Below are 113,097 nucleotides of genomic sequence, written 5' to 3'. Positions count from 1 at the left end.
GCGTACGTCCTGGTAGAAGTCCAGCGCGAACTGCGGGACGAAGTTGTACATCGCGCTGGAGTAGGTGCTCATGCCCAGCTGCAGCAGGGGCAACGCGAAGGTTTCCGCCGTGGGAAGGCCGCCGAGGTAGAAGAGGCGGTCGCCGAGCTTGGCGTAGACGCGGGCATCGTGCTCGAGGTCGCCCACACCGTCCTTGAAGCCGATCAGGTTTTCGTGGCGGTCCGCGAGGGCAGCCACCGTGGTGTCCTTGTAGATGGCGTTGGCGCGGTTGTAGATGATCACACCGAGGGACGTGGCGCTGCAGATGGCGCTGACGTGCTCGATCAGGCCGAGCTGGTCTGCTTCGGTCAGGTACGGGGGGAGGAGCAGGAGCCCGTCGGCGCCGGCCGTCTCGGCCGCCTTGGCGTTTTCGATGGCCTGGGCGGTAGACCCGCCAGCAGAAGCCAGCACCGGTACCTGGCTGCCAACCTCGTCGACGGCGGTGCGGACCACACGCTCGGATTCGGCAGGCGTGAGGGAGAAGCCTTCACCAGTTCCGCCTGCTGCGAAAAGCCCGGCCACAGGGAAGCTGGCCTGCCATGCCAGGTGCTTCCGGTAGTTCTCCTCATCGAACTGCAGGTGTGCATCGAACGACGTCACCGGGAAAGACAGCAGGCCTTCCTTGAGGGTGTCTGCCAGTTCCTGGGGGGTGTACTTTGCCACGATGTTGTCCTCTGCGTAAATGCCGCTGCCGGCTGGGATTGATTCGTGTTCAGAGTAGGCAGGTGAAGTGATGCCTGTCTAAGTGCCTTTTCGTATTGATTGATACTCAATATGCATTGCTACGCAGCTGTCTCCCGGACGGCTACTCCGTACGGAATTCCAAGTCCTGAAGTAGCCTGCGGAGTGCCGGGTTGGCCACTTTGCGGTTCCAGATGGCGTGCAGCTCTACCGGGTCCTCGCTGCTTCTGCCGGCGAGCGGTAGAAATTCGACCCCCTTGATCGCCAGGAGAGTGGCGGAATGCGGTACAAAGGCCACGCCGCGCCGCGCCGCCACGAGCGAAACCATCGTGAGGATCTGGCTGACGGAGTGGAGTACATTCCCGTGCTGGATGGTGTGCATGCGGATCACCAGGTCATAAAAGTAGGCGGCCTGGGTTGGTGAATGCATGATGAGGGCTTCGTCCCGAAGGTCTTCGTCCTCTACTGGCCGCGTGAGGTCCGTGAGCGGGTGCCCGGCGGGTACGGCCAGCACCATGGACTCCCGGTAAAGCAGGTGTGAGTCAAAGACCTGGCCGTCGAACGGCGGCCGGGCCAGGCCAAGATCGAGTTCACCCGTCAGCAGGCCCTGGATCTGCTCCCCCGTCACGAGTTCCTGCAGGTCGATGTCCACCTCGGGCAGGATGCTGGCGATTTCTTCCAGCAGCGGGCCCAGGATACTGAACCCGCTGGCAGCCGTAAACCCTACGCGCAGCACGCCCGAACGTCCGGTGGCGATCCTGCGGGCGGTGATTGGCGCACGGTTGGCCAGCGCCAGGAGCCGCTTGGCTTCATCGAGAAACGCCGTCCCGGCGGGAGTGAGCTGTACTTTGCGGTTGTCCCGTTCCAGCAGTTCCGTACCGATGCTCTTCTCCAGCTTCTGGATCTGGCGGCTGAGCGGCGGCTGGGTCATGTTCAGCCGCTCCGCTGCCTTGCCGAAGTGGAGCTCTTCGGCGACGGCTACAAACCCTGCCAGTTGGTCCAGAGTGAACATGATGCCTTCCGAGTATCACCCGATGCTCATTCGGGCTTAGACATGCATCATAACGGCTCAATACACTCATTTACCGAGCCGTGAGTGATTCGGTTCACGCACAACATCCGGGAATCTCCGCCCGGGTTCTCTATGAGGAGTTCCAATGAAGCACTTCCCCACCCGCCGCACCGTCCTCGGGACGGCATCAGCACTTACGCTCCTGGCAATGACTGCCTGCGGCAATGTCGCCGGAGGTACCACCGATTCCGCCGAATTCCCTTCCGGTCCGGTTAACCTCTCAGTGGGCCAGGCGGCCGGCGGCAGCACCGATCTGATCGCCCGCGCGCTGGCCGAAGGCGCCTCCCAGGCTCTTGGCAAGCCGATGCCGGTAGTGAACAAACCGGGCGCCAACGGCGCACTTGCCACTAAGGAAGTTGCCGGCAAACCTGCTGACGGCCACGAGCTGGTCCTGTTGAACGCATCCCTTATCACCATTACTCCGTTGGCCGTTTCCCCGGACGAAGCAGTGAACATTGACGACCTGGATGTGATTGCAGGGTTGTCCCAGGACGATTACGTCCTGGTGGCCAGCCCGGGATCCGGTTTCACGTCGTTCGAAGACGTCACTGCGGCCGGCCGCAACATCACTTTCGGTACCACCGGCGTGGGCACCGGAAGCCAGCTTGCCCAAACCGTGCTGTTCAAGCAGGCAGATGTTAAGGGCACCGATATTCCGTTCGACAGCGGAAAGCCGGCCCTGACGGCGGTTCTTGGCAACCAGGTCGAACTGGCCACTGTCCAGCTGGGTGAAGCGATGCCCCAGATCGAGGCCGGAAAAGTAGCACCGCTTCTGGTCTTCTCCGAAGACCGGAACACTTTCCTGCCCGACACGCCCACGGCAAAGGAAGCAGGCTACGACGTCCCTGTCGCGCAGTACCGGGCCGTTGCCGCTCCGAAGGGCACCCCGCAGGACGTAAAGGACAAGCTGCTCGCCGCCTTCCAGGAAGCCTTCAAGTCTGAGGCCTACCAGGAATTCAACAAAAAGAACATGCTGACACCCAAGGAGATTTCCGGTGAGGAAGTAGTCACCGAATGGAAGGAATACGCAGCAAAGTACAAGGAACTGGTGGAGAAGTACGACATCAGTCTGAGCGGAAATAAGTGATTTCTGTGCCAGGAACACCTTCAGTACCTGCCGGGGGCAGCAGCGAGACAGCTGCTGCCCCCGGCAGGGACTCGCCTCACAACCTTTCCGAAGAAATTCTGGACGAGCTGACGCCGGAGCAGCTGGCAGCCCAATGGGAAGAAGAAAAACCTCCTGCCGCCGGAGCCCTCGCCAACACGGCATCGTCGCTGGTTGTGCTCGGTGTGGGTGTCGGTGCCGTCATCCTGTCCCTGGCGATGGGACTCGGTACGCCCGCCAGCCCTCAGCCGGGCCTGTGGCCTTTCATCATCAGCTGCGTCATGGTTGCACTGGGGCTTTTTCAACTGATCCTCGGCCGGCACAACCGGGACGCGGAAAAGTTCACCCGCATGTCTGCCGCGCCGCTCACCGGTCTAGTGACCCTCGCCGCCATGGTTGCACTCATGCCGCTGATCGGTTTTGAGCTGCCGGCCCTGGTGCTGTGCGTCGTCTGGATGCGATTCCTGGGCGGCGAAACCTGGCGTTCCACCTTGGTGATCAGCACGAGCGTCGTCGTGGCCTTTTACGCCATTTTCGTCCTGGCACTCAACACCTCCATTCCCCACCTCTTCTAGGAGACCCCCGTGGATTTTCTGAATCCCGTTATTAACGGATTTGCGGTTGTCCTGGAGCCGACCAACCTCCTCTACTGCCTGATCGGCGTCGTCATTGGCATGCTGATCGGCGTCCTGCCCGGCTTGGGCCCCGCGGCAACCATCGCCATCCTGCTTCCACTGACATACAACGTTGAGCCTGTCACGGCCATCATCATGCTGGCCGGCATCTTCTACGGCGCCCAGTACGGTGGCACCATCACCTCTGTCCTGCTGCGGCTTCCCGGTGAAGCATCCTCGGTGGTCACCGTCTTCGACGGGTACCAGATGGCCCGGCAGGGCAAAGCGGGCACAGCACTGGGCCTGGCCGCCATCGGCTCCTTCATCGGTGGAACCGCCGCCATCATCGGCCTGACGTTCCTGGCACCCATCGTGGCGGGCTTCGCGCTGGACTTCGGCCCACCCGAGTACACCGCCCTGGCTCTGCTGGGCATCCTCCTAGTGGCCACCATCAGCAGCGGAGCGAAGGCCAAAGCCCTCATCGCCGCCGCGGTCGGACTCCTGCTCGCCACGGTTGGCCGGGACATCTTCACAGGCCAAAGCCGCTTCACCTTCGGCAACCTCCAACTCGCCGACGGCATCGACTTCGTTCCGATCGCCATGGGCCTGTTCGGCCTCGGGGAGATCCTCTACAACCTGGAGGAACGTCATCGCGCGGCGAAAGCCCCATCAAAAGTTTCAAACGTCTGGCCCTCACGCAAGGACCTGAAGCAGGCTTCCGGCTCTATCGGCCGCGGCTCCCTGCTGGGCTTCTTCCTTGGTATCCTGCCCGGCGGCGGCGCCACCATAGCCTCCATGGCCTCTTACGCCATGGAAAAGAAGCGCGCCAAGCAGCCGGAGCGGTTCGGCAAGGGCGCCCCGGAAGGCGTCGCAGGCCCCGAAACGGCCAACAACGCGGCAGCAACGTCGTCGTTCATCCCGCTGCTGACTCTTGGCATCCCTGCGAACGCGACCATGGCACTGATGTTCGGCGCACTGCTGATCCAAGGCGTAACACCCGGACCCCAACTCGTGGAACAGAACCCGGAGCTTTTCTGGGGTGTGGTCAACTCCATGTACATCGGTAACATCCTGCTCCTGATCATGAGCCTGCCGCTGGTGGGGATCTTCGTAAAAATCCTTCGGGTCCGCGCTGCAATCCTGGCCCCCGTGACAGCACTCATCACATTGTTGGGCGCTTACACCATCAACAACAGCATGTTCGACGTCACCCTTGTTGTGGTCTTCGGCATCATCGGCTACCTCATGAAAAAGTTCGGCTTTGAGCCAGGCCCGCTCGTGCTGGCCTTTGTCCTGGGCGAACTGCTGGAAAGCTCAATGCGCCGCTCACTGCTGGTCTTCGGCGGGGACCCGCTGGGCTTCTTTGGCCGGCCCATTTCCGCAACACTGCTGATCGTCTTCGTCCTGGTTGCTCTGCTCCCGGTCATCCGCAGCATCGCCAAGCGTAAGTTCACTGCCTCAACGTTAGTCACCAAGCCGGATATCAAGGAGAAGGTATGAGCATCGTCGTGGGATTCGTCCCTACCCCCGCGGGAGAAGCCGCATTGACTGCAGGCATCGCCGAAGCAAAGCTCCGCAACGAGGACCTGGTGATCGTCAACTCCGCGAGGGAAGGCGCCCTGGTGGACAAATCAGTGGCACCGGACGATGTCCTGGCACAGGCGGCCAGCCGCGCGGCGGAGGCCGGCGTCAAGGCCACCGTGATCCAGCCGCCGTACCAGCACGATCTCGCCGACGAGTTCCTTGACGTCGTCCGCGCGGCCAACGCGTCGCTGATCGTCATCGGGCTCCGGCACCGGACCCAGGTAGGCAAGTTCATCCTGGGCAGCCACGCCCAGCGCATCCTGATGCAGGCCGACCGCCCCGTCCTCGCCGTCAAGGCTGACGGAGCCGGTTTGTAGCCGGACCGCCGACCAGGGCAGTACACAACCCACGGCCGAACACAGGCAGAGATTCCAGGAAGGCAGGCAGCGTCCACGGGCGCCGCCTGCCTTCCGCTGTACTGCCGCCGCATCTGCAGACCGAAAACACCACCCCAAAGTTAGACCAATGCCCGAACAAGCCGGAACCACAGCCCAGACCATGCTGGAAGCCGTGCCGCATTGGAGCAAGCTGTTCAGGGAAGACGAAGTACTGCTGTTTCGCGCGGGTGAGAAGGTGGCTGCCGGCCGCGTTGACATGCGTGCCCTGGACGGCTCAGTCTTTTGGCTGATCCAAAACGGCGGAATGGGCCGCCACATGGTTCACGCCAACGACGGCGTCAGGGCATTTCGGCGTCCCGGGAACCGCAAAGCCTCCTGACCGCAGCGGCGCAGGCTGATGCGAAACTTTGGGGGACGGACGGCCGACGTGGTGAGGCCCGCCGTCGTGGGGCACTTTGGGCTGCAAAACCCGGGAACCACGCCGAAGCGTCCGTGTGTCCGTGTCGAAGTGCCGCAACCAGGCAGCCTGACCAAAGCCTGAAAAGCGTTCAGTCCATGCCTACATTCCGTCAGCCCCGCAGTGCTCCGAGGCCGGTGATGAGTGCCTCAAGGCCCAGGCCGAAGGCGACGTCCGCAGGACTCTCGTCCCCGCGCGCCGCCAGGCTTCGCACGGCCGCCGTGAAGTGCGGGGTGGCAGCAGCCATGCTGCCGGCGTCGAAAATGTCCGCGGGCGCGGTGACGTCATAGGCCGAGCCGAAGATGAACGATTCCAGGGCCACGATCGCCGACACTATCCGTTCCTCCGGGAACCCCGCCGCCAGGAAAGCGGCACTCACGGTCTCGTACATGGCAAGTGTCTGGGGTGCGTCGGTCACGGGAAGGACCGCGATCACCGGGATCAGGGGGGTGTGCTGGGCAAACACATCCCGGTAACTCCACGCCCACGTGCGCACCGCGTCTTCCCACGGCCCCGCCGCGAATCCCGAAACGTCCACCAGCGCGGTCAGGTGGTCCTCCACCAGCAGGAGCACCTCCCGTTTCGAGCGCACGTGGTTGTAAAGGGCCGACGGCGCCACATCCAGTTGGCGGGCCAGAGCGGCCATGGTGAGGCCGTCGTAGCCCTTCCTGCCTACGAGTTCCAGTGCGGCTGACGTAATTCCGGCCTGGTCCAACAGGGCCGCTGAGGGGCGGCCCGCCCGGCGTCGTCCGCCCTTCGACGTGTCAGCGGAGGCTCCCGGGGAGACGCCGTCGGCAGCGCTGGTGCCGGGTTTTCCGGCGGTGGTTCCTGTAGCGGCGGCTGCCGGCATGGTGCGGGCCTTTCGTGGGGTTCCCCAGCATTATTCCATCCGCCTCTTCCGGAGCCGGGAGCAACCCGCTATAGTTCTAATAAATGAATGGCATTCATTTAGTGGTGCGCATCACTGACGCAGCCACAGAGAGGACATCATGCTGAACCTAAACCGCGACGTTGTAGTCGTTGGAGCGGGACCCTCCGGGTTGACCGCAGCCCGTGAACTGAAGAAGGCCGGCCTGAGCGTGGCCGTGCTGGAAGCGCGCGACCGGGTGGGTGGCCGCACCTGGACGGACACCGTGGACGGTGCCGTACTGGAGATCGGCGGCCAGTGGGTCTCGCCGGACCAGACGGTGCTCCTGGACCTGCTGGACGAACTGGGCCTGAAGACCTACTCCCGCTACCGCAGTGGCGAGTCGGTCTACATTGGCGCGGACGGCAAACCCGTGCGGTACACCGGCGACTCCTTCCCGGTGGACCCGGCCACCGCCGTCGAAATGGACAAGCTCATTGCCCTGCTCGACGGCCTGGCGGCCGAAATCGGCGCCACCGAGCCGTGGGCGCACCCCAAGGCCCGGGAACTGGACACCATTTCCTTCCACCACTGGCTGCGGGCCAACTCGGACAACGAGGAGGCCTGCAACAACATTGGCCTCTTCATCGCCGGCGGCATGCTCACCAAACCCGCGCACTCGTTCTCCGCACTCCAGGCTGTGCTCATGGCCGCCTCCGCCGGATCCTTCACGCACCTCACCGACGAGGACTTCATCCTGGACAAGCGAGTGGTGGGCGGGATGCAACAGGTCTCCCTGCTGCAGGCACAGGAGCTGGGTGACGACGTCGTACTTAACAGCCCGGTGCGCGCCATCAATTGGGAGGAAGACAGCGCCGGCCACCGCGTCACCGTCGTATCCGAGCGGGCCACCGTGAACGCACGGTTTGTGATCATGGCCGTGCCGCCCAACCTGTACTCCCGGGTGTCTTTCAACCCGCCGCTGCCGCGCCGCCAGCACCAGATGCACCAGCACCAGTCACTGGGCCTGGTCATCAAGGTCCACGCCGTTTACAGCACGCCGTTCTGGCGTGAGGAGGGCCTGTCCGGGACCGGCTTCGGCGCCGGCTCGCTGGTCCAGGAGGTCTACGACAACACCAACCACGGCGATGCACGCGGGACTTTGGTGGGCTTCATCTCGGATGAAAAGGCCGACGCCGTCTTCGAGTTGGGTGCCGACGAGCGCAAGCGCGTGGTGCTGGAGTCGATCGCCGGGTTCCTGGGGGACAAGGCGCTTGAGCCCGAGGTGTACTACGAGTCGGACTGGGGCTCCGAGGAGTGGACCCGCGGCGCATATGCATCCAGCTACGACCTTGGCGGACTCCACCGCTACGGAAAAGACCAGCACACCCCCGTGGGGCCCATCTACTGGTGCTCCTCGGACCTCGCCGCCGAGGGGTACCAGCATGTGGATGGCGCCATCCGGATGGGCCGGCTGACCGCGGCCCGGATCTGCGAAGTGGCGCGTGTGGCTGAGCCTGCCGGAGTGTAGGGAAGGCTGCGATCAGCGCTTTGCTGTGGGCCATGGGTCGACGTCGAACAACGTGTCTTCTACTGGGGCAGGCGATCTGCAACCAACCGCGGTCCGTGGTTGGTTGCAGATCATCCAACGGTGGGCGGGTCAGTTGAGTGGGAAGACGAGCAAGGACCCGGTGGCGGTGGCAACCAGTTTGCCGCTGGCGTCGGTGACGGTGCCGTCGGCGAAGGCAACGCGGCTGCCCGTCTTAGACACAACGCCCACACAGGTCAACGGGCCGCTGCCGGCCCGAATTGAGCGAAGATAGTTCACCTTGATCTCAATCGAGGTGTAGCCCACGCCCTGGGGAAGGGTGGTCTGTACGGCGCAGCCGAGGGCTGAATCGAGCAGCGTGCAGACCAGTCCGCCGTGAACTGCTCCGATCGGGTTGTAATGGGATTCATCCGGGTGGCAGGTAAAGGTGGCCGTTCCCGGCTCCGCCTCAACGAGCGTCATGTTCAGCAGTTCGCCCATGGGTGGGGGCGGCAGCTTCTTGCCCATCATTGAGTGCAAGTAGTCAAGGCCGCTCATATTCGGCATGGCCGCCGCACCAACGGCGGGGTCCTCCCAGGTGACGAGTCGTTGACGCTCAGTCACTGCTGCTCCTATCGTTCGGTCCCCGCCAGCATCAAAAGTGTACGCCGGTCACACCCCTGCGGTCGCGGAAGCTTGTTCAACCCTTGGCAGGGACGGTGCCCGGCTGCCTGAGGACAGGCCGGCTTGACCCTGTCCTCGAACCGGCAAGTTGACTAGGATGGTCGCGATCACAGTTTTGAAACGATGCAATCCAGAGGACCTCAATGACGAACGCTCCCGTCCTGCTCAACGACAACGGCGCCTGGTGCTGGTTCCAGGACGAACGGGCGCTTGTCGATCCCGCAAACAACACGTTGCTGGTGGGATCGGTCGCGGCACCCGAGGGACCCGGCGGCGGACGCCGCGGCGGGAATATCGAGGTTGCGGTCCTGGACCTGATGTCCGGTGAGAGCCGGGTCCATGTCCTTCACGGGCAGCTCGAACCGGATGACCACAACGCGCCGGCGCTGCTGATCCGGCCGGACGGCCGCTACCTGGCGATGTACGCCAAGCACAAGACGGACAACTACTCCCGCTGGCGCGTCTCGGTCCGGCCACATGACGCCAGTGAGTGGGAGCCTGAGCAGGTCTTCGACTGGACCGAACTCGCGGGCGGCCGCGGTGCCACCTATTCCAACCTGCACCGCCTCGCCGCGGAGTCGCGGACCTACAACTTCGTGCGTGCCATCAACGATGACCCCACGCTGATGGTTTCCGACGACGACGGCAGCACCTGGAGCTACGGGGGCAAGCTCTTTACCCGTCCGAAGGTGGGCTACGTCAACGGCTACACCCGCTACAGCTCCAACGGCACGGACCGGATCGACCTCATCACCACGGACCACCACCCCCGGGATTTCAACAACAGCATCTACCACGGCTACATCCAGGCCAACGCGCTCCATGATGCGGCGGGGCAGGTCATCAGCAAGCCCGTCGTCGGCTCTGCAGGAGTCAGCCAGGTGGCGCTGACCACGATCTTCAAGGCGGGCACGGAGTTCGACGGCGATGTCCTCACCCACGGCTGGACCACGGACCTCCGGCAGCAGGGAAACGAGCTGGCCGCGATCATCACCTGCCGCGCCAACGACGTCAACGGTGTCCTCAAACGGGTCCAGCGGCTCGACGTCGACGATCACCGCCTCCTGTACGCCCGGTTTGACGGTTCCGCCTGGACCCTGCATCCCCTCGCCGTGGCCGGGCCCGGGTACCTCCCGCACGAGCAGGACTACACAGGCCTGGGGGCCGTGGACCCTTACGACCTTGACCACGTTTACATCTCGGCGCCTGTGGATCCCCGGACGGGCCAGTCCACTGCGCACTACGAGATCTACTCGGGACGGACGTCCGACGGCGGCGCGGGCTGGGACTGGGAGGCAGTCACATCGGATTCTGCAGTGGACAACCTGCGGCCGATGGTGGTTCCGGGCGACTCGGGCGTGCACGCCCTCTGCTGGTTCCGCGGCTCGATGCAGTCATCCCAGGCGTATGAAACGGAGGTTGTCGCCGTCGTGCAGGAGAACCGGGCAATGAACTCGTAGCCGGTTCAGCGGGTACTAAACAGCCCGGAAAGCCTATGGCCGCGTGGTCAGCGCGGAAAAGACAGCGGGCAGCAAAAGGTCATTCCTGCCCCAGGCGGGGTCCAGGATCTCCACGTACCAGGAATCGGCGAGCAGCAGTGCCAGGTTTTCGTTGGTTTCGTCCGCCCAGTCCCGGATCTGGTCCTCCGTGACGGGGTTCTCGCTGGAGCCCAGGACCGTGACTACCTCGCCGCCGTCGAGCGTAACCGGTATGGACGCACTGCTGGACTCGCCGGGGGCATGGGCCACGGTGACGAGTTCGGACCGCGTGGACAGGGCCAGCAGATCGGCGGCCGTTTCGACGCTGCAGAACCCCGTCACGTACTGGCGCTGCGCGGTGTCCTCGGCCTGGAGACCGGGCTGGAACTCCTTGGTGAACAGACCGTTCCTGTTGAGGGCCGCCAGTTCGACGGCGATGGATTCCGTTTCGTCGTCGTACGTGGGGGTGAACGTGGCAGCCTGGTACTCGCTCTTCCCTTCGAGCCAGCGCGCCGTCAGCTCCCCGGCGGCATCAAGGGTGGTGGCCTGCCGCCAGGCACCTTTGTCCTCAAGGTTCCTGCCGAACTGGTCACGGACTTCCGCTTCTGTGGGTTCCATCCTCGGATGCTACCGGCGCCCCGTCGCTGCATTCCAGTCACTGCGACACAGCGCGCAAGATAACGGTCCTGTGCCATTATTTGTCCTGTGCTTCCGATTTCCGAAATATGGCGCATCAGCAGGACTGTGGATGAAGGCTGGCGCAGCCCCCTGGCCGACGCCGTTGCAGCAGCCTGGGGCTTGCCCGAAGGAGCGGCCCGGTGGCTCCGCTCGAGCGCCACGCACGTCTTCGTCATCCCTTCCCCGGGAGGCAGTGAGCCGCCTGGTTACCTGAGATTCGCCCCGGAAGGGTCCCCGGCCGCAGCGAAGCTGCGCACTTCCGTCACGCTGCTGGCCGGCTGGGCAGATCAGGACCTGGGCGCCGTGCAGCCGGTCCGGAGCACCCGCGGGCGGCTCTGTGAAACCGTCGAGACTCCGGAGGGACGGGTCGTTGCGATGCTGGTTCCCGCGGCCGAAGGTGCGGAAACCTCCGTTGATGACCTTTCCGCAGAGCAGGCAGCGGCCTGGGGAGCGGCGCTGGCCGGCCTTCACGCCAGTACCGCCGTGCCGGAGCCGGCACTGAGTCCCCGCGAGACGGCGCGCGCCAGCACCGACTTGGCGGGAGGAACTGGCCCCGCCGGGCCTCCCGACACAGCACTGGACCGCGCCGTCCGGACCATCGCCGCGGAAATCGCCGCCCTGGACCCGGACCAGCACTCGCAGGGCAGCTGCCATGGAGACTTCGAACTGGACAACATCCGGTTCGGGCCCGGGGGAGTGACGTTCTTCGACGCCGATGAGGCCTACTGCGGGTGGTTCGCCGCCGACGTCGCCCTTGCCGTCCGGGACCTGACCGGTACCACCCTGGACTCCTCGGAGCGCCCGGAACTGTTGGCGGCATACCTGGCGGGCTACCGCAGCCGCCGCCCACTCACGGCAGCTGAGGAAGCCAGCCTGCCCCTGCACTCCCTGGCCGCATCCGCGCGGCTGGTCAGGGAGCTGGACGGCGTCCGGGACGCGGGCCGCACCGGCCTTCCCGAATGGGTTCGGGAGTTGGATGCTTCACTGAGGGAACATCAGGATTGGCACCGGGAGCGCCTCCTGCAGAACCCGGTCTGACCGCAGTCAGGCAATCATTCTGTGGCGGCTGGAATTCCGGCCGCTTTTTCGGCTTCCGTCAGGGCCAGGCGGAGGCGCGCGACGGCGGGGGCGTATCCCTGGTGGGGCGCGGCCCGGAGCTGCTCGGCCTCCCGCATCGCCCTGATCACTGCCGCGGTTTCGGGCTGCCGGACGTCGGTCATTGCTGGAAAATCGATGCAGTACGCCGGGTCCAGTTCGTAGCGGCTCCACCGGGCCAGCAGCGTGGAGTGTTCAGCCTGCGCCGCCGTGTAAAGGGGTTGCTCCTGCCGACGCTGCCGCCGGACTGATTGCCACGCCACGATCCGTGGATGGCCCCGGTAGGCGGCCACCCCCGCTGTCCCGCCCACCATTGCAAGGACCACCCCCGCCCACGGCGAGGCCAGCGTGGGAATAAGGATCGCGGGAAGGGCGACGGCGGAGCCCATGAATACGTCCCAAAACAGGGTGTCGGACGCGCCGCCTGCAGGCTCCGGCGCAGAGTGCTGGCGCACGGCGAAAACCGTGGCCGCCACCGCGCAGGCCAGCACGGCTCCCCAGAACATCAGCTGCCATGTTCCCGAAAGGACGGATTCCATCAAGGCGGTCACCGCGGTACCTCCCAGCGTCAGGCCCGGCCCAGGACTCCGGGCTGCTACTTCCATTGCAACCCCTCCAGCCGCCGGGGTCAATGGCAGGACGCGGGGCCCGGGAAACCCCACACCGAAGCTGCGTTCCGGCGACGGCACCGCGTAGCGTAGGACCCATGCGACTCAAAATGTGCAGTATCCATGTCAAGGACCCAGCCGTCGCCCACACGTTCTACACGGAGATCCTGGGTTTTGAGACCCTGATGGCGATGCCGGAATACAACCTGTTCATCGTCAAGGATCCGGGAGCGGACGCCGGGTCCGTGGGACTCCTGCTTGAGCCCAGCGACAACCCGATCGGGGCAAACTACATGAACGCCCTGCACGACGCCGGGCTCCCGGCCATTGTCTTCGGCGTTCCGGACGTTCAGGCGGAGTACAACCGGCTGGTGGAGGCAGGCGTCACGTTCCAGGGCGAGCCGTCCGAGGACCCCTCCGGGATCAGTGCGGTGTTCGACGACGGCTGCGGCAACTTCGTGCAGCTGCACCAGGACTGACCTTCCCTCCAGGCAATCAGAAGCTTGTCCGCGGATCCGGACCGTGAAGGTAAGGATCCGCCAATAAGCACAGGACTCCGCAGCAAAGATTGTTGAACAATCCTCGTAAATCAGGCATGATAGGTGGACTACCAACCTGAGACGAGGGTCACAAATGCCATTCATCGATCTGAACAGCGACGTCGGAGAATCTTTCGGCAGCTGGACCTTCGGCGATGACGCCGCCGTGTTCGCTCACGTATCCAGCGCCAATGTTGCCTGCGGTTTCCACGCCGGTGATCCCAGCACCATCTCCCGGACCTGCCGGGACGCAGTGGCCGCAGGGGTGACCATCGGCGCCCATGTGGGATACCGGGACCTGGCCGGATTCGGCCGGCGGTTCCTGGACTGCTCCGCAACGGAGCTCGCCGATGACGTGCTCTACCAGCTCGGAGCACTGCAGGCCCTTGCCCAGGCCGCAGGCTCGGAGATTAAGTACGTCAAGCCGCACGGTGCCCTGTACAACACGATCGTCCACCACGAAGTGCATGCTCAGGCAGTAGTGGACGCCGTGCACACGTTCAACCCCGGACTGCCGTTGCTCCTTCTTCCTGGCGCCGTGGCCCTGCGCATGGCCGAGTCCCGTGGCCTGCGCGCCGTTGCCGAAGCCTTTGCCGACCGCGCCTACAACCGCGACGGCACGCTGGTGTCGCGCCGGGAAGAGGGCGCGGTGCTGCACGACAACGAGGCGGTGGCCAGGAACATGGTGCTGCTCGCAACGGAAGGCAAGATCGTAGCCCGGGATGGTTCCATCCTGGATGTCCGCGCTGACAGCATCTGCGTCCACGGCGACACGCCGGGCGCCGTAGCCATGGCCGGAGCCGTGCGGGCCGGGCTGGAAGCCGCCGGCGTCATGGTGCGGAGTTTCGCATGAGCATCACGGGAATCCGCTGGTCCGGGCCGCGGGCGTTGCTGGTGGAACTGACCGACCTCGCCTCCGTGCTGGCCTTCCATGACCGTGTGCAGAGCGAACCGTTTGCGGGGCAGCAGGATGCGGTCGCTGCCGCGTCCACCGTGCTGGTGAAGTTCGCGACGCATCCCCATGCGCTCGCGGCGCGCGCCGCCGTCGAACATTTCCAGCTGGAGGTCCGCCGGCAGGCCGGCGGGCGCGAGGTCACCATCGAAGTGGTGTACGACGGCGAGGACCTCGCCGAGGTGGGACGGCTGACCGGGCTGGGCGCCGACGGTGTCATTGCCGCCCACACAGGCCAGGCCTGGACGGCTGCCTTCGGCGGCTTTGCCCCTGGCTTCGCCTACCTGGTGGGTGAGGACAACAGCCTGACCGTTCCCCGCCGGACCTCCCCGCGGACGGCCGTCCCGGCCGGCGCCGTTGCGCTGGGTGGTGCGTTCTCAGCCGTGTATCCGCGGCAATCGCCCGGCGGCTGGCAGCTGATTGGCCGCACGGCGGCAGTGATGTGGGACCTGGAACGGGAGCAGCCTGCCCTCATCCGGCCCGGTGACCGGGTACGCTATGTCGCCGTGGAGGAGGCATCGGTAGGCCCAACACCACCGGGCGTCCATGCGCAGACGCCTGCAGGTGGCCCGCAGGACGCTTTAGTTTCCGGGTTGGAAGTGGAGTCTCCCGGACTGCAGTCGCTCCTGCAGGACCTCGGCCGCCCCGGGCTCGGCGATCTTGGTGTTTCCGCGGCCGGGGCGGCGGACCAGCAGTCAGCCCGCCAGGCGAACAGGCTGGTGGGAAATGGACCCGGCGCCGCCGTCGTCGAGAACCTCCTGGGCGGCCTCGCCGTCCGGGCGCGGGGCGACCAGGTGCTGGCGGTGGCAGGCGCCGCTGTTCCGCTGGAGATCAGCTCGGCTGGCGGGGGCGTGCTGCGCCGACCCCCGGTCGGTGCTCCCTTTGCCCTGCTCGACGGCGAAAGCCTCACCCTGGGCGCCCCCTCGCTGGGCCTGCGCAGCTACCTGGCAGCGCGCGGCGGTTTTAACGTTCACCCGGTGCTGGGCAGCAGGTCCAGTGACACGATGTCCGGTGTTGGGCCTCCGCCGCTGGCGGCGGGAACCCGGCTGCCGGTGGCAAAAGTCGACGGCGTGCGGCCGGTGGGCCATCCCGAACCCTCCACCCTGCGGCTGGGTCCGGGAACGGCCGAACTGAGGGTCACGCTGGGCCCGCGGGATGACTGGTTCACCGGAGCGGCTGTGCAGTCCCTCAGCGGGCAGGAGTGGAGCGTCACGGAACAGTCGAACAGGATCGGCGTGCGCCTGGTTCCCGATGCCGGCGAAGGAGTCGCCCTTGAGCGCAGCCGCGAGGGTGAGCTCGCCAGCGAGGGGGCAGTGGCAGGGGCGCTGCAGGTTCCGCCGAGCGGACATCCGGTGCTGTTCCTCGCCGACCATCCGGTAACCGGCGGTTACCCGGTGATCGCCGTCGTCGTCCCCGAAGATCTTCCAATCGCGGCTCAGCTGCCGCCCGGCTGCCGGGTCCGATTCACACTCGTGGATGCCACCACCCTTGAACCCCTTGAACCCCTTGAACCAGCCGTGAGCGGCGCAATTTCCGAAGGAATCCCGTCATGAAAAAGGTCCTGATCGCCAACCGCGGCGAAATCGCCGTCCGCATTGCCCGCGCCTGCTCCGACTCCGGGCTGCAGTCCGTGGCCGTGTATTCGGACCCCGACGCCGATGCGCTCCACGTGCGGCTGGCGGATGAAGCGTTTGCACTGGACGGGTCCTCGGGGGCCGAGACCTACCTGGACATGGCCAAACTGATCGCCGTGGCCGTCCGTGCCGGCGCCGACGCGGTGCACCCCGGATACGGCTTCCTGTCCGAGAACGCCGACTTCGCCCAGGCAGTTATGGACGCCGGGCTGACGTGGATCGGCCCCACCCCGCAGTCCATCCGCGACCTGGGCAACAAGGTGACAGCCCGTGAAATCGCCGTCCGGGCAGGTGCCCCGCTCGTTCCGGGCAGCGACGGTCCGGTGGCCAACGCCGATGAGGTGCTGGCCTTCGCCCAGGACTACGGACTCCCGGTAGCGATCAAGGCCGCGTTCGGGGGCGGCGGGCGCGGGCTGAAGGTAGCCCGGCGCCTGGAGGACATTGAAGACGCTTTCGAATCGGCGGTCCGCGAATCCACCGCGGCGTTCGGCCGCGGAGAGTGCTTTGTGGAGCGCTTCCTGGACCAGCCCCGCCATGTGGAAGCCCAGGTCCTGGCCGACACCCACGGCAACGTGGTGGTGCTGGGGACGCGCGACTGCTCCCTGCAGCGCCGCAACCAGAAACTCGTGGAGGAGGCCCCGGCCCCCTTCCTCACGCCGGGACAGCGCGCGCAGATCCACGCCTCCGCCAAGGCAATCTGCCGGGAAGCCGATTACCACGGCGCGGGAACAGTGGAGTACCTGGTGGGCAAGGACGGCATCATCTCCTTCCTTGAGGTGAATACGCGCCTGCAGGTGGAGCACCCAGTAACTGAGGAAACGTCCGGGGTGGACCTGGTCCGCGAACAGTTCAGGATTGCAGCCGGCGCAACCCTGACCTTGACCGAGGATCCGGAACCACGCGGGCACGCCCTTGAATTCAGGCTCAACGCGGAGGACCCGGCACGCGGCTTCCTGCCCGGACCCGGCACCGTGGAGGCCTTCGAGCCGCCGACCGGCCCCGGCATCCGGGTGGACAGCGGGGTCCGGTCAGGATCGGTGGTCTCCGGCCACTACGATTCGCTCCTCGCCAAGCTCATTGTGCATGGGGAGGACCGCCCGCAGGCGCTGCGCCGGGCGCGGGCGGCCCTGGACGAGATGCAGATCAAGGGGCTGCCCACGGTGCTGCCGTTCCACCGGGCCGTGGTGCGGCACCCCGACTTCCTCGCCGAAGACCGGCTGGGCGTCCACACCACGTGGATCGAGAACGAGTTCGCCGAGACCCTCGCCGCCTCGCCGGAGATAGCCCGGAGCGCGCCGGATGCGGCGCGAAGCACCATTACGGTGGAGCTGGACGGCAAGGCCGTTCAGCTGGGACTGCCGGCCAAACTGTACGAGGCACTCCTCAGCGGCGGAGGCGGTTCCGGGGCCCCTGCGGGTGCTGGCCGGCAGGCTGCCTCCGGAACCGCCCGGACGGACGACGACGGCAGCCTCGCTTCGCCGATGGCCGGCTCGCTCGTGAAGTGGCTGGTGGAGTCCGGCGACACGGTCGAGGCCGGGCAGCCCGTCGCGGTGCTGGAGGCCATGAAGATGGAGACCATTGTCGCCGCCCACCGGTCCGGGACCGCGGCGAGGGGCCCGCAGGAGCCCGGTACCGCCGTCGGGCGCGGCGATGTGCTGCTGACGATCGCCTGACAGCCGCCCACCAAGGGAGTTTTTGTCCAGGTAAAGCGCTTTTGCCACGGGCGAAGGCGCTTTATCTGGACAAAAACTCCGGAGGGAATCATCCCGAATGGCTGGCGGATGACCAGCCCGGTGGCGCCGTGGCGGTGACCGCCGTCCCGCTTAGGTAGATTGGGTTTATGCCCATGAACACTGCACTCCAAGGGATCGCCGACGGCGGCCACGCAACCCACGCCCACACCGGGGCGTGGGTTGCGGCGGTTCTTCGCGCCCGCATCTCAGCCGGGCAGCTTCCGCCGGGCACCAAACTGTCGGAGCAGAAGCTCTCGGCGGCCCTGGGCGTTTCGCGCAATACCCTCCGGGAAGCGTTCACCGTGCTGGCGGGGGAGTCCGTTGTGCAGCGGATCCCGAACCGGGGCGTCTATGTGGCAGCGCCCGGCGTCGAGGACGTGCATGAAATCTACCGGGTGCGGCGGCTGATTGAGCCCGCGGCCGTCCTGTGGGGGGACATCACGGACGAAGCCCTGGAGCGCCTCGACGCGATCATCGCCCGGGCACGGGAGGCATTGGCTGCCGGCTCAATCGCAGGCATGGCCGATGCCAACCAGGAGCTCCACAAGGCCCTGGTGGCACTGTCCGGCAGCGCCTCCGTGGACGAGCTCATGGAAAAGGTCCTGGCCGAGATGCGACTGGTGTTCCATGCCATGGCCACTACCCCGGACTTCCACAGCCACTACGTCGAGCGCAATGCTGCCCTGGTGGCGCAGATCCGGTCCGGCAGGCGGGAAGAAGCGGCCGCCGAGCTTCGGCGTTACCTGGACACCGCCGAACATGAGCTGCTCGCGCACATGGGCGCCAACCGGTCCTGACCAATAAAGTCCTGACCAGCCGGTCCCGAGCGCCGTTCCTGAGCGCCCCCGGGACAAAGGGAACGCCACGGCTCCGCAAACGGAGCCGTGGCGTTCTTCCAGCCAGCGGGCAAGCAGTGGATGCTAGGGCACCAGGTAGCTGCTGTCCCTGGCGTCGGTGATGAGCATGTGCCCGGGGGCATGTCCGATGGCCAGGGCAGGACGGGATTCCATCACGGCTGCCTGGGGTGTCACCCCGCATGCCCAGAACACGGGAACGTGGTTGGCGGGAATGTCCACCGCGTCGCCGAAGTCCGGACGGGCGAGGTCTGCGATGCCCAGTTCGGCGGGGTTGCCCACATGTACCGGAGCGCCGTGGACTGCCGGATAGCGCGAGGTGATCCTGACGGCGTCGGCAACCTGCGACGCCGGTACCGGGCGCATCGAAACCACCAGCGGTCCCGCCAGGGAACCGGCCGGTTCGCAGCGGACGCTGGTCCGGTACATGGGCACGTTGACGCCCTGGTCGATGTGCGCGACCCGGATGCCGTTCTCCTGGAGGGCGGCCTCAAACGTGAAGCTGCAGCCAACAATGAAGGTCACCAGGTCATCGCGCCAGTAGGCCGAGATGTCGGTGGGCTCGTCGGCCTTCACACCGTCGACGTAGACGGCGTACCGGGCAACATCGGTGCGCACATCGCCGCCGGCGAGCAGTGCGCCGGTGGTTTCTCCCGCGTCGAGCACTCCCAGGATGGGGCACGGCTTCGGGTTGCGCTGCGCGAACAGCAGCACGTCGAACGCCTGGGCTTTGGGCACGATGATCAGGTTCGCCTGGGCGTAGCCGGCGCTCCACCCTGAGGTGGGGCTGACAAGCCCGGAGCGGAAGAGTGCCCGGGCCTCGGACGGCAGGAGCGCTGCCGGGTTTTCAGGAAGTACGACGGCGGCAGGAGAGATGGTCGATTCACTCACCGGGTGCCTCCTATGCCCACAGCCTGGCGAGGCCGGCCAGGGAGTTCCAGCCGAGGAACAGCGTGAGCAGCCACGCGAGGACACCGATGATGAGCAGCCACTTCGGGTAGACGTAGCCCTGCATCAGGTCGCGCCTGCGCCATGCGACCCACAGCAGGAGGGCGAAGCCCACGGGGAGGATGAGGCCGTTGAAGGCACCGGCGAAGATGAGGAGCTGCTGCGGCGCCTGGCCGATCAAGAGGTATGCCACGGCGCAGAAGGCAATGAAACCAACGGTGATGAGGTTGCGGGTGCGTTCCTTCGTGGAGGAGTTGGTGATGAAGGAAACGGAGGTGTAGGCGGCGCCGATCACCGAGGTGACCGAGGCGGCCCACAAGATCACGCCGAACATGCGCAGGCCCACCTGGCCGGCAGCGGCTTCGAAGGCGGAAGCAGCGAGGTTGTTGTTGGCCAGGGCCACGCCGCCTGCAACCACTCCGAAAATGGCCAGGAACAGCAGGACGCGCATGACGCAGGTGACGAGGATTCCCACGATGGAGCTCTGGGTGATCTCCTTGACGTGTTCCACGCCGGTGGCGCCCGAATCGAGCAGGCGGTGGGCTCCGGCGTAGGTGATGTAGCCGCCGATGGTGCCGCCGATAAGGGTGGTAATCACCAGGAAGTCCACCTTTTCCGGCATCACGGTGTTCTTGAGCGCTTCACCGAGGGGAGGGGCGGAGACGATGGCCACGTAGAGCGTCATGAGGATCATCACCGCTCCCAGGATCACCACGATCTTGTCCAGGGCCACGCCGGCGCGCTTGCTGAGGAAGATCAGGATGGCGATGACGGCGGAGATCGCGCCGCCCAGTTTGGGATCCAGCCCCATCATGGCGTTCGTGCCCAGCCCGGTGCCGGCGATGTTGCCGATGTTGAAGACCAGGCCGCCCAGGAACACCAGCCCGGCGAGGAACCAGCCGATCCCGGGGAGGACCTTGTTGCCGAGTTCCTGGGCCCGCATGCCGGAGACGCCGATGACGCGCCAGACGTTGGTCTGCACTGCGATGTCCACGAGGATCGAGACGAGGATGGCGAAGGCGAAGGCCGCCCCCAGCTGGACTGTGAACGCAGCTGTCTGGGTGATGAAGCCCGGACCGATTGCGCTGGTCGCCATGAGGAACATGGCGCCCAGGAGGGCCGAGCGCCGGCCTGCTTTTGTTGTGCGTGTCTTGATGGTTGCGGTGCTTTCCACGGGTCCGTCCAAAGGTGCGGGTGACCGGAGTCACAGATGGGATGTACAGGCAACACTACAGACTGTTGAACAATCTGCGCAAGAGATTGTTCAACAATTATTTTGGTGACTGGCTCCGCTTTGGCCTTCAGAGGGTTGTTTGCGGATCCAGACCGTTAAGGTTCGGATCCGCGAACAAGCCAGGGTTTGCAGGGCGCCGGAGCTATTCAGCCTTGGCGCGGGCCTTTTTGGCGTCCTTCTTGGCGGCCTCGTCCTTGACCCGCTGGGCCTCGGCGCGGACAGCCGCGTGGGTGGAGCGCTCGGTGACCAGCCACGCGGGGGGAGCCTGCAGGAGCGCGGTGATTTCCGCCGTCGTCAGCGCTTCCTCCACGCCGCCGCGGGCCAGGCCGCTGATGGAGACGTTCAGCTTCTGGGCAACCACGGGCCGCGGGTGCGGGCCGTTGCGCCGGAGTTCCGCGAGCCATTCGGGCGGGTTGGCCTGGAGCTCGGCGAAATCGGCGCGCGTGATGGTTGAATCCTGGAACTCCTGCGGTGTTGCGGGCAGGTAGATGCCAAGCTTTTTGGCAACGGTGGCCGGCTTCATGGACTGGGAGTTTGCAGAGGTCATGCTTCAAGGGTATCCGGGCGGGCGGTACTGTGAAGACGTGCCCGCTGACAATGATTCCCCGCAGAACCCCAGCCCCTCCGAAGCTTCGGAGGAGGAGGCGGCGCGGGTGCTGCGTTTCGCCTACGTGGCCGGCGTGACGCCGGGCAAGTGGGTCCGCCGCTGGGAAGAGCGGGTGCTGGATATCCCACTGCAGACCTTTATGTCCGACGACGGCGCCCAGCTGGAGGTGCTGCGTGACGGTTCCGCGGACCTCAGCTTCGTCCGGCTCCCTGTGGAGCGTGAAGGCCTCAGTGTGATCCCCCTGTATGAGGAGCAGCCCGTGGTGGTGGCTCCCAAGGGACATGAGATCTCCGTGTTTGAGGAAGTGGCGCTGGCGGACCTGGCCGAAGAGTCGTTCCTGGACGTCGCCGCACTCGGCGGACCGGAGCCGGCCCTGCAGGTGGTGGCGTCCGGAGCGGGCCTGATCATCCTCCCGATGTCCGTGGCGCGCCATTTCAACGTCAAGGACACTGTTGCCCGGCGCCTGACGGGTGCGCCGGTCACGGAGATCGCGCTGGCCTGGCCAACAGGCTCCACGGACGAGGTCATCGAGGAGTTCATCGGCATTGTCCGCGGCCGGACAGCGCAGAGCTCCAGGCAGCCTTCGGCGCAGCAGGAGAAGCCCAGGAAGGAACCGAAGCCCGACCGGCGGGGCCCGGCGGTCAAAAAGCCCAAAGTGGCCCAACGGTACGCACCCAATCCTGATAAAGGCCGGGGCAAGGGTTCCCGGAAGAAGGGCAAGCGCTAGGCGCTTCCGGCCCCGTGAGACTGATGGCAGACCCCCGGTAAGGGTCAGCGGATAGTAAGCATACTTGCAATATGCATGGTAAGCATGCTTATTGTGTAGGCGGAAGTGATGCACCAGAAGAGGTGCCACCACGCCCGATCCGCCATCCACAGGAGGCCGCGGCCGATGACCAGCAACGTTGATCCAGATGCCCGGAACAGTTACCGCCTGCTAACGCTCGCTGCGCGGATGGTCCAGCGGCGCCAGGACGATGCCCTCGCGCCGCTTGGCCTGACCCGCGCCGCCGTCATAGCCCTCGAGGCGCTTGCTGCCGGACCCCTGAACCAGGAACAGCTGGCGGCTGCCGTGCACGTGCAAAGCCAGACCCTGGGACGGGTTCTGCTGCGACTGGAAGGAACGGGCCACATTACGCGGACGAGGCAGACGGGTGACCGCAGGCAGTTCAAGGTGGAACTCACGGAGGCCGGTGCCGCCGCCCTGGCTGCAGCAGCCCAGGCGGAGACCCGCGCCTATCCCCAGGATCCGGCCATCAGCTGGACCGTCCTACGTGAGGAACTTGCCAAGCTGGTGGGTTCCCTGCCGAGCCCGGACCAGGACTCCGCCGTCGTACCCTTCCCTGATCCGGAGGACCGGCGCGGGCGCAGCGCGGGTGGCCAGGGCGGCAAGCTGCACGGGCTGGATGAAGGGCACGTCGACCACCGGCGCGGATGACCTGGACCGTATGACCGTTAGCTGGCGGGGCAGGCTTCTTTCAGGGCAGAGACTGACTCAGCCGGCACCTGGTCCCCGGCATCGGCGATCTGGCCCAACGGCGTCGTGATGTCGGAGGGGACGCCGGCGGTCTCCGCGGCGGCCACCAGTCCGCCAAGCACGGCTTTGTCCTCCACGCTGACCAGCCCATCCTGGACCACGGCGCAAACCTGCTTGGTGACCTCGTCGGCAGCGGCGGTGGCAACTTTGGAGGCGGCGTCGCTCGCAGCCGTTTCGGCGGCCTCCTGCACGGATCCGCAGCCGGCAAGGACGAGCATGAAGGGGACGGCGGACAGGGCGGCAAGGCAACGTTTCATGATTCCAGCCTAAGGGGTTTGAAAACCGCTCTGCTCCACCGGACCTTGGAGTTTTTGTCCAGATACGGCGCCCTAAAGGCTGCTCAAGTCGCCAGATCTGGACAAAAACTCCAATGGAAGGGGTGGGTTAGCGCAGGCTGGCCGCAGGTGCTCCGAGGATGCTGTCCAGCAGGCTGTTGCGGAACTTGCCTTCCGGATCGTGTTCCGCCGCCAGGACCCGGAAGTCGGCGAAGCGCGGATACAGCGCCTCCCAGTCGTAGCCGGCAGGCGTGAACAGCTTGCCCCAGTGCGGCCGGGCGCCGAACGGGCGGAGCAACTCCTCCAGTTCGGGGAGCACTGCCTCCACCTCGGCCTGCAACGGCTTCCAGGTGAAGTGCAGGGCCACGCTTTGCTGCCGGTGGAACGGGCTGAGCCAGAATTCGTCCGCTGCTCCGGTGCGGATCTCGGAGACGAACAGCAGCGGGGCCAGCTTGTCCGCGAGGCTGCGGACGGCCTGGATGGCGGCGGGTCCATGCTCCAGCGGCATGATGTACTCGCTTTGGAGTTCCTCACCGTTGCTGGGCGTGAACTCGTGGCGGAAATGCGGCAGCCGGTCCAGCCACGGGCCTGGTTCGTCCAGCTGCACCGTGCAGTTTTCGCCGGACATCCCGGGCAGGGGGTGCCGGGCCCCAAGGGCCGGGGTGGCGCCGAACAGTTCGGTCAGGGCCGGGTCCGAGTCGAGAGCCTTGAGCCACACCTGGCTGATGGCGTCGCCGGCGTAGTCGGTGAAGAGGCTGACGCTGTAGGCGCTGGATACCAGAGCCGGAAAGTCGGCCAGGGCACGCTCCCACGGCAGGTTTTCCAGGACCCGCTGGCGCATCCGGAAGCTAGGCCTGACGGACAGTTCCAGGCCGGTGACGATGCCCAGGGCCCCGAGGCCCACCACGCTGCCGAGGAACCCGTCGCCGTCTTCGCGGGACAGGGACACCTGCTCGCCGGAGGCCCGGACCAGGTCGATGCGTTCGACGGCGCCGGCCAGGGAGGGGTTGTCCACACCCGAGCCGTGCGTCCCGGTCTGGATGGCGCCTGCCACCGAGATGTGCGGGAGCGAGGCGAGGTTGTGAATGGAGACGCCGGACTTTTCCAGCGTGCGGCACAGGGCGCCGTAGCTGACGCCGCCGCTGACCCGGACAGTCTGGCGTGCCACATCAAGCTCGATCTCCTGGGGCAGGGCGTCCAGCAGGATGTGCACGCCGTCAGTATCGCCCACGCGGTTGAACGAGTGCCTCGAGCCGAGTGCCTTCACCCGGCTGGCGCCGGCCACCACCTCGGCCAGCCCGTCCACCGAGTCCGGGCGGTGGACTTCGGTGGAGGAGTATGCGAGGTTTCCTGCCCAGTTCTTCATTGGATCGCTTTCCGGTGGAGGGTGTGGCTTCCACGCTACTTTGCGCACGAAAGTTGTCAAGGATTTCGTAAAGTCACCAGCTTCCGATGAGACGCCGGGGTGCTGGTGCTTCAGTTTATATCGTTGTAGATTCACCCGATGACACTTGCACAGACACCGCCGATGGGCTGGAACAGCTGGGACTGCTACGGCACCACCGTGACGGAAGAGGAGGTCTTGGCGAACGCCGCCTTCATGGCCGAGCGTCTCCTGCCTTACGGCTGGGACACCGTGGTGGTGGACATCCAGTGGTACGAACCTGCGGCCCGTGCCGGCGGCTACAACGACGGTGCCGCGCTGGAGCTGGACGGATTCGGCCGGCAGTTGCCCGCCGTCAACCAGTTCCCGTCCGCGGGGGGAGGACGGGGATTTGGTCCGCTTGCGGAGCGCATCCACGGGATGGGCCTGAAGTTTGGACTGCACATCATGCGCGGCATTCCCCGCCAGGCCGTCCGGGACAGGCTGCCCGTTGAGGGCACCGACGCCACGGCGGACCAGATCGCCGACACGTCCTCGACCTGCGAGTGGAACACCGACAATTTTGGCCTCAACCACCAGCACCCCGGCGCGCAGGCCTACTATGACTCGCAGCTGCGGCTCTTTGCGGCCTGGGGCGTTGACTTCGTAAAGGCCGACGACATGCTGGGGCCCTACTTCGCCGCGGAGATTGCCGCTTACCAGCGGGCAATTTCGCGCGGCGCCCGGGACATGGTGCTCAGCCTGTCGCCGGGCCGCGCGCTGTCCCTCGCCCACCTGGAACACCTCCGCGGCAACGCGCAGATGTGGCGGGTCTCCGACGACCTGTGGGACGTCTGGGACGACGTCGAAGCCCAGTTCGCCCGGATGGCCCGTTGGGCACCGCACCAGCAGGAGGGCGCGTGGGCGGATGCGGACATGCTGCCCGTGGGGCGGATTGCGCTCCGGGCCGAACGCGGGGACGAGCGGCTGAGCCGCCTGACTCTGGATGAGCAGCGGACCATGCTGACACTGTGGTGCGTCTCGCGTTCGCCGCTGATGCTCGGCTGCGACCTGCCGTCGTCGCCGCCCGAAACGCTGGCACTGCTGACCAACACCGACCTCCTGGACGTCCTTAAGGCGAGCCGCAACAACCGTGAACTGATGCGCGACGGCGGCCTGGTGCTCTGGGCGGCGGAGAGTACGACGTCGGAGGACCGCTTCGCCGCGGTGTTCAACACCGGGACGGCGGACCTGGTCCGGACAATCCCGGTGGCCGACCTGGGCGTGCCCGCAGGATTCGCGGGCCGGGTACGGGAGGCTTGGAGTGGCGATGAGGCCGCCATCGGATTTCAGGAAGGCCGTCCCGCACTCGAGGTGAAGCTCCCATCGCACGGTGCACAGCTGTACCGGTTCCCCGGCCAGTAGGCGCGAACGTACAGTTGGCGCCCCTGTGGGCCCCAAGTCTACGTTCGCGCGTTGCCGCCCGCTCCCCGCTTACTCCTCCCGCCAGTGCGGTGGCACGGTCAGTGCCGGCGGCACGAGCGTGGCGCTGCTGCCCCGGGCTGAGTTGAGCTGCGGTTGGGTGAGGAACAGTGCAGCGGCGAGGTCGGCGCCGTCGAGCCTCGCGTCGCGCAGGTCTGCGCCCAGCAGGTCCGCTCCCGAAAGGTCGCTGCCGCGCAGGTCGGCCGCGATCAGGCAGGCCCCGCGCAGGTCTGCTCCGCACAGCTTTCGGGCGCTCAGGTTCGTCCCGGCCAGGTCGGCGCCGGGTTGGAGGGCGGTGTCCAGGTGGTCGGTTCCCGCGGCAAAGTAGCCTGCGCGCAGTTCCTCGCTGACGCCTACGAGATTCGTCCTGACTGCTGTGTGGAGGCCCTCGAGATCGCAGGCGAGCAGCCCGGGAAGGGGACCGCTGGCAAGGTCCTCGATGACCAACCGCAGGTGCTTTGCCTCCCGGGCGGTGTCAGCGTCGAACGTTTTTTCCTGTGCCTCCGCCAGGTGCCAGAGCATCTCGTGCAGCTGCCGCACCACCTTGAACGCGGCGAACATGTCCGGCCGCGAGTCCGGGGCGTCGCGCCAGCTGATACCTGCGAACAGCTGCTGCGACACCGCCTGGCCGGCACCAAAGCAATCAAAAACCGTGCAGCCGCGGAATCCCCGGGGCCGCAGCCGGTCATGGATGGTGCAGGAAAAGTCCTGGTCCAGGTTAGGGCAGGGGGTGGCGGCCGGCTTGTCGATGGCGAAATCAGCGGACCGGGCGAAGCCGAAGGCCGTGCAGCACAGGGCGAAGCAGCTACTGCAGTCGGGGCGAAGGCTGGCCCGTTCCAGGGCGGGGTCGGCGAGTGAGCATTGTGAAGTGATGTTCATGGGTTCTCCCAAGGTTGGTTCCGGTGTGTGCGGGGAGAGGGGAAACTCCTGAGGAGTTCCCCCTGCGGGCGCGCGGAATCAGCACTCCTGGACGGGACGGCCGCCGGAGTTGTGGGAAGCTGCGGAAACTCTGGGTCACAGAGACATATGAAGAATCACTGCGGTCCAGAATACTCCCCGTGATACCGGGTTGTCAGGCTGCTTTGACCAGGGGGAGTTCATCCCAGTGGGTGGTGTAGCGCGGGGAGCGCATTCCTCGTTTCATGCTCCAGTCGGGTCCGCCGCGGATGCCGGCGTGGCCCAGCCCGATGGAGCCGCGGCCGTAGCGGCGGGCGATGTCTTCCAGGAGGGGTCTTATGTTGCGTTCCTCGTGCGGGTTTTCGAAGAGTTCCAGGGGTTTTTGGTTTCCGGTGGGCCGCAGGTCCGTCACCATGATCCCGGCGCGGGCGTACTTCACACCTTCTTGGATGGCGGGCAGCAGGGCATGGGCAGCCTTGGTCAGGATCACCGGGTCTGCCGTGGGCATGGGGAGCGGGACACACACGGAAGGGTAGGAGGTGTCCTGCGGGTTGTAATGCGAGGTGCCCGCGAAGGCCGTGAGGACCTTGGCCTGGAGATCGTGTTTGGCCAGCCGGGCGCTGGCCTGCTGGCCGTAGACGCTCAGCACCTGGCGAAGCTCGGCGGCGGTGGTGATGGGGGTGGAGAACGAGCGCGAGAAGATCAGCTGGTCCCGGCCTACGCGCTCCTCCTCCATGGGAATGCAGGGGGTGCCCTGCAGTTCCAGGACAGTCCGCATCAGCACCACAGAGAATTTGTCTCGGATGCGCACGGGGTCCGCCCGGCTGAGGTCAAGGACGGAATGGATGCCGATCGCGTTCAGCCGTTTGGTGAGGCGCGCAGCCACGCCCCAGAGTTCGACGACGGAAAGGCCCGCCATGAGTGCCTCCCGGCGGCCGGCCGGTACCGAATCCCAGCGGCAGACGCCGTCGAACGCGGGGTTGTGCTTGGCCCATTTGTTGGCCAGTTTGGCGAGCGTTTTGGTCCGGGCAATCCCAACGCAGACGGGTACTCCCACGTTCCGGGCCGCCGCCGCTTTGATCTCCCGGCCCAGCTGGAGCAGCGCGGCCGGGGAGCCTTTGACGCCGAGGAAAGCCTCGTCGATGCTGTAGACCTCCAGCCAGGCGGAGTACCGGCCCAGCAGTTCCATCACGCGGGCGCTGATATCTCCGTACAGCTCGTAGTTGCTGGACCTGGCAATCAGTCCCCATTCTTTCGCCCGCGGCGCGATCTTGAACCACGGCTCCCCAACCCCGATGCCGAGCGCCTTGGCTTCGGGGGACCGGGTCACGGCGCAGCCGTCGTTATTGGACAGCACCACCAGCGGTTTGCCCTCGAGGGAGGGGTCGAAGGCGCGCTCCGCGCTCGCATAGAAGCAGTTCACATCCACGAGGGCGATTTCCTGCATCTGCCTCATCGGCGCGGGTTTAGACATCTTCGGTCTCTGCGGGGCTCATGGTTCCTGGGCCCTAGACATGGTGCAGGCAGCGCGTAGCCACGCCCCAGATGGTCAGCTCGCTGAGGCTCGGAACGGGGATGTCCGGGTACCGGGGGTTCTCAGCCTGCAGCACCACGCCAGCGGAGGTCAGCCGCAGCCGCTTGACGGTCAGTTCCCCGTCCAGGACGGCGACGACCACCGAACCGTCCTTGGGTTCCAGAGCCCGGTTGACGATGAGTTCATCGCCGTCGCTGATTCCGGCCCGCTCCATCGAGTCGCCGGTCACCCGGACGACGAACGTGCTGGTGATGTCCTTGATGAGGTGTGCGTTCAGGTCAATCCGGCCGTCGAAGTAGTCCTGCGCCGGCGACGGGTAGCCGGCGGCTACCGCCACCGGCGATATCAGCACCAGCCGCAGGGAGAGGCCCGCATCTATCACGCGGGGACCGAGAACAACGCCCACAACACACCCTTATTCGAATATATGTTCGATACATCGAGTGTACAGCCCGCGGCCGACAATGGAGCTTGTTCACCAAGTTGCGTTGGATGCAGGATCAGCAGCCAAATGGTCACGGCCTTGGGATGTTCAATGAGTGTTTGCAGGGCTATCCTCGGCAGATGAACCAACATGCGGTCTCGACCGAGTCCGGCGGGTACATATTCGCGTTCAGCATTAGCCGGCGGTGGCTCCGGAAAGCCGGGTCGTGGGCAATTGCAGCTGGAGTGGTTGTTTCAGTGGTGGCAAATGCAACGGAGCCGTTCCGGGCCCCCTTGGGAATTGCGTTGGGCGTCCTAGCGATAACCCTGCTCATCGCGATTGCAGTCAAGAGCTCCTCACGGGGGCGGACGCCGGAACCAGCGTCGACCGAAGGCCGCGCGGGCGGGCAACGCATGATGCTTGGCAAGATGCCGGGCGCAAGGTCTGTAGCAGCAGAACTGGCCCTCCTTGCAGAGCTCCATGCGAAGGGCGCACTCTCTGACGAGGAATTCAGCGCCGCCAAGCTCCGCACACTTGGAGACTGATACCCAGTCACTTTCTGCCGCCTCCTCAGGCTGCCCAACCCACCCTTCGGAGGGGCACTTGCTCCCGGCGAGCCGTCGCTGCTGAGCCCGACGCTTGGACCGGGCTTTCCGGACGTCGCATGATCACCAAGGCAACATCTTCAGAGGGGAGAGGTTGACCCAGCCCACGTGTGGCTGGTTTTTGTCAGGTACCCAGGAGGCGCCGTTCGTGGGCGAATGCGACCAACTGGAGCCGGGTGCGGAGTTCCAGCTTGTCCAGCACGCTGCGCAGGTGAGTCTTAACCGTCGCCTCCGAAACGAACAGGCTCTGCGCCATTTCGCCGTTGCTGAGCCCTTTCGCGGCAAGCAGGAAAACGTCCCGCTCACGCACGGAGAGCAGATCGAGGACCGACAGGTCCGGGCCGATGGCAGGCGCGTTGCGGGCGGCGTGCTCGAAGAGGGAGTGTATGGAGCCTGGAGCGATCACAGAGTAGCCAGAGTGAACGGTGCGGATGGCTGCCAGCAGGAACTCCGGTTCGGCGCTCTTCAGCAGGTACCCGCTGGCCCCAGCCAGCACTGCCTGTACCACCGCCTGGTCCCGGTTGAAGGTGGTCAACGCGATGATTTTGGGTTTGTCGGTGCGGGCATCCGTGGCGTGCTGCACGATCTGCCGGGTGGCTTCGACGCCGTCCATCACCGGCATGCGCAGATCCATCAGCATAACGTCGGGACGCCATTCGATCGCCAGCCTTTTTGCCTCCTCCCCATCCGCGGCTTCACCCAAGAGTTCCATGTCATCCTGGCTCTCGACGAGCATGCGGATCCCCGCACGGAACAGAGGCTGGTCATCCACCAATGCCACAGTGATGGGTGACCCGGCATCAGCCACGGTCGGCCCCTTGCGGTTCGGCCGCAATCTGCCGTGCGAGCCCTGTTCCGGCGAGCACAGGCTTGGGTTCCGCACCTGAGACGTCAGTGACCGACGCCGTGCCTGCAGTGTGCTGGGCATCGATCCCGGATCCGGCCTCCCGGTTTCCATACGGGATGAAGACCGTCACGCGGAAGTGTTCTCCGTCCGGTCCGGCTGTCAGCCAGCCTCCGGCCAGATGCGCGCGTTCGCGCATGCCGGGTAGCCCGCGGCCCAGCGGGGGCGACGCTGGATCGATGACGCGTCCCTGCTCGGCCGCGGATATCGCCGAGGCTACGTGCAGGGTGAGGCCGGGCCCGGCCCAGTCAAAGTGGAGCCGCACGTCCGTGCCGCGGCCGCCGTGTTTAAGTGCATTCGTCAGGCATTCCTGGACGATCCGGAATATGGCCACCTCCTGGCCTGCGGAGAGCCCCACGGGCCTTCCGGACTCACTGCTTTGGATCGTCAGATTGCCTCGCTGCATGCCTTCAATTAACGGCTCGATGTCGCCCAGCTGGGGCTGAGGCGTGACCATCCCGTCGTCGTGGACCCCCTCGATGACACGCTGCGCGTCTACGAGTGCTGTTCGGGCCGACCGGGCGATGGTGTCCAGGGCGTTGAGCACCGCTTTGGGCTGGTCTTTGCTCAGATAGCGGGTCCCGTCGGCCTGGGCGGCAATGACTGCAAGGGAGTGGGCCAGGACATCGTGAAGATCGCGGGCGATGCGTGTCCGTTCCTGTTCCACGACCAGGTCAATTTCCGTTTCCTGCAGGCTGCTCTGGGCCAGCTCCCGGGAACGGAAGAGGTTGCCGCGTTCCTGGTAGAGGGCGAGCAGGAGCCCGGCCGCTGCGCAGGCCCCGGCGATCAGCAGGAGGAGGGCGAACAGCTGCCATCCGTGGGTTCGGAGGATCCCCCGATCGCCGCCGTACAGAGGGCCGAACCAACCAACGCCGGCACCGTATCTCCAGGACAGCATCAGGAAGGCCATGATGGCTGCGGCAATCACATTGGCGCCTGCTGCGACGTATCGCATGCGCGCCGGAGCGGTCCACATGATGAAGGCAAGGGCGATGAATGAGCCCAAGTAGATGGCCCAGTAATTGGGATACATCGCCGGGATGGAGTGAGTCAGCTGACCGGCGAGCAGTGCCGCTGTCAGCGCCAACGACGTTACGGGGTGCCAAGTGGCAGTCGCAATGGCCAGTGCCATGAGCACCAGAGGCCACGTGCCGGTCCAGCTGTCCAAACCGGTGTTGCTTATGCCGTAGCCCCCGTTGGGGCCCATCCGGCCTGCCTCAGCCCAGCACCACAGGGAGAAGAACATGACGGCCACCACGGGGGCGCCCCAACGCCGTGCATATTTCAGAACTGATTCCATGCCTGCCACCATATCCACGGCGTTCAGGCCACCCTCGCCCTTTCGGGCAATCTCAACCCAAAAGCCAAATGATTCATTCTTTGGGCCAGCTGCAGCCATTGCCTAAAACATGGGGCGGGGGCGTGTCGGCCGAACCTATTGGGTTCCTACTTGGAGGTCCATAGTCCCCACCAGGTCGCTCGAGGGCTTCTGCGCCTGAGTCAGCCGGTGCGATCTTGGGAGATCCGCACCAAGCGGATTTCGCGCACACCGTCGTCCACCTGCATGGTGCCGTCGGGGACGAATCCCTGCTTCCGGTAGAACGCCTGCGCCCGTGGATTGGGATCGGCGACCCACAGGGCTACTGACTCGTGCGTGCCGACGACAGCGTTCAGGAGGGCCGCCCCGGCACCGGACCCGTGATGGGCGGCAAGGACGTACAGCACGTAGAGATGGCTCCATCCGGGATTCGCATTCGCCGGCGGGCCAGCCATCGCGACCCCGACCACCGCGCCGTCGCATTCAGCCACCGCGACGCGGTTCGCGCGGTAGCGCTCGTCGACCAGGGCGGCGGTCCAGAACCGTTCGCGGGCATCCACGAGCCCCGGATCATCGAGCACGCGGTCGGGCATCAGGCCGCGGTATGTCTCCTGCCACGAGCGGACGTGCATCCGCGCCATGGCGGCGGCGTCTTCGACGCGGGCGGGGCGGACCGTAACCGGGGAATCCATGGGCGAATCCTACCGGGGCCTGGCGTCGGCCGGTCGTCTCCCAGGTTTCGAACCTTTGCCTTCCCGCGGTTCGAGTTTGGCTTCCTTGCCCAGGACGATCACGACGTCGACGGCGTACAGGACGTCGTCGGTCACCGGCGTTGGGTGTGGGATCAGGACAGGCCGGAGCGGCCGTGGGAGAGACCGGTGGGGAAACCGACCGGGACCGGTTCCGAGCAGCAAGCGGAGTCAGCGGGTGCGGCGGCCGCGGCGGGCACCTCGCAGCTGGTACCGGCGTCGGAGGAGCAGACGCCCGTTTCCGGGAGTTCGAGCTGTACGGTGTCAGCCGCCTCCCGGTCGCCGGCAAGGGCGGCTGCGACGGACCGGACCTGTTCGTAGCCCGTCGCCAGCAGGAACGTGGGTGCCCGGCCGTAGGACTTCATCCCAACGATGTAGAAGTCCTGGTCCGGATGCGCCAGCAGGGCCGCGCCGTGTGGCGGGACGGTGCCGCAGGAGTGGAATTCGGGGTCGATCAGCGGACCCAGCTGCAACGGTGCTTCCACTGCCGGGTCCAGGTTCAGGCGCAGTTCCCGAAGGATGTCCAGGTCCGGGCGGAATCCTGTGCACGGCACCACGACGTCCGCCTCCAGGGTGCGGCCGTCCACTGCTTCAACGCTTACACCGGAGTCCAGTGATTTGAGCGAGGCGATGCCGAATCCGGTGTGCAGTCCGATGGTTCCCGCCTCCACGAGGCGCCGGAGCCGGGAGCCGAGCTGGCCGCGAGCTGGCAGGCCGTCTGCGTCCCCGCCGCCGTAAACCTTCTCGGCCGAAGCTCCCCGGACGGCCCAAAGGATCCGGGTTTCCGGTTCTTCCTTGGCAAGGTCGGCGAGGTTGATCAGCGTATTGGCTGCGGAGTGTCCCGCGCCGACCACCAGCACGCGGCGGCCGGCGAAGGCTGAGCGTTCACGGCCACTGACGTCCGGGAGCGGAGAGGAGATCCGCCCGGAGGCGGCTTCCTCCCCGATGGCGGGCAGGCCGGCGGTGCCGAGCGGGTTGCGCGTTGACCAGGTGCCGGAGGCGTCGATGACCGCTGCCACGATGTGGTCGCGGGTTTCACCGTTCCCATGTTCCACTCGGACGACGAACGGTGTGGTCTCCCGGTTGCGGGTGTGGGTCTTGTCCATGCCGGAACGGGTCACGGCGATGACCTTGCTGCCCGTCTGCAGACGGGAGGAGATCGCCGGCAGCGCTGCCAGCGGGGCCAGGTAATTGTCGATGATTTCACCTCCGTATGGCAGTGCTGTGGGGCGCGGTGATTCCCAGCCGGAGGCCACAAGCAGTCGGACAGCTGCGGCGTCAAGGTTGAACCGCCAAGGGGAGAACAGGCGGATGTGCCGCCATTGCTCAATGGCCGCTCCCGCCGTCGGGCCCGCCTCAAAGACCAGCGGCTCGAGGCCGCGCTCCAGCAGGTGCGCCGCGGCGGCCAGGCCCACCGGGCCGGCGCCGATTACGGCGACGGGAAGGTCCGTCTTTGAATCCATGCTGTCCTCTGTTCGTCGGTAGGATCTGGCGGGCTCGGTGCCCAACTAGGTAGCAGTAGATGTCGTTTTGAGGGCCCATAACGACACACCTGCTGCTACCTAGTTGGGGGAGGGGGAGGATTAGCAGCAGTCCTGGTCCTCGTCGCAGCAGTCATCGCCGCAGCATCCGTTAGGCATGGAACTCACCCCCTTCCGGTTTACAGCTCAGGCGTGGGTGGGTTCTTCCACCAGTGCGGTGGCAATGCTGTCGGCGTCGTCCAGCGCCGCGAGGTAGCGCTCAGCATCCAGGGCAGCGGCGCAGCCGGTGCCCGCGGCGGTGATGGCCTGGCGGTAGCGGTGGTCCACCGCGTCCCCACACGCGAAGACACCGGTCAGGTTGGTGACCGTGGTGGGCGAGTCGACCTTGATGTACCCCTCAGCGTCCAACTCCACCTGGCCGGTGACGAGTTCGGTGCGCGGCACATGGCCGATGGCGACAAAGATCCCTGTGGCGGCCTGCTCCCGGGTTTCGCCGCTGCGGGTGTCGGTCAGCGTGACTCCGGTGACTTTGCCGTCGCCGTGGATCTTGGTGACGGCGGAGTTCCAGGCGAAGCTGATCTTGGGGTTGTCCTTGGCGCGCTGGGCCATGATGCGGGAGGCGCGCAGTTCGCCCTTGCGGACGACGACGGTGACGGACTTCCCGAAGCGGGTCAGGAACATTGCTTCCTCCATGGCCGAATCACCGCCGCCGACGACGACGATGTCCTGGTCGCGGAAGAAGAACCCGTCGCAGGTGGCGCACCAGGACACGCCGTGGCCCGAAAACGTCTTCTCTTCAGGCAGACCGAGTTCCTTGTAGGCGGAGCCGGTGGCGAGGATGACTGCCGGGGCCTCATGGACCTCACCGGCGCCGGTGACCACTTTCTTGAGGTGACCGGTCAGCGTGACCTCCGTGGCGTCGTCGAACACTACCTTGGCGCCGAACTTCTCCGCCTGCTCCTGCAGCCCGTCCATAAGTTCCGGTCCCTGCACGCCCGTCGGGAAGCCGGGGAAGTTCTCCACTTCGGTGGTGTTCATCAGTGCACCGCCGGCCGTGACGGAGCCGGCGAGGACCAGGGGCTTCAGGCCGGCGCGGGCGGCGTAGATGGCGGCCGTGTAGCCGGCAGGGCCGGAGCCGATGATGATCAGCTGTTCGGTGCCGGCAGTGTTGGGATCAGTGCTCACGGAAAGTCTCCTGGTGCTGGGAACGGGGTTACTTGGCGGCCGGGATGAGGGATTCGATCAGGTCCTCGATGCGGTCCTTGATCTGGTCGCGGATGGGACGCACGGACGCCACGCCCTTTCCTGCCGGATCCTCCAGGACCCAGTCCTCGTAACGCTTTCCGGGGAAGTAGGGGCATTCGTCGCCGCAGCCCATGGTGATCACCACGTCGGATTCCTTCACGGCCTCGGTGGTGAGGACCTTGGGAACTTCTGCGGACATGTCGATGCCGACCTCAGCCATGGCTTCGACGGCGGCCGGGTTGATCTTGTCGGCGGGCTGGGAGCCGGCGGAGCGGACCTCAATCCTGCCCTTGCCTAGGGTGGTGAGGAACGCCGCGGCCATCTGGGAGCGGCCGGCGTTGTGGACGCAGACGAACAGGACGGACGGCTTTTTGGCAGTTTCGGTGCTCATGATGTTCTCCAAGTGGATGCGTAGGCGGTTTAGAGGGACGCGGGAACGGGGCTGAAGAAGCGCCTGCGGGCCCAGAGCGCCGCATAGACAAGTGCCACAAGGGCCGGGACTTCAATCAGAGGCCCGACGACGCCGGCGAGTGCCTGCCCGGACGTGACTCCGAATGTGCCGACCGCCACAGCGATGGCGAGCTCGAAGTTGTTACCCGCGGCGGTGAAGGCCAGGGTGGCGGTTTTGGCGTACCCGAGGTCCAGCCACTTGCCGACCAGCATGCCCGCGGCAAAGACCACGACGAAATAGACCAGCAGGGGCAGGGCGATCCGGGCGACGTCGAGCGGCTTGGAAGTGATGGTGCCGCCCTGCAGGGCAAACAGCAGCGTGATGGTGAACAGCAGCCCGTAGAGGGCCCAGGGGCCGAGCCTGGGAAGGAACGTGCCCTCGTACCAGTCGCGGCCGTGGGCCTTTTCGCCAAGGGTGCGGGTGAGGAAGCCGGCCAGCAGCGGGATGCCGAGGAAGATCAGAACAGAGGCGGTAATGGCCCAGAAGGAGAACTCGGCGTTGGTGGTGGGCAGGCCAAGCCAGGAGGGCAGCAGCTGAAGGTAAAACCAGCCCAGGGCGCCGAAGGCGATGACCTGGAAAACAGAGTTGATGGCCACCAGTACGGCGGCGGATTCGCGGTCCCCGCAGGCGAGGTCGTTCCAGATCATCACCATGGCAATGCAGCGGGCCAGGCCTACGATGATCAGGCCGGTGCGGTATTCGGGCAGATCAGCCAGGAAGATCCAGGCCAGGACGAACATGAACGCCGGTGCCAGGACCCAGTTAATGACCAGCGAGGAGATCATGAGCTTCTTGTCCGCGATCACCCGGTGTGCCTGGTCGTAACGGACCTTCGCCAAAACCGGGTACATCATCACCAGCAGGCCGATGGCAATAGGCAGGGAGACCTCGCCGATCTTGACCGCCTCCAGCGCAGTATCCAGACCAGGGATCAGGCTTCCCAGCGCGAGGCCCAGGAGCATGGCGGCCACAATCCAGACCGGCAGGAACCTGTCGAGGGTGGAGAGCCTGGCCATGACAGCGGCCTCAGGCGGGATGGTGGTCTGCGTGGTCACAGTACTCCTGGATGATTGATGTGCGTCGATATAAGAAGTATCGCGATCTATATCGATGATTGTCAATCTATGTGCATAATGGACGTATGACCGTCGCGCATCTTCACGAACAGCCCGTAGCAGAGGAGTGCTGCACTCCTGCGGGGCAGACAGCCATGGAAGCTGTCGAGGCGCAGAAGCGTGCGGCCCTGCTGAAGGCCCTGGCAGATCCGAACCGGCTTCGTTTGCTGTCTATCGTCAAGGCCTGCGACACCGGAGAGTCCTGCGTGTGCGACCTGACCGAGCCTCTGGACCTGGGGCAGCCCACGGTCTCCCATCACCTCAAAATCCTGGTCGACGCCGGGTTGCTGCACCGTGAAAAGCGCGGTACCTGGGCCTACTACTCGCTGGTTCCCGGGGCGCTCGAACGGGCAGCTGCAGCCATCACGAGCCTCTAGGTGCTTGGTTCTTCCGCCAAGGCCCGGAACCGGATGTGGCGCTGAGTGCCTTTCAGGCGGCGGGGCGGTGGTGCCCGCCGGCGGGTTTGGGTGGGCGTGCCCTGTGGTCGGGCACGACAACCACTGGCCTGCTCTGCAGCCGGAGCAACCGGGCGGAAACCGAGCCCTCCAAGAACCGACTCATACGGGGGACCAGGCCTTCGCGGCCGCTGCCCACGATGAACATGCTCGCTCCCGTGCTGTCAGCCAACCTTGTCAGCGCCGAGCTGCATCGCCGTTGAGTACCCTCAGCGTCCAGTCCAATTGGCCGTTGCCCAAGATTTCCTCCAGGCGCTCACGAACCTCGGCGGCAGGGTAGGTGGCTTCCTCGTTTGCCGCAGGGTCCAGTGAGGCTGCCGGAAGAGCCGATGCGGGCTCCCATTCGGTCAGGTAACTTGCCGGGTCCACGAAGGCACAGAGCAGATGTACTTCAAGCGCTGCCGCGAGTCCGGCCGCTGACCTGACGAGGACTGGCGGCACAGGCCACGGCACCCCAAGCACCAGTGGTCCGGCCTGACCACGCCCGGAAGATGGTCCGTCCCAAGAGTCCATATGGTTCCCCGCTGGCATCCTTCTCCGTCCTTTCGAGACACCGGTGTGTGCACCGTCCACGCCCCGGCAGGCCGGTGCGGGTCCCGGCCCAGGTTCAGGGGCAGAGCGGAGGGCTGAGCCTGTATCCGACGCCGCGGACCGTACGGATGATGTCCCCGTGCTGGGAGTCATCACCGAGCTTTTGCCGGATGCGCTTGATGTGGACCTGGATGGTATTCGTGTTGGTGGCCTTGCCCCAGACTTCCTGGCTGATTTCGTCTGAACTGACGACTTTCCCGCCCTTCTGGATCAGGAACGCCAGCAGCAGCAGTTCGCGGTGGCTGAAGTGCACTTCGTTGCCGTCCAGGCGGGCTTCGTGCCGCTCCAGGTCAATGGTGATCGGCCCTGCCACCAGCACAGAATTTCCCCCGTCATCCAGCCGTCCTTGGCTGGTCTTTTCTGACACTGTAGTCATTGTCCATTCACCGCTTCGTCGGTCGTCTCTTATCCGAATCGTCCCGAGATGTAGTCCTCGGTCGCCTTCTGGGTGGGGTTGCTGAAGATCTTCTCGGTGTGGTCGATTTCCACCATCCGCCCGGGCTTACCAACTCCCGCCAGGTTGAAGAACGCGGTCTGGTCACTGACGCGGGCAGCCTGCTGCATGTTGTGGGTCACGATCACAATGGTGTACTTCTCCTTCAGCTCCGTGATCAGGTCTTCGATCGCCAGAGTGGAGATGGGGTCCAGAGCCGAGCAAGGCTCATCCATCAGCAGCACGTCCGGTTCCACGGCTATGGAACGGGCGATGCACAGGCGCTGCTGCTGGCCGCCGGAAAGGCCGCCGCCGGGCTTGTCGAGCCGGTCTTTGACCTCTGTCCAGAGGTTCGCGCCGCGGAGGGATTGTTCGGCGATGTCGTTCAGTTTCGACTTGTTCTTCTCGCCCTGCAGGCGCAGGCCAGCCACGACGTTGTCCCTGATGGACATGGTGGGGAAGGGGTTGGGCCGCTGGAAGACCATGCCGATGGTGCGCCGCACTGAGACCGGGCTGATGTCGGGCGCGTAAATGTCTGCCCCGTCGAGCAGGACGTGGCCTTTGACGCGGGCACCGGGAATGACTTCGTGCATGCGGTTCAGGGTCCGCAGGACCGTGGACTTGCCGCAGCCGGAGGGGCCGATGAGCGCGGTGACGCTGCGGGGTTCCACGGACATGGTGACGGAGTCCACGGCGTGGAAGTCACCGTAGTAGACGTTGAGATCTTTGATATCAAGGCGCTTTGCCATGGGAGGTTTCCTTGCAGACTACGATTTTTTGGGCGCCACGAGGCGGGAGACCACAGTGGCGATGATGTTCAGAATTGCGATCAGGATGATCAGCGTCAGGGCAGCGCCCCAGACCCTGAGCTGGCCTGCGGCTTCGGGGTTGGTCAGCTCGGTGTAAAGCAGCAGCGGCAGGGAGGCCATGTTGCCGTCGAAGATGTTGAAGTTGATCGAGCGGCTGTAACCGACAAGAACCAGGACCGGTGCTGTTTCGCCCATCACGCGTGCCACCGCGAGGATGATGCCGCTGATGATTCCTGACATCGCCGAGGGAAGCACGATCCGCAGGATGGTGATCCACTTCGGCACGCCGAGGGCGTAGGACGCCTCGCGGAGTTCATCCGGGACCAGCCGGAGCATCTCCTCGGTGTTGCGGACCACCACGGGCAGCATGAGCAGAACCAGGGCAAGGGAGACGGCGAAGGCGCTTTGCGGTTGGCCGAATGTGCCGACCCAAAGGCTGAAGACGAACAGGGCCGCGACGATGGAAGGGATGCCGGACATGATGTCCACCATCTGCGTCACCAGCCGGGCCAGCTGTCCCCGGCCGTATTCGACCAGGTAGATGGCAATCAGCAGGCCCAGGGGAACCGAGATGGCCGCGGCCATGAGCGCCTGGACGATTGTGCCGTACAGGGCGTGGTAAATGCCGCCTGCGAACTCTTCGGGGAGTACACCCTGCAGGGAACGCAGCCACCAGTTGCTGCTCAGGATGGCGGGGAAGCCTTTGGACACCACGGTCCACAGCACCCACAGCAGCGGGGCCAGGGCAACGAGGAACGCCAGGGTGACGATACCGGCCACGAACTTGTCCGTCAGCCGCCGGGACCGGCTGATCGGGCGGAATGCCCGCTTGGCCTTGAGGTCTTCTTCGGTGGGGAAGGGACGCAGTTCTGGCTCTTTGCGGCCGGTGAGGTTGGCGAGGCGGCTCATCCGTTGACCTTCTTTCCAACCACGGAGCGTGCCAGGGCGTTGACGATGAATGTGAGGGCGAATAACACAAAACCAGCCGCGATGTACGCGCCTGTGGGCAGGGGTGCGCTGAATTCAGCGGCCGCCGACGCGATCTTGGACGCGAACGTGTAGCCGCCGTCAAAGAGGGTGAAGCTGGCGGCCTGGGCGGAGGCGCGCAGGATGATCAGCACGGCAACGGTCTCGCCGAGGGCGCGGCCGAGTCCGAGCATCGCGGCGGCGATCGTACCGCTTCGGCCGAAGGGCAGGACGGTCATTTTCACGACCTCCCATTTGGTCGCACCGAGCGCCTGGGCGGCCTCAATGTGGCCGCCGGGGGTCTGCTTGTAGACCTCACGGGTGATGGCGGTGATGATGGGCAGGATCATAACGGCCAGGACAATGCCGGCGGTGAAGATCGTGCCGCCCCCGTTGAGGGAGACGTTGCCGGTCGCGAACAGCGGGAACCAGCCAAGAGACGAGTTCAGGGCCTTTGCCAGCGGTTCCAGCCACGGGGCCAGGATGAAGATGCCCCAGAGGCCGAAGACGATGGAGGGCACCGCGGCGAGGAGGTCAACGAGGTTGCCGAACCAGTGAGCGAGGCGCCGGGGTGCGTACTGCGTAAGGAAGATCGCGATCCCCACCGCTACCGGCACGGCCAGGAGCAGGGCGAAAGCGGAGCTGAGGACCGTGACGATGAGCAGGTCCCGGATGCCGAAGGCGAGGTTGTCCGCATCCGTGGTGTTGAACTCGCTGCTGAAGAAGAAGTTTACGGTGTTGGCCTGTAGCGAGGGGATCGCACGGACCAGCAGGAACACCGCGATCAGAACGATCACGGCGACGACGGAAAGTCCGGCTGCCGTACTGATTCCACGGAAAATCCGGTCACCGACAACACTGCCGTGCTTAAACACGGGAGCCGCGGAAGAGTCGGGCCCGGGTTCGGGTGCGGGCGAGTTGCCGGGTTTCTGGTCAGGTGCGGCGGCCTTCGGCCCCGCGCCGATGCGCGGGGCCGAAGGTTCGGTCACCTCAGGTCGTGGAGACGACATAGGTAGTGTCCTAGGAGATGGCGTTGATGGCCGTCTTCAGCTTTTCCTTGAAGGCGTCCGGGACGGGGATGTAGCCGTTGTCGGTCAGGCCGTTCTGGCCCTTGTCGATGGTGGCGGACAGGAAGGCCTTCACCGCGGTGGCGGTGTCAGCGTCTTCGTACTTGGAGCAGACGATTTCGTAGGTCGCCAGAACGATCGGGTAGGCACCCTTTTCGGTCGGCGTGTAGAAGGAGCTGGTGTCCAGGACCAGGTCATTGCCCTTGCCCTTGATCTTGGCGCCGGCGATGGTCTTGCCTACAGTTTCGGTGCCAATTTCCACCGGGGTGGAGTCAGCGGAGGTGATGATCTCGGCCACCGACAGGTTCTGGCTCTTGGCGAAGGACCATTCGTTGTAGGTGATGGAACCTTCGGTGCTCTTCACGGCCGCGGAGGTGCCTTCGTTGCCCTTGGCGCCTTCACCGACGCCGCCGGCGAAGGTCTTGCCTGCGCCCTTGCCCCAGGCACCGTCAGAGGCGGCGTCGAGGTACTGCTGGAAGTTGTCGGTGGTGCCGGACTCGTCGCTGCGGTAGATCACGTTGATCTGCTCAGCCGGCAGGGTCACGCCCGGGTTCAGGGCGGCGATGGCCGGGTCGTTCCAGGTAGTGATCGTGCCGTTGAAGATGCTGGCCACGGTCTTGCCGTCCAGGGCGAGCTTGTCCACGCCCTCGACGTTGTAGGTCACGGCCAGGGGGCCGAAGACCACAGGCAGGTTCCAGGCTTCGCTGCCGCAGCGTTCCATCGCCTTGGCGGGCTCGTCCTTCTTCTCGCTCAGGGGCGAGTCGGATCCGCCGATGTCGGTCTGGCCGCCGATGAATTCGGTGACGCCGGCGCCGGAGCCGTTGGAGGTGTAGTTCAGGGTCTGTCCGTCGCAGGCGGCTTCGAAAGCGGTGACGAAGCGGGTCATGGCGTTGGCCTGGGCGCTGGAGCCGCTGGCTTTCAGCGCTTCCTTGCCGCCGCACTGGATATCGGACGCAGCTGCCGATCCCATGCTTCCGGCCTGCGTGCCGGTGTTGTTGTCGCTGCCACAGGCCGTAAGCAGCAGGGTGCCTGCTGCCAGTGCTGCGAATGCAGCGCTTGATCGCTTGAAGTTCACTTAGATCCTCCGGTGTACCCGGCAGTTGATGCGGACTGCCGGAATGCTGAACGTGCGGTATCCACCGCCGGGCAACAAGCAGCTGCCATCATTCAAGCTAGACATCGTTCCTTAACAGTCTGACCATCAAAGATGAACAGAAGATGAACGGCTGCGCTGCTTTGCTTTCGTGACATGTGTCTTTGCGGTTTACGGCCATGCCGCTGGTGGCATAAGTTGGCAGTGACGGCCAGACACAGCTGGGTGTCCTCCGTCCCGGCTGGAAGGGTCCGTTTCCGTGCGCAAGGTATTTCAGGCCGAGCTTCACCACCTCGGTGAACAGCTCGTTGAGATGTCCGTCCTGGTCAGCCAGGCCATCGAAAAGGCAAGCACTGCGCTGCATACCGTTGATCTGGAGCTGGCCCAGGAAGTCATCTCCCAGGACGCACGCATCGACTTCCTCCAGAACGACCTGGACGAACGCGCCATCGAAATCCTGGCCCTTCAAAGTCCCGTCGCCAGCGACCTCCGGACCATCGTGGCGTCCCTGCGTATGAGCGCGTCCCTGGAACGCATGGGCGACCTTGCGCGTCACGTCGCCCGGCTGACCCGGTTGCGGTACCCGGCCGCGGCGATCCCCGAACGGCTCAGCGGCACGTTCCGGGAGTTCTCCGACCTGGACCAGGCCATCGCCGGAAAAGTCACGCACCTGCTGGCCGAGCGGGACCTGGACCTGGCCCACCAGATCTCGGTTCACAACAATCGGGTCAATGAGCTCCACGCGGGCGTCTTTACTGCCCTTGCCGCCGACGACTGGAATGAACCGGCCGCCCGGACGGTGGACGTCGCCCTGGCCAGCCGATACTTTGAACGCTTCGCGGACCACGGCGTATCCGTGGCCTTCAAAGTGAACTACCTCGTCTCCGGCGAGTGGCAGCCCGCGAGGAAGACCCCCTGACTGCAGCCAATCCAAGGGCACTGCCCAATGGGTAGGTAGCGTCAGCACCGACTCGGGCTATGTTCCGCCCACTTCCGGACACGAATTTGGAACCCATCGTTCCGGACTCAAGAAATGGAGGCGATGGCCTCAGCGAGCTTGATCTTGAATTCTTCCGGCAGCGGTATGTATCCGTGCCCCGAGAGTCCGGTCTGGCCCACCCCGATTGTCGATTGCATGAATGCCTTCACAGCAGTTGCAGTGTCCGGGTCCGGATACTTGGAACACACCAGATGGTAGGTGGCCAGAACGATAGGGTAGGCGCCGGCCTGGGTGGGCCTGTAAAACGAGGAAGTGTCCAGCACGAGGTCGTTGCCGGCGCCCTTGATTGTGGCCCCGGCGATGGTCTTCGCCACGGTTTCATTGGAAATTTTCACTGGCTCGGGCCCTGATGAGGTCACGATGGAGGCAATCTTGAGCTTTTGGGCAGTCGCAAAGGACCATTCGTTGTAGGTGATGGAACCTTCCGTGCCTTTGATGGCCGCGGAAGTTCCCTCGTTGCCTTTAGCACCCTCGCCCACACTGCCGGCGAAAGACTTGCCGGCGCCCTTGCCCCAGGCTCCGTCCGAGGCGGCATCAAGATACTGCTGGAAGTTGTCGGTGGTGCCAGACTCATCGCTGCGGTAGACAACGTTGATCTTCTCCGCAGGAAGGCTCAGACCTGGGTTCAATGCTGCGATGGCAGGGTCGTCCCACGAACTGACGGTGCCATTGAATATTTTGGCCAGCGTCGGCCCGTCCAGGGCCAGCTCGTCTACGCCTGGGACGTTGTAGGTTACCGCCAGTGGACCGAACACGACGGGCAGGTTCCAGGCATCACTTCCGCAGCGCGCTTTCGCGGCCTCGTACTCGCTTTTCGCTTCGTTCAGCGGTGAATCAGAGCCGCCGATGTCCGTTTGGCCTCCGGTGAACTCGGACACGCCGGCCCCCGAACCATTGGAGGTGTAATCCAGCGTTTTACCGTCGCAGATGACCTCGTACACAGCGACAAACCGCGTCATGGCGTTGGCCTGGGCTGTGGATCCGCTGGACTTCAGCGCTCTCTTTCCGCCGCAGTCGACCTGCGCTGATTCGGCATCAAGGCCAGGGCGGCTCGGCAAGGAATCAGAGTTGTCATCGCTTCCGCAGCCACTTACCATCAGGCCGGCCGCGGCCAGGAAAGCGGCTGCGACAGTGGAACGGTTGGGCTTCATGGCTTCCTTCGGGGCATCAAGTTTGACTGGGTGGGCGCAACACATCGTGCAACCAGCTCCACTGAACGTACAGCTCCCAAAAAATGAACACAAGATGAACGGTGCTGGGGCCACTGCAAGGCACGGCAACAGCGGCCATTCAGGAAACGACAAAGGGCTCCCAGGCACATGCCCGGGAGCCCTGTTGCGTATTGGCTGTATTACTTCTTCTTGGCGCGATAGACCTGCACCACCGAGGGGCGCGGGGCGCGTGTTCCGTCATAGGGGAACAGCGAGTTGGGAGCCTCCCAGCTGCCGTCCTCGCCCGGGTGCTGCACGGCGACGAAGACCATGCCTTCGTCATCCTTGATGATCGGGCCACAGGTCTCGGCGTCCCGCGGAACCGACAGGAACTGCTCGACCTTGCCCCGGTCCTGCCCATCGAGGGTGACCTTGAACAGACCGTCGTTGTAACCGATCCCGGAGGGTGCGCCGTCGGTGGAGATCCACAGGTTTCCGGCCTTGTCGAACGCAACGTTGTCCGGGCAGGAGATCGGGGAAACCCTGTCCACGGGGTAGCCGCTGAAGTACGTAACATCGCCCTGGGCCGGGTCGCCGCAGACCAGCAGAAGGTTCCAGCCGAACGTCGTGGCAGTGGGGTTGTTGCCTGTTTCGGTGATTTCCACGATGTGCCCGTCACGGTTCTCTGTGCGCGGGTTCAGTTCGTCCGCCGGTGCCCTGCCAGGCTTGCCGCGGTCGGAGTTGTTGGTGCAGGCAACGTAAACCTTGCCGGTGACCGGGCTGGGCTCGACGTCCTCGGGGCGGTCCATCTTGGTTGCGCCGGCCAGGTCAGCAGCGAGACGGGTGAACACCAGAACCTGCTCGATGCTCATTCCCGGGATGACGCTCTGACCGTTGCGGGTCAGTAGGAGCCACTCCCCTGAACCGTCGAACGCCCCGTCCGTGGGGAGGGCGCCGGTACCGTTGATTTCCGCTTCGGAGTTGCCGGTGAAGCGGGCCACGAACAGGTCGCCATTGGCCAGCAGGGTCTTGTTGTGGGCGCGGTTTCCCTCGATGTACCGGTCACGGGAGACGAACTTGTAGAGGTAGTCGAACCGCTCGTCATCACCCATGTAGGCCACGACGCGGCCGTCAGGGGCAATCGTAACGTTCGCCCCTTCGTGCTTGAAGCGGCCCATAGCGGTGTGCTTGACCGGGGTCGAGGCCGGGTCCTCCGGATCGATTTCAACAATGTAACCGAACCGGTTCGCTTCGTTCTCGTAACCGGGGACGGTGGAATCGAACCGCGGCTCGTCCAGGTGCCAGCCGCGTCCCGGGTTGGTGCTTGTGATGCCGTAACGGCGCTGCTCGGCCGTGGGAGTGCCGACCTTGAAGTACCCCTGGAAGTTCTCTTCACCCGACAGGACAGTGCCCCAGGGAGTGGTGCCGCCGGCGCAGTTGTTCAGCGTTCCGAGTACGGTGCGGCCGGAGGGGTCTCCCGCCGTGCGGACCAGCGCCGACCCTGCAGCGGGTCCAGTCAAGGTGAACGGCGTGTCCATGGTGATGCGCCGGTTCAGGTCGCTGTTCTGGATGTACCTCCACGGCGAGCCTTCACCGCTGCGCTTGAGCTCCACGACCGACATTCCGTGCCCGTTCATGGCGATTCCGCGGACGACCTTCGGGTCAGTTCCGGGCGGGACCATGATGTTTTCGTTGGTGTACTCGTGGTTCGCAACCAGGACGGCGCGCTTGTTCCTGTCATCGAGGGGCAGGATGTCCACGTAGTCGCAGTTGTAACCGAACTGCAGGGCCTGGGACTCCGGGCTCTGATTGTTGATGTCGAAGGCCGGGGCCTTCTTGAAGATCGGATCCCCCCACTTGATCAGCGGCTCCCATGAGTAGCCCTCCGGGACGGTGAACTCATCGACCGTGTAGGGGACGGGGGCAATCGCGGAGAACGGCAGGCTCCCGCTGAGCTTGGCGGCAGGGGACAACCCCGGTCCGGCTGTGGCTTTCGTGGCGGTGCCGCCCAGGAGCAGGGTCATGGCGCCTACAGCGCCCACACCAAGCATGCTCCGGCGGGAAAGCTCGGCCGAAACGATATCCCGGAGGTAGTTGTTCTCAGAGGTGTTGCACACCGCTGCAGCGCAGGCGTTGTCGCACTTCAGCGCGCAGGTAACAGCGCTGCGCTTGCCACGAACGTGGCCGAGCATAGGCAGGTTGGGAAACTTTGAAGCGGTACTCACTGGGTGGTCCTTCCACGGAGAAAAAGGCATACGCCGATGACCTTTCCAGCCAGGAACAACACCCAACCGCACGTCAGGTAAACAAGGCACAAACTCTGCACATATCAGCGGTGTCAACCAAAGTTGCAGGCGAAAGGCGGCGGCTTGCAGAAAATACCGCCCGACGCTACATGGCCACGCTTAGTCTCTCCGTCTAAGGAAGTAGGCGCCCAACGTGCCGGCCAGGGTTGCGAAGACGGCCACCGAGTAGGTGGCCAGAAGGACCTGGATGATGCGGGAGAGGATGCTGGTACCGGTGATTCCGCTGCCGGTGATGGCGGCCATGGCTGACTCAAACAGGGAATCGGCATACGAGTCATGCTCGCCTGTTGCGTAGAGGAGCTGGCTTGATGCCAGGATGACCACCGCGGTGACCGCGGTGAGCCATCCGATCCTGCTGGTCAGAAGCCTTCCGGCCGAGCGGGAGCCGCGAATCCCCGCCGAGAGAATCGAGCCATAGCGGGCCAGCCTGGCAAGGCGGAGGAGCCTGAATGCCTGCAGTGCCCGGAAGAACCTTAGGAACGGTACGAGGAGGAAGACGACCTGCCACCAGCTTCTCCTCCAGAAATCTTTGCTGAAGCCCGCAATGTAGGCGCGTAACAGGAACTCAGCAACGAACACTGCCCAGAACACCCAGCCAACGACGGCGAGAACAGCCACCATGTCAGGCTCTGTTGCTATGAGTTGGCCGAGCACCACAAAGAGGAAAATGACGCCGAGGATCCCCATGGGCTTATCCAGGCGGCGGGCCAACACTTCCGCTGTGCGCAGCCTGTCGCTTCCCGGGGCAGTAGCCGTGGTGCCGGGACTGTGTCCAGGTTCTGTCATGGATGCCCTGACCCGGGGAGTTCCTGGACACCCTTCAGTGCGGAGCCGTTGCCCAGTTTGCTCAGGGGAATCACGCTGATGCTCCCGTTGGTTTCAAGCACCACTACAGCCACGTCCGAAAGATCGCCGGCTCCGGTTGAACGCACCGCCTGCAGCACCTCGGACTCGCTGAGACGGTTCCTGCGCAGCTGGGCATGCTGAAGCTCCCCGGACACAACCAAGGCCACAGGCCTGGCCGTCACAGCAGCCCGGGTTCCGGGTACGTGGGCTGACGCCCAGGCGACGACGAACTGCAGCGCCGCCAGCAGCGCCAGCGCCGTGAGCCCTTCAAAGAAGGCCACGTCGGAACTGAGCAGGATTGTCGCCAGGGTGGATCCGAACGCCACGGTGACAATGAAGTCGAACGCGTTCAGCTGCCCCAGGGTTCTTTTGCCCGAAACCCGCAGGACCACAACCAAGGATGCATACGAAACGGAGCCGATCACCAGGACGCGCAGGATCTCCGCCCAGGAATCAAACCACATGAGCGTCCGGTCCTGACTCGGGCAATATATGGGCGTTCACCAGCATGGCACTCCTTCGATGTTGGAGGTTTCGGACGACTTCCAAGGGACAGATGAACCTACTTGACAGTACGCTTAGTAATCCCAGTCCAGCCAGCTTCGAGCCGACAGAGGCGCAGGCCTACGCAAAAGCCTGTCGGTGTCGGGTCCTCCCCTGAAAGTAGGAACAATGACTGAAGCACCTGTGACGCCAGCGGTTCGTTCCAGATGAACGGACGCAGCGCTCAGTGGATGGATGCATTGCGGACACAGCTGTGGCCACTTCCGGCGTTGGCGGTAGCCCTGGCAGTGTTCCTGGGGACAGCGTTGCCCGCGGTGGATGCTTCAGTCGACGGCCAATTGCCGGAAAGCGTCACAGCCTTTCTCTTCAGCGGGGGACCGGAGGCGGCCAGGTCTGTCCTGCAGGCGATCTCGGGATCACTCATCACCGTGACGTCCCTGACGTTCTCTCTCACGGTGGTCACCCTGCAGTTGGCCAGCAGCCAGTTCTCCCCGCGCCTGCTCCGGACCTTTACCTCAGACCGGTTTGTCCACGGCACACTGGCCCTTTTCCTGGCCGCCTTCGCTTTCGCGTTGACCGTCCTTCGAAGCGTTCGCAGCGAAATCGGCGAAACCAGCCAGTTTGTACCTGAAATCTCCGTCACCGTCGCATTCGTCCTGGCGATAGCCAGTGTCATCGGGCTGGTGCTCTTCCTGGCGCACCTCACACGGGAGATCCGTGTGGAAACCATGATGCGCAGGGTCAATGTCGAAACCCAGGAGACCATTGACCGGGTCTTTCATTCGGACCGGCCTGTCCGTGGACCGGAACCGGTCCCGACGTCCGGGAGCTTCCTCATCAACTCCACCTCATCAGGCTTCCTGACGTCGTTTGACAAGGACGCACTGTTGCAGGCCGCGGATAATTCCGGCGCCGTGATACGGATAGACCGGGAGCCGGGCAGTTCACTGGTGGAGGGCGTTCCCTTCGCCACGGCCTGGCCCGTGCAGCCGGGAGCAATACTCGCTTCCACCGTCCGGGAAAAGCTGACCGACGACGTGAACGCCGCCGTGGCCACCGGATTTGAACGCACGAACGTCCTCGACGTCGGGTTCGGATTCCGCCAACTGGTGGACGTGGCCGCGCGTGCACTCTCACCGGGCATTAATGATCCCACCACGGCAACGCACGTCATCGGGCACCTCTCCGTTCTCCTGTGCCGGCTGGCGGGGAGGAACCCCGGCCCCGAGCACCTCACCGACGACGACGGGCGGGTGAGGGTGGTGGTTTCGCTTCCCAGGCTCAAGGACCTTCTCAACATGGCGATGAACCAGCCCAGGCAGTACGGAGCCGCCGATTCGGCCGTTGCGGCTCGCCTCCTAGGACTACTTCAGGAACTCTCCTGGTGTGACCAAAAGAACCAGTACCGGACGGAGATACTGGATCACGTGGGCCGTATGCGCAACGCCATCGGCGCCTGTGACTATTCAGCGGACGAACGAAGAAGCCTGCAGGACCAGGCAGACTCCGTGGCCTCCCACGTCAACGCTGAAAAGTAATACAGGTGTGACCAACTGACGGAGTACCCCGGGATAGGCTGGTCAGATGTTGTCCACAAGGAAGTGGGGATGGCCGCGCTGAGTTGGTCTTCGCTAGGGATGCTTCGTCGCCAGGTTTCGCTGCGGGGCGTTTTCGTGTGGCTCCTTCTGGCCCTCCTCCTCGCCGGGGCCGCTTCCTATACATACGGCAGCCGGTATGCAATCGTTCATGGTCACGGCCCGGTGCAGTCGGCAGCCGGGCAGGGACTTGAGCGAGTGCCGCCGCAGCCGGAAACCACAGCCAGTCGTTCTGACACCCCAGCATCCGCTTCGCAGGCCGTACGCGTCGTCCACGAGGCCGGTCCGTCCGTTGAGCCTGAGGAGCTGGAGAAGGACTGCTGTGAACGGAACAAGGCTCCCCGCGGCGAACCCGTCCCGGTTCGGACAGGGGCGGTGGACCCGCCGTCCCTGACCCACCGCCTGCCCGGTGACGCGATTCTTGCCGGAAATGTGCCTCCGGAACCGGGTCTTCCGGCGCTTAAGGTGGTTGAGCTTTCCATCAGCAGGACGTAGAGACGGCTTGCCGTTCCACTCCGTCACGACCTGCTGTATAGACCTGGAAAGAGAAACCAATGACACATGTACAGTCCATGCTGGACGCGTACCCGAAGGACTTGGGGAACATCGATAAGGCCAAGCTCGTGGAATGCATCCAGGCGTGCTTTGAATGCGCGCAGACGTGTACCGCATGCGCGGACGCCTGCCTCAGTGAGGATATGGTTGCCGAGCTCACCAAATGCATCCGTACCAACCTTGACTGCGTCGACGTCTGCACGGCCACCGGAAAGATCCTCTCCCGGCATGCCGGCCACGACACCGCCACAACCCGTGCCGTGCTGGAAGCGTGCCGCATCGCCTGCAAGGCCTGCGCCGATGAATGCGGGCAGCATGCCTCCATGCACCGCCACTGCGGGGTGTGCGCCGAAGCCTGTCGCCGCTGCGAGGCGGCCTGTGCCGACCTCCTGGCCTCACTGGCCTGAGCCGGGGAGCGACGCTATGACACATCCACAGATGTCCCGGGCGGCTCGTCGTGCGCGGCGCAAGGAACAGCTAAGGGGAACGGCACGCGCAAAGCCCGCGGAAGACCCGGAGCTGCGGCGGATGCTTGCCACTCACATGCACTGCGGTGAGCCCATGCAGCTGGTGGCCGGACACCCAACGCTGCGGAATGAAGGGGTCGAAAGGAAGAACGACGGCGGCCGGCGCACCTACCGGTGCACGTGCGGGTTCTCGTTCGACCACGCTCAATACTGACAGGGGCGGCCGCCAGTGGCCGGATTGTCCTTGGCGCTGATATTGGGGGCGCCGAGGGCAGCCCGGCTACGGCAGCCCGGCTACGGCGGCTCGGCGCCGAAATATTCACCGTCAGCCTTGGCCGCTGAGCCTCTCGATGAGCTCATCAGCCTGCGCCAGGTTGCGCGCCATCTTTGCCCGTTCGCTGACGGCCTTTTCCAGGAAGCCGGCCAGCTTGGACTGCGCTTCTGCGTTGGCAACTCCGTGCCGCGAGAGAATCTCGAGGATCCCAGCCATTTCCTCCAGCGAGAACCCCAGGGGCTTCATCTGCTTGATCACCATCAGGCGTTCGAAGTCGTCTTCGGAATAAACCCGGAAGCCGCCATCAGTGCGCGCCGTGGCGGGCAGCAGGCCGACGTCGTCGTAGTGCCGTATGGTCCGCAGGGACAGGCCTGTCCGTTCTGCCAGTTCACCTATGTGCATGGTGCTGCCGCGGGTTTTGGCCGTCATCAGGGACCTCCGTTCCTTGTCCGGGCGACAACTCTACCATCACGTTAGGGTAGAGTTTCTGGTGGGCGGCGAGACCTTCAAGCGTATTCCCTCCTTCCGGCGCGGTGCTGCGCCCCCTTCATCTTCGAAAAAGGGCGAAGGCGCTTTTCTGCGTCTTCCTGACCATGAACGGAGCCAGCAATGGCCGTCAAAACCGCCGGGGAAGCGCAGCCTTATACCCCCGAACAGCTCCAATCGGTCCGGGAAACCCTCAAATCACCCCGCCGGCTCAAAACCGAAGTCCTCGCCGGACTCGTCGTCGCCCTGGCGTTGATCCCGGAAGCGATCGCCTTCTCGATCATCGCCGGCGTCGACCCCCGCCTGGGGCTATTCGCCTCCTTCACCATGGCCGTCACCATCGCCTTTGTGGGTGGCCGGCCGGCCATGATTTCAGCCGCCACCGGAGCGATCGCACTGGTGATCGCCCCGCTGGTGAAGTCCCACGGCGTGGACTACTTCATCGCCGCCGTCATCCTCGGCGGTATCTTCCAGATCGTCCTGGGCCTCTCCGGGGTGGCCAAGCTGATGCGCTTCATTCCACGCTCGGTGATGGTGGGCTTTGTGAACGCACTGGCCATCCTGATCTTTATGTCACAGGTACCCGAACTCCTCGGCGTCCCCTGGCTGGTTTACCCTCTGGTGGCGCTGGCCCTGGTGATCGTGTTCGGCCTGCCCAAGCTCACGAACGCCGTTCCAGCCCCGCTGGTCGCGATCGTCGTCCTGACCCTCGTCACCGTCCTGGCCTCCATTGCGGTTCCCACCGTGGGAGACAAGGGTGAGCTGCCTGACTCGCTGCCGTCGCTGTTCATTCCGAATGTTCCGTTCACCATGGAGACCTTGAACATCATCCTGCCCTTCGGCCTGGCCGTGGCGTTCGTGGGGCTCCTCGAATCACTCATGACCGCCAAGCTCGTGGATGACATCACGGATACCCGCTCCCACAAGACCCGCGAAGCGTGGGGCCAGGGCGTGGCCAACATCGTCACCGGCTTCACCGGAGGCATGGGCGGTTGCGCGATGATCGGCCAGACCATGATCAACGTGAAAGCCTCCGGCGCCCGCACCCGCATCTCCACCTTCCTGGCGGGGGTTTTCCTGCTCATCCTCGTTGTGGCGCTGGGCGGCGTCGTGTCCGTCATCCCGATGGCCGCCCTCGTTGCGGTGATGATCTTCGTTTCCTGGGCCACCTTCGACTGGCACAGCATCCACCCCCGCACCCTGAAGATGATGCCCAGGAGCGAAACCATGGTTATGGTGGCCACCGTCATCGTCACGGTCGCCACGCACAACCTCGCCATCGGCGTCGGCGTCGGAGTCCTTGTGGCCATGGTTCTGTTCGCCCGGCGGGTGGCCCACTTTGTCACCGTCAAACGGACCGTCACCGCCACGGACGGTCACGAGACCGCAACCTACGTGGTGGACGGCGAGCTGTTCTTCGCGTCCTCGAACGACCTCTATACCCAGTTCGAGTACGCGCTGGATCCGGAGCACGTCGTCATCGACATGCATGCCTCCCACCTGTGGGACGCGTCCACCATCGCCGCCCTGGACGCCATCACGGAGAAGTACCGCAACCACGGCAAGGACGTAAAAATCATCGGCCTCAACGAGGCCAGCACCACCATGCGCGAGCGACTCGGCGGAAAACTGGGCGCCGGCCACTGACAAAGGGGAGAAATAGCTTCAGCGAGTCACCCGGTAGCGCACGTGGGTGACCAGCCGCGTACCGCTCACTTCCGTCGGCTCAAGCGTGAGCTTGGGAACGCCGTCCAGCAGCCGCTCGCCGGCCCCCAGGACTATGGGCGCAATGTGGAGCCGCAGCTCGTCGACCAGCCCCGCGGACAGGTATTGGCGGGCGGTCTGCGCTCCTCCTGCAATGGCCACGTCCTTGCCGTCCGCGGCCGTCCGTGCCTGGGCCAGCGCCGATTCGATCCCATCGGTCACGAAGTTGAACGTGGTGCCGCCCTGCATCTGCAGGGGCGCGCGTGGATGATGGGTGAGAACGAACACCGGTGCGTGATACGGCGGTTCCTCACCCCACCATCCCCGCCATTCCTCGTCCCACGCCCCCGGCCCTGCGAACATGTTCCGTCCCATGATGTAGGCGCCCGCCGCGAGGATGCCTTCGAGGGCGGCAGCGTTGGGCTCAGGTTCTTCGAACATCCACCTGTGCAGGAGCTCTCCGTCGTCGCCCAGGGGGTCGGACGGGCTTTGGTTGGGGCCGGCGACGAATCCGTCAAGGGAGATGGTCAGATCGCACGTGACTCGGCTCATGCGCCCATCATGCCACCACCCCGCGTTTCGCGACCGAACTAGACTCAGGACATGTCAGCTCTTTGGGGGACGCAGACTCCGCGCAAGCCTGCACTGCTCATTTCGACCGCGCTCGTGATCACGCTCATGGGCTGCGAATACAGCGGCCCGGCTGAGCAACCAGCTCACACGTCGGCCTGGGCAGCAACGGAGCCGCCCCGCTCATTCGAGGAAAACGTCGAAAAAGTGGCGCGGCTACTGGACTTACCGCTGGCGGACCCTGGCATGCCGTCGGAAGCAGAACCCGCGGGGGAGCTCTCCGTTGTCCTGGCTCCAGGGGACTATATGGTCAAAACCGCCTGCGCCGGAGTCTACAGCGGAACGTTGACCATTCTGAGAGGCGAAGGTCCGCCGGAAACAACGGGCTTTACCTGCGACGCCATGCAGCAGCGCTTCGTCAGGCATGCCGGTGGCCCCATCGCCATCAGTGCCATCCCGGCAGCGGGCCGGCTGGCAGCAGCCGGGGTCACTGTGCAGCCCAACAGTGACCCGAGGGCTTCGGAGCTCGAAGACATGCGTGAGTGGTCAAGCCGCGCCCTGAAACCTGAGTTGCCCGGCGAGTTGGCGGGTTCCGCCAGCTCCAACACCACCACCAGTTTCGGGATGCAGTCGGCCGAGCCGGGAAGTTACGAACTGCACTTCATCTGCGAAGGACCATCCGAGGCCGGGCTGTCGGTATCCACTCCGGCAGGTGCCGAAGTTCTCGCGCCCGTGCAGGTCCAGTGCGGCGGTGGCGTGTTCAAGGCGCAAGTGCAGCTGGCCACCAAAGGTGCAGACTTCACGATGGACCCCGGCAGCGGATCCGAGGGCCGCTTCGCGTTCAGGCTGGTTCCGTCCGCGTAGCCCGTCCGGCTTTGCCGGCGTTCAGGGGCGGCGCACATCCTCGGGCGGGTCTTTAGCGAGTTAAATCTCGCCCCCCGGGCAAGTCAGGGGGCCGGCGGTGGCTGGGGAGCGTGGCCTGGTCTCACCCTGAGGCCATCTCACCGCCGGCCCCGGCATGTATCCCAAACCCCACCTTGGGAGCGAACCTGCGGCCAAACCGCCGGTTCACTAAGTCGCACTACCAATCTATTCCACCGGCGGAAAAAGCGCACGGCTCATTTTCGCCGGGCGTACGACGGCGGCCCTCAGGCCGTGCGGTCCACGGCCTTCAGGATCGCCTGGCCCAGTTCGGCCGGCTTGGTGAACTGCGGCCAGTGCCCGGTAGGCAGGTCCACATACTCCACATCCCTGATGCGCGCGAGTTCCGCAACGTACGGATGGCCGGCATCGATCCATTCCGTCAGCAGCGATGACGGGAACTCGCAGGCGATCACAGTGGCCGGGACGTCGTACCGGCGCGGATCGTGGAGGTGCTGCTTGTCGTAGGCCACGCCCTTGGGCTGCGGGATGGCACGGGAGCGGAACATGTCGCGGAGTCCGTCCGTCAGGTCCACCAGGTCGGCGTCCTCAAAGCCCTCCCACGGCGGAAGCGGAATGCCGTCGCCGTCGGCCGGCAGTTCATCGTTGATGACGTCCCCCTCACCCAGGGGTCCGCTGTCCACAAAGATGTTCCGTTCAACACGGTCCGGCCGCGCGTCGGCCACGCCGTGGATGATGGCCCCGCCGCCGGAGTGGCCCACCAGGACCACCTTGCCGTCGAGGGAATCCACTTTCTCCACCACGGCATCTATGTGGGTCCGCAGACCAATGCCGGCCCGCGGGACGTCGGCGGATTCGAGGCCAGGGAGCGTGAGCGGGTGGAGGCGGTGGCCGGCGGCGGCCAGGGGAGGAGTGACCTCATCCCACGACGACGCGTCCAGCCAGAAACCGGGTACCAGGATGATGTCCATGACCGAACCCTACCGGCGCTGTTCCGGCCCCTCAAGGGCCGGGGGTCAGCTGTGGAGGGAGACCGGACCGCGCATCAGCGAACGCAGGTGGTCTCCCCGGCACGGGATCGCGGCGTCCACCAAGGCCCGGCTGTGCTCATGGGCCGGGCTCGCGAAGAAGGCCTGGGTTTCCGCGACTTCAATCACCCGCCCGTCCAGCAGCACGGCTACGCGGTCGCACATGTACCGGACCACGTCCATGTCATGGGAAATCACGATCAGGGAGAGCCGGTGGTCGCGCTGCAGCCGGAGCAGCAGGTTAAGGACGGTGCGCTGCGTCAAGGCATCAAGGGCGGACGTTGCTTCGTCGCAAATCAGCACCCGCGGATCCAGGAGCAGGGCCCGCGCAATCGTGGCGCGCTGAAGCTGGCCCCCGGAGCATTGTCCCGGCCGCCTGTCCAGCATGCATTCGTCCAGCTCCACCTCGGCCATGGCGTCAGCGATCCGGCTGGCGCGTGCCGCGGGGGCAAGCCCACGCAGCCGAAGGAGGGGTGCCTCCATGCTGGCCCGCAGCGTCATCCGCGGGTCGAAGGAGCTGTGCGGTTCCTGGAACACCAGCTGGACGGCCGTGGCTCGTTCCGGGGCGTTGCCGGCCTCCTCCAGATGGCGGCTGATGGTACCGCGGGTGACCTTCTCCAGGCCGACGACTGCGCGGGCCAACGTGCTTTTCCCTGAACCGGACTGGCCCAGGATGCCCAGGATTCCTCCGCCTTTCAGGTCCAGGCTCACGTCCTCAAGGACGGTGTGCCGGCGCCTGCGCGGCCCAAAAGTCTTGTGCACGCCCGCGAGGGTCAGGATGTCCCGTTCGGCGGGCGGCGGCCTGCGGCGGGAGTCCGGCGCAAGCTGCGACGCCGCGAGCAGCTCACGCGTGTAGTCCTGCTGCGGTGCGGCCAGGATACTGGCCGTGGGACCGCCTTCCACGATGGTGCCCGAATCCATCACCAGCACACGGTCGGCGAACGGAGCCACGGCGGCAATGTTGTGGGTGATGTACAGGACGCCGAGTCCGCGTTCCCGGCGCTCGCGGTCCAGGAGCTGGAGCACCTGCCGTTCGAGCATCTTGTCCAGCGCCGACGTCGGTTCGTCTGCCAGCAGCAGTTTCGGCCGGCCGGCGAGGGCGACGGCGGTCATCGCCCGCTGCGCCATCCCCCCGGACAGCTGGTGGGGGTAGGCGCCGAAGCCACGGGCGGGGTCGGCGAAACCGACTTCGTGGAGCATTTCCACGGCGGTATCCCTTGCCTTGGCACCGCGCAGCCGGCCGTGAATCCGCAGCGGCTCCAGCAGGTGCTGGCCGATGGTCCGGTTGGGGTTGAACATCCGCTTGGGCTGCTGGAACAGCATTCCCACCTGGCCGCCCCGGACTGCATTAAGGTCCGATTCAGCGGCAGCCGTGACATCGGTGGAGCCCAGCCGGATGGAGCCGCCGGTGATGCCCAGTTGCGGCGGCAGCAGGCGCAGGCAGGACAGGGCGGTGAGGGTCTTTCCTGATCCGGAGCCGCCCACCAGTGCCACGAATTCCCCGGCGCCAACGGACAGCGTCAAGTCCCGGACGAGGGGTGCCTGGCCAGCGCCCAAGGTGCCCGCAGCACCGGCGCCCGTGCCGCCGTCGTGCCCTCCGGCCGGCCGAAGGTTCCGGACCTCCAGGCCGCTGATCTCCAGCACGTTGCCCGGTGTGCTCATTTCGCCTCCACCGCGGGCAGGAGCAGGGGACCGGCGGCCATGTGGGCCGCGCGCTGCCCCAGGAGCGTCACACAGAGGGCAACCACGAAGATGGCGAGTCCGGGCGCGAGGATGCCCAACGGAGCGCGTTCCGTGTACGGCTGTGCGGCGGCCATCATCGAGCCCCAGTCCGACTGCGGCGGCTGGACGCCAAGCCCCAGGTAGGACAGGGCACCCACGCTGATCAGCAGCTGCCCGAACCGGAGCGTGGCCTGGCCCAGGATGGGGGCGGCCAGGTGCGGGATGACGTGCCGGAAGATGATGAACGACGGCGGGCAGCCCACCACGCGGGCGGCCTCCACAAAGCCGCGGCTTGAGACGTCGTAGGCCAGGGTCCGCGCCAGCCGCGCGAAGGGCGTCCAGCCGGTCACGGTCAGGGCCAGCAGGAGCGGCCCGAACCCGGTGCCCAGCGTGGCCACGATGAAGAGTGCCACCACCATCTCGGGAACCGCGAGCAGAACGTCGTTGGTCCGGGTGAGGAATTCGTCGAGCCAGCCCCGGCGGCGCGCGCTGAGCACTCCTGCGGCTACCCCGATGATGCAGGTAAATACCGTAGCCAGCGCGGCCACGGACATGGAGAACCGTCCTCCTTCGAGGAGCCGGCTCAGGGTGTCGCGGCCCAGGTGGTCGGTTCCCAGCCAGTGTTCAGCGGACGCGGGGGCCAGGCGGGCGGCCAGGTTCTGCTCCGAGGGCGGGTACGGGTAGATCCACGGTGCAACAAGGACGGCCAGGATCACGACGGCGAGAACCACGGCCGCCGCCGCGCCCGCGCCCGCCCGCCTGCGCTTCGCGCTGCTATGCATAGCTGCCTTCCACGGCGGGGCTGAGCAGGCGGTGCCCGAGGTCGGCGAGCGTGGTCACGGTGACGGCGAGGGCCACAACCACCACCACCCCGCCCTGCGCAAGCGGTATGTCGCTGTTGATGACGGAGTCGAACAGCAGCCGGCCCATGCCAGGCACCGCGAAGATGACCTCCACGATCACCGAGCCGCCCAGCAGCCCCGCAAACCAGACGGCGAAAAGGGTGGAGAGGGGCACCAGCCCGTTGGGCACCACGTGCCGGAGGACCGCCTGGGCCTGGCTCAGGCCCCTGGCGCGGGCAGCCGGAACGTGTTCTGCGGCAGCGGCGTCAATCATGCCGGAGCGGACAGCGGACGTGAAATAGCTGATGGGGCGCAGCGCCAGGGTGACGGCCGGAAGAATCATCGATGCGGGTCCGGCCCAGCCTGCGGAGGGCAGGACGGAGAGTTTCAGCGCGAAGACCAGCACCAGGAGGGGCGCCACCCAGTACTCGGGCATGGCAATGAAGGACTGCGTAACGGTGGTGATCACCCTGTCCGTGGCCTTTCCCTCCCGGAGCCCGGCCGCGATCCCCAGCGGCAGGGACACCACGGCGGCGAGGCCAAGGGACAGGATCACCAGGCTCAGCGTCACCGCCAGGGCCGGCAGGACCTGGTCCGCCACCGGGGTCCGGCTGACATGGGAAAGGCCCATGTCGCCGGTGATGATCCGGCCCAGCCAGCGCAAATACTGGAGCGCCAGCGGATCCTGCAGGCCCAGGCTGAGGCTCAGGGACTGCACGGCGGCGTCATCCACCACGTCACCGGACACGCGCGACCTGATGATCTTGCGGACGGGGTCCCCGGGGGTGAAGTAGGGAATCAGGAACACTGCGAAAGAGGACACCACAACGGCCGCCACCAGCGTGGCTGTTCTCTTGGCAATGAAGGGGAGCATCGTGGGCGCAGGTGCCTAGGTAGCCGATTTGGCCGTCTTGGCTGTCAGGACGTAGCGGGACAGCGGGTCCTGCACGTAGCCCAGTACGTTGCTGCGGACGGCATCCGTGGCCTGCTCGTTGACCAGCCAGACGTTGACTGCCTGTTCGGAGAGGATGTTGCCGGCCTCCGCGTAGAGCTTGTACCGTGCGTCGGCGTCCACCGTGTTGGCCGCTTCGGCAACGATCCGGTCGTATTCCGCGTTGCAGAAATGGCTGAGGTTGTACGTTCCCGAGCACGTGTAGTCGGCAGTCAGGAAACCGATGGGATCGGCGATGTCGATCAGGCGGTTCCGCTGGCTGAGCAGCATGTCGTAGTTTCCTGCCAGGACGGCGGGCTCGGCCGCGGCGTACTCCTTGGCCTGGATGCTGACCGGGATTCCCACGGCCTTCAGGTTTTCCTGGATGACGGCTGCCACGTCGGCGAACTCAGCCCGCTCCACGATGGCGATGATCTCCAGCGGCCGGTCCGCGGAGTACCCCGCGTCGGCCAGCAGCTTCTTTGCCGAGTCCAGGTCCTGCTTGGGAGCCTCCTGCTTCTCGCCCGCCCACGGTTCGGATGGCGCGAAGACGCCCTTGGCCGGGAGCGCTGCACCTTCATACACGCTGGCTGCCAGCGATTCCAGGTCCAAGGCATCGCGGATCGCGGTACGGACCTTCACGTCGTTCAGCGGTGCCCTGCCGTTGTTCAGGTACAGGGTTGCCGTGCGCGGCGAATCGGCTTTGAGCACCTTCACGCCGGCGGCGTTCTCCAGGGATGACAGGCTGGCCACGGGAATGGAGAGCGAAATGTCGGCCTCGCCGGTCTGGACCTGGGCTGCACGGGTGGCGCCGTTGGTGATGAAGCGGACTTCGGCGCCGGCGAGCTGTACGTCGCCGCCCCAGTAGTCCTCGTTCCGCTCAAGGGTCAGGGATTGCTGGGACACCTCGGAGGCGGGAACGAACGGACCGGTGCAGTGGCCGAACGGATCCAGGGTCTCGCCGGCGTATGCGGCGGGGGCGAGGATTCCCGCGTTGACACTGGCCAGGCGGTACGGGACCAGCGGACTTGCTGTGGGCGTGGTGATGCGGACGGTGTTGGCATCCAGCGCCGACACCGAGCTGACCATCTTGCTGTTGAAGGCGCGGGCCGGGACGGTGGCAGCCAGGACGTGGTTCAGGGCGCCGGCTACGGCCTCGGCGGTCAGTGCAGTGCCGTCCTGGAACTTCACACCTTCGCGGATGGTGAAGTCCCAATCGAGCGGGCTGGACTGGGTCCATTCCGTCGCCAGCATCGGCACCACTTCGCCCTTGGCGGCGTCGTAGCTGGTCAGCGTCTCGAGGCATCCGGAGAGGGACAGCACATAGGCGGAGTCGGACTCGAGGGCCCAGTTCGCCACCGGGGCGCGGAAGTTGTCCACCACAATCCGCTGGCTGGTGTCGGCCGTAGGCGTGGCGGTGCCCTGCTCGGCCTGGCCGCCGCTGAAGCCGCAGCCGCTGAGGGTGAGGAGGGCTACAACGCCCAAAGTGATCCGGGATCGGTTGAGTGGAAGCACGAAAAAACCGCCTAGCAGGACCCGAGGGGACGTCGGGAGATAAATGGGGCCTACTTAGGTTAGCCTTGCCTGCCGCAAAAGGTAAATTGCGCGCGGCGGGCCGCCGTAATACTCAGGCCTGCTCCCCAGGCGAAGTACTACGGCGGCCCGCTTTACTGTTGTCGTGTGCCGGCTATGTCCCGGCAGTTGCTATTTCACCGAAAGCACGACGGCGTCAGTGGTTACCTTGCCGTGCGCGTTCCTGAACACGGCGCGCACCTGCAGGCCGTGCTGGTCCGCGGCGGCCGTGAACTGCAGTGTGGAGCGGTAGGTGCCTTCATCCGTCCGCCGCGTGGCAGGCTGGGTTTCCGCCTCCTGCCAGGTGGCGCCGCCGTCGGACGATGTTTCCCATACGGCAACCGGCCCGGGAGTGCCGGTGGCGGTGGCACTGAACGTGGCGTTCTTGCCTGCCTTTGCCGCCGTGGTTTTCGGTTGCTTCTGCACCGCCGGAAGCTCCACAGTCTGGTCAAAGACAGGCCAGCCGTCCTGCCAGTTGATCTTCTGCAGGCCAAGGGTGGGGAAGTAGGGGATCTCCTCGTTGGAGCCGTCGTAGTAGTGGAATGCCAGGTAGTCACCGAAAACTGACTGGCCGCCGGGCCCGGTGATGGCTCCGTGTGAATCGAGCACCACCGTCCCGCCGCCGCCGAACATGTCGCGGCCGTCCTTGTCCAGGTAGGGGCCTTTCACTGATGCGGACCGTCCTACCGCCACTTTGTAGGTGGAATCGGCGCCGCTGCAGCAGAAGCCGAAGGAGACGAACAGGTAGTAGTAGCCGTCGTGCTCGGTGATGTACGGGGCCTCGATCGGGTTTCCGGGCATGAACCGGTCGGCGATGTTAACCGTCTTGGACTGCCAGTCCGCAACGGGCTTGCCCGTGGGCCATTCGATGGGGACCAGGAAGATGCCGTACCAGAACGATCCGATGGCCATGTAGGGGGTGCCGTCGGCGTCCTCGATGATCCCGGCGTCGATCGCGTTAAACGTCTTGCCGGGGTTGTTTGGGTCCAGGCCTGTTGCGGGGGAGGAGACGACGAGCCCCTGGTCCACCCACTCATAGGCCGGATCGCTGGGGTCCAGGGTGGTGTTGGTTGCCAGGGCCGTCAGCGAGTTGTTTCCGCCAAAGCGCGACGCCGAGTAGTACAGGTAGTAGGTTCCGTCATGTTCAGTGATTTCCGGCGCCCAGAGGTTGCCGGGGAGCTCGCCGTCAGAAAAATGCTCATCGATCCAGGCCGGAATCCGGTCCCAGACGGTGCCGGTGTACTCCCACGTGGTTCCTTCATCACGCGAGGACCAGAACTGGATGGTGCCCCCGTTCTGCCGGTTTAGGAGCCCGGTGCCGTATACGTACCAGGTGCCGTCGTCGGCGATGATCAGGGCCGGATCGTGGACCGGGGAGGTATCGCCGACCACCGATTTCCCTCCCGGGAGGTCGGTTGGCAGATTTTTCTGGGTGCCCGGGGCATGCCAGGCCGCAGGGCTGGTGCTGTTTGCCGCAGTCAGGGTGGGAGCCGAGGCTGTGGCTGGAGGCAGTGCAACAGCCGACAGGGTGAGGGCGCTGATGGCCACCAATCCTGCGGCGCGCACAGCCCAAGAACGTGACTTCGTCATCACGCAATCCTTCCGAAAGAGGGTCCGGGGAGAGTGTCGCAGGCCTCGGGGATGCGCCGGTGCCGGCAATAATTGCAACGTTGTAACGAAGAATATTGCACGGCTTCCCGCTGGCGTCAAGGGTCACAAGGCAGGGCCGGAAGTAATTGGCGGGGACCCCTTGACGATTTCCGATGGGGTGTGTGATGGTTTCTTACAACGTTGCAAACTAAAGAGCCGCTTCGGATGCTGGTCCGCTGCTGCGGACTGCGGGGCAAGCTCTACACAGCTCATAAACTTGATCGCTCAACCCAACCCGGAAGGACTGCGTGATGACGAAGTCACGTCCCATGGCCGTTACCCTGGCGCTTTTTACCGCCGCTGGCCTGATGCTCGGCGGATGCTCCGCCCCAACCGGTGAAGACACCGGCGAAAAGAAGCTGACCTTCATGTTCCGCGGAGGTGAGGACGAGAAGAAGGCCTACGAAAAAGCCGTTGCGCAGTTTGAGGCTGAAAACGATGTGGACGTGGACATCATCGTCACCACCGCGGACCAGTACGCCACGAAGCTGAAGGCGGCCATCGCCGGCAAGCAGGTTCCGGACGTGTTCTACATCGGCCCCGGCGACGTCCAGGCCTACGTGCAGAACGGCATCGTCAAGGACATCACCGAATACGTGGAGGGCTCCGAGACGATCGACCTGGACAACATCTGGGAATACGGCGTGGACAGCTACCGCTACGACGGCAAGCGCGTGGGCGAAGGCTCCATCTACGCCCTGCCCAAGGACGTTGGCCCCTTCTCCTTCGGCTACAACAAGACCATGCTGGAAAAGGCCGGAATTCCCCTGCCCGACAAAGACAAGCCCTACACCTTTGACGAGTTCGTGGCTGCAGCCAAGAAGCTCACCGCCGACACCAACGGCGACGGCACCCTGGACCAGTGGGGGACCGGCTTGAACGTCCAGTGGAACCTGCAGCCGTTCGTTTGGTCCAACGGCGCTGACTGGCTCAACGAGGACCGCACCAAGGTCACCGTGGACACCCCCGAGTTCGCCGAGTCCCTCCAGTGGTTCGCCGACCTGCAGAACGTCCACGGCGTGACGCCCTCCGTTGCCGAAGCCCAGACCCTGGACACCTACCAGCGCTGGATGAAGGGCGAGATCGGCTTCTTCCCCATCGCCCCCTGGGACCTGTCCACCTACCAGAAGCTGGACTTCGACTGGGATGTTATCCCCTACCCGGCAGGCGAATCCGGCGAGACCGCAAGCTGGATCGGCACACTGGGCATCGCCGTCTCCGAAAGCACCAAGCACCCGGAGGACGCCGTCAAACTGGTGGAATTCCTGACGGCCAACGAGGAAGCCCAGCAAAGCCTCGTTGACGCCGGGATCCAGATTCCCAACCTGAAGGACATGGCCGAGACCTGGGCCGCTGACACCACCACCAAGCCTGCCAACAAGGCCGAGTTCCTGCAGATCGTCAAGGACTACGGCCGCGCCCTCCCGGGCGGCAACACCTTCAACGCCGAGTGGTACGACGAACTGTTCACCAATATCCAGCCCGTGCTGGACGGCAAGCAGACCGCCGCGGACTACCTCAAGGAAGCACAGCCCAGGATGCAGGAATTCCTGGACGCCGCCAACCAGCAGGCCGGCAACTAGCCCAACAGACCAGGTGCCGCGGCTGTGCCGGAGTGCGGCCGCGGCACCTTATCCACCCAGTCTTTCCTGGTGCCGTATCCGGCGCCACCATCAAGAATCAAAGAGGATCCAGCGATGACAACCATCACGCGCCCGCGACGCTCGCGGCTTCACCGGAAGGAACACCAGGCCGCGCTGCTCTTTGTTGCCATACCGGTGATCGGGTTCCTCCTCTTCACGCTCTTTCCCCTCCTGTTCTCCGTGTATGCGTCCTTTACCAACTGGAACGGCATCTCGGCGCCGGTGTTCAAGGGCCTGGACAACTACACCAAGATGTTCGGCGACCGGTACTTCCTGAAGTCGCTGTGGAACACGCTGTTCATGATGCTCGGCATCCCCATCGGCCTGGTCATCTCCTTGGCGCTGGCACTGGCCATGAACCGCAAGATGCGCGGCACCACGTTCTTCCGCACCGTCTACTACCTGCCGGTAATCTCCTCCATTGCCGCCGTCGCCATCCTGTGGCAGTGGGCGTTCAACGGTGACTTCGGCCTGATCAACCAGGCCCTGGGCCTGCTCGGCATCGACGGCCCCAACTGGCTGCAGGACACGGCCACGGTGAAGCCCGCACTGATCATCATGGCCGTCTGGAAGGGGCTGGGGTACTCCATGCTGCTGTACCTGGCTGCCCTGCAGTCCGTGCCTCGGTACCTCTATGAAGCGGCCGCCCTTGACGGTGCCTCCGCGTGGCAGCAGTTCCGCCACATCACCATCCCCATGGTCGCGCCGGTGACGTTCTTCCTGATTGTCACCAGCATCATCGGCGGCTCGCAGATCTTCGTCGAGATCAACATCATGACCCCCACCGGAGGCCCGGAATTCGAGTCGGCTTCCATCGTCTGGTACATCTGGCAAAAGGCCTTCGACAACCTCCAGATGGGCTACGCCTCGGCCATGTCCGTGGTCCTTGGACTGCTGGTGTTCATCATTACCGTCATCCAGTTCCGGCTCAACCGCCGCAACCAGTTTTCGATCGATTGAGGCAGGCAGCCATGTCCGCACAGAACGTCATTACCACCCCTCCGCTGGAATCCGCCGAAACCCGCCCTGCCACCGGTGGACGCCGCCCGGGCAGCCGGCCTGGCAGGAACGGGCAGCCGTCCGCCAAGGCCGGGCTGAAACTCGGCAACGTCATCACCACCCTTATCCTGTCCGTGGGCGCCGTCATCATGATTGCCCCGCTGGCCTGGACGTTCTCCACGTCCCTGAAGACCAAGGACGGCGTATTCGAACTGCCGCCGCAATGGATTCCGGACCCGTTCGTCTGGGAGAACTACGCCCGGATCTGGACCGCCGGGCCGCTCCTGACCGGCATCCAAAACAGCCTGATCGTGGCCTGTTCCGTCACAATCGTCGGCTCGCTGACGTCGGCCCTGGCAGCCTTCGCGTTCGCCAAGATGCGGATGCCGTTCAAGAACGTCCTGTTCCTGGGACTCCTGTCAGGCCTGATGATCCCGTTCCCCACGCTGATGATCCCGCAGTTCACCATCTTCGCAAGCATCGGCTGGGTGGACACGCTGCTGCCGCTGATCGTCCCTGGACTCTTCGGCAACATCATCATGATCTTTTTCCTGCGACAGTTCCTGAACAGCATTCCGGACTCCATCGTGGAAGCCGCCCGGATCGACGGCGCGTCCTACCTGCAGATTTTCTGGACGCTGATCCTGCCCGCCATCCGGCCCGCCCTGGCAGCGCAGTTCATCCTCTGGTTCATGGCAATGTGGAACGACTACCTGGCGCCCATCATCTACCTGAACTCTCCGGGGACTCAAACGCTGCAGCTGGTCATCGCCAACTTCAACGCCCAGTACGCCATCCAGACCGACTACCCCCTCATCATGGCCGCCTCATTCGTCGCGCTGCTCCCCGTGCTGATCGTCTTCGTTGTCTTCCAGCGCCAGATCATCGAATCCATCGCCCTCTCCGGGTCGAAGGGCTGACAGGCATGACAACCGCAGACATCACTGCAGCGGAAACCCCTGCAGATCCGTCCACCTGGGGCTCCAAGCATGCCCACGACCCCACCGTCGTCCGGGACGACGACGGAACCTACTACATGTTCTCCACCGACTCCGTGGCCAACTCGGAAAACATTCCGGCTGGCGTACATGTCCGGACGTCAACGGACCTGGTCAGCTGGACATATGCGGGAACGGCATTGGATGGGGTTCCTGGACCCGCTGCTGAATGGGCGGGGGCAAAGGGACTGTGGGCTCCCGATGTTGTCCGCTGGCCGACCGGCCACTGGCATATGTACTACTCCGCCTCCACCTTCGGCTCGAACACATCGGCCATCGGGCTGGCGGTCGCTTCGTCGCCGTCGGGGCCGTGGCAGGACCGCGGCCTGGTCGTGGCCACCCGGTCAGGACAGCACTCCCAAAACGCCATCGACGCCGCCGTGACGTTTGACTCCGACGGAGCGCCCTGGCTGACGTACGGTTCGTTCTTCTCCGGCATCCACGTCCTGCCGCTGGACCGCACTTCGGGGCAGCCGCAGGTGGAGGGTGACCTGGGGACGGTCATCGCCCGCCGGGCAAAGTCAGTGGAAGGCGCAGTGGAAGGTGCGTTTATCCTCCGCCGCCCAGAGGATGGCCGGTACGTGCTCTTCGCTTCCTACGATTCGCTCTTCAGCTCCTACAACGTCCGTGTGGCCGTGGCGGACTCCATGACGGGCCCGTACCGGGACTTCCGCGGGAACGCCATGACGGACCTGGACGCTCCGCCGGCATCGGTGGGCACCAAGGTTCTGGGCAGCTACCAGTTCGACGGCGGCACGGGCTGGCTTGCCCCCGGACATAACTCGGTCCTCAGCCAGGACGGTCCGGACGGGAGACCCGAACACTTTATGGTCCACCACGTCCGGCTGGCTGCTGATCCCACCGAACATGAGGTGCAGCTCCGTCGTTTGTTTTTCAACGCCGCCGGCTGGCCTGTAGTCTCGCCGCAGCCGTTCGCCGGGCGGGAGGCTGAAACGTTGCCAGCCCCCGAAGCGGTTGCCGGCACCTGGCAGGTGCTCCGCTTTGACCCATACTCGACGGACATGGTTCACGCCGCATCCGCAGAGCCGGTATGCGGGGTTTCCCTGGTTTCCGACGGAACGCCTGTCCTTGAGCGGTTGCGCATCGCCGGGCCGCAGGACGGATCCGGAGAGGCCGTTGAGCTGGACGCCGTTGTCTTCGGTTCGTGGGACTGGGCCCACGGCCGCCCCGCGCTGTCCTTCAGCGGGATCGACCGGCACGGTGTGGCCTGGAGCGGAACCAAGTGCGAAACCTCATGAATGACGCACCCATGGGCTGGGCCGGGCGCCTGATGCAGTGGCTGGGCTTCGCCACCCGGTTGGTGCTGGTCAACGTGCTGTTCGTAGTAGGCGCCCTGGCCGGACTGGTTCTCTTCGGACTGTTTCCGGCGGCCGTCGCCGCCATCACAGTCCTTGGCCGCCTGCGGCTCGGCGACGCCGGTGAGCATGTGGTGAGGGACTTCGCCAGGGTGTACCGCTCCCGGTTCTGGCAGGCGAACCGGGCGGGCGGCATCTTCTGGGTTGCCGGCGTCGTCCTTTTCCTCAACATGCTGACTGTGTGGGCGCCTTCCGGTGGAGCAGTGTCTTCACCCGTGCAGGCCGTGCTGCTGGTGCTTGCGGTGGCTGCCGGCCTGGGAACCCTCGCTGCAGCGGCCACCGCGGTTGCACTGTGCAGCCGTTACGGCGATCCGGCTGCCAGCACCTGGCGGACGGCGTTTGTGCTGCCGCTGGTGTCACCCCTGATGAGCCTGTCGCTGCTGGCTACCTTGGCCGCCGCCGTCGTCGTCTTTTCCGTACTGCCTGTGCTGGTGCCGCTGGTCGGCGCATCACTTCCGCTGTTGCTGTCCGGCTGGCTGGTGGAGCGCCGGCTGGCCGTCCTCGAAGCTTCACAGGCAGCTGGCCCCGCCGCGCCAGCAGATGCCACGCCAACACAAACCGAGGCTGCACGGGCCACCACCCCGGCCCTCGCCTAAGCGCTCCATTTTTCTGACCCAACGTCCAACCGCTCAACTTCTACAACGTTATACAGAACAGGAAAGAACCGTGACCATCACTTCCTCTGCTGCTGAACAGACCGACTTGGCTGTTGTGGCACCCACCGTCATCACCATCGACCGGTCAGCCGTCGTTGCACCCGTCAACCGCCGCATCTTCGGCTCCTTCGTGGAGCACCTGGGCCGCTGTGTCTACGACGGCATCTACGAACCGGGCCACCCCACGGCCAACGAGGACGGTTTCCGGCTCGACGTCATCGAACTCGTCAAGGAACTCGGCTCCAGCACCATCCGCTACCCCGGCGGCAACTTCGTCTCCGGCTACCGCTGGGAAGACGGTGTGGGCCCCCGCGACCAGCGGCCCGTCCGGCGTGACCTCGCCTGGCACTCACTGGAATCCAACCAGGTGGGCCTGGACGAGTTTGCCCGCTGGTGCAAGCTCACCGGCTCCGAACTGATGATGGCCGTCAACCTTGGAACCCGCGGCATCGAAGCCGCGCTTGACCTGCTGGAATACACCAACCACCCGTCCGGCACCGCGCTCAGCGAGCAGCGCATCGCCAACGGCGCCAAGGACCCCTACAATATCCGCATGTGGTGCCTGGGCAACGAGATGGACGGCCCGTGGCAGATCGGCCACATGTCCGCGGAGGACTACGGCAAGATTGCGGCCCGTACCGCGTCCGCCATGAAGACGGCGGACAAGAACCTTGAGCTGGTGGTGTGCGGCTCGTCCGGGTCCTCCATGCCGACGTTCGGCGAATGGGAGCGTGTGGTCCTGGAGCACAGCTACGACTACGTGGACTACATCTCCTGCCACGCCTACTACCAGGAGCGCAACGGCGACCTGGGCTCCTACCTCGCCTCCTCGCTGGACATGCAGTACTTCATCGAGACCGTAGTGGCCACCGCTGACCACGTGAAGCACAAGCTGAAGAGCAAAAAGACCATCCAGCTCTCCTTCGACGAATGGAACATCTGGTACCTGGACGAGCACCAGGCCTCCGACGAGGTCAACGAAGAGTGGACCCACGCGCCGCGCCAGCTGGAGGACACCTACTCCGTGGCTGACGCCGTGGTGTTCGGCAACCTGCTGATCACGCTCCTGAAGAACCACGACCGCGTCGCAGCAGCGTCCCTCGCCCAGTTGGTCAACGTCATCGCGCCGATCATGACCGAACCGGGCGGCGACACCTGGCGCCAGACCACCTTCTTCCCGTTCTCCGTAACGTCCCGCCTGGCCAAGGGAGAGGTGCTTCGCCCCCGGATCGATGCGGGCACCTACAGCACTGCCGTCTACGGTGACGCCCCGCTGGTGGACGCCGTGGCAACCGCCGACGCCGCCACCGGGGAGTCTGCTCTCTTCCTTGTGAACCGAAGCCAGACTGAGGCGATCGACGTCACCGTCAACGTCTCGGACCTCAACGCCACGGTGATCACCGAAGCCGTGACCCTGCACGATGAGGACGTCTACGCCAAGAACACCCTCCAGGACCAGAACCGGGTGGGCCTCAAGCAGCTCGACGGCGCTGTCCTCCAGGAGGGCACCCTCACGGTGACCCTGCCGCCGGTGTCCTGGTCCGCCGTCGCGCTTGGCTGACGTGCGCACCCAGCCGAACAGTTCCGCTGCCGGCCGCCACCTTACGGTGCGGCTGGCAGCGGCGCTGGGCGCCGTCGTCGTCCTTGTCCTGACCGGTTGTGCGGCCCCGGCGGCGGCACCCGAGGAGAAGCCCGCCGCCCTCACCGGTGACTTTTTTACGCATGACCCCGCGCTGGTCAAGGGGGAGGACGGGGAACCGTGGTTCATCTACTCCACGGGCAACGGCCGGGTGGCGGACGGCAACATCCAGGTCCGCCGCTCCGGCGACGGCGTGAACTGGGAGTACGCAGGCGAGGTCTGGCAGGAAAAGCCGGCCTGGCTGGAGGCGGCCGTCCCGGGCGTGGACAACCTCTGGGCCCCGGAACTCTACGAACACGACGGCACCTGGTACCTGTACTACTCGGCGTCCACCTTCGGCAAGAACCGTTCCGTGATCGCTGTGGCGACCAACACCACACTGGACCCCGCCGATCCCGCGTACGAATGGGTGGACCGCGGGGAAGTGATTTCCTCCCAGGGGGAAAGGTTCAACGCCATCGATCCCGGCATCGCCGAGGACGAAAAGGGGACGCCATGGATGTCCTTCGGCTCCTTCTGGACCGGCCTGCAGTTGGTGGAACTCGAGTGGCCTACCGGCCTGCGTGCCGGGACGGAAGAGCCGGTGGTTATCGCGGACCGGAAGGCCCCGCCCAACGCGATCGAGGCGCCGTACATCCTCCCGCATGACGGGAAGTACTATCTGTTCTTCTCCCGCGACTTCTGCTGCAAGGGGCCGGAGAGCACGTACAACATTGCCGTGGGGAGGTCGGACAGCATCACCGGGCCATACGTGGATTCCGAAGGCAGGGAACTGCTCGACGGCGGCGGCACGCCTTTGCTGGCGACAGACGGCGGGCGCGTGGGGCCGGGCGGGCAGTCCGTGTCCGGGAACACCCTGGCGTTCCACTACTACGCAGAGGAGCTGGACGGTGCGTTCCGGCTGGGACTGCTGGACTTGGAGTGGGAGGATGGCTGGCCAACTGTGCTGTGGGAGTAGGGCGTGAGGCAGCCCTGCCGCGGCCGCCGAAGTCGGACTAGGATGACCCGAAACGAAGCGGAGGACGAGCAGATGGACCAGCGAACCGCGGCAGCCACCGAAACGGGGTACGCCCCTGTCAACGGACTGCAGATGTACTACGAACTGCATGGTTTCGGCGGCACGCCATTGTTGCTCCTGCACGGCGGGTTGTTTGATATCGAGCAGCAATTTGGAGCATTAATCCCGGGCTTGTCCGCGGGACGCAGGGTCATCGCCACGGACTTGCAGGGCCACGGCCGGACCAACGACATCGACCGTCCGCTGAACTCTGCCGACCTCGCCTCCGATGTCACCGGACTCCTTGCGCATCTGGACGTCCGCGAGGCCGATGTCTTCGGATTCAGCGTCGGCGGCGCGGTTGCCCTGCACCTCGCGGTGAACCGACCGGACCTTGTGCGCAAACTCATCGTCTCGTCGGTATCGTTCCGGCCGGACGGTGACCGGGGCGGAAACGCCGAAGCGGTCGCTGCCATGACCGTGGACATGATCGCCGGCACCCCCATGGAACAGCGTTACCTCGCTGTGTCGCCGCATCCGGACCGCGAGCACCTGCAGGGGCTGCTGGACAAGCTTGGACGCTACGATGCAGGCGCCGGAGGGTGGAGTGATGACGAGATCCGCGGCATCGCCGCCCCGACACTGATCACGGTGGGCGACTGCGACATGGTCAAGCTCGAGCATGCGGTGCGGTTCCTCCAACTGCGCGGCGGAGATGTGAATGGAGACTTTGAAGGCGTGCCCGCGTCGCAGTTGGCGGTATTTCCCGGCACAACACATTTCTTCGGGCTGGCCAGGACCGGACTCGTGCAGGATGTGGTGACCACCTTCCTGGACTCGCCTATGCCTTCGGGGCTGCAGGGCGGGTGACCACCGGAAGCCGTCGATGGCGCGTGCAGAACTGCCAGGGAAACGGCTGGAGTGGGGCCTTCGAGGCGCCGACTGGCGCGGCCAGAGTGACCTCGCAGTAAACGTCCGTGACGATGCCCGGGGCGCCATTGGCGATGGACTTTTGTTGAAGGCGTCTCCCAATTGCCGACACATGTATAAGGTCGGCGGCGCTGCCGCGCCTCTACGGTGGCTACAGATGATTCCATCGCCCCCCTGATGAAAGAAAGAGAAGGCTGTGTCTGATACCACCGAACTGCAGGTTGTCCCGCACTGGATCAATGGTCAGGAGGCGCCGTCCTCCGGCGGGCGCGTGGCTCCCGTCTTCGATCCGGCCTTGGGCAGGGAGACGAAGTCAGTAAGCCTGGGTTCCCAGGAGGACATCGAAACGGCGGTTTCCTCGGCGCACAAGGCATTCCCGGCCTGGCGCGACCTGTCCATCACCAAGCGCCAGCAGATCATGTTCCGGTTCCGTGAACTCCTCAATGAGCGCAAGGGTGAACTTGCTGAGATCATCACCTCAGAGCACGGCAAGGTGGTCTCCGACGCTTTGGGTGAGATCAGCCGCGGTCTGGAAGTTGTGGAACTGGCCACCGGCTTCCCCCACCTGATCAAGGGGGAGCACTCCGAGAATGTTTCCAGCGGTGTGGACGTCTACTCCACCAAGTCTCCGCTCGGCGTCGTTGGCATCATCAGCCCCTTCAACTTCCCCGCCATGGTTCCGCTCTGGTTCTTCCCCATCGCCATCGCTGCCGGCAACACTGTGGTCCTCAAGCCCAGCGAAAAGGACCCGTCCGCAGCCAACTGGCTCGCCGCGCTCTTCACCGAGGCAGGACTCCCGGACGGCGTCTTCAACGTCCTGCACGGTGACAAGGAGGCCGTGGATGGCCTCCTGGAGCACCGGGACGTCCGCGCCATCTCCTTCGTCGGCTCCACGCCGATCGCCCAGTACATCTACGAGTCCGCGGCCCGGAACGGCAAGCGCGTCCAGGCCCTGGGCGGGGCCAAAAACCACATGCTGGTCCTCCCGGATGCAGACCTGGACCTGATAGCCGACGCCGCCATCAACGCAGGGTTCGGCTCCGCCGGCGAACGCTGCATGGCCATCAGTGTTGTGGTCGCGGTCGAACCCGTGGCTGACCAGCTGATTGAAAAGATCACCTCACGCATCGCCACCCTCAAGGTCGGCGACGGCAGGCGCAACTGTGACATGGGCCCGCTCGTCACCAGGCAGCACCGCGACAAGGTGGCGTCCTACATCGATATCGCCATAGAGGACGGAGCCAAGGTTGTGGTGGACGGCCGCGGCATCGAGGTTGACGGCGACCAGGCCGGCTTCTGGCTCGGCCCCACCCTGATCGACGATGTACCGGTCAACTCGCGCGTCTATCAGGAGGAGATCTTCGGTCCGGTCCTCGCCGTGGTCCGTGTCTCGTCCTACGAGGAAGGCCTGCATCTCATCAATTCCGGCGCTTTCGGCAACGGTACGGCCATTTTCACGAACGACGGCGGTGCGGCCCGCCGCTTCCAGAACGAAGTGGAGGTGGGCATGGTGGGCATCAACGTACCCATCCCGGTGCCCGTTGCCTACTACTCGTTCGGCGGCTTTAAGGACTCGATCTTCGGCAGCTCCAAGGCCTACGGCATCCAGGGCTTCCAGTTCTACACGCGGGAAAAGGCCATCACCTCGCGGTGGCTTGATCCCAGCCACGGCGGCATCAACCTGGGCTTCCCGCAGAACTGATGGCCGGCGCCGTCATCTGAGCCGGATGTGAGGGGGGCCCGGTGCGTTCAGCGCTCCGGGCTCCCCTCTGCCATGTCCAGGAACTCCAGGGCGGTATAGAGTTCCAGCCGGTCCCGCAGGCCGTCCAAGTTCAGGCCCAGGATGCCGCCGGCGGCGTCAATCCGGTTCCGCAGCGTGTGCCGGTGCACGCCCAGCTGGCGCGCGGTCCGGTCCCAAACGCAGTTGTTCGCCAGCCACGCAGCCACCGTCGGCAGCAACTGTGACTGTTCGGCGTCGTCATGCCGCAGCAGCGGCTCAATGAGGCGGCGGGCCACCGATTCCGCTTCCTGCCGCTGGAGCAGTCCCAGCATGCCGCCTTCGGCAACTTCGGCGAACGCGACAACCTGCCGGGACAGCTGATTCGCCCGCGCCAGGGACCGCTCGGCTTCCTTGAGCCCCTGGGGGAGGCCCGCGAAAGCAGTCTGTGCCGAGGTCCCGGCTGTCGCCCCGTATCGCCCCAGCACCGCCTCCACCTTCTGCTGGTGCGCCGGATTGGCGAGGACGACGACGTTCTCGCCCCGCTGCGCATAGAACACCGCGCCGCGGTGGTCATCAGAGAGCAGCTCCAAAGCTTCCAGCAGGTTCTGGCCCTGCCGGGGCGGCTGGGCCACCGTCACAATCACCGGTTCGCTGGGAAGCTTTCCCCATACTTGGCCTGCCGTCCGCTCGGCCACGTCGGTGTTGCCGGAGAGCATCTGCTCAAAAACGCCGGACCGCAGGTGGCGGCGCGCCGTATCCAGGGTCCGGGTTTGTTCCAGGGCCAGGCTGGCCAGGGCGATGACGCTGTTGATGATGTCCGTCCGGGCCGGGTCCAGGGGCTCGATGGCCCCCAGGGCCAGCACACCGCGAAGATTGTGCCGTCGCCCCAAGGTCTGCAGCGTGATCTGCTGATCCTCCACGTTCAGTTGCGCGACGGAGCGTGCGCCCTGGTCCAGCGCCCGCAGGACAGCTGCCTCCACTGCCGGCATCAGGGCCGACGGCACCGGCCGGGAGTTGGGCATCAGGATGTGGTTCCCGGCCGCGTCAAACAGGGCCACCCAGCATTGGAGCTGCCGCTCGAGCTCCGCGAGGATGGACCGCAGCCCGTCGGGGCGGAGGGCTGCGCGTGCGATGGCCCGCTGGGCCTGCAGCGACCACTCGGACCTGGCGTTCTGCTCTTTGGCCAGCCAGTCCGCCACGGACCGGATGATGGCGATAAACGGCGTTCTGTCCGGAACTTCGAGGAGGGGCAGGCCCTGCTCCCGGCAGGCCGCCCGCAACCCTTCCGGAAGCACCCCGTGGATCACCTGGGTGGCAAAGCCGAGCCCCTGGATGCCGTGCTCCACCAGGCGCCTGACATAGTCGCCATACGCCTCGGGCGACCCGTCGCTGATAGGGAACTGCGTCCCGTCCGTCAAAAGCAGCTGGCCTGGATCGAGGAAGGGCGTGGGGTCATCCAGGTCCGAGCTGTGTACCCAGGTCACGGGTGAATCCAACGCTTTGCTGTCCGGCTCGGGCACCACAAGCCTCAAATTGAGGGCCTTGTTGTGCAGCAGGGAATTGATGGTGGGCAGCACTCAGGCCGCGTTTGCCAAAGCGTCGATCTTCATAGCTTCAAGTATACAAATGTCTAGGTACACGGGCCGGTGTCCGGGAGGAAGATGGAGAGGAACGCCAACCGTCCGACAACCGTCCTCGAGAGGAACCATCATGGCCCGTACCCGTACCCGGACCGCCCTGGCCGCACCCGTCACCAACTCCGAAGTGGTCGACCTGGACCGGGCGAACGTCTTCCACTCCTGGTCCGCACAAGGAGCCCTGAATCCGCTGGTTATTGCCGGCGGTTCCGGCAGCACCGTTTGGGACCATGACGGCCGGACCTACCTGGACTTCTCCAGCCAGCTGGTCAACACGAACATCGGCCATCAGCACCCCCGGGTGATCGAGGCAATCAAGCAGCAGGCCGATGCGCTGGTGACCGTAGCCCCCGCGCACGCCAACCACACCCGCGGCCTGGCTGCAGAGCGGATCCTTGCCCACGCTCCGGCAGGGATGGACAAAATCTTCTTCACCAACGGCGGCGCCGACGCCAACGAAAACGCCATCCGCATGGCGCGCCTGCACACCGGCCGGGACAAGGTGATCTCCCGGTACCGGTCCTACCACGGAAACACCGGAGCCGCGATCGCCGCCACCGGTGACTGGCGCCGTATCCACAACGAATACTCCCGGGGCCACGTCCACGTTTTTGGGCCCTACCTTTACCGGTCCGAGTTCTGGGCGGAGACGCCGCAGCAGGAAGCCGAGCGCGCGCTGCAACACCTGCGCCGGACCATCGAGTGCGAGGGACCGCAGTCCGTAGCTGCCATCCTGCTCGAAACCGTCCCCGGCACCGCGGGCATCCTGCTCCCGCCCCCCGGCTACCTGGAAGGCGTGCGGGCCCTCTGCGACCAGCACGGCATCGTCCTGATCCTGGATGAGGTCATGGCCGGATTCGGCCGCACGGGCGACTGGTTCGCACTGGACGCCTACAACGTCCGGCCGGACCTGATCACCTTCGCCAAGGGTGTCAACTCCGGGTACGTGCCCGTGGGCGGTGTCATCATCTCCAAGGACATCTCCGCCACGTTCGACGAGCGGGTTTTCCCCGGCGGCCTGACTTACTCCGGCCACCCCCTGGCCGCGGCCTCCATCGTGGCATCCATCGACGCTTTCGAGGAAGAGAACATCGTGGAGAACGCCGAGCGCATCGGCCGGGACCACCTCGCACCGGGCCTGGCCGCCCTCGCGGCCCGCCATCCGGTCATCGGCGAGGTCCGCGGTCGTGGCGTCTTCTGGGCACTCGAGCTCGTCCAGGACCGGCAGACCAAGCAGCCTGTCACGCCCGCCTACATGGGCCGGATCAAGGCCGAACTTTTGAACCGTGGGCTGCTGCCCTTCATCGCGGACAACCGGATCCACGTTGTTCCCCCGGCAGTGGTCACTCCTGAGGAAGTGCGCAAGGCCCTGGGGATCTACGACGAGGCCCTCGCCGCGGTGAAGTAGCACCATAGGAGTTTTTGTCCAGATACGGCGACTTCCGGGGTGGTTACCTCGCCGTATCTGGACAAAAACTCGGGGAACTGCCGTGCGTTAACTCCATGCCCGGAGCCCTGAGCCGGGAGGGGGTGCAATCCCGGCTACGCCTGGTCTGAGGCGCCCGTCGATTCGCGAGCCACAACCTGGAAGGCCGTCTCTATCTCCCGGGGCGGCATTCCGTTCGGCTCCTTGATCCGCTCCATCAGCATCCGGATGGCAGTCTCGGCAATTTCCGTCCGCCCGGGGTCAACCGTGCTCAACGTGGGGAGGGTATAGCGGGTCTCGTCCAGATCATCGAATCCGATCACGGCGACGTCGTCCGGGACGCGGAAGCCCGCTTCCTGCAGGACGCGCACTGCGCCCTGGGCCAGGGTGTCGTTGAGCCCAAAGACGGCGTCGAAGGTGGCGCCGCGGTCCAGCAGGTCATGCATGGCGGCCGCACCGTTGGACCGGTGCCAGTCCACGACGTAGGCGACCAGTCCGTCGTCGTACGGAATGCCCCGGGATTCGAGGGCCTCCCGGTACCCGCGCAGGCGGAGGCCGGCCGAGCCGATCACTTCACCTTCGTGGGCGCCAACGACGGCGATCCGCTTCCTGCCGAGGTCCAGCAGGTGTTCGGTGGCGGCCCGGGCAGCCGTGACGTTCTGCATGGTGACGTGGTCGGACGAGCTGCCGAAGATGCGCTCGCCGAGGAGGACGATGGGCACGTCTGCCTTGATCAGGTCTGCGTCTTCCTGGCCGAGGGCCAGGGGGCTGAAGATCAGGCCGTCGGACATCTTGAGCCGGGGGCTGGCCATGACCTCGAGCTCGCGCTTCCGGTCCGCGCCAGTCTGTTCGATCAGCACCACCAGGCCATGCTTCGCGGCGGCTTCGATCACGGCGTCGGCCAGCTCCGCGAAGTAGGGCAGGCTCAGCTGGGGGAGTGCAAGGGTGATGGCGCCGGTCTGCCCGGAGCGCAGGCTGCGGGCCGTCAGGTTGGGCCGGTAGCCGAGCTCCGCGATGGCCTTTTCAACCTTGGAGCGCGTGGTGTCCCGGACGTGCGGATGGTTGTTGATCACGTTGGAGACGGTCTTGAAGGACACGCCTGCAACGCGGGCCACGTCGTGAAGCGTTGCCGCCATGCTGCCTCCCCCGGTGCTGTTCCAGGCCGGGCGGCCTGTCACGAATATTTTACAACGTTGCATCGCCCGCAAGTCCTGCACGTCCACGTTACCGGACGCGCAGCACCGCCTCGGAATGCCCTTCCCGGCGATGCTCCATCACCTCCGCTTCCTCTCAGGCCATGTTTGGCGACCCAGAGTACCAAGAGCGATAGTGCATCGACGTGGCTTACCGCCGCTTCCGCTGGGACCGCTGTTCCTCCCTTCGCTCGGAGCTGTCACGCTCCGCCGAACGTTGCGATTTGCCGGCCACCACCACCTTCTGATGCCACTCGCGCTGGTACGCTCGCCGGGCGGCGGCGTCGGTGCGGCGGGCCAGGGCGGCGATTTCGCGCTGTAGTTTGCCGTAGCTGATCCAGCGGCGTTCATCGAGTGTGCCGTCAGCCAGGGCGGCCTGTACCGCGCAGCCCGGCTCCCGAAGGTGGGCGCAGTCGGAAAAGCGGCAGCGGCCGGCCAGTTCCTCCACATCGCCGAACATCTCGCCCATGCCTTCGTCGGCGTCGAAGAGGCCGAATCCCCGCACGCCCGGGGTGTCCATCAGGACGGCCCCGTTGGGCAACGGCACGAGCTCGCGGGACGTGGTGGTGTGCTTGCCCTTGAAGTCCCCGGCGCGGACCTCGCCGGTGTGCTGGACCTGGTGGCCCACCAGGGCATTGATGAGGGTGGACTTGCCGGCGCCGGACGGACCCAGGAGCAGCAGCGTGCCGTGCGGCGGCAGGTGCGCAAGCAGCTCATCGATCCCGTCGCCGTTCTCGGCCGAGGTGGTGACCACGTCCACGCCCGCAGCCTGCAGGATGACCTTCCCGACGACGTCGTCCGCCACATCCGCCAGGTCCGCTTTGGTGATGATCACCAGCGGAACCGCGCCGGAATCCCAGGCCGCAACGAGGGTGCGTTCGAGGCGGTTGTGCGTGAGCGGCCGGTCCACGGGGACCACCACACCCACCACGTCCATGTTCGCGGCAAGGACCTGCGCCGCCGAGGAGTCCGCAAAGGCGCGCTTCCGGCTGAGTTCCGACCTGCGGGGGAGGATCCCGATGATCTGCCGGTCACCGGCGCGGTTCGGCCCGATCCACACCCAATCGCCCGTCACCGGCACACCGGCGTCGAGGGGATAGGGCAGATGGAGCAGCTCAGTTCCAACTGCTGTAAGGACCAGGTTGCGGTCCACGCGAACCACCCGCCCGGGCTCGTTCTGTTGTGAACTGTGGTGGTGTTCGGGTGGGTGGGCGTCGAAGTGACGGGCGGCCGCGGCGGAGTAGCCGTACTGTGCAGGACCTTCACGGTTGGAAGTGGATACGGCAAAGCTGTCCAGGCTGGTGCCTGACGAATTGATCAAGGTGAGTCCTCGGGTGTAGTCCCCAGGCACCTGGTTTGCGCCGCCCGGTGGGCGGGAGCCTTATGCGGTGCGGAGGAAGGGGAGGTGGGTTGGTTTGATGGGTGCGGGGCGCTCTGGGCGCGCGGCTGTAACAGTCATCAAAACCACCTCCATTCTCTCCCGGTGTCCGGCTGCCTGCATACTCTCGGTTTTCGAGTGTAGTCCTGAGTTGGTGGGGTTGGGTAGGGTCATTTCCAGCCACCGCAATGAAACGTGTCAAGCTGTTCAATTACAGTGGATCCATGAGGACACTCCGCGTTGTTGTGCCAACTCCGCAGCCTGAAGAGTATTAGGCCATGGCCGCAAGGGTAGGGATCCGGGAAGTCGCTGCGCTCGCGCAGGTTGCGCAGGGCACCGTTTCGCACTTCATCAACCATCCGGACAAGGTGTCACTGGAGAAGCGTGAGCGTATCCAACGGGCCATCGACGAGCTGGGCTTTGTCCGCAACGACGCCGCATCGCAGCTTCGTCGTGGCAGCAGCGCCACGATCGCGTATATGGCGCCAGATATCAGCAACCCCTTCTTTGCCACCATTGCCGAGGGCGTCGAGCAGCGTGCCGCCGCCGACGGGCTTTCGGTCTTCCTGGCCAACTCCAACAGGAGCCGGGAACGGGAAGACGCCTATTTGGAGATGTTCCAGGCCCACCGCGTCCGTGGCCTGCTGGTGGCATCGCATGGTCCCATCGAGGACCGGCTCGCCCACATCCGCAGGCTGGGCACGCCGAGCGTCCTCGTGGGGCAGCGGGCCCTGGCAAGCGAGCAGCCGTCCGTGTCGGTGGACGACGAATTGGGCGGCTATCTGGCAGCGCGGCACCTCATCGAGCAGTCGGCCCGGCGCATAGCATTCGTGGGCGGACCTTTGGGAGTCCCGCAGGTCGCCGACCGGATCGAGGGCGCCAGCCGCGCTGTCCGCGAATGCCCGGACGCCACCCTCGAGGTGATCAACGTGGGCACCCGGACCCTTGCCATGGGCCGTGAAGTGGCAGCCGAAATCGCCAAACGATCCCCGGAGCGCCGGCCCGAGGCGGTTTTCGCGGTGAATGACCTCCTGGCTCTGGGGCTGATGCACGGTCTTGTGGTGGACAACGGCCTGCGTGTCCCCGCCGACATCCTCCTGGTGGGATACGACGACATCGAGTTCGCGGAAGCCTCCGTGATCCCACTGACGTCGGTCAGGGCGCCGCATGAGGAGTTCGGCGTCGCGGCAGTGGACCTCCTGCAGGCGGCCGTCGCCAAGGACGCGGAATCGGCCAAGCAGATCGTCTTCCAGCCGAAACTGATGGTCCGGACGTCCACCGTCGCCTGAGGTGCCGCTCCTGCGCCGCGGTGTTGCCCCGCCGACGCAGTGTTACCTGGGAGAGGCCTCGGGGATCAGCGGGGGGAGAGGGTCGACGGCGGCCGCCGCACCTTCGAAGCGATGGGCGCCGCTTCCGACCTGCACGGCATCGCCGTCCGGGAGTTGCACGGTCGCCGTCGCACCTGTGGGCACGGTGACGTCCACGCGCAAGGTCCCACCGTCGATGCTCCAGGCGATGGCCGCCCGGCCGTACGGCGTCTCGTGCCCAGCGGAAGCGTGGGTGAGCCCGCCGCCCGGCTGGGGCCTGAATACGATGTGCCGGTAGCCCGGAGCTCCCGGCGCCAGGCCTGCCACAACACGGTGCAGCCAGTCGGCCACGGCTCCCAGGGCATAGTGGTTGAAGGAGGTCATCTTGCCGGGATTTACCGTGCCGTCGGGCAACATGCTGTCCCAGCGTTCCCAGATCGTGGTGCCGCCCTGCATCACCGCATACAGCCAGGACGGCGCTTCTTCTTCCAGCAGGAGGCTGTAGGCCGAGTCCACATGTCCAGTCGCAGTGAGCGCGTCGGAAACCAGGGGTGTGCCGACGAAGCCCGTGGCGATGCGGTGCCCGGCTTCTTCCACAAGTTCGGCAAGGCGGCGTCCGGCCGCGGCCATGTCGGCCTCCGGCACCAGTTCGAACCCGATGGCAAGCGAATAGGCGGTCTGGGCATCGCTGGACATGCGTCCGCCAGGGCGAACATAGGCGGCCGCGAAGGCGCGGCGGACGTCGGTGGCCAGCCTGGCGAACCGCTCCGCGTCCTCGGAGCGGCCCAGGACGGCTGCCATCCGGGCCATGCGGTCTGCGGAGCGGGCGAAGTATGCCGTTGCGACGAGGTACCGGTCAGTGCGGGCGTCGGCCGGGTCATGCGGCGGTGCTGACGGGTCCAGCCAGTCGCCCAGCTGGAATCCTTCATTCCAAAGCCGGTCCGGTCCGGCAAGACGCTCCACCAGTTCCACCCAGCTCTTGGCACTGTCGTACTGCGCTTCCAGGATCGCAGCATCGCCGAAGCGCTCGAACAAGGTCCATGGCGTGAACGTTGCGACGTCACCCCACGCCGCACCCGGGCGGATGGGGGTCCACATTTTGTGCGCGGGAATGACAGGGACGTACCAGGGCACCGTTCCGTCGGGAAGCTGCTCCGCCGCCACGTCCTTGAGCCAGCTGGAGAGCATGCCGGAGACGTCGTAGAGGTACGAGGCGGTGGGCGCGAACACCTGGATGTCTCCGGTCCAGCCGACGCGCTCATCCCGCTGCGGGCAGTCGGTGGGAATGTCGAGGAAGTTTCCGCGCATGCTCCAGACGACGTTCTCGTGGAGCCGGTTGACGCTGGGGTTGGAGGTCTCGAACCAGCCCGTGCGCTCGAGGTCGGTGTGATAAACGCGGGCGACGACGTCGCCGTTGGCAACGGCAGCCTCGAGGTCTCCCGGCCAACCGCTGACCTCCGCATACCTGAATCCGTGGAAAGTGAACCGCGGTTCCCACTCCTCGGCCGGCCGTCCGGCCAGCACGTACTCGTCGGTCGACTTCGCGCTGCGCAGCGGCCGCGTATAGATTTCTCCGTCCTGCAGGACCTCTGAGGTGCGGATGAGAACCGAATCTCCCGCCTCGCCGGAAACCCTGATGCGGAGCCGGCCCACAAGGTTTTGTCCGAAATCGAGGACCTTCCTGCCGCTCGGGGTGGCCAGTACTGTCACCGGAGCCACCTCCTGCGTGCACCTGACCGGAGGTCCCTCCGGAGCCACCAGAGTGGCAGGGTCGCGGTGGGCAGCGACAACCCGGTGCCAGCCGGCGTCGTCGAATCCCGGCCGGGACCAGCCGTCGAGCTCAAGCCGCGCGTCGTACAGCTCGCCGTCGTAGTTGCCGCTGCGGACGATGGGACCCGGGGCCGCCCGCCAGGAGCCATCCGTGGCGATGACCTCCACCGAGCCGTCGCGGTACCGGATCTCGAGTTGGGCGAGCAGCGAGAGGTCGGTGCCGTAGAGATTCTGGAAACCGCCATACCAGCCCAGCCGCCCGCGGTACCAGCCGTCCCCGAGCCAGGATCCAATGACGTTCACACCGCTTGCCAAGTGGTCCGTGACGTCGTAGGTGTAGTACCGGAGTCGATGGTAGTAGGTGGTCCAGCCCGGCGACATGGCGTCGTCGCCCACCCGCTGTCCGTTGATCTCCACCTCATAGAGGCCGTGGGCTGTGACATAGAGGCGCGCAGAGGCGACGCCACCGCGGACAGCGAACTCGCGCCGCAGCAGTGGCGGACGTCGTTCGTCCGACGCCGGGTCCTCCTCCCAGCCGGCGCCGACCGCCATGGCCTTCCAGTCGCTGGGGTCCAGCAACCCTGCCTCGACGGTCCCCGGTATGCTCCACCCTGAACGTGTGCCATCGACGCCGGTGACGCGCACCCGGACAAGGGCCTGCTCGCGGGAGCTGAGCGGAGCGGAAGGCCAGGGCTGCAGGACAGAGTCCGTGGAGTCAACGGGCGGCGGGGTTTCAACGGTGTGCCCTCGCTCAACCCGTACTTCGTAGGAGGCTTGCGTCCACCCGGCGGGCGCCCGGGTTTTCCAGGAGAGCCGCGGCGCGGCGACGCCGGTGCCGAGGGCCTGGCGGTGGTGTTCGAATGTTGGTGCGCCAACGGTGATGCTCATGAGGACTCCTGATGGGCGGGCCTCTCGGCCCCGTCTGGGATGTGCGGAACCTGGGGCGCGGGGAATGCCCGGGTGTCCTGCTCATCATTCCGCAGTTCTTGACACGTTTCAAGGCTTTCCGTATCAGCCCCTTGTTTCGAGCTAAAAAGTGTTGATACGGTTCAATAGCCGACCTTCCCGCATTCTGGAGCGCACCGCACGCACTTGAGAGGACCACTCCATGACGCACCCCTGCTACGCGGTGCTCGAGGTAGTACTGACCGGGCCGGACGAACCCCTTCCCGCGGATCGTGTGCCGTTCTGGGCAGTCTTTGAGCACGAGTCCGGAGACGTCAAGAGGGTCCCGGGATTCTGGGACGGCGATGACCGTTACCTGGCGCGTTTCGCGCCCGAAGATGAAGGCCGCTGGAGGTGGACCACAACCTCGGAGACCGCCGGGCTGGCGGGAGTGACCGGCGAGGTCAACGTTGCCGGGGCCGAGCCGGCGGAGCACGGGCCGGTCCGGGTGGCCGGCACTTTCCATTTCGCCCACGCAGACGGCACTCCGTTCCGGCCGGTCGGGGCAACGGTGTACAACTGGCTGCACCAGCCCGGAGAAAGATTCGCGGCGACGGTGGACTCACTGACTGAGGCGGGTTTCAACAAGCTGCGCTTTATGGTCTTCCCTCAGGCGGGCGGCTATGTGGAGCATTTTCCCGAGCTGCTGCCCTTTGAACGCGGGGCCGATGGGCGCTACGACGTGACCCGCCCGGTGGTGACGTTCTTCCGGCGGCTCGATGCCGCCGTCGTCCTTCTGCAATCCCGTGGGATCCAGGCTGATGTGCTCATCTACAACGCCTATGACAATGGCCGCTTCGGCCTCGACGGACTGTCCGAAACCGAGGATGCCGTATACCTGCGCTACCTCGTTGCCCGGCTCTCCGCCTACTCCAACGTGTGGTGGTCCCTCTGCAACGAGTTCGACATCCTGGACCGCTCCACGGCGCGGTGGGATGCGGCCGGCGAATTGCTCGCCGCCGCCGATCCGCACGACCACCTGCGGTCCATCCATAACTGGGTGCGTCTCTACGACTACAACCAGCAGTGGGTCACGCACGCCTCCCTCCAGCTAGGACAGGCCACCGAGGACTTCGGCCGCGCCTCGCTGTTCCGCGACGCCTACCGTAAACCGGTGGTCCTGGACGAGATCAAGTACGAAGGCGACGTGCCCGAGCGGTGGGGACGCCTCACGGGCCGGGAACTGGTGCACCAGTTCTGGATCGCCACCGTGTCAGGATGCTACGCCTCGCACGGCGAGAGCTTTGTGCTCGACGACGGGACCCTCCACATCGTTGCGGGCGGGCTTTTGAAGGGGGAAAGTCCGGAACGGCTTGGTTTCCTTCGGAGGTTGCTGGACGACGTGGTCGGCAACGGCCTGGACCCGATCGACAACTGGTGGGACGCCTCGTTCGTGGCCGGTATTCCACGGCAGGTGTACTTCCAGTACCTCGGCCGGTCCGCCCCCGCCTCATGGACGTTCCGGCTGCCCACTGCGGGCATGGGAATCCCGCTGGAGGTTGGCGACCGCTTCGAGGTGGACGTGATCGACACGTGGAACATGACAATCAAGCCGGTGGGCCGGTCCTTCGAGCTGACTGACGTCCGGCGCAATGACGCCTTCGCCGGCGGCGCCGGCCCGGTCCAGCTGCCTGAAGGGGAAGCCCTCACGTTGCGCATCCGCCGGCTGCCGCAACCCGCCGAGACCGACGCAGGCTGAACAGGACGCAGATGCGCCAATATTGGGAAGACCATGCCCCCGGAGCCGGCCGCCGCGAGCCCCGTGCGGATGCAATCAGCGACGCACGCCGGCTCAGCCTCAATGGAAACTGGCAGTTCCTGCTTTCGCCCACCGCGGCGGGCGCCGGCGCGGAATTCACCAAGGCAGGTTTTGACGATACGGGCTGGGACACCATCCGGGTCCCGTCCCACTGGGTCCTTGAGCCCGTGACCCCGCTGGCCGGCGGACCCGCGCGGTCGCTGCTCGGGACCGACGAGGGCCCGCTGTACACCAACACTGCGCTGCCCATGCCGCTGGATCCGCCCCGGGTTCCCACCGAAAACCCCACCGGCGACTACCGGCTGGTCTTTGACGTGCCCGAGGACTGGGGCCCGGCCGTGCTTCGGTTCCAGGGGGTGGACTCCTGCGCGAAGGCCTGGCTGAACGGGCAGGAGCTGGGCTTTTCGACCGGAAGCCGGTTGCCCTTCGAATTCGATGCCCCGGTGCTTCCGGGTGAGAACGTGCTCGCCGTGCGAGTGCACCGCTGGTCGTCGGGAACCTACCTCGAGGACCAGGATATGTGGTGGCTGCCCGGCATCTTCCGCGATGTCGAGCTCCTCGAACGGCCTGCAGGCTCGATCGACGACTTCTTCGTCCACGCCGGCTTCGACCACCGTACCGGGCAGGGCACCCTCCGCGTCGACGCTTCAACCACGGCCCGCGTGGAGGTCCCGGAGCTTGGAATCAGCATGGCCGCGGGCGAAACCGCCACCGTTCCCGTTCAGCCATGGAGTGCCGAATCACCCCGGCTCTACCGGGGCTCGCTCACGTCGGCAGGCGAGACGGTTGAGCTGAGGATAGGTTTCCGCACGGTTGAGATCGCCGACGGCGTGCTCCGCGCCAACGGCAGGCCTGTGTTCTTCCGCGGTGTGAACCGCCACGAACACCACCCCGACACGGGAAGGACCCTCGACCGGGAGACAATGGTCCGGGACATCGTGATGATGAAACAGCACAACATCAACGCGGTGCGCACCAGCCACTATCCGCCGCACCCCGATTTCATCCGGCTTTGCGACGAATATGGCCTCTGGGTGGTGGAGGAATCCGACCTTGAAACCCACGGCTTTATCTACGCCGGGTGGGAGGGCAACCCGCCTGCGGACCCGCGCTGGCTGGCCGCCATGCTCGACCGTACCCGCCGTATGGTGGAGCGGGACAAGAACAGCCCCAGCGTCGTGGCCTGGTCCCTCGCAAACGAGAGCTGGGTTGGCGGGAACTTCGACGCCGTCGGGGCCTGGATCCGGGACCGTGATCCGTCGCGTCCCCTCCACTACGAGCGGGACCCCAGCTACCGCAACTCGGACTTCGCATCCCTGATGTACCCATCGCTGGAACTGCTGGGGCAGATAGGCCGGCGTGAGGATCCCCGGCCTGCAGGAATTAACGACGACGACGACGCGCGCCGCCGCTCCCTGCCGTTCCTGCTGTGCGAGTACGCCCATGCAATGGGCAACGGCCCGGGCTCACTGGCGGACTACCACCGCATCCTGAAGGCACACGACAGGTTCTGCGGCGGCTTTGTGTGGGAGTGGATCGACCACGGCTTCCGGCACCGGGATTCCGCTGGGCACGAGTTCATCATGCACGGTTCGGATGTTGACTACCGCCCGAACGGTGGCCGCTACTGCCTGGACGGACTCGTTTTTTCGGACCGGACGCCGTCGCCCGGCCTGGCCGAGCTGAAGAAGGTGGTCCAGCCTGTTGAGATTTCCGTGGGTGAGAGGATCGGGATCCGCAACGACCACGACGTAATCGGGCTCGACCACCTCACTTTTACGTGGCGCCTTGAACTGGATGGTGTCCAGCGGGCCGCGGGCGTCCTGGACGTCCCGGGGGTTGCCGCCGGCGAGGTCGTCGCCGTGGAGTGTCCGGTGGCCCCGGGCGATGAATCCGGCGAGTGGTGGCTCACGGTCGAGGCGGCGCTGAAGGGCAACACGGCGTGGGCTCCGGCCGGGCACGTTGTTGCGTGGTCCCAGGGCCTGTTGGCTCTCCGCCCCCAGCCGCGTTCCCGAGAGCAGGTGCGTTCCAGGGGCCAGGCGTCTCGCCCGACGTCGACCGGGCAGCCCGTGTTGGCCGGCGGAGAGCTGCGGCTCGGGAAAGCGGTGTTCGACGCGGTGTCCGGGAGGCTGACCCGCCTCGGACGCCTGGAGCTCGACGGCCCGCTGCTCGACGTGTACCGCGCCCCCACCGAGAATGACCGCGGGCAGGGCGGCAACAACAACCTCGCGGCCGTGTGGACCGCCGTCGGACTGGACCGGATGCAGCACCGGACAGACCGTGTGGAAGCAGACGGCGAACGCTTCCGCGTGGCCGGCCGCTGCGCAGCAGCGACACACCCGCATGCGATCGAGTACGTGTTCGACTGGACCGCCGACAGCGAGGGACTCCGGCTGGACGTGTCGGTGGATTTCACCGGACCCTGGGCGGACACGCCGTATCAGCACCGGGACATCGTCCTGCCGCGGCTGGGACTCCGGCTAGGCCTTCCGGGTGCCTGCCGGGAGGTGCGGTGGTTCGGACGGGGACCGGGGGAGTCGTACACCGACTCGCGGGAGGCCGCCGTCGTCGGGATCCATGCCTCGGACATTGACGCCCTGCAGGTTGGGTATCCGGTGCCCCAGGAAAACGGCAACCACGTGGAAACCCGCTGGCTGGAGGTCTCAGGAGCCGGGCTGCCCACCCTGCGGGTTGAGGGTGATCCGCATTTCGAGTTCACGGCCCGGCGGTGGACCAGTGAAACCTTGGAGCGGGCCCGGCATCCCCACGACCTCGTGGATTCCGGCCGGGTGTGGCTAAACGTGGACCGTGCACAGCTCGGGCTGGGGTCGGCGGCGTGCGGTCCACCCCTGCCCGGACAGTACCGGATACCCCGCGAAGCGACGACGTGGAGTGTGCGCTTCCAGGCCTAGCGGGACTGCAGCCGTTCCACCCCTCGGCCTGGCTCAGGCGAGGGGTGCGACGCGTTGCCTCGCCTGGAGCGTGCGGATCAACTCAAAGAGGTCCACCGGACCCACCTGGCCGCCTTTCAGCAGCATTTCGACGCCGTCGAGCCAGGCATTGGGGGACGCAACCCTGCACAGGACCACGTTCCCCACCGGGTTTGCGGCGATTGACAGGGAACGGGCGCCGAGCTGCCTGAGGACGTGGCTGGAGGTGTCCCCGCCGCAAACGATCACCCGGCTGTTGCTGCCCTCGCGGAGGGCCGCTTCGATGACCGCCGACAGGCGGGCGGAAAGCGTCTCCACCAAGCTCCCGCCGTCGCTCGCTTCGGCGGCGTCACCGGTAGTCACCACTACGCTCCGGCCGGCCGCGACCTCAGCGATAACGCGGTCCACCAGCGGGCCGTCGTCGTGTGCGGCCAGTGCGAGGACAGTCCATCCTTGGCGGCGGGCGTCCTCGGTCTGCCGCGATGTCTGTGGCGACTGGGAGCCCGAGACGGCAAGGACAGGCCCGTCGTCGCTCAACTCATCGACGGTGCCGGGCTGGGAGGTGCCTCCGCCGGAGAAGGCCGCCGCGAGGCCACGGCTGAACCCGCCGGAGCCGATCACGAACTGCGGTGCGTTCGATGGGAAGTTGGCCACTACGGCGTGGGAGACAAGTTCAATGTGCTCGTCGGTCAGTGCGTCGAGGACTGTTGCGGCGTCGGTCCGCAGTGCCAGCTTGCGGGCGATGTCCGGCCCATCCGAATATTCGGTGAGGTGCAGGCTGCCGATGGGAAGGCTGGTCTGGAGCGAGAGGTGCCGCGCGAGGTCGGATTCGCGCATTGGCGTGATCGGATGCCGGGACATCGTCGGTTGGCGGTCGAGGCGGTACACCTGGCTCTCCTCCGCGGCGAAGTGGTGGCCGAAGGCGGTGTAGCGGCCGAAGTCGGGCTGGGCGAAGAGGGCGGGCACCGTGGCCGGGCCGAATACCTCCCTGGCGATCTCGATGACCCGGCCGAGGCTTCCGACGGTTGGCGACGAGTCAGCCGTTGAGCAGGCCTTGTATTGCACAATCTGCGGCCGGAGCGCGCTGAGCGCCTCAAGCACGGGCCGTACTTCGGACTCGATCCGGCCTGTCGGCAGGGACCGTGCAACGCCGGCCACGCCGACGGCGTCCATTTCCCGGGCGGATGCCTGCAGTTCAGTGGGGTCGGGGAGCCCCAGGAAAAGACGGCTGGTCCATCCGGCCCGCCTGAGTTGCAGGAGGACATCCACGCTGCCGGTGAAATCGTCACCGTAAAAGGCGAGTCGCAGGTCAGTCACGCGGCGCTCCGAACGTCTCGACGGCCCGGCGGAATTCGCCTGAAGCGGCGAGGGCTGCCTCTTTCCCTTCACCGCGCCCGGCGGAATCCCACGCGGCACGCATACTCTTCACCCCCGCGGCCGGCCCGTCTGGGTGGCCGTGGATTCCGCCGCCCGCGAGAACCAGGAGGTCGTCCGTGCCGGTGGCCGCATAGGTCGCGTGGGCGAGGCCCGCCCACTGTCCGGACGATAGCACAGGCACCGTCGGGGTCTGCCCCAGAAGGGGTTCCCGCACAGCCGCGATGGAGTCGAGCACTTCGGCGTCGCTCTCGTAGAACTTATTGCTGATGCCGTTGGTATGGAGATGGTCCACGCCCGAGAGCCGGGCCAGCTTCTGCCAGGCACGGAACGAGAACCCCAGCTGGTCAGAACGGCTGATGGCCCCAAACATTGCCCGGTGCCCGTGGATGGGTACAGAAGCGTGCCGGCGCAGGAATTCCACACCCGCCAGGCCCACCATATTGATGCAGGCCATCACGCAGGTGCCGCCGGCCCCGACCACAAGGTCGTGGTTGGCTTCAAGGCGGCCGATGTCATCGGTGATGTTGAAGGCATACATCGGCATCACGCCTGTGCGGTCCGCGTGGCGCTGCAGTACGGGCATGACTGCCCGCACCCGCTCGGCCAGGGGCGCCGAGGGTCCGTTGCCCTGCAGTTCGTCATCCTTCATGAAGTCGACGCCGGCACTGGCCAGTTCTGCGACCACCTCGGCAAGCTCTCCGGGGCTAAGGCCGATGCTGGGCTTAATGATCGTCCCCAGCATGGCGCCGGAGGGGCGGGACATCAGCCGGCGCGTTCCCTCAACACCAAAGGCCGGTCCGGGATAGCGATCCGCGAAGGCCTTGGGAAGGTCAAGGTCCACCAGCTTGATCGCGGCGAGTTCCTTGATCTCGAACAGGTTGCCGGCGACGGCGGCCTGCAGGTTTGGCAGGGACGGGCCGAAGTTGGACAGCGGGAACCGGAGCCGCACCCGGGCACGACGGCGTTTGGCCGGATCCCCGACGGCCCCGGGCAGCGGGGAGGAACCATTCAGCGGGAGCTCCTTAAGGTCCACAACCTGGGCGGCGAACCTGGCCCGCAGGTCGTCGGACTCCCGCGCCACCCTGATGAATGTGCCGGTGGATTGCTCACCGGCCAGCACCTCGGCCGCATGCTGGAGATCGAGGGACGTCTCGATGTGATAGGTGGCAACAACGTGCTGCGGCGTGGCTTCTTCCCGGTCTTGGGCGGAGGGATCTGCAGCAAGGCCTGGGGTAACTGTCGAGGTCATTTCCGTCACCAGGCCAGCGGGAGCCAGACGGACATTTCGGATTCCCCGCGGTTGCCCCAGGTGAAGTAAGGAATCAGCCGCACGGGCGCGGTCACCAGTTCGGCGTCCTCCACTTCAGAATAGAGTCCATGGCTTTCAGCGGGTGGCAGGACCACCGCTTCGCACTCAAGGGCCACGATCCGGCGGCCGTCGATGTCAGTCTCGACCGGAGTGAAGTTGGTACCGCGGCGCAGCGCGACCTGCTCCAGCCGGATTCCTTCCGGCAGGTCCTGGCTTTCCAGGCAGTACACAACCGGACCGCGGGTCACAGCAACCTGGTTGGAGATTTCCTCTGCGAGGCGATGCCCCCGGACCATTTTGACGGGCATCGGCAATGCCACTGAGATCCGGTCGCCTTCCTGCCACTGGCGGTCGACCGTTGCGTACGTTCCGGGCGGACTGGCTGGCGCCGGGTCCCCGTTGACCGTGATGGACGCACCTTCGCTCCAGCCGGGGATCCGCAGTTTCAGCGGGATGCCGCCGTCCGTGACGGAAGTGACGGTGAAGTCGATGTGCTCTCCCCACGGCTGCTCGGAGACTTCCCGAAGTCCGATGCCGCGGCCATCAAGGTCCACCTGGACGTCAGCGTTGCCGTAGAGGTGAACCCACAGCCCCTCCGCGGAAGTGGACATGGTTCGTTCGTGGAACTGCGCCAGGGTCCGGGCGATATTCGGCGGGCAGCAAAAGCAGCTCAGGTACTCCGCCCGAAGGCGCGCGTCGGACGCGGGCGGTTCCGGGACCGGCCGAAGGGCGGTTTCGCCGGGCATCCGTAGGGGGAACGGCAGCTCGCGGACCTGCCGCAGCGGATTGGTGTAGAAGTAGCGGGAGCCGTCGAGGCTGATGCTCGCCAGCAGGCTGTTGTAGGCGATGCGCTCGATCACGTCGGCATATGCGGCGGTGCCGGTGAGCGCCAGCATCCGCTCACTCCAAAAGATCATGCCGATGTTCGCGCAGGACTCGTTGTGCGCAGTGGTGTTCGGCAGCTGGAAGGGGCGTCCGTAGGCCTGGTGCACGCGGCTGATTTCGCCCTGCCACGGGTAGCCGTCCGGTGATGCACCGTCGTACAGCGCCCCGCAGCCGCCGGTGATGTAGAGCTTGGTGTCGACGACGTCCCTCCAGAGGCGTTCGAGCACTTCAGTAAGCTCCGGGTCACCCGTCTCAGCAACGAGGTCCGCCAGCCCGGCATACAAATAGTTGGCGCGGACTGCGTGGCCGGCCACTGCTTTCTGCTCGCGTACCGGAACACGGTCCTGGTTGTCGTCGCCGCCCTCGAAGCCGTCCCGGACAGCGACGAAGGACTCCGCCAGCCGAAGGTAGCGTTCATTGCCCGTGGCGCGGTAGAGGTCGATGACAGCCATGTAGTGCGAAGGGCAGATCGCACTGCGTGCGAGCTGGTCCGTGTGGTTAATGGACAGGTTCTCAAGGAATCCCGCGGCGCGCTCGGCGGCGTCCAGCAGGACCGTTCCGCCTGTCACCCGGTGGTGGCGGACGCCGGCAGTAATGAGGTGGCCGAGGTTGTACGTCTCGAAGTTGAAGCGGTCGGCGAGGGCCTGGACCTGCTCGTCGTTGCGTTCGGCGATGCGCGTTGGCGTGTGGAGATATCCGTCGCCGCGTTGAACGGACGCGATCTTCGACGCGATCTCATTGATGCTTGCTTCGAGGGCCGGGTCCGGCGAGGTCTCCAGGAGGCTGATGGCCGCCTCGAGCCACTTGTAGAGGTCGCCGTCGAGGAACGGCGGGCCTTCGTGCTGGCCCTCGGCGTTGCCGGCAGCGATGAGGAAATTCTGCCAGCCCGGGCTTACCGCCGGGTCGCTGAGTGAGCGCCACATTCCCGGTACTGTCACAGTCCGCGTGCGCTCAAGCACATCGCCCCAGAAGCCGCCGGTCCAAACGACATTAGCTGCGTCGAGCGCGGTCAGGGGCGCATGCTGCCGCTTCGCTGTACTGCTTTTCATGGTGTCGTCCTCGTTGTCGATTCCCTCGTCAGGCTGCTGCCCGGACCCAATACTGACTATTCTCTCAAACTCGAATGAATATTCACAATAGGGGATTAATGTGATACGCTCAACACGAACGAGGGCTGAATAATCTCTCACTCCTGATTGAAAACGCATCGATCAGAGGTTCGCTGTCACCGAATGGCAGCCGTCAAGGAGGACGTCATGAAAGCTATCCGCAGTCGTCGAGTCATGGTGGCAACGGCCGTCGCGCTCGCACTTACTCCGCTGTCCGCCTGTGGTGGCGGAGCACCACAGGACGCCGGCAGCACGGCTGGGGGCGCGGGCACCGGCACTGATCCCAGCAGTTTCACCATATTGACAGCGAACGAGAACAAGGCCCTCCCGGCCACCCTCGATGCACTGGCCAAGGGTGCCTGCTCGGCTGAGAACGCGGCACTCCCCATCGAGCACCAGAAAGTGGCACAGGCCGACGTCGTACAGAAGGTAACCCTGCTGGCTGGCCAGGGCGCGCTGCCCGCACATTTCATCGCGGGCACCGCGATGGTCCGCCCGGATGGTGACCTCGGCAAGGGCGACCTTGTGCTGGATTACAAGGAGGCCCTGGAGAAGCTGGGCGCAGCAGATCAGCTTCTGCCTGCGGCTGCCGCCACAGTGGAGAACGTCTACGGCGGCATGGTTTCCCTCCCTTACCAGTACAACGTCGAGGGAATCTGGTACAACAAGCAGATCTTCGCTGACAACGGCATCGAGGAGCCCAAGACCTGGGATGACCTGAAGGAAGCCAACGCCAAGCTCTCCCAGGCCGGCATCATGCCGATGACGCAGGCCGGTGCCGCCGGCTGGCCACTCACCCGGCTGATGGGCATGTACATCTTCCGCAATGTAGGGCCGGATGCGATGAAGGACGTCAGGGACGGCAAGGCCAAGCTGACCGATCCCAAGTATGTGGCAGGCGCAAAGGCCCTGGCCGATCTTGCTTCCTCCGGCTCCCTGGGCGAGGGCTTCTCGACCCGCGACGCCGACACGTCCGCGAACCTCTTCCTCACCGGCAAGGCAGCCATGACGTACGACGGCAGCTGGTTGCTGAGCTCCATCAACGACCCCAAACGGAACACTATTCGTGACACCAACATCGGCTTTATGCCCTTCCCGGCAGTGGAGGGCGGTTCCGGCAGCATTGACCAGTACGCGGCCAACGCGGGTGCAGTGATGGCCATGTCACCCAAGCAGTTTGGGCCCAAGGTCGGCGACTGGCTGAAGTGCATCTCCGAAAACTACGGTGCGCAGGCGCTGAAGGATTCCGGGACCATCTCGGGGTTCAAGGTCAACGAGGACGTCAAGGAACTCCCGGTCATGACCTCCCAGATCCAGGAAAAGATCACCGAACTCAAGGACCCCGTGCTCTGGTTCGAAGCCCTCCTGGACCCGAAGAGCAATTCGCTGGCCTCAACCAACGTCTCCCTGCTCACCACCGGCCAGATGTCTGCCGAGGACTACATGGGCGCCCTTCAGAAGAGCGTTGACGCTGCTCGGTGATTCGGCGGGGCCCGGCCATCCTGCAAGGGTGGCCGGGCCTTCTGCCGGCGAAAGGTATGAACTATGAACTCGGTGTTCGGAGACCGCAAGACGATTATCATCCTCTTGGCTCCTGCCCTCCTGCTGTATACCCTGCTGAAGATAGGCCCAGTGGCCTGGTCCCTCGGCCTCTCCTTCTTTGAGGGGAACACCCTTCGCGGCTTCGAGTTCGTTGGAGTCGATAACTTCACCAAGTTCTTCACGGACGATGCGGCCCTGCAGTCCCTGGGGGTCAGCGTCTTTTTTGCGATCGTCGCCACTGCAGGCCAGATCCTGCTGGGGTACCTGCTGGCCCTCCTCTACGTCTTCGTCCTGCGCAAAGGTTCATCACTGCTCCGCACGATCGTCTTTTTCCCGGCGATCCTGCCAACGGTCGCCGTCGCCCTGCTTTTCCGCAGCTTTGTCGCCGTGGGAGACAACCAGGGACCTGTCAACGACCTCATCAACCTCTTTGGCGGGGAAAGCGTCGAGTTCCTTGCCACCACGTCCGGCACCATGGCCACCGCATTGGCCATGACACTGTGGGGTTCCATGGGGTTTTACGCGATCCTGCTCTACGCAGGGCTTCTTGACATCCCCGACGAGATCCTCGAGTCGGCGAAGCTGGACGGAGCGAATGGCCTCAAGCTGGTGCGGCATATCGTGGTGCCGCTCTCGCTGCCCATTCTTCTGTCCTCAATCATCTTCAGCCTCAATGCGACCCTGAAGGTCTTCGACAGCCTGCTTGCACTCAATAACGGCGGTCCGGGTACTTCGACAGCGCCGCTGACCCTCTACATGTACCGGACAGCATTCGAGTATGCGGAGTATGGCTATGGCAGCACCATCGCCCTGGTCCTGACGCTCCTGTGCCTTGTCTTCACCCTCGCGATTTTCCGATCGTCCCAACGCAAGGCGGAGGACTGAGATGACCGTCCAGCCACAGGTTGAAAATCCTTCCGTCACGGTGCTGGAGCGTTCCGAGCAGCCGCTGCGCAACCGCCGCCGCGCCCGGCGCGCCCTGAAGCGCCTTCCCGTGTGGACCATCGTCACCATCGTGGTGGTGGTGGTGCTCTATCCGCAGGTCTGGATGATCCTTGGTTCGTTTAAGACCCAGTCCGAGTTCCTGTCCAACCCGGCATTGTCGCTTCCGGAGAACTGGATCTTCGACAACTACACCACCGCCCTGAACAACGGCAACGTGTCGCGGAACTACCTCAACAGCATCCTGGTCACCCTTCCATCGGTAGCCCTGATTGTGCTGATTGGCGTGGCGGCAGGGTATGCCCTGGAAGTGCTGGTCTGGAGGGGCCGGAAAGGCACGCTCCTCTACATCCTTGCGGGCATCATGGTGCCGGGCCAGATGATCCTGGTGCCGCTGTTCACGGTGTACTTCCGCGCGGGTCTGACAGACTCGCTCTGGCCGCTCATCATCACCTATACGGTGATGGGCCTGCCGCTGACCACCTTCCTGATGGCCGCCTATTTCCGGTCCATCCCGCGCGAGATTTTCGAGGCCGCCACTGTCGACGGTTCGAGCCCGCTGCGCTCCTTCTTTGTGATCGGCCTGCCGATGATGCGCAACTCGATCCTGACCATCGGCCTGGTCCAGTTCTTCAGCGTGTGGAATGACCTGCTCATCGCACTGACCTTCACCACCAGGCCGGATCTTGCCACCATCCAGGTGGGGCTCCTGAGCCTCAGCGATCAGTATGGCTCGACCCAGTACGGACCGCTTTTTGCTGCCGTGAGCATCAACATTGTGGTGTTGTTGATCGTGTTTGTTTTCCTCAACAAGAAGATCATGGCCGGCATGGCCGCCGGTTCAGTGAAGGGATAGGCGAGCAAATGAGTGAGACCCCCAGGATTGCCCTGCTGCACACGGGCGCGGTGGTGATCGGTCCCGTGATGGAACTGGTGAAGCGGGAACTGCCCGGCGTTACGGCCATCAACTACCTGGACGACCGGATTGTGGCCGACCTCGGTGATCCTGAGGCGGCCGATTCTGTGCCCCGCCGTGTTGCCGCACTTGCGAAGGCGGCCGCGGATGCCGGAGCTGAGGTCATTATGCTGACCTGCTCCTCCATTTCGGAACTCGCCGGCACCGTATCCGCGGAGGTGGGCATTCCCATCCTCCGCATCGACGAGGCCATGGCCGACGAAGCGGTGGCCACAGGTGCCAGGATCACTGTGCTGGCAACCCTCCCGACGACATGCGGGCCCACTTCCCGGCTCATTGCTGAGAGGGCGCGGATGGCCGGTCTTACCCCCACTGTCCGGAGTGTTGTTGTTGAGGGCGCCTTTGCGGCGGTGGCCTCAGGTGACCGGCCGGGCCACGACCTGAAGGTCTCAGCGGCTATCAGGGAGGCTGCAAAGGACTCAGACGTGGTGGTGCTGGCGCAGGCCTCCATGGCCAGTGCTGCCGAAGGCTGCGATGTGGCGGTACCGGTGCTGACAAGCCTGGAATCGGGGGTCAAGCGCCTGCACCAGCGGCTGGCGTCACTCCCTGCTAAGAGGTGAGCTCCCGGCTTTCGGTTCCGGCGCCGCTGGTCTCTTCTCCAACGAGGGCCACAGCGGTGTGGATGTCCGTGATGAGCACGTTGACCCATCCGCCTGCCAGGGCTCCGCGGATCGGCTCGCGCTTGCGCAGGCCGCCCGCGATGCCAATACGGCGGGGGATGGACAGGAAGTTCTCTGCCGGAATCGAGATGGTGCGTGCTGCGAGGTCTCCGGTGACGGCCGTCCCGTCCGCGGTGAAGACGTGGTGACAGATATCGCCAACGGCACCTTCCTCCAGCAACCGTTCACGGTCCTCCGGGGAGAAGGCGTTTCCGCTTTCGGCCAGCAGGTTGGACGGTTCAATGCTGCCGATGCCGACAATTGCCATGGTGAGCTCGTTCCACCGCCGAGCCACTTCGGTGAGTGCAACTTCCTGGAGGAGGCTGTCCCTGATGGCCCGGTCCGCCACCACGCCGGGGGCGGGAACGTAAACCGGTTCCGCGCCGAGCATCCGCGCAAACTCGCCCACGAGGCGCTGCGCCATGTTTTGCACTTCGGGGGTGCCGATGCCGCCGAGGAGCTGGACCACCTGGGTGGCGCCGCCAACGGTGAACGGACGCATGCGGTCCACCAGGGCGAGCAGCGTTTGGCTCCAGGAGGAAATGCCGATGCGGTCCCCTCCGCCGAGGGTGGCCTCGAGGTAGCTGCCGGCCGCCGCCCCGAGCGCAGAATGGACGGCTCGTTCGTCGTCGTCGCTCTCGATATCGACGACGACCGCTTCCAGCAGGCCGAATTTGGCCTCCAGCCGCTCCTCCAGGTCCGAGTACACACCGGGGGAGACCATCACGGTGGTCCGCACGATTCCCTGCGTGACCGCGCGCTTCAGCAGGCGGGAGACCTTGGCCTGGGAAATGTTCAGCGCAGTGGCGATGTCCGCCTGGCGGATTCCCCGCTCGTGGTACATGCGCGCCACCTTGGTCAGGAGGCGGACCTGCCCGTCAACGGGGGTGGCATTGCGGCCATTTGCCACGGCGGGCTCCGATCAGGGATGACGGTTCTGCAGGAAGGGTCCCGTGGGTCTCCAGGGCTTGAACCCTCCATGCTGGCTTAATCAAGAGTGTATCATAATTCGGAAGTGATAGATTATGCAAGTGTCGCACCTCGAGGGCTCGGCAGACCGTGCGGACGTGAAGGCCGGCGACCGCGCGCTGGCGTCCTCCCTTACGGCGGCACTCGCCCGGGCGTCTGGCGCCCCTTCGGTGGCGCCCGGTCATCGTCCGGCGGCAGGACCCCTCGTCAGCGTCGAGGTCTTTGACCGCGTTGTTGCCGGCGTCGATGCCTCCCATTTTTTGTTTACGCCGGCGGCGGTGGTGCGCGCACGGTCGCTGGAGGATGTTTCGGCCGCGTTCCGCTACGCGCATTCGCATCAACGGTCCATCACGCTCCGGTCCGGAGGAACAAGCCTCTCCGGACAGGCCTCCGGTGACGACCTGCTGATCGATGTCAGGGGCGCTTTCCGGGACATTCGCCCGGCAGCTGAGGGCAGCACCGTCGTCGTCCAGCCTGGCGCAACCATCCGGCAGGTCAACGCGAGGCTGCTGCGCCACGGCCGCAAGCTTGGGCCGGACCCTGCCAGCGAGATCGCGGCGACAGTGGGCGGCGTGGTGGCGAACAACTCCAGCGGCATGGCGTGCGGCACGGAGTTCAACTCGTACCGGACCATGCGCTCACTGACGTTCGTGCTGCCCAGCGGAACCGTGGCGGATACGTCCCTCCCAGGCGCGGATGAACGGCTGGCGGGCAGCGAACCGGCACTGCACGCCGGCCTGGCCCGACTCCGCGACGAAATCCGGGCAGATCCCGAATTGACTGCCGAGATTCTGCGCCAGTACCGCGGCAAGAACACGATGGGCTACGGACTGAACTCGTTCCTCGACTTCGACGCACCCGTGGAGATTCTCGCCCACCTCATGGTGGGCAGCGAGGGTTCGCTCGGCTTCATTGCTGAGGTTGAATTCGGCACCGTGCCTATTGCGCCGTGTGCCGCCACTGCCTTGGTGATCTTCCAGGACCTCAAGGAGGCCACACAGATCCTGCCGGTCCTGGTGGACACCGGGGCGGCCACCATAGAGCTGATGGATGCAGCGTCGCTGCGCGTGGTGCAGAACGATCCAGCCACCGCGGACATCCTTGGCCAGGTCCGCATCGTCTCCCACGCTGCGCTCCTCATCGAATACCACGGGAACGGTGTGGACGACCTTGGGCGGCGGCTCGGAGAAGCGCGGGCTGCGCTGGCAGCTGCTGGTGCCCCGTCATTTGAACCGGCCACTGATCCGAGGAAGCGAGCCCACCTGTGGCATGCCCGGAAGGGGCTGTATGCGGCAATCGCCGGAGCCCGGCGCCCAGGCACCACGGCCCTGCTGGAGGACATCGCGGTCCCGGTCCCGTTGCTCGCGCCGACCTGCGCCTCCCTGCAACGCCTGTTCGACGAGTACGGTTACCACGACGCTGTGATCTTTGGGCATGCGAAGGACGGCAACATCCACTTCCTCATCACCGAGGATTTCACGGCAGAGGGTGCGATCGCGCGTCAGCGGGCCTTCACCGAAGATCTCGTGGAGCTCGTGCTCGGGGCAGGTGGCACCCTCAAAGCAGAGCATGGCACCGGCCGCATCATGGCGCCGTTTGTCGAACGGCAGTTCGGGCGGCGGCTTTACGGCGTGATGCTGGAGGTCAAGCGGCTCTGTGATCCTGCCGGAATCCTCAACCCCGGCGTGCTGATCGGCCATGACCCGCAGCCGCACCTGGCGCACCTGAAACTGACCCCCGTCGTCGAACCCGAAGTGGACCGGTGTGTGGAGTGCGGTTACTGCGAGCCGGTGTGCCCCAGCCGGGACCTTACCATCACGCCGCGGCAGCGCATTGCTGTCCGCCGCGCACGGGCGGCCGCGAGTGCTCGAGGCGACGTGGCGCTCGACGACGAACTCGCGCGTGCGGAGACCTATAACTCGGTGGAGACCTGCGCCGTTGACGGGATGTGCCAGACCGCGTGTCCGGTGTCGATTAACACCGGCGACCTTGTCCGACGGCTCCGGGAGCAGGACGCTTCGCGGTCCACCCAGGCAGCGGGCGGCGCGGCGGCTGCGCAGTGGGCGCCAGTCACGCGGGGGGTAGCGACTGCCCTAAGCGCCGCCAGGTGGTTGCCGGCCCCCGTGGTCCGCGGGGCCAGCGACGCAGCACGGACCGTTCTCGGTACCGACGTGGTGCCCCGTTGGACCCCTGATCTTCCGGCCGGCGGCAGGCGGCGCGCCGAGGTGGCAGGGCCCCGGGCCGCGCCCGGCCCGGCCCAGGCGGTGTTCTTTGCCTCGTGTGTCGGCTCCATGTTCGGCCCCGCGAAGGGCAGCATTGGAGCAGCCGAAGCGTTCCGCCGGCTGTGCGCCCGGGCGGGCGTCGGCGTCGTAATCCCACCGGGGATTGACGCCCTGTGCTGCGGGACCCCGTGGAAGTCCAAGGGGCTGGCCGAGGGCTTTGCCGCCATGGCCGAACGGACCGTGGCCAGCCTCGTGGCCGCGTCCGACGGCGGGCGGTTGCCGATCGTGACGGACAATTCGTCCTGCACTGAAGGGCTGCTGCACGCGCTTGACGAGGTCCAGGCGTCCGGCGGACCAGGTCGGCTGCGGGTCATCGATTCCGTGGACTTCGCCGCGATGGAGCTGCTGCCGCATCTTCACGTGCAGCAACGGATGGCTTCGATGGTTCTTCACCCCACGTGCGCCGGCACCCGCCTCGGCAGCAACGACGGACTCCGCGCGCTCGCTGAGGCTGTGTCGGGAGAGGCTGTCGTCCCGGATTCCTGGGGATGCTGCGGTTTTGCCGGTGACCGGGGGATGCTGCATCCGGAACTTACGGCCTCGGCCACAAGGGCCGAGGCGGCGGAGGTGGCAGCCGGCCGCTTTGAGGCACATGCGTCCTGCAACCGCACCTGCGAAATCGGCATGAGCCGTGCCACGGGTGAGGACTACCGGCACATTCTCGAGATCCTCGAGGAACGGACCCGGCTCTAGCCACCGGGGCTCAGCCCTGAAACCGACAGAAAGGCATTACATGCGCATCGCAGTCACCGGCAGCTCGGGCAAGCTGGGACGGGCCACCGCACAGAGGCTCCGGAGGGAGGGTCATGAGGTCGCCGGCTTCGACCTCACGGGTGTTGCCGGCGAAGGATTCACCAGAGTGGATCTGGCCGACTACGGCCAGACACTGGACAGCATGATGGGCGTAACAGCCCGCCACCAGGGACTGGATGCGGTGGTGCACCTCGCGGCCATCCCGGTGAACGGGCTTGTTCCCGACGCGGCAACTTTCCAGAACAACATGACTGTCAGCTTCAACGTGGTTCACGCAGCCATCCGGGCAGGCATCCGCAGGATCGTGACCGCCTCAAGCATCACGGCCATGGGATTCCCTTTCGACGAGCCGCCTGCCGCGCTGCCCATCGATGAGTCCACCACCGCAGCCAACAACACCTACGCCCTGGCCAAGGTTGCGGAGGAGGCAATGTGGGCGCAGCTCGTCCGCTGGGAACCGGATATGAGCATCAGCTCGCTCCGCTTCACGAATGTGGTGGCTCCGGGGGAGTACGGAACCTTCGCCAAGGCAGCGGATCCCGCGTATCGCCGTGACCTTCTGTTCAGCTACGTCGATTCACGGGACGGGGCGGCTGCCGTTGCGCTCGCGCTGGAGCATGCTGTGCCCGGTTTCGAAATATACGACGTCGCGGCCTCGGACACGGGAAGCGCAGTCCCCACCGCCGAGCTCGCCGCACTCCACTTTCCAGGGGTTCCGGTTCGCCCGGGGCTGGGCGAGTTTGAAACGCTGGTGTCCATCGACAAGGCCCGCAGCCGGCTCGGATTCGAACCCGCGCACCTGTGGCGGGACGAATATGACGGGCACCGGGGTGAGGTTGGCAGCTCCTATTGAGCGTCATGCACTCAGCCTGCGGACCGTGTCGCGGCCGGATCTGCTTACAATCGATGTTCAGCCACCTACCAAGGGAATCATGAAGAAACTCACCACGGCCGTGCTCGCCGCTGCGCTCCTCGTCTCTGCTTCCGCTTGTGCCGCACCGACGCAGCTGACCACCGAGCAAACCTGCGAACGAATCAGGATCGTTGGTTCGGATGCGAGTGCCAACGTCGGCAAGACCGGAATGATCATCCTCGGCAACCGTCTGCGTCCGATCCTGGCGGGCGCATCGGATGACCTCAAGCCCTCCGTGCAGGCGATTCTCGACTACACGGACGAGTCCGCGAAGGAAAACCCGGACGCCGAAAAGCTCGCCGGGATGCAAGAGGATTACCAGAAGGCCGGGGCCACTTTCACCCAGCTCTGCCAGTAACCGGGCCGCCCCTCCACCCCCATCCGGGAGTTTTTGTCCAGATACGGCGAGTTTAGGGCCCTCGAAGTCGCCGTAACTGGACAAAAACTCGCAGACGACGGCGGGGAAGACAGAGAGCGCGGGCGTCACCGTCACGCTGATGGAAGCGAAGCCTTCGCGGGCCGCGTGGGCGGCCGCCCGCGCGTCGGCGTCTGTGCCCTGCGCTGGATGACGTATTCGGCCACGGCCAGGTTGATCACCCAGGCCAGCCCCATGAGCAGTGCCCGGACCAGTTCGCTGGGTGGACCTATAAGAAGGATCCATGGCGCGATGACCAGCGCCTGGGTGCCGGCCGCCACTCCGATCGCGTAAGCGCGCGTCATCCACACGCTGTGCCGGACGAAGTCCCTCCGGCGGATCGCCAGGACGCCCATCACTATGCTCACCAGCATGGCGGAGCCGAAGAGGAGCCGCAGCGGAACATCCGTATCGCCGTCGGGGAGCGGATAGAAGGCCGACATCCACAGACCCGAAAGGGCGGTCAGCAGTCCGGCGGGAATCAGGATGAGTCCGGCCGTGCGGTGCCAGCCCCGCCTGCCCCGCAGGGCCGGAACGAACTGGAAGGCGCCCAGCAGGCTGTAGACCGTCACGCTGATGATGTGGACCACCACCGGAACGGGCGAGGCGAAAAACCTGGCGTTCTGCGGTGTGATGGCGGCGCCACCGGTCAACTCCGTCAGCCGGGCGGCGCCGGCGATCACCGGGACGAGGCTGAGGAGGATCAGTCCGGCAGGCACCGGCCACTGGGCCCGGCGCCTGAGGGCCGGTTCCGCTGGCCACACTGGTGAGGTTGTCATTTCGGTTCCTTGGCATCCGTGGTGTACGGCGTACACCTCTGCGCCCAACGCTAGGTGTACGGCGTACACTTGTCAATAGAAAACCGGTAGGGAAGGGTGGTCCGGATGACCCAGCAGCTGGACACTTCGCGCCGCACCCCACTGAACCGGGGCCGTGTACTGGAGGCCGCCGTCGCGCTCGCCGACGGGGCCGGCCTTGAAGCGCTGAGTATGCGCCGGCTCGCGGAGGACCTCGGCGTGGTGCCGATGGCGCTCTACAAGCACGTCGCCAACAAGGACGAACTCCTCGACGGCATGGTGGACGTCATTGTCGACGAGATCGCCCCGGCGGTCCCGGGCGCCGATTGGAAGCAGTCCGTCAGGCAGCGTGTTCTTTCCGCGCGCCAGGCACTGCTGCGCCATCCCTGGGCGCGCCAGGTGCTGGAATCCCGGACCACCAGAACGCCCGCGGTCCTCGGGTACATGGACGAATTCATCGGGATGTTCCTGGCCGGCGGCTTCTCGGTGGACCTCACCCACCACGTGATGCACGCGCTGGGCAGCCGCATGTGGGGCTTCACGCAGGAACTGTTCGACGACGCCGGAACCCACCGCGCGGAGGCCGAGGCCCAGCCCGAAGTGCAGGCCGCCATGCTCCAGGAGATGGGCCGGCGGTATCCGAACATCCTTGAGGTGGCCATGGCGGCCCGACACGATAACGGCTCTGTAGTCAGCCACGGCTGCGACGACCAGTTTGAGTTCGAGTTTGCCCTCGATCTGCTGTTGGACGGCTTCGATCGCCTGCACTGCCGGGGCTGGACTTCAGCGGCAGCGAAGCGGGCAAGCGGGTAGCCCTACGCGTCCTGCAAGTGGCACCGGGCCCGCCCGCGGCGGCCGCCCCTCCAACCCCACCCGGGGAGTTTTTGTCCAGATACGGCGAGTTTAGGGCCCTCGAAGTCGCCGTAAGTGGACAAAAACTCGCAGACAGGCGGGGAAGTTTGAGAGCGCCAGCCAGGTACGGTGCCAAGCGGTGCGATACTGAGACTTGCATCACTACGGCAGGCGGGGGAACGACGTAATGGTCCTGGATACAGCGACCCTCAGGATCGCGTTCGCGCTCATGGCCCTGGTGCTTGGTCTGCTGTTCTATTTCTCCGCCTACCGTTTCACCCGCTCGCCCTACAGTGGCTGGTGGTGCCTGGCACTGGTCTTTTTCCTGGCCGGATCCGCAGCCTTCCTGCTCGACGGAACGGCCCAGCAGTGGTGGGCCAATCCGCTGGGCAACGTGTTGCTGGTCCACGGCGGTGTCGCCGTCTGGGCAGGAGCCAGATCCCTCCGGGAGGTCCGCCCGAGGCGCTGGCTTTTCACAGCGATACCGCTCGTGACACTCGTCGCCTCCGCGCTCGATAATCCTGCGACGAACACCTGGTCCGGGGGCCCGGTGTTCCTCGCCGCCATGAGCATGACGATAGGGCTCGCATCCCGTGAACTCTGGCGGCTTGAACCCGGTTATTCGCGCGTCAGGGTCCCGATGGCTGCCGCGGCGGCGGGCCTGTCGGTGTTCTACTTTGGCAGGCTGCTGGCCTTCCTGCTGGAGGGCCCGGGCGGACCCACGTTCGTCACGTATTTCGGCTCCGAGGTGACCACCCTGGTGACCATGGTGCTGCTGGTGGTGGTGTCTTTCAGCATGGCCGCGCTCAGTAGCGAACAGCAGACCAGGGCCCTTCGGATGGTGGCCACCCGGGACGACCTCACGGGACTTCTCAACCGCAAAGCCTTCCTGGACCTTGCCGCGGAGCATTTGGCGGACCCGACAGTGACCCGTGCATCGGGGGCGCTCATCCTGGCAGACCTGGACCACTTCAAAGTGGTCAATGACACCTACGGCCACGCTGCGGGCGACCTCGCGTTGCGGGCTTTCGCGGATGCGTGCCAGGACACCGTGCGCTCGACGGACCTCACTGGACGGTACGGAGGGGAAGAGTTCGTCCTCCTCATCCCCGGTGCCACAGCTGACCGCGCCGAGCAGATTGCGGACGCAATCAGCCGGCGGCTCGCGGATTCGGCCCGCCGTGACGGGCCGAGGATGCCCACCGTCAGTTACGGCATCGCCCCGTACGACGCCGGGACGCCGGGCCTGGAGGCGCTGATCGCCTCCGCGGACGCGGCACTTTATGCGGCCAAGTCGCAGGGCCGGAACCGCACCGCACGAAGCGACACCGCGCGCTGACGTTCAGGCCTCGTGACTCCGCACTATTTCTTGGTCTGGCGGTAGCGCTCGATCTGTTTCAGCCGCCGCAGGAGGCTGTCGCGCCGCGGGTGCGGAACGGCGTCGGGCGCCTCGGCGGTGAGATCGATGTGCTTGGTTCCGTACTGCCACAGCAGGAGGTCGTCCAGCAGGCGGTCCGGGCCCGGGGAGTAGCGGTGGTCCAGGGCCTTGCGGACCTCGGTGATCCGGTTGGCGCTGAGCAGGCCGGCAAGCTGCATGGTCTGGTTGAGGCCGTGTGCGGCCATGAGTTCGGCGGCCCAGCCCCAGTCATCGTCAACTTTGCGGTCCACGTGGGGCAGCAGGGTCCGCCAGACGTCCCGGATGCGGTTGGGAGTGAGCTGGGCCGCGCCCTCGCCTTCAACGTCCCAGTAGCTGCGGACTTCCTCATAGCGTTCGTGCAGGTCAGCGAACGCACTCTCCACCGTCTCCAGCATGGCGGCCGTGGCCGTGAACTGGCGGTCGAAATGCGGCGTCCAGGCCCGCGGGTCCTCGGCCTTGAATCGGATATCGTGCTCGATCTCGCTCCATGCGTGGGCAAAAACGGTGCGGATCTGGCATTCGAAGAAGTAGCTGCCGTTTGGCTGGATGTCCGGGTTGAAAACCTGCTGGTACTCCTTGACTGCCTCGTTCTGGATGGTCCGCAGGATCAGGTGGCGGCTGGAGTAGCCGTAGGTGCCCGATTCGATGGAGCCGATGTCCTTTTCGCGGTCGCCACGGCAGTCGAACACGCTCCGCTGGCGTTTGATTAGGTTGGCCACGAGGGCGTTTTCTGCCGGCAGTTTGGTGATCACCCGGACGCCCACCATGTCGTTCAGGGTGCGGAACGGGTCCGGGAACTTCAACGCGGGCGGCCCGCCCGGCTCCAGCGGCTCCTCGATCCGGGAAATCTTCTCCCGGAACGACTCCACGGACTTGGTACGGCCGGTGACAAACAGCGGTGTGACCTCGGTGTCCTTCAGCATGTCACGGAGAATGTGGAGAACGTCCTTGGTGACCAGCTTGAGGACAGGACGGACCCGCTCGTAGTTCGCCACGTTCTCCTGCACGGATTCGCGGAGGCTGACGTCCAGTTGGTCCCAGTTACTCGGCATGGCTCCAGCTTACGGCGGGGGTGCGACGGGGGACGCCGCCGCACGTGTCAGGAGCCGGGTGGCCGGTACTTGATCTCCCCGGCTTTTCGCAGGGCTTCCATCGTTTCCTCGACGGACATCAGCACCGTGGTCTCAAAGGAACTCAGTGCGCCGCCGCCACTGATCGCCAGTGCCACAGCGGCCATGGAGACGTTGTCCGGTGCTTCCCACAGGTTGTAGCCGTCGTGCGTGCCGAAGGCGTACCAGAATCCGTGGAGCCTCCCGCCCACTGATTCAATGTAGGCCTGCGCGGCTATCCTCCGGTCTTCGGGGCTGGTGACCAGTCGGCCCCAGGTCTCCGGTGTGTAGCTGAACCTCGACAGATAAAGCGGCATCTTCCCATCCCTTCATCGGCGCTGATCGTGCGGATTCACTAAGAGTGGCAGTGCCCTGATCAGCCCGCAACGGCCTGTGTCCTGCCCCTGCCTCGCCGTGCACCACACGGTAGGCTCGGCACATGGCCCCGTCAGGAGGGCCGGGGGAGGACGCAGTGCAACGGCATAAGTATCAGTACGGTGAGGATTCCAGCCAATGGGGGGAGCTTTTCCTTCCGGAACTGCCCGACGGCGGTGCGCACCGGGGCGTGGTGGTGGTCATCCACGGTGGCTACTGGCGCTCGCAGTACGGCGCGGAGCTGGGTGAGCCGCTCGCCAAAGACCTGGCGGCTCACGGAGTGGCCGCCTGGAACCTGGAATACCGCCGGGCTGGAAACGGTGGAGGCTGGCCCAACACCTTTGCTGACGTGCTGGCCGGTATCGACAAGCTGGCCGACCTGGCGGCAGTCCATTCGCTGGACCTGGACCGTGTAGTGGCACTGGGCCATTCGGCAGGCGGACACCTGGCCGTGTGGGCTGCGGGCCGCGACAGGCTGGCGCAGCTGGGGCTGCCCGACGCCGACCGGCAGATTCCGCGGAAAGTTGGCCCCGGAGTGGTCCAGTTGGCAGGCGTGGTCAGCCAGTCCGGGCTGCTTAACCTGGCCGAGGCCGAAAAGTTGGACCTCAGCAACGGTGCCGTGAGCAACCTGCTGTGCGGGCCGTCGTCGAAATATCCGCTGCGCCACAGGTACGCCGATCCCATGACCGCGATCCCCCTGGACGTTCCAGTCCACGTGGTCCACGGGGTTGCTGACAGCACCGTTCCCATGAGCCAGGCAGAGTCCTACACGGCGGCTGCCGGTGCTGCCGGCATGACAGTGCGACTCACCAAGGTGCCGGGGGACCACTATGACCTGATTGACTGCAAGTCCACTGGCTATAGGGAATGCAGGGACTTGGTCCGGCAGCTGTTGGGCTGACGAGAAGATTTATCCTTACATTCATGTGAAACTCTGGACATTGGACGTCCCATCTCCTGTAAGCTGTAGCAAGAGTATGTCGCGTTCGAGCGACGAGGAGGAGATCACGTGGCCCTTGCATCGCGAGAAGTATCGCCAGCCCGTTTCAGCGCCCAGATCAGGTCCCACGCGCTGCAGACGCGCATCATGGAGCTTATCCTGGAGCAGGGCCTGGACGTTGGGGACGCCCTTCCCACCGAGAGTGACCTGTCCGCTGAGCTGGGCGTGGGCCGTAATACGGTCCGGGAGTCCCTGAAGGTCCTTCAGGCCCTGGGCGTGATCGAGATCCGCCACGGCTTCGGCATGTTCGTGGCCCCCAACAACTTCAGTGCCCTGGTTTCCGGGCTGACCTTCCGCGGCAGGCTGTCCCTGCGCCACAAGGGCGAAGAGGCCATGGAACTGATCGATGTCCGGCAGGCCCTGGAATCCGGCCTCATCGGTTCGGCGATCGACCTTATGACCGCCGAGCACCTCGCCGACCTGCGGACCACCATGGAAGCCATGGAGGCGGCCGCAGCCAAGGGTGAGCCGCTGGCCGAGCACGACGCCGAATTCCACCGCCGCCTCTACGCGCCGCTGAACAATGAGCTGCTCATCAACCTGATGGACGTGTTCTGGCAGGTCTACCGCCAGATCCACGAGGCGCTGGGCTCCGGTCCGGTCAACCTTGAGGAACAGGCCCGCGTCCATTGGGACATCTACGACGCAGTGGAGAAGAAGGACAAGGCGCTGGCGTCAGAACGGCTGCAACGCCACTTCGACGGCATCCGCCTCAAGCTCAAGGACGTTGCGTCCCGGTAGGCGCGCGGCTCACTTTCTTTTAGGGGTGTCGCCGACATCTGCCGACCACGACGGCGTCCCAGGGCGAGCTGGCGCTATTCATTCTGTTCCAACGTGCTGACCCGCGTATACCCGATTCTTTGACCTGCCCCGGAAGTCGCCCCTACCGAAACTGTCAGGATGAAACCTGTGACTTTCCAGAATGTATGTCTAGGAAAGGACCGAAAGACCCTATCCTGACAGTCCTTCCGGGTCGTGCCTGACGTCAGGTTGGGGTGTACTTCAACCGGATATGATGGATCCGCTGCACTACGCCTGTTCCCATTGTCGTGTCTGCATCTCTCGTAAGCCGAGTGTTGCAAGACGGTTTTGTAAGACGGCTGGGGCGCCCTGACTTTGAATGGTGGGACTGACCACAACCCTGTCTTCAACTTCCAGGCTCGGGTAAGGCAGTGCAGCACGGTTGTAAGAGGGCATGTTTCGGCCGCCTGAGGCAGAGGCCAACAACGATTGTCATCAGCTTGGTCGTTGTCCGGATTTTGAGCTCCCCCCACGACTCACCGAATCTGCTACTCGTCCTCCACCGCTGTGCGTAGCGGTTGCCGGTCCGGGCCGTGATCTTCCGCACGAGAGCAGTAAGGCCGGTGCCTCCCGTCGGGGGAACTGTTGTTCGCGGTGAGCAAATGCGGGCTGGCCACACAGCGATCCTATTCTGTCGGAGGCAGGCTTGGCGGCGCGTTAGGCGGCATCAGCATTCGCCGCCTCCGGTTCTAGGGCGCCTCAGCGGGACCGTTTGCGGTCACAGAGTGTTGGCTGTGCAGTTCGAAATCCTCGGCGATGTGGTAGCTCTCAAGAATGACGAATTTGCTGTCCTCCTCGATGCCGCGGAAGAACTCGTAGGAGAAGTTGCCCGGTTCCTTTCGGATTTCAGCTGCCATTTTTTCCAAGTGCTTGAGGACCTCATCCGTGGCGCCAGGACTTGGTCCGGTACCGGGCCCACGTTGAACGTGCTGGTCATGGTGTCTCCTTAGGTGTCGTTTGGTGCCGCCCGATGGTTATTGCTGCCCCGGCGGGAAGTGCGCCGCACGCTCGGAAGCGTGTGAGGACATCCGGATCGTGACCTGGAATGACCGTGAGCCCGCGTTCACGTATTTCTTCCCGGATGGTTGCGAGGGCCTCATACATCGCGGGCAGGTCGCTGATGAAGGTGAAGGGCATGTTGCGTTCGAGCTCTTCGTAGAAGTGCACCGCGTCGGATGCCAGCAGCACCTCGCCCTCCGAGGTTGGGACGTAGAGGATGGCTTGCCCGGGCGTGTGCCCGCCGACTTCCGCCAGCCTGAGTCCTGGCGCCGGGGCAGTTTCGCCGGTGAACAGTTTCAGGCGCCCTTCGGTTTCGGCCAAGCGCACCTGACCGATTTCACTTTCTTCAGCGTAGAAGGAGAACTGGACGTGCCCGGCGATGGGGGAGGTCCAGAACCTGTATTCAGCCTCCGCCATGTGGATCCGGGCGTTGGCGAACAGCTCCAGATTTCCGATGTAGTCGTAGTGGCCGTGCGTAACGACGACATCTTGGACCGCGGATGGGTCTATGGCGAGTGGGGCGAGGGCAACGGCGGGATGCAGCAGCAGGAGCCGTTTCTTGTGCGGTCAGTACGATCGGTGCTTCGGCGGATTGCTGGGCAATGAGGTTTCGGGCAATGTTAAGGTCCTTGAGCATCAGGTCCATGGCAAAGCCCGAGTCAAAGGTTCCGCTCAGGATGTGGCGGGGGTACTTAAATTCCGAGGCCTGACTACGGCCGGTGGAGCCATTGATGACCTCGAGCATCTTTTCCGGTGCAATCCCTGCCGTTGCCGCGACAGTCGCCGCGGCCAGGTTGGTGGCGGATAGCAGGTTGTTCAGCGCCTTTGCCGGGTGACCGGTTCCGGGCGGCCCACATGCGTGATGGCCTCGCCAACGTGGCGCAGATGACGCTTGGCCCGTTCGACAGCGGCGCTGTCCCCACCGGCCATGATGGTCAGCTTGCCGGTCTCCGCCTTGGCCACGCCGCCGGAGACCGGCGCGTCAACATAGTCGATGCCAAGTTCTGCGGCCTCGCCTGCGAGGGCGACGGTGCTCTCTGGCTCTGATGAGCTCATGTCGATGATCAGGGATCCTGCTGCCAGCTGGTTGAAAAGGCCCGGCTTCTTGCGCAGGACGGACTCTACTATGCTGCTGTTGGGAAGCATCAGCATCACCGTCTCGATGTGCGCGGGGATATATTCCAGATCAGGCAAGGCCGTTCCCTGGGTCGCGGCCGCTACTTCAGCGGCGATCTTGCGTTCGTGTCGTAGACGAACAGTTCCCGTCCCGCAGAGTAGTTCATGGCCATAGGTCGGCCCATGTTGCCAAGTCCAATAAAGAGCGAGGCATGTCGTTCCGTAGCTACCAACGTGTTTCTCCATCTTCGTGAGTATCGGCGCTCATTGCCAGAGGATACCGAGCAGGCTATTGCTACCATTCCAGGCGCCCGGGGAGGAAGAATGCCGGGTTTCGGCCATTTTCTGATGGCAGAGAACTACCCGCTGTTCCGCGGGTTCCTTGCGCCTGTCGTTGACGAAATTATGAATGAAGAACGACCGGCCTTGCACCTACCCCGGTACGTCGGGCGCCGGCCGAAACGACCATCCGCGGTCCCAAAGTCACTTTGTACTACTGGATTCCGAGTTGGATTTCCAGCCCGTCTTCATGGTGCTGTTGCCTCCACCGTGCTAGCGAGGTTGCATCTCGCGCATGGCGAGCCGGTAGTGAAAACCTAGCCTCTCGTCGGTTGCCCAGGCTTCACACGATCCCCTCTCGTAGAGTTTTCGTTGGTCTGCTGTGGGTTGGATCCATAGGACGGATCCATCCTCTGTCACGGCGTCGACTGTGCCAGAGCAGACGGTCACCCCGTTGACACGGATGTCGGCTAGGGCTCCTTGGAGCGCTGTCCAGTCATCGATGCGTCTAAAGACCACGGTTTCTTTCTCCCTTGTGCTCTGGGGGCAGATTTCTCGGCCGCAACAAGCGGCGGCTTCGCGTGCTACAAATACAGCGAGTGTGCATCGAACGCCCGCAGTCCGCGTTGCGGTCCGTTCCAGTAGTCCTCAAGGTTGCCTGATATTGCTGTGGCTGCGGCCCTGATAATTTCGGCGTGGGTGACAACAATAGTCTCGGATTTACGTGGCAAAGCGTGGAGCCAAGCTCCTGTTCGCTCGACTAGGTCGAGGATGCTTTCACCGCCGTGGCCTCGGAATTCCGGATTGTTTCTCCATTCGAGGAGTGCAGCCGGGGGCAGGTCCTTCATGGTTAGACCTGTCCACTTGCCGTAGTCGGCCGGCTGCAGCCTATGGTCCTTTTCGACGTCCAATCCGAGGACTTTTGCAGACTCTAGAGTGATGAGCGAAGGAGAAGCGAAATGCGTCCCAGGCGTGGACAGGACATGTGCCGGACGGGATGATCTGTCGAGTGGCCCGTCCGCTCCGAACCGGGCTTCACGCATCTCTCTGCACAGGCCATGACGGATAAAGGTAATCTTCATAGGCGGGCGCTTTTCCGGGCGGACCTTTCCATTAAGAATTGAAAAACGAGTCCCATGGACAACCACAAGGTCAGTTGTGTTGCCGCTGACGCCAACCGGAAGTTCCAAAGCAAATCTCCCGGGAAGCCCGCATAATCGACAGAACTGGCTGGAAGCATTTGCCAACCCAGTAGAACAATGGCGATAGCTGCTAGGACGGGGATCCCGTTGGAGACCGCGGATGACTGGCCGGTCCGCGAGTCTATCCACTTTTTCAGCACAAACCAGATGATGAGGGCTGCGAGGCCTAGGAGGACCGCCAACAGCCATAGACCGGTTCGGTAATCTATGGAGTCCGACGAGCCTAGTGCAGGAGGGTTCGGCGGGATGACAAGCCAGGGCACGGCGGCTACTGCCACCCAACCGGATACTGCCAACGGCATGATGCCGTCGAGCGGCTGGTCAAGCCTCGAGCGGCGGGACTTCAGGAACCAGATAGATGCGAAAATCATTCCGGTGGCAGCCCCAGTGAGGGCAGTCGCTAGAACCAATCCGGCCCGCTGCACGTCCCGGGGAATAAGGACTTCCTCGTCGGAGTGCTTGTGGTCGTGCGGCTCCGTGGTGCTTCCGGCTGTGTGGTGGTGGTCTGTAGTTTCAGTATTTTCAAGGGCTATGGCCTGATCAATGAGGGCCTCACCTGTCCAGAACCCGACCCCGCCCGCGAGAACCCCGGCAACCAACCCGGCCAGCAGACCCCGGACGAGCGCGGACCTAAGCCGCAGCGGCACAGTCCTTGGCTCCAGAGTCAGTGACATGGCACGCCCAAGAGATGGCGGCCATCGTGCATGAGCTCATGCAGGAGCATTCCGGCCTGCGACAGTTGGCCGTTGTCGAACTGCACAAGGTAGAGAACGAGCACGGACACGGCTAATGCCAGCAGCGTGCCTAGAACAGCCAGAGGGCCGCTTCCGCCTCGGACTTGAGTGGGATGAATAGTTGTCATGTCTGTCACTCTCCTGGTGTTGAAAACGAAGGTTGGTGATCGGTTTTCCATCGCGCGCTGATTCGGATTTACGTCAACCCCTGTGAGCGAGTCGTCAGCTTCAGCAGAATTTGACCTTTGACTGGCTTGCCAAGGACACAGCTGTGAGCGGGGTTTCCTGCGGGGTACTCTCGTGCCAGCTCGTGACGTTTTGGTATAGTCGGGCGATTTCGAGGATTTTATAGTCCTGGAACGGTCGGCCAATGAACTGTGCACCCAATGGCAGCCCATTAGGCCCAAAACCCATGGGAACGCTGATGGCAGGGAGGCCCAGGTAGTTGACGGGCCGAGCCCAGTACGAGAAGTTGGCAAAGCGCTCCTCCCGTTGCACTGCTGTTCCAGTCGTATTCTCTTCGATCAAGGGCGCCTCATAAGGGAGTGTTGGTAGCAGTAGGACTGCATCCGCCGGAATCAAAGAACTTAGAAACTCTGCCAGCAGTCTGGGGCGAGCCCGGAGGGCTCGATAGTAGACCGTCGCCGGGCACAGCAGTCCGCGCTCCAGCCTGCGTCGAATCTCTGGATTAAATCGTCCGGCATGTTTGCGCAAATCCGATTCGAAACAGGCTGCGCCTTCCGCGCCCATGATGAGCATGGCTGCCTGGTTCAGGATGCCGAGGTCAGGAGCGG

The 113,097-nt window shown here is 65.1% G+C and carries 108 protein-coding genes and 2 pseudogenes (2 of these 110 only partly in view); 49 read left to right on the top strand and 61 right to left on the bottom strand.

The genetic code is table 11. The features are described from left to right. Both kdgD and AU175_RS10745 read right to left on the bottom strand, forming a co-directional pair. Window positions 1-702: the 5' portion of a 5-dehydro-4-deoxyglucarate dehydratase gene (gene kdgD, locus AU175_RS10750; protein ID WP_066288460.1), read on the bottom strand. The gene continues 213 nt to the left of window position 1, outside the view; 702 of the gene's 915 nt are visible here — the first part of the coding sequence; its start codon is at window positions 700-702; its stop codon lies off the left edge, out of view. A gap of 142 nt (window positions 703-844) precedes the next feature. Continuing rightward, window positions 845-1,732, bottom strand: a complete 888-nt coding sequence (locus AU175_RS10745; RefSeq protein WP_066288457.1) for a LysR family transcriptional regulator — start codon at window positions 1,730-1,732, stop codon at window positions 845-847. A 145-nt stretch (window positions 1,733-1,877) separates the two neighbouring features. Between AU175_RS10745 and AU175_RS10740 the strand changes: the two genes are divergently transcribed. The 5 genes from AU175_RS10740 (at window position 1,878) to AU175_RS10720 (ending at window position 5,812) form a co-directional block, all read left to right on the top strand. Beyond that, on the top strand, window positions 1,878-2,879 hold the full coding sequence (locus tag AU175_RS10740; RefSeq protein WP_066288455.1) for a Bug family tripartite tricarboxylate transporter substrate binding protein: 1,002 nt from the start codon (window positions 1,878-1,880) through the stop codon (window positions 2,877-2,879). 5 nt (window positions 2,880-2,884) lie between these two features. Continuing rightward, window positions 2,885-3,472, top strand: a complete 588-nt coding sequence (locus AU175_RS10735; RefSeq protein ID WP_066290952.1) for a tripartite tricarboxylate transporter TctB family protein — start codon at window positions 2,885-2,887, stop codon at window positions 3,470-3,472. 9 nt (window positions 3,473-3,481) lie between these two features. Next, the gene (locus tag AU175_RS10730; protein WP_066288453.1) at window positions 3,482-5,011 is read left to right on the top strand and encodes a tripartite tricarboxylate transporter permease; all 1,530 of its coding nucleotides are present in this window, start codon (window positions 3,482-3,484) and stop codon (window positions 5,009-5,011) included. Then, entirely contained in the window at window positions 5,008-5,412 is a 405-nt protein-coding gene (locus AU175_RS10725; protein ID WP_066288450.1) for a universal stress protein, read from the top strand. Before AU175_RS10730 ends, AU175_RS10725 begins: the two co-directional genes overlap by 4 nt. Window positions 5,413-5,560: 148 nt before the next feature. Beyond that, window positions 5,561-5,812 (top strand): hypothetical protein, encoded by a 252-nt coding sequence (locus AU175_RS10720; protein WP_066288448.1) that lies wholly within the window; start codon window positions 5,561-5,563, stop codon window positions 5,810-5,812. Between the two features lie 190 nt (window positions 5,813-6,002). Here the strand turns inward: AU175_RS10720 and AU175_RS10715 are convergent, their stop codons facing one another. Continuing rightward, on the bottom strand, window positions 6,003-6,740 hold the full coding sequence (locus AU175_RS10715; RefSeq protein ID WP_082979113.1) for a TetR/AcrR family transcriptional regulator: 738 nt from the start codon (window positions 6,738-6,740) through the stop codon (window positions 6,003-6,005). A 139-nt stretch (window positions 6,741-6,879) separates the two neighbouring features. On the opposite strand from AU175_RS10715, the gene AU175_RS10710 reads away from it, so the two are divergent. Then, the gene (locus AU175_RS10710; protein ID WP_066288444.1) at window positions 6,880-8,268 is read left to right on the top strand and encodes a flavin monoamine oxidase family protein; all 1,389 of its coding nucleotides are present in this window, start codon (window positions 6,880-6,882) and stop codon (window positions 8,266-8,268) included. Between the two features lie 129 nt (window positions 8,269-8,397). Here AU175_RS10710 and AU175_RS10705 read toward each other — a convergent pair whose 3' ends face one another. After that, the gene (locus AU175_RS10705) at window positions 8,398-8,889 is read right to left on the bottom strand and encodes a PaaI family thioesterase (protein WP_231938523.1); all 492 of its coding nucleotides are present in this window, start codon (window positions 8,887-8,889) and stop codon (window positions 8,398-8,400) included. A 203-nt stretch (window positions 8,890-9,092) separates the two neighbouring features. On the opposite strand from AU175_RS10705, the gene AU175_RS10700 reads away from it, so the two are divergent. Further along, window positions 9,093-10,409, top strand: coding sequence for a BNR-4 repeat-containing protein (locus AU175_RS10700; RefSeq protein WP_066288442.1), 1,317 nt, complete (start codon window positions 9,093-9,095; stop codon window positions 10,407-10,409). Window positions 10,410-10,442: 33 nt separating this feature from the next. Here AU175_RS10700 and AU175_RS10695 read toward each other — a convergent pair whose 3' ends face one another. Next, window positions 10,443-11,045, bottom strand: a complete 603-nt coding sequence (locus tag AU175_RS10695; RefSeq protein WP_066288439.1) for a DUF6919 domain-containing protein — start codon at window positions 11,043-11,045, stop codon at window positions 10,443-10,445. Between the two features lie 87 nt (window positions 11,046-11,132). Between AU175_RS10695 and AU175_RS10690 the strand changes: the two genes are divergently transcribed. Further along, window positions 11,133-12,143, top strand: coding sequence for a phosphotransferase enzyme family protein (locus AU175_RS10690; protein ID WP_066288437.1), 1,011 nt, complete (start codon window positions 11,133-11,135; stop codon window positions 12,141-12,143). A gap of 14 nt (window positions 12,144-12,157) precedes the next feature. Here the strand turns inward: AU175_RS10690 and AU175_RS10685 are convergent, their stop codons facing one another. Beyond that, window positions 12,158-12,805: a hypothetical protein gene (locus tag AU175_RS10685; RefSeq protein ID WP_231938522.1), complete on the bottom strand. Its 648-nt coding sequence runs from the start codon at window positions 12,803-12,805 to the stop codon at window positions 12,158-12,160. A 101-nt stretch (window positions 12,806-12,906) separates the two neighbouring features. On the opposite strand from AU175_RS10685, the gene AU175_RS10680 reads away from it, so the two are divergent. The 5 genes from AU175_RS10680 to AU175_RS10660 all read left to right on the top strand — a co-directional run bounded on the left by AU175_RS10680 (window position 12,907) and on the right by AU175_RS10660 (window position 18,463). Then, a complete protein-coding gene (locus AU175_RS10680) occupies window positions 12,907-13,287 on the top strand; it encodes a VOC family protein (RefSeq protein ID WP_066288435.1) in 381 nt (126 codons plus the stop codon). A 154-nt stretch (window positions 13,288-13,441) separates the two neighbouring features. Then, window positions 13,442-14,200 carry a LamB/YcsF family protein gene (locus AU175_RS10675; RefSeq protein ID WP_066288433.1) on the top strand — a complete coding sequence of 253 codons (759 nt, stop codon included), beginning with the start codon at window positions 13,442-13,444 and terminating at the stop codon, window positions 14,198-14,200. After that, the gene (locus tag AU175_RS10670; RefSeq protein ID WP_066288431.1) at window positions 14,197-15,852 is read left to right on the top strand and encodes a carboxyltransferase domain-containing protein; all 1,656 of its coding nucleotides are present in this window, start codon (window positions 14,197-14,199) and stop codon (window positions 15,850-15,852) included. Before AU175_RS10675 ends, AU175_RS10670 begins: the two co-directional genes overlap by 4 nt. Further along, a complete protein-coding gene (locus AU175_RS10665) occupies window positions 15,849-17,606 on the top strand; it encodes an acetyl/propionyl/methylcrotonyl-CoA carboxylase subunit alpha (RefSeq protein ID WP_066288429.1) in 1,758 nt (585 codons plus the stop codon). Before AU175_RS10670 ends, AU175_RS10665 begins: the two co-directional genes overlap by 4 nt. 167 nt (window positions 17,607-17,773) lie before the next feature. Beyond that, on the top strand, window positions 17,774-18,463 hold the full coding sequence (locus AU175_RS10660) for a GntR family transcriptional regulator (RefSeq protein ID WP_066288427.1): 690 nt from the start codon (window positions 17,774-17,776) through the stop codon (window positions 18,461-18,463). A 123-nt stretch (window positions 18,464-18,586) separates the two neighbouring features. Here the strand turns inward: AU175_RS10660 and AU175_RS10655 are convergent, their stop codons facing one another. The 3 genes from AU175_RS10655 to AU175_RS10645 form a co-directional block, all read right to left on the bottom strand. Then, window positions 18,587-19,411: a putative hydro-lyase gene (locus AU175_RS10655; protein WP_066288424.1), complete on the bottom strand. Its 825-nt coding sequence runs from the start codon at window positions 19,409-19,411 to the stop codon at window positions 18,587-18,589. 10 nt (window positions 19,412-19,421) lie between these two features. After that, entirely contained in the window at window positions 19,422-20,642 is a 1,221-nt protein-coding gene (locus AU175_RS10650; protein ID WP_066288421.1) for an NRAMP family divalent metal transporter, read from the bottom strand. Between the two features lie 202 nt (window positions 20,643-20,844). Next, on the bottom strand, window positions 20,845-21,249 hold the full coding sequence (locus tag AU175_RS10645) for a DUF5997 family protein (protein ID WP_066288419.1): 405 nt from the start codon (window positions 21,247-21,249) through the stop codon (window positions 20,845-20,847). Here AU175_RS10645 and AU175_RS10640 point away from each other — a divergent pair. Both AU175_RS10640 and AU175_RS10635 read left to right on the top strand, forming a co-directional pair. Continuing rightward, window positions 21,212-22,036, top strand: coding sequence for a LysR family substrate-binding domain-containing protein (locus AU175_RS10640; protein WP_442855294.1), 825 nt, complete (start codon window positions 21,212-21,214; stop codon window positions 22,034-22,036). The two genes, AU175_RS10645 and AU175_RS10640, sit on opposite strands and share 38 nt — an antisense overlap. A gap of 165 nt (window positions 22,037-22,201) precedes the next feature. After that, entirely contained in the window at window positions 22,202-22,747 is a 546-nt protein-coding gene (locus AU175_RS10635) for a MarR family winged helix-turn-helix transcriptional regulator (protein WP_066288413.1), read from the top strand. A 17-nt stretch (window positions 22,748-22,764) separates the two neighbouring features. Here AU175_RS10635 and AU175_RS10630 read toward each other — a convergent pair whose 3' ends face one another. Together AU175_RS10630 and AU175_RS10625 are read right to left on the bottom strand one after the other, a co-directional pair. Beyond that, window positions 22,765-23,103, bottom strand: a complete 339-nt coding sequence (locus AU175_RS10630; protein WP_066288411.1) for a hypothetical protein — start codon at window positions 23,101-23,103, stop codon at window positions 22,765-22,767. A gap of 127 nt (window positions 23,104-23,230) precedes the next feature. Next, window positions 23,231-24,487 carry a D-arabinono-1,4-lactone oxidase gene (locus tag AU175_RS10625; protein WP_066288406.1) on the bottom strand — a complete coding sequence of 419 codons (1,257 nt, stop codon included), beginning with the start codon at window positions 24,485-24,487 and terminating at the stop codon, window positions 23,231-23,233. A 138-nt stretch (window positions 24,488-24,625) separates the two neighbouring features. Between AU175_RS10625 and AU175_RS10620 the strand changes: the two genes are divergently transcribed. Further along, entirely contained in the window at window positions 24,626-25,909 is a 1,284-nt protein-coding gene (locus AU175_RS10620) for a glycoside hydrolase family 27 protein (RefSeq protein ID WP_082979110.1), read from the top strand. Between the two features lie 69 nt (window positions 25,910-25,978). Here AU175_RS10620 and AU175_RS10615 read toward each other — a convergent pair whose 3' ends face one another. The 3 genes from AU175_RS10615 to AU175_RS10605 form a co-directional block, all read right to left on the bottom strand. After that, window positions 25,979-26,845, bottom strand: coding sequence for a pentapeptide repeat-containing protein (locus AU175_RS10615; protein WP_066288401.1), 867 nt, complete (start codon window positions 26,843-26,845; stop codon window positions 25,979-25,981). A gap of 193 nt (window positions 26,846-27,038) precedes the next feature. Then, a complete protein-coding gene (locus tag AU175_RS10610) occupies window positions 27,039-28,337 on the bottom strand; it encodes a Y-family DNA polymerase (protein WP_197497078.1) in 1,299 nt (432 codons plus the stop codon). Between the two features lie 34 nt (window positions 28,338-28,371). Further along, complete coding sequence (locus tag AU175_RS10605; RefSeq protein ID WP_066288399.1) at window positions 28,372-28,803, bottom strand: LexA family protein; 432 nt, start codon at window positions 28,801-28,803, stop codon at window positions 28,372-28,374. A gap of 158 nt (window positions 28,804-28,961) precedes the next feature. Between AU175_RS10605 and AU175_RS10600 the strand changes: the two genes are divergently transcribed. Continuing rightward, a complete protein-coding gene (locus AU175_RS10600) occupies window positions 28,962-29,366 on the top strand; it encodes an SHOCT domain-containing protein (protein WP_156642282.1) in 405 nt (134 codons plus the stop codon). A gap of 184 nt (window positions 29,367-29,550) precedes the next feature. Here AU175_RS10600 and AU175_RS10595 read toward each other — a convergent pair whose 3' ends face one another. From AU175_RS10595 to arsB, 8 genes are all read right to left on the bottom strand, one after another. Next, entirely contained in the window at window positions 29,551-30,234 is a 684-nt protein-coding gene (locus tag AU175_RS10595) for a response regulator (protein ID WP_066288394.1), read from the bottom strand. Continuing rightward, window positions 30,227-31,630, bottom strand: a complete 1,404-nt coding sequence (locus AU175_RS10590; protein ID WP_082979221.1) for a sensor histidine kinase — start codon at window positions 31,628-31,630, stop codon at window positions 30,227-30,229. Before AU175_RS10590 ends, AU175_RS10595 begins: the two co-directional genes overlap by 8 nt. A gap of 200 nt (window positions 31,631-31,830) precedes the next feature. Next, window positions 31,831-32,340 (bottom strand): GNAT family N-acetyltransferase, encoded by a 510-nt coding sequence (locus tag AU175_RS10585; RefSeq protein WP_066288391.1) that lies wholly within the window; start codon window positions 32,338-32,340, stop codon window positions 31,831-31,833. 9 nt (window positions 32,341-32,349) lie between these two features. Next, a complete protein-coding gene (locus tag AU175_RS22370) occupies window positions 32,350-32,475 on the bottom strand; it encodes a hypothetical protein (protein WP_331711943.1) in 126 nt (41 codons plus the stop codon). 17 nt (window positions 32,476-32,492) lie between these two features. Beyond that, a complete protein-coding gene (locus tag AU175_RS10580; RefSeq protein WP_066288389.1) occupies window positions 32,493-33,860 on the bottom strand; it encodes an FAD-dependent oxidoreductase in 1,368 nt (455 codons plus the stop codon). A 204-nt stretch (window positions 33,861-34,064) separates the two neighbouring features. Then, window positions 34,065-35,063, bottom strand: coding sequence for a thioredoxin-disulfide reductase (gene trxB, locus AU175_RS10575; RefSeq protein ID WP_066288386.1), 999 nt, complete (start codon window positions 35,061-35,063; stop codon window positions 34,065-34,067). Between the two features lie 28 nt (window positions 35,064-35,091). After that, window positions 35,092-35,514 (bottom strand): arsenate reductase ArsC, encoded by a 423-nt coding sequence (locus tag AU175_RS10570; protein WP_066288384.1) that lies wholly within the window; start codon window positions 35,512-35,514, stop codon window positions 35,092-35,094. A 29-nt stretch (window positions 35,515-35,543) separates the two neighbouring features. Next, window positions 35,544-36,590 (bottom strand): ACR3 family arsenite efflux transporter, encoded by a 1,047-nt coding sequence (gene arsB, locus AU175_RS10565; protein WP_066290938.1) that lies wholly within the window; start codon window positions 36,588-36,590, stop codon window positions 35,544-35,546. Between the two features lie 125 nt (window positions 36,591-36,715). Here arsB and AU175_RS10560 point away from each other — a divergent pair, with 125 nt between their 5' ends. Further along, window positions 36,716-37,066, top strand: coding sequence for an ArsR/SmtB family transcription factor (locus AU175_RS10560; protein WP_066288380.1), 351 nt, complete (start codon window positions 36,716-36,718; stop codon window positions 37,064-37,066). Window positions 37,067-37,118: 52 nt separating this feature from the next. Here AU175_RS10560 and AU175_RS22785 read toward each other — a convergent pair whose 3' ends face one another. From AU175_RS22785 to pstS (AU175_RS10530), 7 genes are all read right to left on the bottom strand, one after another. Then, on the bottom strand, window positions 37,119-37,292 hold the full coding sequence (locus tag AU175_RS22785; RefSeq protein WP_156642280.1) for a hypothetical protein: 174 nt from the start codon (window positions 37,290-37,292) through the stop codon (window positions 37,119-37,121). A 29-nt stretch (window positions 37,293-37,321) separates the two neighbouring features. Beyond that, on the bottom strand, window positions 37,322-37,597 hold the full coding sequence (locus AU175_RS21365; RefSeq protein ID WP_156642277.1) for a hypothetical protein: 276 nt from the start codon (window positions 37,595-37,597) through the stop codon (window positions 37,322-37,324). Between the two features lie 154 nt (window positions 37,598-37,751). Continuing rightward, complete coding sequence (locus tag AU175_RS10550) at window positions 37,752-38,111, bottom strand: winged helix-turn-helix domain-containing protein (protein ID WP_066288376.1); 360 nt, start codon at window positions 38,109-38,111, stop codon at window positions 37,752-37,754. Window positions 38,112-38,140: 29 nt separating this feature from the next. Further along, window positions 38,141-38,917 carry a phosphate ABC transporter ATP-binding protein PstB gene (gene pstB, locus AU175_RS10545; protein WP_066288372.1) on the bottom strand — a complete coding sequence of 259 codons (777 nt, stop codon included), beginning with the start codon at window positions 38,915-38,917 and terminating at the stop codon, window positions 38,141-38,143. A gap of 18 nt (window positions 38,918-38,935) precedes the next feature. Beyond that, on the bottom strand, window positions 38,936-39,886 hold the full coding sequence (gene pstA, locus AU175_RS10540) for a phosphate ABC transporter permease PstA (RefSeq protein WP_066288370.1): 951 nt from the start codon (window positions 39,884-39,886) through the stop codon (window positions 38,936-38,938). After that, window positions 39,883-40,953: a phosphate ABC transporter permease subunit PstC gene (pstC, locus tag AU175_RS10535; RefSeq protein ID WP_082979107.1), complete on the bottom strand. Its 1,071-nt coding sequence runs from the start codon at window positions 40,951-40,953 to the stop codon at window positions 39,883-39,885. Before pstC ends, pstA begins: the two co-directional genes overlap by 4 nt. Window positions 40,954-40,963: 10 nt before the next feature. Continuing rightward, window positions 40,964-42,085: a phosphate ABC transporter substrate-binding protein PstS gene (pstS, locus tag AU175_RS10530; protein ID WP_066288369.1), complete on the bottom strand. Its 1,122-nt coding sequence runs from the start codon at window positions 42,083-42,085 to the stop codon at window positions 40,964-40,966. Between the two features lie 277 nt (window positions 42,086-42,362). Between pstS (AU175_RS10530) and phoU the strand changes: the two genes are divergently transcribed. After that, complete coding sequence (phoU, locus tag AU175_RS10525; protein ID WP_066288367.1) at window positions 42,363-43,022, top strand: phosphate signaling complex protein PhoU; 660 nt, start codon at window positions 42,363-42,365, stop codon at window positions 43,020-43,022. 107 nt (window positions 43,023-43,129) lie between these two features. Here the strand turns inward: phoU and pstS (AU175_RS10520) are convergent, their stop codons facing one another. The 4 genes from pstS (AU175_RS10520) to AU175_RS10505 all read right to left on the bottom strand — a co-directional run bounded on the left by pstS (AU175_RS10520) (window position 43,130) and on the right by AU175_RS10505 (window position 47,870). Further along, window positions 43,130-44,254, bottom strand: a complete 1,125-nt coding sequence (gene pstS, locus AU175_RS10520) for a phosphate ABC transporter substrate-binding protein PstS (RefSeq protein ID WP_066288365.1) — start codon at window positions 44,252-44,254, stop codon at window positions 43,130-43,132. Window positions 44,255-44,454: 200 nt separating this feature from the next. Then, window positions 44,455-46,446, bottom strand: a complete 1,992-nt coding sequence (locus tag AU175_RS10515; protein ID WP_231938613.1) for a PhoX family protein — start codon at window positions 46,444-46,446, stop codon at window positions 44,455-44,457. Between the two features lie 213 nt (window positions 46,447-46,659). Continuing rightward, complete coding sequence (locus tag AU175_RS10510) at window positions 46,660-47,346, bottom strand: hypothetical protein (RefSeq protein WP_066288358.1); 687 nt, start codon at window positions 47,344-47,346, stop codon at window positions 46,660-46,662. After that, complete coding sequence (locus AU175_RS10505) at window positions 47,343-47,870, bottom strand: DUF421 domain-containing protein (RefSeq protein ID WP_066288353.1); 528 nt, start codon at window positions 47,868-47,870, stop codon at window positions 47,343-47,345. The genes AU175_RS10510 and AU175_RS10505 overlap by 4 nt, the downstream gene beginning before the upstream one ends. Before the next feature lie 246 nt (window positions 47,871-48,116). Here AU175_RS10505 and AU175_RS10500 point away from each other — a divergent pair, with 246 nt between their 5' ends. The 4 genes from AU175_RS10500 to AU175_RS21735 all read left to right on the top strand — a co-directional run bounded on the left by AU175_RS10500 (window position 48,117) and on the right by AU175_RS21735 (window position 50,741). Beyond that, window positions 48,117-49,448, top strand: a complete 1,332-nt coding sequence (locus AU175_RS10500) for a DUF2254 domain-containing protein (protein ID WP_066288350.1) — start codon at window positions 48,117-48,119, stop codon at window positions 49,446-49,448. Window positions 49,449-49,517: 69 nt separating this feature from the next. Next, window positions 49,518-50,000, top strand: coding sequence for a hypothetical protein (locus AU175_RS10495; protein ID WP_066288349.1), 483 nt, complete (start codon window positions 49,518-49,520; stop codon window positions 49,998-50,000). A 59-nt stretch (window positions 50,001-50,059) separates the two neighbouring features. Further along, a complete protein-coding gene (locus tag AU175_RS10490; protein WP_066288345.1) occupies window positions 50,060-50,467 on the top strand; it encodes a four-helix bundle copper-binding protein in 408 nt (135 codons plus the stop codon). A gap of 16 nt (window positions 50,468-50,483) precedes the next feature. Further along, the gene (locus tag AU175_RS21735) at window positions 50,484-50,741 is read left to right on the top strand and encodes a hypothetical protein (protein WP_156642275.1); all 258 of its coding nucleotides are present in this window, start codon (window positions 50,484-50,486) and stop codon (window positions 50,739-50,741) included. A 111-nt stretch (window positions 50,742-50,852) separates the two neighbouring features. On the opposite strand, the gene AU175_RS10485 is transcribed toward AU175_RS21735, so the two are convergent. After that, window positions 50,853-51,230, bottom strand: coding sequence for a MerR family transcriptional regulator (locus AU175_RS10485; RefSeq protein ID WP_066288343.1), 378 nt, complete (start codon window positions 51,228-51,230; stop codon window positions 50,853-50,855). A 180-nt stretch (window positions 51,231-51,410) separates the two neighbouring features. Here AU175_RS10485 and AU175_RS10480 point away from each other — a divergent pair, with 180 nt between their 5' ends. Further along, the gene (locus AU175_RS10480) at window positions 51,411-52,934 is read left to right on the top strand and encodes a SulP family inorganic anion transporter (RefSeq protein ID WP_066288339.1); all 1,524 of its coding nucleotides are present in this window, start codon (window positions 51,411-51,413) and stop codon (window positions 52,932-52,934) included. A gap of 18 nt (window positions 52,935-52,952) precedes the next feature. Here AU175_RS10480 and AU175_RS10475 read toward each other — a convergent pair whose 3' ends face one another. Further along, window positions 52,953-53,543, bottom strand: coding sequence for a dihydrofolate reductase family protein (locus tag AU175_RS10475; RefSeq protein WP_066288335.1), 591 nt, complete (start codon window positions 53,541-53,543; stop codon window positions 52,953-52,955). Between the two features lie 51 nt (window positions 53,544-53,594). On the opposite strand from AU175_RS10475, the gene AU175_RS10470 reads away from it, so the two are divergent. Then, entirely contained in the window at window positions 53,595-54,425 is an 831-nt protein-coding gene (locus AU175_RS10470; protein ID WP_066288332.1) for a hypothetical protein, read from the top strand. 284 nt (window positions 54,426-54,709) lie between these two features. On the opposite strand, the gene AU175_RS10465 is transcribed toward AU175_RS10470, so the two are convergent. From AU175_RS10465 to AU175_RS10440, 6 genes are all read right to left on the bottom strand, one after another. After that, window positions 54,710-55,414, bottom strand: a complete 705-nt coding sequence (locus tag AU175_RS10465) for an alpha/beta fold hydrolase (RefSeq protein WP_066288330.1) — start codon at window positions 55,412-55,414, stop codon at window positions 54,710-54,712. A gap of 45 nt (window positions 55,415-55,459) precedes the next feature. Beyond that, window positions 55,460-57,133, bottom strand: coding sequence for an ATP-binding cassette domain-containing protein (locus AU175_RS10460; protein WP_082979105.1), 1,674 nt, complete (start codon window positions 57,131-57,133; stop codon window positions 55,460-55,462). Beyond that, on the bottom strand, window positions 57,130-57,975 hold the full coding sequence (locus AU175_RS10455) for an ABC transporter permease (RefSeq protein WP_066288328.1): 846 nt from the start codon (window positions 57,973-57,975) through the stop codon (window positions 57,130-57,132). The genes AU175_RS10460 and AU175_RS10455 overlap by 4 nt, the downstream gene beginning before the upstream one ends. Next, window positions 57,968-58,909 (bottom strand): ABC transporter permease, encoded by a 942-nt coding sequence (locus AU175_RS10450; protein WP_066288326.1) that lies wholly within the window; start codon window positions 58,907-58,909, stop codon window positions 57,968-57,970. The genes AU175_RS10455 and AU175_RS10450 overlap by 8 nt, the downstream gene beginning before the upstream one ends. 15 nt (window positions 58,910-58,924) lie before the next feature. Continuing rightward, entirely contained in the window at window positions 58,925-60,481 is a 1,557-nt protein-coding gene (locus AU175_RS10445) for an ABC transporter substrate-binding protein (RefSeq protein ID WP_197497076.1), read from the bottom strand. Window positions 60,482-60,670: 189 nt separating this feature from the next. Further along, entirely contained in the window at window positions 60,671-62,128 is a 1,458-nt protein-coding gene (locus AU175_RS10440; RefSeq protein WP_066288323.1) for a glycoside hydrolase family 43 protein, read from the bottom strand. A gap of 311 nt (window positions 62,129-62,439) precedes the next feature. Between AU175_RS10440 and AU175_RS10435 the strand changes: the two genes are divergently transcribed. From AU175_RS10435 to AU175_RS10395, 9 genes are all read left to right on the top strand, one after another. Beyond that, a complete protein-coding gene (locus AU175_RS10435) occupies window positions 62,440-63,771 on the top strand; it encodes an ABC transporter substrate-binding protein (RefSeq protein WP_066288319.1) in 1,332 nt (443 codons plus the stop codon). A gap of 114 nt (window positions 63,772-63,885) precedes the next feature. Beyond that, window positions 63,886-64,791 (top strand): carbohydrate ABC transporter permease, encoded by a 906-nt coding sequence (locus tag AU175_RS10430; RefSeq protein WP_066288317.1) that lies wholly within the window; start codon window positions 63,886-63,888, stop codon window positions 64,789-64,791. Between the two features lie 11 nt (window positions 64,792-64,802). Further along, a complete protein-coding gene (locus AU175_RS10425; RefSeq protein ID WP_082979104.1) occupies window positions 64,803-65,750 on the top strand; it encodes a carbohydrate ABC transporter permease in 948 nt (315 codons plus the stop codon). Between the two features lie 5 nt (window positions 65,751-65,755). After that, on the top strand, window positions 65,756-67,087 hold the full coding sequence (locus tag AU175_RS10420; protein ID WP_156642273.1) for an arabinan endo-1,5-alpha-L-arabinosidase: 1,332 nt from the start codon (window positions 65,756-65,758) through the stop codon (window positions 67,085-67,087). After that, on the top strand, window positions 67,084-67,800 hold the full coding sequence (locus tag AU175_RS10415) for a YesL family protein (RefSeq protein ID WP_066288316.1): 717 nt from the start codon (window positions 67,084-67,086) through the stop codon (window positions 67,798-67,800). Before AU175_RS10420 ends, AU175_RS10415 begins: the two co-directional genes overlap by 4 nt. 70 nt (window positions 67,801-67,870) lie before the next feature. After that, entirely contained in the window at window positions 67,871-69,421 is a 1,551-nt protein-coding gene (arfA, locus tag AU175_RS10410; protein ID WP_442855293.1) for an arabinosylfuranosidase ArfA, read from the top strand. A gap of 1 nt (window position 69,422) precedes the next feature. Further along, the gene (locus AU175_RS10405; RefSeq protein WP_066288312.1) at window positions 69,423-70,457 is read left to right on the top strand and encodes an arabinan endo-1,5-alpha-L-arabinosidase; all 1,035 of its coding nucleotides are present in this window, start codon (window positions 69,423-69,425) and stop codon (window positions 70,455-70,457) included. Window positions 70,458-70,529: 72 nt separating this feature from the next. Next, window positions 70,530-71,366 carry an alpha/beta fold hydrolase gene (locus tag AU175_RS10400; RefSeq protein WP_066290924.1) on the top strand — a complete coding sequence of 279 codons (837 nt, stop codon included), beginning with the start codon at window positions 70,530-70,532 and terminating at the stop codon, window positions 71,364-71,366. Window positions 71,367-71,622: 256 nt separating this feature from the next. Continuing rightward, on the top strand, window positions 71,623-73,128 hold the full coding sequence (locus AU175_RS10395; protein WP_066288307.1) for a CoA-acylating methylmalonate-semialdehyde dehydrogenase: 1,506 nt from the start codon (window positions 71,623-71,625) through the stop codon (window positions 73,126-73,128). A 47-nt stretch (window positions 73,129-73,175) separates the two neighbouring features. Here the strand turns inward: AU175_RS10395 and AU175_RS10390 are convergent, their stop codons facing one another. After that, on the bottom strand, window positions 73,176-74,723 hold the full coding sequence (locus tag AU175_RS10390) for a PucR family transcriptional regulator (RefSeq protein ID WP_066288305.1): 1,548 nt from the start codon (window positions 74,721-74,723) through the stop codon (window positions 73,176-73,178). A 133-nt stretch (window positions 74,724-74,856) separates the two neighbouring features. Here AU175_RS10390 and AU175_RS10385 point away from each other — a divergent pair, with 133 nt between their 5' ends. Further along, window positions 74,857-76,191 carry an aspartate aminotransferase family protein gene (locus AU175_RS10385; protein ID WP_066288302.1) on the top strand — a complete coding sequence of 445 codons (1,335 nt, stop codon included), beginning with the start codon at window positions 74,857-74,859 and terminating at the stop codon, window positions 76,189-76,191. A 134-nt stretch (window positions 76,192-76,325) separates the two neighbouring features. Here the strand turns inward: AU175_RS10385 and AU175_RS10380 are convergent, their stop codons facing one another. Together AU175_RS10380 and rsgA are read right to left on the bottom strand one after the other, a co-directional pair. Then, on the bottom strand, window positions 76,326-77,345 hold the full coding sequence (locus AU175_RS10380) for a LacI family DNA-binding transcriptional regulator (RefSeq protein ID WP_066288299.1): 1,020 nt from the start codon (window positions 77,343-77,345) through the stop codon (window positions 76,326-76,328). Window positions 77,346-77,553: 208 nt separating this feature from the next. After that, entirely contained in the window at window positions 77,554-78,723 is a 1,170-nt protein-coding gene (gene rsgA, locus AU175_RS10375) for a ribosome small subunit-dependent GTPase A (RefSeq protein WP_066288293.1), read from the bottom strand. Window positions 78,724-79,058: 335 nt separating this feature from the next. Between rsgA and AU175_RS10370 the strand changes: the two genes are divergently transcribed. After that, a complete protein-coding gene (locus tag AU175_RS10370; protein WP_066288289.1) occupies window positions 79,059-80,069 on the top strand; it encodes a LacI family DNA-binding transcriptional regulator in 1,011 nt (336 codons plus the stop codon). 42 nt (window positions 80,070-80,111) lie between these two features. On the opposite strand, the gene AU175_RS10365 is transcribed toward AU175_RS10370, so the two are convergent. Continuing rightward, on the bottom strand, window positions 80,112-82,745 hold the full coding sequence (locus AU175_RS10365; RefSeq protein ID WP_082979102.1) for a glycoside hydrolase family 78 protein: 2,634 nt from the start codon (window positions 82,743-82,745) through the stop codon (window positions 80,112-80,114). A 220-nt stretch (window positions 82,746-82,965) separates the two neighbouring features. Between AU175_RS10365 and AU175_RS10360 the strand changes: the two genes are divergently transcribed. After that, the gene (locus AU175_RS10360) at window positions 82,966-84,501 is read left to right on the top strand and encodes a DUF5060 domain-containing protein (protein ID WP_066288286.1); all 1,536 of its coding nucleotides are present in this window, start codon (window positions 82,966-82,968) and stop codon (window positions 84,499-84,501) included. 11 nt (window positions 84,502-84,512) lie between these two features. Continuing rightward, window positions 84,513-87,473 (top strand): glycoside hydrolase family 2 TIM barrel-domain containing protein, encoded by a 2,961-nt coding sequence (locus tag AU175_RS10355; protein WP_156642271.1) that lies wholly within the window; start codon window positions 84,513-84,515, stop codon window positions 87,471-87,473. A 33-nt stretch (window positions 87,474-87,506) separates the two neighbouring features. Here AU175_RS10355 and AU175_RS10350 read toward each other — a convergent pair whose 3' ends face one another. Genes AU175_RS10350 through AU175_RS10340 form a run of 3 tightly spaced genes read right to left on the bottom strand, consistent with a single transcriptional unit; the run spans window position 87,507 to window position 92,111 of the window. Beyond that, on the bottom strand, window positions 87,507-88,808 hold the full coding sequence (locus AU175_RS10350) for a four-carbon acid sugar kinase family protein (RefSeq protein ID WP_066288280.1): 1,302 nt from the start codon (window positions 88,806-88,808) through the stop codon (window positions 87,507-87,509). Beyond that, window positions 88,801-90,117, bottom strand: a complete 1,317-nt coding sequence (locus AU175_RS10345; RefSeq protein ID WP_082979101.1) for a RuBisCO large subunit C-terminal-like domain-containing protein — start codon at window positions 90,115-90,117, stop codon at window positions 88,801-88,803. Before AU175_RS10345 ends, AU175_RS10350 begins: the two co-directional genes overlap by 8 nt. A gap of 5 nt (window positions 90,118-90,122) precedes the next feature. Next, window positions 90,123-92,111 (bottom strand): glycoside hydrolase family 127 protein, encoded by a 1,989-nt coding sequence (locus AU175_RS10340; RefSeq protein WP_066288278.1) that lies wholly within the window; start codon window positions 92,109-92,111, stop codon window positions 90,123-90,125. Window positions 92,112-92,318: 207 nt separating this feature from the next. Here AU175_RS10340 and AU175_RS10335 point away from each other — a divergent pair, with 207 nt between their 5' ends. The 4 genes from AU175_RS10335 (at window position 92,319) to AU175_RS10320 (ending at window position 96,191) form a co-directional block, all read left to right on the top strand. After that, window positions 92,319-93,653, top strand: coding sequence for an ABC transporter substrate-binding protein (locus tag AU175_RS10335; protein WP_066290918.1), 1,335 nt, complete (start codon window positions 92,319-92,321; stop codon window positions 93,651-93,653). A gap of 63 nt (window positions 93,654-93,716) precedes the next feature. After that, a complete protein-coding gene (locus tag AU175_RS10330; protein ID WP_066288275.1) occupies window positions 93,717-94,598 on the top strand; it encodes a carbohydrate ABC transporter permease in 882 nt (293 codons plus the stop codon). Between the two features lies 1 nt (window position 94,599). Beyond that, entirely contained in the window at window positions 94,600-95,511 is a 912-nt protein-coding gene (locus AU175_RS10325) for a carbohydrate ABC transporter permease (protein WP_066288273.1), read from the top strand. An 8-nt stretch (window positions 95,512-95,519) separates the two neighbouring features. Further along, a complete protein-coding gene (locus AU175_RS10320) occupies window positions 95,520-96,191 on the top strand; it encodes an aspartate/glutamate racemase family protein (protein ID WP_066288270.1) in 672 nt (223 codons plus the stop codon). Here AU175_RS10320 and AU175_RS10315 read toward each other — a convergent pair. Further along, on the bottom strand, window positions 96,181-97,200 hold the full coding sequence (locus AU175_RS10315) for a sugar-binding transcriptional regulator (protein ID WP_231938521.1): 1,020 nt from the start codon (window positions 97,198-97,200) through the stop codon (window positions 96,181-96,183). The genes AU175_RS10320 and AU175_RS10315 overlap by 11 nt on opposite strands. Before the next feature lie 121 nt (window positions 97,201-97,321). Between AU175_RS10315 and AU175_RS10310 the strand changes: the two genes are divergently transcribed. The 3 genes from AU175_RS10310 to AU175_RS10300 all read left to right on the top strand — a co-directional run bounded on the left by AU175_RS10310 (window position 97,322) and on the right by AU175_RS10300 (window position 101,565). Next, the gene (locus AU175_RS10310; RefSeq protein WP_231938520.1) at window positions 97,322-100,234 is read left to right on the top strand and encodes an FAD-binding and (Fe-S)-binding domain-containing protein; all 2,913 of its coding nucleotides are present in this window, start codon (window positions 97,322-97,324) and stop codon (window positions 100,232-100,234) included. A gap of 40 nt (window positions 100,235-100,274) precedes the next feature. Continuing rightward, on the top strand, window positions 100,275-101,147 hold the full coding sequence (locus AU175_RS10305; protein ID WP_066288265.1) for an NAD-dependent epimerase/dehydratase family protein: 873 nt from the start codon (window positions 100,275-100,277) through the stop codon (window positions 101,145-101,147). Window positions 101,148-101,226: 79 nt separating this feature from the next. Beyond that, complete coding sequence (locus tag AU175_RS10300; protein ID WP_066288259.1) at window positions 101,227-101,565, top strand: hypothetical protein; 339 nt, start codon at window positions 101,227-101,229, stop codon at window positions 101,563-101,565. A gap of 131 nt (window positions 101,566-101,696) precedes the next feature. Here the strand turns inward: AU175_RS10300 and AU175_RS10295 are convergent, their stop codons facing one another. Beyond that, window positions 101,697-102,401 carry a DUF2306 domain-containing protein gene (locus tag AU175_RS10295; protein WP_066288254.1) on the bottom strand — a complete coding sequence of 235 codons (705 nt, stop codon included), beginning with the start codon at window positions 102,399-102,401 and terminating at the stop codon, window positions 101,697-101,699. 105 nt (window positions 102,402-102,506) lie between these two features. On the opposite strand from AU175_RS10295, the gene AU175_RS10290 reads away from it, so the two are divergent. Next, window positions 102,507-103,232 (top strand): TetR/AcrR family transcriptional regulator, encoded by a 726-nt coding sequence (locus tag AU175_RS10290; RefSeq protein WP_066288253.1) that lies wholly within the window; start codon window positions 102,507-102,509, stop codon window positions 103,230-103,232. A 226-nt stretch (window positions 103,233-103,458) separates the two neighbouring features. Then, complete coding sequence (locus tag AU175_RS10285) at window positions 103,459-104,610, top strand: GGDEF domain-containing protein (RefSeq protein ID WP_066288250.1); 1,152 nt, start codon at window positions 103,459-103,461, stop codon at window positions 104,608-104,610. A gap of 23 nt (window positions 104,611-104,633) precedes the next feature. Here AU175_RS10285 and AU175_RS10280 read toward each other — a convergent pair whose 3' ends face one another. Together AU175_RS10280 and AU175_RS10275 are read right to left on the bottom strand one after the other, a co-directional pair. Next, window positions 104,634-105,740, bottom strand: coding sequence for a GTP pyrophosphokinase (locus AU175_RS10280; RefSeq protein WP_066288248.1), 1,107 nt, complete (start codon window positions 105,738-105,740; stop codon window positions 104,634-104,636). A gap of 47 nt (window positions 105,741-105,787) precedes the next feature. After that, window positions 105,788-106,114, bottom strand: coding sequence for a GYD domain-containing protein (locus AU175_RS10275; RefSeq protein ID WP_066288245.1), 327 nt, complete (start codon window positions 106,112-106,114; stop codon window positions 105,788-105,790). A 122-nt stretch (window positions 106,115-106,236) separates the two neighbouring features. Here AU175_RS10275 and AU175_RS10270 point away from each other — a divergent pair, with 122 nt between their 5' ends. Beyond that, on the top strand, window positions 106,237-107,073 hold the full coding sequence (locus tag AU175_RS10270) for a prolyl oligopeptidase family serine peptidase (protein WP_197497075.1): 837 nt from the start codon (window positions 106,237-106,239) through the stop codon (window positions 107,071-107,073). Between the two features lie 108 nt (window positions 107,074-107,181). Next, window positions 107,182-107,913, top strand: coding sequence for a FadR/GntR family transcriptional regulator (locus tag AU175_RS10265; protein ID WP_066288240.1), 732 nt, complete (start codon window positions 107,182-107,184; stop codon window positions 107,911-107,913). 749 nt (window positions 107,914-108,662) lie between these two features. Here the strand turns inward: AU175_RS10265 and AU175_RS21360 are convergent. The 9 genes and pseudogenes from AU175_RS21360 to AU175_RS21340 all read right to left on the bottom strand — a co-directional run. Next, window positions 108,663-108,860 (bottom strand): annotated as a pseudogene (locus AU175_RS21360) (putative quinol monooxygenase); the annotation flags it as partial. A 46-nt stretch (window positions 108,861-108,906) separates the two neighbouring features. After that, the gene (locus AU175_RS10260; RefSeq protein WP_269449491.1) at window positions 108,907-109,515 is read right to left on the bottom strand and encodes an N-acyl homoserine lactonase family protein; all 609 of its coding nucleotides are present in this window, start codon (window positions 109,513-109,515) and stop codon (window positions 108,907-108,909) included. Between the two features lie 52 nt (window positions 109,516-109,567). Next, window positions 109,568-109,765: pseudogene (locus AU175_RS22780) on the bottom strand (NAD-binding protein); the annotation flags it as partial. A gap of 23 nt (window positions 109,766-109,788) precedes the next feature. Then, window positions 109,789-110,205 carry an NAD(P)-dependent oxidoreductase gene (locus AU175_RS10250; protein ID WP_442855315.1) on the bottom strand — a complete coding sequence of 139 codons (417 nt, stop codon included), beginning with the start codon at window positions 110,203-110,205 and terminating at the stop codon, window positions 109,789-109,791. Further along, complete coding sequence (locus tag AU175_RS22775; RefSeq protein WP_156642269.1) at window positions 110,190-110,390, bottom strand: NAD(P)-binding domain-containing protein; 201 nt, start codon at window positions 110,388-110,390, stop codon at window positions 110,190-110,192. Before AU175_RS22775 ends, AU175_RS10250 begins: the two co-directional genes overlap by 16 nt. 561 nt (window positions 110,391-110,951) lie before the next feature. Further along, on the bottom strand, window positions 110,952-111,449 hold the full coding sequence (locus AU175_RS21350; protein ID WP_082979096.1) for a histidine phosphatase family protein: 498 nt from the start codon (window positions 111,447-111,449) through the stop codon (window positions 110,952-110,954). Next, window positions 111,446-112,243, bottom strand: coding sequence for a CbtA family protein (locus AU175_RS10235; protein WP_066288229.1), 798 nt, complete (start codon window positions 112,241-112,243; stop codon window positions 111,446-111,448). The genes AU175_RS21350 and AU175_RS10235 overlap by 4 nt, the downstream gene beginning before the upstream one ends. Beyond that, entirely contained in the window at window positions 112,234-112,431 is a 198-nt protein-coding gene (locus tag AU175_RS21345; RefSeq protein WP_082979095.1) for a CbtB domain-containing protein, read from the bottom strand. Before AU175_RS21345 ends, AU175_RS10235 begins: the two co-directional genes overlap by 10 nt. 100 nt (window positions 112,432-112,531) lie before the next feature. Next, window positions 112,532-113,097 carry the final stretch of an amidase gene (locus tag AU175_RS21340; RefSeq protein ID WP_197497072.1) on the bottom strand. The gene runs 838 nt beyond the window's last position, so 566 of the gene's 1,404 nt are visible here — the last part of the coding sequence; its start codon lies beyond the right edge, outside the window; it ends in the stop codon at window positions 112,532-112,534.

The sequence above is a fragment of the Arthrobacter sp. B6 genome (genome assembly GCF_001663775.1).
In the GTDB taxonomy this organism is placed as follows: domain Bacteria; phylum Actinomycetota; class Actinomycetes; order Actinomycetales; family Micrococcaceae; genus Arthrobacter.
Note: the sequence above shows the minus strand (reverse complement) of the source record. Positions and strands in the feature narration are given on the sequence as shown.

Bases quoted from the DNA above. Each gene is read 5' to 3' on its own strand.
- arsB (WP_066290938.1), bottom strand. From the start codon at position 36,590: ATGGCCAGGCTCTCCACCCTCGACAGGTTCCTGCCGGTCTGGATTGTG.
- pstS (WP_066288365.1), bottom strand. From the start codon at position 44,254: ATGAAGCCCAACCGTTCCACTGTCGCAGCCGCTTTCCTGGCCGCGGCC.
- AU175_RS10470 (WP_066288332.1), top strand. From the start codon at position 53,595: ATGTCAGCTCTTTGGGGGACGCAGACTCCGCGCAAGCCTGCACTGCTC.
- AU175_RS10695 (WP_066288439.1), bottom strand. From the start codon at position 11,045: ATGGAACCCACAGAAGCGGAAGTCCGTGACCAGTTCGGCAGGAACCTT.
- AU175_RS10495 (WP_066288349.1), top strand. From the start codon at position 49,518: ATGGCCGCGCTGAGTTGGTCTTCGCTAGGGATGCTTCGTCGCCAGGTT.
- AU175_RS10660 (WP_066288427.1), top strand. From the start codon at position 17,774: ATGCCCATGAACACTGCACTCCAAGGGATCGCCGACGGCGGCCACGCA.
- AU175_RS10365 (WP_082979102.1), bottom strand. From the start codon at position 82,745: ATGAGCATCACCGTTGGCGCACCAACATTCGAACACCACCGCCAGGCC.
- AU175_RS10285 (WP_066288250.1), top strand. From the start codon at position 103,459: ATGGTCCTGGATACAGCGACCCTCAGGATCGCGTTCGCGCTCATGGCC.
- AU175_RS10400 (WP_066290924.1), top strand. From the start codon at position 70,530: ATGGACCAGCGAACCGCGGCAGCCACCGAAACGGGGTACGCCCCTGTC.
- AU175_RS10275 (WP_066288245.1), bottom strand. From the start codon at position 106,114: ATGCCGCTTTATCTGTCGAGGTTCAGCTACACACCGGAGACCTGGGGC.
- AU175_RS10625 (WP_066288406.1), bottom strand. From the start codon at position 24,487: ATGAAGAACTGGGCAGGAAACCTCGCATACTCCTCCACCGAAGTCCAC.
- AU175_RS10475 (WP_066288335.1), bottom strand. From the start codon at position 53,543: ATGAGCCGAGTCACGTGCGATCTGACCATCTCCCTTGACGGATTCGTC.
- AU175_RS10745 (WP_066288457.1), bottom strand. From the start codon at position 1,732: ATGTTCACTCTGGACCAACTGGCAGGGTTTGTAGCCGTCGCCGAAGAG.
- pstA (WP_066288370.1), bottom strand. From the start codon at position 39,886: ATGAGCCGCCTCGCCAACCTCACCGGCCGCAAAGAGCCAGAACTGCGT.
- AU175_RS10665 (WP_066288429.1), top strand. From the start codon at position 15,849: ATGAAAAAGGTCCTGATCGCCAACCGCGGCGAAATCGCCGTCCGCATT.
- AU175_RS22775 (WP_156642269.1), bottom strand. From the start codon at position 110,390: ATGGTAGCAATAGCCTGCTCGGTATCCTCTGGCAATGAGCGCCGATAC.
- AU175_RS10670 (WP_066288431.1), top strand. From the start codon at position 14,197: ATGAGCATCACGGGAATCCGCTGGTCCGGGCCGCGGGCGTTGCTGGTG.
- AU175_RS10505 (WP_066288353.1), bottom strand. From the start codon at position 47,870: ATGTGGTTTGATTCCTGGGCGGAGATCCTGCGCGTCCTGGTGATCGGC.
- AU175_RS10580 (WP_066288389.1), bottom strand. From the start codon at position 33,860: ATGGATTCAAAGACGGACCTTCCCGTCGCCGTAATCGGCGCCGGCCCG.
- AU175_RS10465 (WP_066288330.1), bottom strand. From the start codon at position 55,414: ATGGACATCATCCTGGTACCCGGTTTCTGGCTGGACGCGTCGTCGTGG.
- AU175_RS10380 (WP_066288299.1), bottom strand. From the start codon at position 77,345: ATGGCGGCAACGCTTCACGACGTGGCCCGCGTTGCAGGCGTGTCCTTC.
- AU175_RS10320 (WP_066288270.1), top strand. From the start codon at position 95,520: ATGAGTGAGACCCCCAGGATTGCCCTGCTGCACACGGGCGCGGTGGTG.
- AU175_RS10385 (WP_066288302.1), top strand. From the start codon at position 74,857: ATGGCCCGTACCCGTACCCGGACCGCCCTGGCCGCACCCGTCACCAAC.
- AU175_RS10325 (WP_066288273.1), top strand. From the start codon at position 94,600: ATGACCGTCCAGCCACAGGTTGAAAATCCTTCCGTCACGGTGCTGGAG.
- AU175_RS10270 (WP_197497075.1), top strand. From the start codon at position 106,237: ATGGCCCCGTCAGGAGGGCCGGGGGAGGACGCAGTGCAACGGCATAAG.
- AU175_RS10330 (WP_066288275.1), top strand. From the start codon at position 93,717: ATGAACTCGGTGTTCGGAGACCGCAAGACGATTATCATCCTCTTGGCT.
- AU175_RS10610 (WP_197497078.1), bottom strand. From the start codon at position 28,337: ATGTCTAAACCCGCGCCGATGAGGCAGATGCAGGAAATCGCCCTCGTG.
- AU175_RS10590 (WP_082979221.1), bottom strand. From the start codon at position 31,630: ATGGAATCAGTTCTGAAATATGCACGGCGTTGGGGCGCCCCCGTGGTG.
- pstB (WP_066288372.1), bottom strand. From the start codon at position 38,917: ATGGCAAAGCGCCTTGATATCAAAGATCTCAACGTCTACTACGGTGAC.
- AU175_RS10620 (WP_082979110.1), top strand. From the start codon at position 24,626: ATGACACTTGCACAGACACCGCCGATGGGCTGGAACAGCTGGGACTGC.
- AU175_RS10485 (WP_066288343.1), bottom strand. From the start codon at position 51,230: ATGACGGCCAAAACCCGCGGCAGCACCATGCACATAGGTGAACTGGCA.
- AU175_RS21350 (WP_082979096.1), bottom strand. From the start codon at position 111,449: ATGAAGATTACCTTTATCCGTCATGGCCTGTGCAGAGAGATGCGTGAA.
- AU175_RS10510 (WP_066288358.1), bottom strand. From the start codon at position 47,346: ATGACAGAACCTGGACACAGTCCCGGCACCACGGCTACTGCCCCGGGA.
- AU175_RS10360 (WP_066288286.1), top strand. From the start codon at position 82,966: ATGACGCACCCCTGCTACGCGGTGCTCGAGGTAGTACTGACCGGGCCG.
- AU175_RS10300 (WP_066288259.1), top strand. From the start codon at position 101,227: ATGAAGAAACTCACCACGGCCGTGCTCGCCGCTGCGCTCCTCGTCTCT.
- pstC (WP_082979107.1), bottom strand. From the start codon at position 40,953: ATGTCGTCTCCACGACCTGAGGTGACCGAACCTTCGGCCCCGCGCATC.
- AU175_RS10345 (WP_082979101.1), bottom strand. From the start codon at position 90,117: ATGACCTCGACAGTTACCCCAGGCCTTGCTGCAGATCCCTCCGCCCAA.
- AU175_RS10715 (WP_082979113.1), bottom strand. From the start codon at position 6,740: ATGCCGGCAGCCGCCGCTACAGGAACCACCGCCGGAAAACCCGGCACC.
- AU175_RS10295 (WP_066288254.1), bottom strand. From the start codon at position 102,401: ATGACAACCTCACCAGTGTGGCCAGCGGAACCGGCCCTCAGGCGCCGG.
- AU175_RS10450 (WP_066288326.1), bottom strand. From the start codon at position 58,909: ATGCTCCCCTTCATTGCCAAGAGAACAGCCACGCTGGTGGCGGCCGTT.
- AU175_RS10560 (WP_066288380.1), top strand. From the start codon at position 36,716: ATGACCGTCGCGCATCTTCACGAACAGCCCGTAGCAGAGGAGTGCTGC.
- AU175_RS10420 (WP_156642273.1), top strand. From the start codon at position 65,756: ATGACAACCGCAGACATCACTGCAGCGGAAACCCCTGCAGATCCGTCC.
- AU175_RS10280 (WP_066288248.1), bottom strand. From the start codon at position 105,740: ATGCCGAGTAACTGGGACCAACTGGACGTCAGCCTCCGCGAATCCGTG.
- AU175_RS10675 (WP_066288433.1), top strand. From the start codon at position 13,442: ATGCCATTCATCGATCTGAACAGCGACGTCGGAGAATCTTTCGGCAGC.
- AU175_RS21735 (WP_156642275.1), top strand. From the start codon at position 50,484: ATGACACATCCACAGATGTCCCGGGCGGCTCGTCGTGCGCGGCGCAAG.
- AU175_RS10630 (WP_066288411.1), bottom strand. From the start codon at position 23,103: ATGAAACGTTGCCTTGCCGCCCTGTCCGCCGTCCCCTTCATGCTCGTC.
- AU175_RS10740 (WP_066288455.1), top strand. From the start codon at position 1,878: ATGAAGCACTTCCCCACCCGCCGCACCGTCCTCGGGACGGCATCAGCA.
- AU175_RS10645 (WP_066288419.1), bottom strand. From the start codon at position 21,249: ATGACCTCTGCAAACTCCCAGTCCATGAAGCCGGCCACCGTTGCCAAA.
- AU175_RS10355 (WP_156642271.1), top strand. From the start codon at position 84,513: ATGCGCCAATATTGGGAAGACCATGCCCCCGGAGCCGGCCGCCGCGAG.
- AU175_RS10455 (WP_066288328.1), bottom strand. From the start codon at position 57,975: ATGCATAGCAGCGCGAAGCGCAGGCGGGCGGGCGCGGGCGCGGCGGCG.
- AU175_RS10635 (WP_066288413.1), top strand. From the start codon at position 22,202: ATGACCAGCAACGTTGATCCAGATGCCCGGAACAGTTACCGCCTGCTA.
- AU175_RS10570 (WP_066288384.1), bottom strand. From the start codon at position 35,514: ATGAGCACCGAAACTGCCAAAAAGCCGTCCGTCCTGTTCGTCTGCGTC.
- AU175_RS10585 (WP_066288391.1), bottom strand. From the start codon at position 32,340: ATGGATTCCCCGGTTACGGTCCGCCCCGCCCGCGTCGAAGACGCCGCC.
- AU175_RS10440 (WP_066288323.1), bottom strand. From the start codon at position 62,128: ATGACGAAGTCACGTTCTTGGGCTGTGCGCGCCGCAGGATTGGTGGCC.
- AU175_RS10435 (WP_066288319.1), top strand. From the start codon at position 62,440: ATGACGAAGTCACGTCCCATGGCCGTTACCCTGGCGCTTTTTACCGCC.
- AU175_RS10340 (WP_066288278.1), bottom strand. From the start codon at position 92,111: ATGAAAAGCAGTACAGCGAAGCGGCAGCATGCGCCCCTGACCGCGCTC.
- AU175_RS10425 (WP_082979104.1), top strand. From the start codon at position 64,803: ATGTCCGCACAGAACGTCATTACCACCCCTCCGCTGGAATCCGCCGAA.
- AU175_RS10335 (WP_066290918.1), top strand. From the start codon at position 92,319: ATGAAAGCTATCCGCAGTCGTCGAGTCATGGTGGCAACGGCCGTCGCG.
- AU175_RS10700 (WP_066288442.1), top strand. From the start codon at position 9,093: ATGACGAACGCTCCCGTCCTGCTCAACGACAACGGCGCCTGGTGCTGG.
- AU175_RS10290 (WP_066288253.1), top strand. From the start codon at position 102,507: ATGACCCAGCAGCTGGACACTTCGCGCCGCACCCCACTGAACCGGGGC.
- AU175_RS10480 (WP_066288339.1), top strand. From the start codon at position 51,411: ATGGCCGTCAAAACCGCCGGGGAAGCGCAGCCTTATACCCCCGAACAG.
- AU175_RS10680 (WP_066288435.1), top strand. From the start codon at position 12,907: ATGCGACTCAAAATGTGCAGTATCCATGTCAAGGACCCAGCCGTCGCC.
- AU175_RS10685 (WP_231938522.1), bottom strand. From the start codon at position 12,805: ATGGAAGTAGCAGCCCGGAGTCCTGGGCCGGGCCTGACGCTGGGAGGT.
- AU175_RS21345 (WP_082979095.1), bottom strand. From the start codon at position 112,431: ATGACAACTATTCATCCCACTCAAGTCCGAGGCGGAAGCGGCCCTCTG.
- AU175_RS22785 (WP_156642280.1), bottom strand. From the start codon at position 37,292: ATGTTCATCGTGGGCAGCGGCCGCGAAGGCCTGGTCCCCCGTATGAGT.
- AU175_RS10615 (WP_066288401.1), bottom strand. From the start codon at position 26,845: ATGAACATCACTTCACAATGCTCACTCGCCGACCCCGCCCTGGAACGG.
- AU175_RS10600 (WP_156642282.1), top strand. From the start codon at position 28,962: ATGAACCAACATGCGGTCTCGACCGAGTCCGGCGGGTACATATTCGCG.
- AU175_RS10725 (WP_066288450.1), top strand. From the start codon at position 5,008: ATGAGCATCGTCGTGGGATTCGTCCCTACCCCCGCGGGAGAAGCCGCA.
- AU175_RS10370 (WP_066288289.1), top strand. From the start codon at position 79,059: ATGGCCGCAAGGGTAGGGATCCGGGAAGTCGCTGCGCTCGCGCAGGTT.
- AU175_RS10500 (WP_066288350.1), top strand. From the start codon at position 48,117: ATGAACGGACGCAGCGCTCAGTGGATGGATGCATTGCGGACACAGCTG.
- AU175_RS10490 (WP_066288345.1), top strand. From the start codon at position 50,060: ATGACACATGTACAGTCCATGCTGGACGCGTACCCGAAGGACTTGGGG.
- AU175_RS10550 (WP_066288376.1), bottom strand. From the start codon at position 38,111: ATGACTACAGTGTCAGAAAAGACCAGCCAAGGACGGCTGGATGACGGG.
- AU175_RS10305 (WP_066288265.1), top strand. From the start codon at position 100,275: ATGCGCATCGCAGTCACCGGCAGCTCGGGCAAGCTGGGACGGGCCACC.
- AU175_RS10515 (WP_231938613.1), bottom strand. From the start codon at position 46,446: ATGCTCGGCCACGTTCGTGGCAAGCGCAGCGCTGTTACCTGCGCGCTG.
- AU175_RS10710 (WP_066288444.1), top strand. From the start codon at position 6,880: ATGCTGAACCTAAACCGCGACGTTGTAGTCGTTGGAGCGGGACCCTCC.
- AU175_RS10430 (WP_066288317.1), top strand. From the start codon at position 63,886: ATGACAACCATCACGCGCCCGCGACGCTCGCGGCTTCACCGGAAGGAA.
- AU175_RS10460 (WP_082979105.1), bottom strand. From the start codon at position 57,133: ATGAGCACACCGGGCAACGTGCTGGAGATCAGCGGCCTGGAGGTCCGG.
- AU175_RS10415 (WP_066288316.1), top strand. From the start codon at position 67,084: ATGAATGACGCACCCATGGGCTGGGCCGGGCGCCTGATGCAGTGGCTG.
- AU175_RS10720 (WP_066288448.1), top strand. From the start codon at position 5,561: ATGCCCGAACAAGCCGGAACCACAGCCCAGACCATGCTGGAAGCCGTG.
- AU175_RS10235 (WP_066288229.1), bottom strand. From the start codon at position 112,243: ATGTCACTGACTCTGGAGCCAAGGACTGTGCCGCTGCGGCTTAGGTCC.